At 73.0% G+C, this 112,281-nt stretch carries 101 protein-coding genes, 3 pseudogenes and 1 riboswitch (1 of these 105 only partly in view); of the genes and pseudogenes, 51 read left to right on the plus strand and 53 right to left on the minus strand.

Annotation, left to right across the window (positions count from 1 at the left end; translation table 11 throughout):
- Positions 1-300: 300 nt before the first annotated feature.
- A complete protein-coding gene (locus ABEB07_RS20320; RefSeq protein WP_345669657.1) occupies positions 301-1,194 on the minus strand; it encodes a helix-turn-helix transcriptional regulator in 894 nt (297 codons plus the stop codon).
- A 104-nt stretch (positions 1,195-1,298) separates the two neighbouring features.
- On the opposite strand from ABEB07_RS20320, the gene ABEB07_RS20325 reads away from it, so the two are divergent.
- Positions 1,299-2,150, plus strand: coding sequence for an alpha/beta hydrolase (locus ABEB07_RS20325; protein ID WP_345669658.1), 852 nt, complete (start codon positions 1,299-1,301; stop codon positions 2,148-2,150).
- Between the two features lie 401 nt (positions 2,151-2,551).
- On the opposite strand, the gene ABEB07_RS20330 is transcribed toward ABEB07_RS20325, so the two are convergent.
- Positions 2,552-3,064, minus strand: coding sequence for an ATP-binding protein (locus ABEB07_RS20330; protein WP_345669659.1), 513 nt, complete (start codon positions 3,062-3,064; stop codon positions 2,552-2,554).
- 18 nt (positions 3,065-3,082) lie between these two features.
- Between ABEB07_RS20330 and ABEB07_RS20335 the strand changes: the two genes are divergently transcribed.
- Positions 3,083-3,226, plus strand: a complete 144-nt coding sequence (locus ABEB07_RS20335) for a hypothetical protein (RefSeq protein ID WP_345669660.1) — start codon at positions 3,083-3,085, stop codon at positions 3,224-3,226.
- A gap of 223 nt (positions 3,227-3,449) precedes the next feature.
- Positions 3,450-5,312 carry an aldo/keto reductase gene (locus tag ABEB07_RS20340; protein WP_345669661.1) on the plus strand — a complete coding sequence of 621 codons (1,863 nt, stop codon included), beginning with the start codon at positions 3,450-3,452 and terminating at the stop codon, positions 5,310-5,312.
- A gap of 131 nt (positions 5,313-5,443) precedes the next feature.
- Here ABEB07_RS20340 and uriT read toward each other — a convergent pair whose 3' ends face one another.
- Complete coding sequence (uriT, locus tag ABEB07_RS20345; protein WP_345669662.1) at positions 5,444-6,865, minus strand: uridine transporter UriT; 1,422 nt, start codon at positions 6,863-6,865, stop codon at positions 5,444-5,446.
- Between the two features lie 9 nt (positions 6,866-6,874).
- Entirely contained in the window at positions 6,875-7,846 is a 972-nt protein-coding gene (locus ABEB07_RS20350) for a nucleoside hydrolase (protein ID WP_345669664.1), read from the minus strand.
- 301 nt (positions 7,847-8,147) lie between these two features.
- Between ABEB07_RS20350 and ABEB07_RS20355 the strand changes: the two genes are divergently transcribed.
- Positions 8,148-8,900, plus strand: a complete 753-nt coding sequence (locus tag ABEB07_RS20355; protein WP_345669665.1) for a GntR family transcriptional regulator — start codon at positions 8,148-8,150, stop codon at positions 8,898-8,900.
- Positions 8,901-8,956: 56 nt separating this feature from the next.
- On the opposite strand, the gene ABEB07_RS20360 is transcribed toward ABEB07_RS20355, so the two are convergent.
- The 7 genes from ABEB07_RS20360 to ABEB07_RS20390 form a co-directional block, all read right to left on the minus strand.
- Positions 8,957-9,505 carry a hypothetical protein gene (locus ABEB07_RS20360; RefSeq protein ID WP_345669666.1) on the minus strand — a complete coding sequence of 183 codons (549 nt, stop codon included), beginning with the start codon at positions 9,503-9,505 and terminating at the stop codon, positions 8,957-8,959.
- Between the two features lie 98 nt (positions 9,506-9,603).
- Positions 9,604-10,560, minus strand: coding sequence for an ABC transporter substrate-binding protein (locus ABEB07_RS20365; protein WP_345669667.1), 957 nt, complete (start codon positions 10,558-10,560; stop codon positions 9,604-9,606).
- Between the two features lies 1 nt (position 10,561).
- Entirely contained in the window at positions 10,562-12,520 is a 1,959-nt protein-coding gene (locus tag ABEB07_RS20370; RefSeq protein WP_345669668.1) for an ABC transporter permease subunit, read from the minus strand.
- Positions 12,520-13,797: a quaternary amine ABC transporter ATP-binding protein gene (locus ABEB07_RS20375; protein ID WP_345669669.1), complete on the minus strand. Its 1,278-nt coding sequence runs from the start codon at positions 13,795-13,797 to the stop codon at positions 12,520-12,522. The genes ABEB07_RS20370 and ABEB07_RS20375 overlap by 1 nt, the downstream gene beginning before the upstream one ends.
- Positions 13,794-15,326, minus strand: a complete 1,533-nt coding sequence (locus ABEB07_RS20380) for a GMC family oxidoreductase (protein WP_345669670.1) — start codon at positions 15,324-15,326, stop codon at positions 13,794-13,796. The genes ABEB07_RS20375 and ABEB07_RS20380 overlap by 4 nt, the downstream gene beginning before the upstream one ends.
- A gap of 74 nt (positions 15,327-15,400) precedes the next feature.
- Positions 15,401-16,921 carry an aldehyde dehydrogenase family protein gene (locus tag ABEB07_RS20385; RefSeq protein ID WP_345669671.1) on the minus strand — a complete coding sequence of 507 codons (1,521 nt, stop codon included), beginning with the start codon at positions 16,919-16,921 and terminating at the stop codon, positions 15,401-15,403.
- Between the two features lie 251 nt (positions 16,922-17,172).
- Complete coding sequence (locus ABEB07_RS20390) at positions 17,173-18,663, minus strand: alpha/beta hydrolase family protein (protein ID WP_345669672.1); 1,491 nt, start codon at positions 18,661-18,663, stop codon at positions 17,173-17,175.
- A gap of 526 nt (positions 18,664-19,189) precedes the next feature.
- Between ABEB07_RS20390 and ABEB07_RS20395 the strand changes: the two genes are divergently transcribed.
- On the plus strand, positions 19,190-20,308 hold the full coding sequence (locus ABEB07_RS20395) for a sensor histidine kinase (RefSeq protein WP_345669673.1): 1,119 nt from the start codon (positions 19,190-19,192) through the stop codon (positions 20,306-20,308).
- Complete coding sequence (locus ABEB07_RS20400) at positions 20,305-20,967, plus strand: response regulator transcription factor (RefSeq protein WP_345669674.1); 663 nt, start codon at positions 20,305-20,307, stop codon at positions 20,965-20,967. Before ABEB07_RS20395 ends, ABEB07_RS20400 begins: the two co-directional genes overlap by 4 nt.
- Before the next feature lie 39 nt (positions 20,968-21,006).
- On the opposite strand, the gene ABEB07_RS20405 is transcribed toward ABEB07_RS20400, so the two are convergent.
- The 3 genes and pseudogenes from ABEB07_RS20405 to ABEB07_RS20415 form a co-directional block, all read right to left on the minus strand.
- Complete coding sequence (locus ABEB07_RS20405; RefSeq protein ID WP_345669675.1) at positions 21,007-21,609, minus strand: TetR/AcrR family transcriptional regulator; 603 nt, start codon at positions 21,607-21,609, stop codon at positions 21,007-21,009.
- Positions 21,530-22,051 carry a DUF2316 family protein gene (locus ABEB07_RS20410; RefSeq protein WP_345669676.1) on the minus strand — a complete coding sequence of 174 codons (522 nt, stop codon included), beginning with the start codon at positions 22,049-22,051 and terminating at the stop codon, positions 21,530-21,532. Before ABEB07_RS20410 ends, ABEB07_RS20405 begins: the two co-directional genes overlap by 80 nt.
- A 54-nt stretch (positions 22,052-22,105) precedes the next feature.
- Positions 22,106-23,048, minus strand: a pseudogene (locus ABEB07_RS20415) (aldo/keto reductase).
- 291 nt (positions 23,049-23,339) lie between these two features.
- On the opposite strand from ABEB07_RS20415, the gene ABEB07_RS20420 reads away from it, so the two are divergent.
- Entirely contained in the window at positions 23,340-23,627 is a 288-nt protein-coding gene (locus tag ABEB07_RS20420) for a helix-turn-helix domain-containing protein (RefSeq protein WP_164583467.1), read from the plus strand.
- A 263-nt stretch (positions 23,628-23,890) separates the two neighbouring features.
- Positions 23,891-24,724, plus strand: a complete 834-nt coding sequence (locus tag ABEB07_RS20425) for a PIG-L family deacetylase (protein ID WP_176147595.1) — start codon at positions 23,891-23,893, stop codon at positions 24,722-24,724.
- Between the two features lie 55 nt (positions 24,725-24,779).
- Here the strand turns inward: ABEB07_RS20425 and ABEB07_RS20430 are convergent, their stop codons facing one another.
- Together ABEB07_RS20430 and ABEB07_RS20435 are read right to left on the minus strand one after the other, a co-directional pair.
- A complete protein-coding gene (locus tag ABEB07_RS20430; RefSeq protein ID WP_345669677.1) occupies positions 24,780-25,148 on the minus strand; it encodes a hypothetical protein in 369 nt (122 codons plus the stop codon).
- A 165-nt stretch (positions 25,149-25,313) separates the two neighbouring features.
- Complete coding sequence (locus ABEB07_RS20435; RefSeq protein ID WP_345669678.1) at positions 25,314-26,141, minus strand: alpha/beta fold hydrolase; 828 nt, start codon at positions 26,139-26,141, stop codon at positions 25,314-25,316.
- A 74-nt stretch (positions 26,142-26,215) separates the two neighbouring features.
- Between ABEB07_RS20435 and ABEB07_RS20440 the strand changes: the two genes are divergently transcribed.
- On the plus strand, positions 26,216-26,671 hold the full coding sequence (locus ABEB07_RS20440; RefSeq protein ID WP_345669679.1) for a MarR family winged helix-turn-helix transcriptional regulator: 456 nt from the start codon (positions 26,216-26,218) through the stop codon (positions 26,669-26,671).
- A 142-nt stretch (positions 26,672-26,813) separates the two neighbouring features.
- Here the strand turns inward: ABEB07_RS20440 and ABEB07_RS20445 are convergent, their stop codons facing one another.
- A complete protein-coding gene (locus ABEB07_RS20445) occupies positions 26,814-27,236 on the minus strand; it encodes a MerR family transcriptional regulator (protein ID WP_345669680.1) in 423 nt (140 codons plus the stop codon).
- A 440-nt stretch (positions 27,237-27,676) separates the two neighbouring features.
- Between ABEB07_RS20445 and ABEB07_RS20450 the strand changes: the two genes are divergently transcribed.
- The gene (locus ABEB07_RS20450; protein WP_345669783.1) at positions 27,677-29,155 is read left to right on the plus strand and encodes a SulP family inorganic anion transporter; all 1,479 of its coding nucleotides are present in this window, start codon (positions 27,677-27,679) and stop codon (positions 29,153-29,155) included.
- A gap of 22 nt (positions 29,156-29,177) precedes the next feature.
- Here the strand turns inward: ABEB07_RS20450 and ABEB07_RS20455 are convergent, their stop codons facing one another.
- Both ABEB07_RS20455 and ABEB07_RS20460 read right to left on the minus strand, forming a co-directional pair.
- Positions 29,178-29,864: a GAF and ANTAR domain-containing protein gene (locus tag ABEB07_RS20455; protein WP_176147601.1), complete on the minus strand. Its 687-nt coding sequence runs from the start codon at positions 29,862-29,864 to the stop codon at positions 29,178-29,180.
- A gap of 19 nt (positions 29,865-29,883) precedes the next feature.
- Positions 29,884-30,843: a DUF4331 family protein gene (locus ABEB07_RS20460; RefSeq protein WP_345669681.1), complete on the minus strand. Its 960-nt coding sequence runs from the start codon at positions 30,841-30,843 to the stop codon at positions 29,884-29,886.
- A 342-nt stretch (positions 30,844-31,185) separates the two neighbouring features.
- On the opposite strand from ABEB07_RS20460, the gene ABEB07_RS20465 reads away from it, so the two are divergent.
- From ABEB07_RS20465 to ABEB07_RS20480, 4 genes are all read left to right on the plus strand, one after another.
- The gene (locus ABEB07_RS20465; RefSeq protein ID WP_176147603.1) at positions 31,186-31,710 is read left to right on the plus strand and encodes a peptidylprolyl isomerase; all 525 of its coding nucleotides are present in this window, start codon (positions 31,186-31,188) and stop codon (positions 31,708-31,710) included.
- A gap of 103 nt (positions 31,711-31,813) precedes the next feature.
- Positions 31,814-31,984, plus strand: a complete 171-nt coding sequence (locus ABEB07_RS20470) for a hydrophobic protein (RefSeq protein WP_164583460.1) — start codon at positions 31,814-31,816, stop codon at positions 31,982-31,984.
- A gap of 169 nt (positions 31,985-32,153) precedes the next feature.
- Complete coding sequence (locus ABEB07_RS20475; RefSeq protein ID WP_345669683.1) at positions 32,154-32,687, plus strand: 2'-5' RNA ligase family protein; 534 nt, start codon at positions 32,154-32,156, stop codon at positions 32,685-32,687.
- Between the two features lie 378 nt (positions 32,688-33,065).
- Entirely contained in the window at positions 33,066-33,512 is a 447-nt protein-coding gene (locus tag ABEB07_RS20480) for a helix-turn-helix domain-containing protein (protein ID WP_164583458.1), read from the plus strand.
- Positions 33,513-33,593: 81 nt separating this feature from the next.
- Here ABEB07_RS20480 and ABEB07_RS20485 read toward each other — a convergent pair whose 3' ends face one another.
- The gene (locus ABEB07_RS20485) at positions 33,594-34,205 is read right to left on the minus strand and encodes a histidine-type phosphatase (protein ID WP_345669784.1); all 612 of its coding nucleotides are present in this window, start codon (positions 34,203-34,205) and stop codon (positions 33,594-33,596) included.
- A gap of 267 nt (positions 34,206-34,472) precedes the next feature.
- Entirely contained in the window at positions 34,473-34,898 is a 426-nt protein-coding gene (locus tag ABEB07_RS20490) for an SRPBCC family protein (protein WP_164589807.1), read from the minus strand.
- A 258-nt stretch (positions 34,899-35,156) separates the two neighbouring features.
- Between ABEB07_RS20490 and ABEB07_RS20495 the strand changes: the two genes are divergently transcribed.
- A complete protein-coding gene (locus tag ABEB07_RS20495; protein WP_345669684.1) occupies positions 35,157-38,102 on the plus strand; it encodes a type 1 periplasmic-binding domain-containing protein in 2,946 nt (981 codons plus the stop codon).
- 547 nt (positions 38,103-38,649) lie between these two features.
- Here ABEB07_RS20495 and ABEB07_RS20500 read toward each other — a convergent pair.
- Both ABEB07_RS20500 and ABEB07_RS20505 read right to left on the minus strand, forming a co-directional pair.
- Positions 38,650-39,066: a (2Fe-2S) ferredoxin domain-containing protein gene (locus ABEB07_RS20500; RefSeq protein WP_345669685.1), complete on the minus strand. Its 417-nt coding sequence runs from the start codon at positions 39,064-39,066 to the stop codon at positions 38,650-38,652.
- Entirely contained in the window at positions 39,063-41,033 is a 1,971-nt protein-coding gene (locus tag ABEB07_RS20505; protein ID WP_345669686.1) for a heavy metal translocating P-type ATPase, read from the minus strand. The genes ABEB07_RS20500 and ABEB07_RS20505 overlap by 4 nt, the downstream gene beginning before the upstream one ends.
- Before the next feature lie 93 nt (positions 41,034-41,126).
- On the opposite strand from ABEB07_RS20505, the gene ABEB07_RS20510 reads away from it, so the two are divergent.
- Both ABEB07_RS20510 and ABEB07_RS20515 read left to right on the plus strand, forming a co-directional pair.
- Positions 41,127-41,516 (plus strand): ArsR/SmtB family transcription factor, encoded by a 390-nt coding sequence (locus ABEB07_RS20510; protein ID WP_176147609.1) that lies wholly within the window; start codon positions 41,127-41,129, stop codon positions 41,514-41,516.
- Between the two features lie 300 nt (positions 41,517-41,816).
- Positions 41,817-42,584: an SDR family NAD(P)-dependent oxidoreductase gene (locus ABEB07_RS20515; RefSeq protein WP_345669688.1), complete on the plus strand. Its 768-nt coding sequence runs from the start codon at positions 41,817-41,819 to the stop codon at positions 42,582-42,584.
- Positions 42,585-42,647: 63 nt separating this feature from the next.
- On the opposite strand, the gene ABEB07_RS20520 is transcribed toward ABEB07_RS20515, so the two are convergent.
- On the minus strand, positions 42,648-43,508 hold the full coding sequence (locus tag ABEB07_RS20520; RefSeq protein ID WP_345669689.1) for a helix-turn-helix transcriptional regulator: 861 nt from the start codon (positions 43,506-43,508) through the stop codon (positions 42,648-42,650).
- Positions 43,509-43,646: 138 nt separating this feature from the next.
- On the opposite strand from ABEB07_RS20520, the gene ABEB07_RS20525 reads away from it, so the two are divergent.
- A complete protein-coding gene (locus tag ABEB07_RS20525; protein ID WP_345669690.1) occupies positions 43,647-44,426 on the plus strand; it encodes an NAD(P)H-dependent oxidoreductase in 780 nt (259 codons plus the stop codon).
- Positions 44,427-44,463: 37 nt separating this feature from the next.
- On the opposite strand, the gene ABEB07_RS20530 is transcribed toward ABEB07_RS20525, so the two are convergent.
- From ABEB07_RS20530 to ABEB07_RS20540, 3 genes are all read right to left on the minus strand, one after another.
- Positions 44,464-45,528 carry a cobalamin-independent methionine synthase II family protein gene (locus tag ABEB07_RS20530; protein ID WP_345669691.1) on the minus strand — a complete coding sequence of 355 codons (1,065 nt, stop codon included), beginning with the start codon at positions 45,526-45,528 and terminating at the stop codon, positions 44,464-44,466.
- 186 nt (positions 45,529-45,714) lie between these two features.
- Positions 45,715-46,617, minus strand: a complete 903-nt coding sequence (locus ABEB07_RS20535) for an aminoglycoside phosphotransferase family protein (RefSeq protein WP_345669693.1) — start codon at positions 46,615-46,617, stop codon at positions 45,715-45,717.
- A 160-nt stretch (positions 46,618-46,777) separates the two neighbouring features.
- The gene (locus ABEB07_RS20540) at positions 46,778-47,509 is read right to left on the minus strand and encodes a DUF4118 domain-containing protein (RefSeq protein WP_345669694.1); all 732 of its coding nucleotides are present in this window, start codon (positions 47,507-47,509) and stop codon (positions 46,778-46,780) included.
- A gap of 332 nt (positions 47,510-47,841) precedes the next feature.
- Here ABEB07_RS20540 and ABEB07_RS20545 point away from each other — a divergent pair, with 332 nt between their 5' ends.
- The 3 genes from ABEB07_RS20545 to ABEB07_RS20555 all read left to right on the plus strand — a co-directional run bounded on the left by ABEB07_RS20545 (position 47,842) and on the right by ABEB07_RS20555 (position 51,206).
- Positions 47,842-48,177, plus strand: coding sequence for an SAV_915 family protein (locus tag ABEB07_RS20545; protein ID WP_345669696.1), 336 nt, complete (start codon positions 47,842-47,844; stop codon positions 48,175-48,177).
- Between the two features lie 13 nt (positions 48,178-48,190).
- On the plus strand, positions 48,191-49,528 hold the full coding sequence (gene lysA / locus ABEB07_RS20550) for a diaminopimelate decarboxylase (protein ID WP_345669697.1): 1,338 nt from the start codon (positions 48,191-48,193) through the stop codon (positions 49,526-49,528).
- 235 nt (positions 49,529-49,763) lie between these two features.
- Positions 49,764-51,206 carry a TolB family protein gene (locus ABEB07_RS20555; protein WP_345669698.1) on the plus strand — a complete coding sequence of 481 codons (1,443 nt, stop codon included), beginning with the start codon at positions 49,764-49,766 and terminating at the stop codon, positions 51,204-51,206.
- A 12-nt stretch (positions 51,207-51,218) separates the two neighbouring features.
- Here ABEB07_RS20555 and ABEB07_RS20560 read toward each other — a convergent pair whose 3' ends face one another.
- A complete protein-coding gene (locus ABEB07_RS20560) occupies positions 51,219-51,872 on the minus strand; it encodes a CatB-related O-acetyltransferase (protein ID WP_345669785.1) in 654 nt (217 codons plus the stop codon).
- Positions 51,873-51,972: 100 nt separating this feature from the next.
- Here ABEB07_RS20560 and ABEB07_RS20565 point away from each other — a divergent pair, with 100 nt between their 5' ends.
- Entirely contained in the window at positions 51,973-52,593 is a 621-nt protein-coding gene (locus ABEB07_RS20565; RefSeq protein WP_345669699.1) for a TetR/AcrR family transcriptional regulator, read from the plus strand.
- A 25-nt stretch (positions 52,594-52,618) separates the two neighbouring features.
- On the opposite strand, the gene ABEB07_RS20570 is transcribed toward ABEB07_RS20565, so the two are convergent.
- Both ABEB07_RS20570 and ABEB07_RS20575 read right to left on the minus strand, forming a co-directional pair.
- Complete coding sequence (locus ABEB07_RS20570; RefSeq protein WP_345669700.1) at positions 52,619-53,167, minus strand: AAA family ATPase; 549 nt, start codon at positions 53,165-53,167, stop codon at positions 52,619-52,621.
- A gap of 83 nt (positions 53,168-53,250) precedes the next feature.
- Positions 53,251-53,643, minus strand: a complete 393-nt coding sequence (locus tag ABEB07_RS20575; RefSeq protein ID WP_164589815.1) for a DUF2267 domain-containing protein — start codon at positions 53,641-53,643, stop codon at positions 53,251-53,253.
- A 389-nt stretch (positions 53,644-54,032) separates the two neighbouring features.
- Between ABEB07_RS20575 and ABEB07_RS20580 the strand changes: the two genes are divergently transcribed.
- The 4 genes from ABEB07_RS20580 (at position 54,033) to ABEB07_RS20595 (ending at position 59,003) form a co-directional block, all read left to right on the plus strand.
- A complete protein-coding gene (locus ABEB07_RS20580) occupies positions 54,033-55,142 on the plus strand; it encodes an MFS transporter (protein WP_345669786.1) in 1,110 nt (369 codons plus the stop codon).
- A 161-nt stretch (positions 55,143-55,303) separates the two neighbouring features.
- Positions 55,304-56,566, plus strand: coding sequence for an ABC transporter substrate-binding protein (locus ABEB07_RS20585; protein ID WP_345669701.1), 1,263 nt, complete (start codon positions 55,304-55,306; stop codon positions 56,564-56,566).
- Between the two features lie 461 nt (positions 56,567-57,027).
- Complete coding sequence (locus ABEB07_RS20590) at positions 57,028-57,708, plus strand: response regulator transcription factor (protein WP_345669703.1); 681 nt, start codon at positions 57,028-57,030, stop codon at positions 57,706-57,708.
- The gene (locus tag ABEB07_RS20595) at positions 57,705-59,003 is read left to right on the plus strand and encodes a sensor histidine kinase (protein ID WP_345669704.1); all 1,299 of its coding nucleotides are present in this window, start codon (positions 57,705-57,707) and stop codon (positions 59,001-59,003) included. Before ABEB07_RS20590 ends, ABEB07_RS20595 begins: the two co-directional genes overlap by 4 nt.
- Here the strand turns inward: ABEB07_RS20595 and ABEB07_RS20600 are convergent.
- Positions 58,984-60,504, minus strand: coding sequence for an aromatic amino acid ammonia-lyase (locus ABEB07_RS20600; protein ID WP_345669705.1), 1,521 nt, complete (start codon positions 60,502-60,504; stop codon positions 58,984-58,986). The two genes, ABEB07_RS20595 and ABEB07_RS20600, sit on opposite strands and share 20 nt — an antisense overlap.
- A gap of 62 nt (positions 60,505-60,566) precedes the next feature.
- On the opposite strand from ABEB07_RS20600, the gene ABEB07_RS20605 reads away from it, so the two are divergent.
- From ABEB07_RS20605 to ABEB07_RS20620, 4 genes are read left to right on the plus strand one after another with little or no spacing between them, the layout of a single operon-like run.
- On the plus strand, positions 60,567-62,150 hold the full coding sequence (locus ABEB07_RS20605) for an FAD-dependent oxidoreductase (RefSeq protein WP_345669707.1): 1,584 nt from the start codon (positions 60,567-60,569) through the stop codon (positions 62,148-62,150).
- On the plus strand, positions 62,147-63,217 hold the full coding sequence (locus ABEB07_RS20610) for an alpha-hydroxy acid oxidase (RefSeq protein ID WP_345669708.1): 1,071 nt from the start codon (positions 62,147-62,149) through the stop codon (positions 63,215-63,217). Before ABEB07_RS20605 ends, ABEB07_RS20610 begins: the two co-directional genes overlap by 4 nt.
- Positions 63,211-64,590, plus strand: coding sequence for a cytochrome P450 (locus ABEB07_RS20615; RefSeq protein ID WP_345669709.1), 1,380 nt, complete (start codon positions 63,211-63,213; stop codon positions 64,588-64,590). Before ABEB07_RS20610 ends, ABEB07_RS20615 begins: the two co-directional genes overlap by 7 nt.
- Positions 64,587-65,849: a cation:proton antiporter gene (locus ABEB07_RS20620; protein ID WP_345669710.1), complete on the plus strand. Its 1,263-nt coding sequence runs from the start codon at positions 64,587-64,589 to the stop codon at positions 65,847-65,849. Before ABEB07_RS20615 ends, ABEB07_RS20620 begins: the two co-directional genes overlap by 4 nt.
- A 58-nt stretch (positions 65,850-65,907) precedes the next feature.
- On the opposite strand, the gene ABEB07_RS20625 is transcribed toward ABEB07_RS20620, so the two are convergent.
- The 7 genes from ABEB07_RS20625 to rpmG form a co-directional block, all read right to left on the minus strand.
- The gene (locus ABEB07_RS20625; protein WP_345669711.1) at positions 65,908-67,395 is read right to left on the minus strand and encodes a class I adenylate-forming enzyme family protein; all 1,488 of its coding nucleotides are present in this window, start codon (positions 67,393-67,395) and stop codon (positions 65,908-65,910) included.
- Positions 67,388-68,932 (minus strand): NAD(P)-binding domain-containing protein, encoded by a 1,545-nt coding sequence (locus tag ABEB07_RS20630; protein ID WP_345669712.1) that lies wholly within the window; start codon positions 68,930-68,932, stop codon positions 67,388-67,390. Before ABEB07_RS20630 ends, ABEB07_RS20625 begins: the two co-directional genes overlap by 8 nt.
- A 97-nt stretch (positions 68,933-69,029) precedes the next feature.
- A complete protein-coding gene (rpmF, locus tag ABEB07_RS20635) occupies positions 69,030-69,200 on the minus strand; it encodes a 50S ribosomal protein L32 (RefSeq protein WP_176147627.1) in 171 nt (56 codons plus the stop codon).
- A gap of 61 nt (positions 69,201-69,261) precedes the next feature.
- Positions 69,262-69,498, minus strand: coding sequence for a 30S ribosomal protein S18 (gene rpsR, locus ABEB07_RS20640; RefSeq protein ID WP_345669713.1), 237 nt, complete (start codon positions 69,496-69,498; stop codon positions 69,262-69,264).
- A 37-nt stretch (positions 69,499-69,535) separates the two neighbouring features.
- Positions 69,536-70,687 (minus strand): GTP-binding protein, encoded by a 1,152-nt coding sequence (locus ABEB07_RS20645; protein WP_345669714.1) that lies wholly within the window; start codon positions 70,685-70,687, stop codon positions 69,536-69,538.
- Positions 70,684-70,941, minus strand: a complete 258-nt coding sequence (locus ABEB07_RS20650) for a type B 50S ribosomal protein L31 (RefSeq protein WP_345669716.1) — start codon at positions 70,939-70,941, stop codon at positions 70,684-70,686. Before ABEB07_RS20650 ends, ABEB07_RS20645 begins: the two co-directional genes overlap by 4 nt.
- 86 nt (positions 70,942-71,027) lie before the next feature.
- Positions 71,028-71,192, minus strand: coding sequence for a 50S ribosomal protein L33 (gene rpmG, locus ABEB07_RS20655; protein WP_164584262.1), 165 nt, complete (start codon positions 71,190-71,192; stop codon positions 71,028-71,030).
- 185 nt (positions 71,193-71,377) lie between these two features.
- On the opposite strand from rpmG, the gene ABEB07_RS20660 reads away from it, so the two are divergent.
- Both ABEB07_RS20660 and ABEB07_RS20665 read left to right on the plus strand, forming a co-directional pair.
- Positions 71,378-71,803, plus strand: a complete 426-nt coding sequence (locus ABEB07_RS20660; protein ID WP_176147630.1) for a DUF6003 family protein — start codon at positions 71,378-71,380, stop codon at positions 71,801-71,803.
- 217 nt (positions 71,804-72,020) lie between these two features.
- Positions 72,021-72,923 (plus strand): SigB/SigF/SigG family RNA polymerase sigma factor, encoded by a 903-nt coding sequence (locus ABEB07_RS20665; RefSeq protein ID WP_176147631.1) that lies wholly within the window; start codon positions 72,021-72,023, stop codon positions 72,921-72,923.
- A 109-nt stretch (positions 72,924-73,032) separates the two neighbouring features.
- Here the strand turns inward: ABEB07_RS20665 and ABEB07_RS20670 are convergent, their stop codons facing one another.
- The gene (locus ABEB07_RS20670) at positions 73,033-73,464 is read right to left on the minus strand and encodes an ATP-binding protein (RefSeq protein WP_176151812.1); all 432 of its coding nucleotides are present in this window, start codon (positions 73,462-73,464) and stop codon (positions 73,033-73,035) included.
- Positions 73,465-73,995: 531 nt separating this feature from the next.
- Between ABEB07_RS20670 and ABEB07_RS20675 the strand changes: the two genes are divergently transcribed.
- Positions 73,996-76,299, plus strand: coding sequence for an ATP-binding protein (locus ABEB07_RS20675; RefSeq protein WP_345669717.1), 2,304 nt, complete (start codon positions 73,996-73,998; stop codon positions 76,297-76,299).
- Here ABEB07_RS20675 and ABEB07_RS20680 read toward each other — a convergent pair.
- Positions 76,278-76,751, minus strand: coding sequence for a response regulator (locus ABEB07_RS20680; protein WP_345669718.1), 474 nt, complete (start codon positions 76,749-76,751; stop codon positions 76,278-76,280). The genes ABEB07_RS20675 and ABEB07_RS20680 overlap by 22 nt on opposite strands.
- Entirely contained in the window at positions 76,748-78,526 is a 1,779-nt protein-coding gene (locus tag ABEB07_RS20685; RefSeq protein WP_345669720.1) for a PP2C family protein-serine/threonine phosphatase, read from the minus strand. Before ABEB07_RS20685 ends, ABEB07_RS20680 begins: the two co-directional genes overlap by 4 nt.
- A 318-nt stretch (positions 78,527-78,844) precedes the next feature.
- On the opposite strand from ABEB07_RS20685, the gene ABEB07_RS20690 reads away from it, so the two are divergent.
- The 3 genes from ABEB07_RS20690 to ABEB07_RS20700 all read left to right on the plus strand — a co-directional run bounded on the left by ABEB07_RS20690 (position 78,845) and on the right by ABEB07_RS20700 (position 82,562).
- Positions 78,845-80,260: a family 2B encapsulin nanocompartment shell protein gene (locus ABEB07_RS20690; protein WP_345669721.1), complete on the plus strand. Its 1,416-nt coding sequence runs from the start codon at positions 78,845-78,847 to the stop codon at positions 80,258-80,260.
- 82 nt (positions 80,261-80,342) lie between these two features.
- A complete protein-coding gene (locus tag ABEB07_RS20695) occupies positions 80,343-81,671 on the plus strand; it encodes a family 2 encapsulin nanocompartment cargo protein terpene cyclase (protein ID WP_345669722.1) in 1,329 nt (442 codons plus the stop codon).
- An 18-nt stretch (positions 81,672-81,689) separates the two neighbouring features.
- Positions 81,690-82,562: a geranyl diphosphate 2-C-methyltransferase gene (locus ABEB07_RS20700; RefSeq protein ID WP_345669723.1), complete on the plus strand. Its 873-nt coding sequence runs from the start codon at positions 81,690-81,692 to the stop codon at positions 82,560-82,562.
- A gap of 104 nt (positions 82,563-82,666) precedes the next feature.
- Here the strand turns inward: ABEB07_RS20700 and ABEB07_RS20705 are convergent, their stop codons facing one another.
- Positions 82,667-83,344, minus strand: coding sequence for a DUF4232 domain-containing protein (locus tag ABEB07_RS20705; protein ID WP_345669724.1), 678 nt, complete (start codon positions 83,342-83,344; stop codon positions 82,667-82,669).
- Between the two features lie 349 nt (positions 83,345-83,693).
- Between ABEB07_RS20705 and ABEB07_RS20710 the strand changes: the two genes are divergently transcribed.
- Positions 83,694-84,704 (plus strand): aldo/keto reductase, encoded by a 1,011-nt coding sequence (locus tag ABEB07_RS20710; protein ID WP_345669725.1) that lies wholly within the window; start codon positions 83,694-83,696, stop codon positions 84,702-84,704.
- Between the two features lie 54 nt (positions 84,705-84,758).
- Positions 84,759-85,179, plus strand: a pseudogene (locus tag ABEB07_RS20715) (SRPBCC family protein).
- A 24-nt stretch (positions 85,180-85,203) separates the two neighbouring features.
- Here ABEB07_RS20715 and ABEB07_RS20720 read toward each other — a convergent pair.
- Positions 85,204-86,445 (minus strand): MFS transporter, encoded by a 1,242-nt coding sequence (locus ABEB07_RS20720; protein WP_345669726.1) that lies wholly within the window; start codon positions 86,443-86,445, stop codon positions 85,204-85,206.
- A gap of 243 nt (positions 86,446-86,688) precedes the next feature.
- On the opposite strand from ABEB07_RS20720, the gene ABEB07_RS20725 reads away from it, so the two are divergent.
- The gene (locus ABEB07_RS20725) at positions 86,689-87,615 is read left to right on the plus strand and encodes a serine hydrolase (protein WP_345669727.1); all 927 of its coding nucleotides are present in this window, start codon (positions 86,689-86,691) and stop codon (positions 87,613-87,615) included.
- A 27-nt stretch (positions 87,616-87,642) separates the two neighbouring features.
- On the opposite strand, the gene ABEB07_RS20730 is transcribed toward ABEB07_RS20725, so the two are convergent.
- Positions 87,643-89,061: an amidase family protein gene (locus ABEB07_RS20730; protein WP_345669728.1), complete on the minus strand. Its 1,419-nt coding sequence runs from the start codon at positions 89,059-89,061 to the stop codon at positions 87,643-87,645.
- Positions 89,062-89,313: 252 nt separating this feature from the next.
- Positions 89,314-90,354: an NAD(P)-dependent alcohol dehydrogenase gene (locus ABEB07_RS20735; protein WP_345669729.1), complete on the minus strand. Its 1,041-nt coding sequence runs from the start codon at positions 90,352-90,354 to the stop codon at positions 89,314-89,316.
- A gap of 181 nt (positions 90,355-90,535) precedes the next feature.
- Between ABEB07_RS20735 and ABEB07_RS20740 the strand changes: the two genes are divergently transcribed.
- From ABEB07_RS20740 to ABEB07_RS20755, 4 genes are all read left to right on the plus strand, one after another.
- Positions 90,536-91,435 carry a helix-turn-helix domain-containing protein gene (locus ABEB07_RS20740; protein ID WP_164584250.1) on the plus strand — a complete coding sequence of 300 codons (900 nt, stop codon included), beginning with the start codon at positions 90,536-90,538 and terminating at the stop codon, positions 91,433-91,435.
- Positions 91,436-91,583: 148 nt separating this feature from the next.
- Positions 91,584-92,813: a cytochrome P450 gene (locus ABEB07_RS20745; RefSeq protein ID WP_345669731.1), complete on the plus strand. Its 1,230-nt coding sequence runs from the start codon at positions 91,584-91,586 to the stop codon at positions 92,811-92,813.
- A 35-nt stretch (positions 92,814-92,848) separates the two neighbouring features.
- Positions 92,849-93,043 carry a ferredoxin gene (locus ABEB07_RS20750; RefSeq protein WP_176147646.1) on the plus strand — a complete coding sequence of 65 codons (195 nt, stop codon included), beginning with the start codon at positions 92,849-92,851 and terminating at the stop codon, positions 93,041-93,043.
- Entirely contained in the window at positions 93,040-94,257 is a 1,218-nt protein-coding gene (locus tag ABEB07_RS20755) for an NAD(P)/FAD-dependent oxidoreductase (protein WP_345669733.1), read from the plus strand. The genes ABEB07_RS20750 and ABEB07_RS20755 overlap by 4 nt, the downstream gene beginning before the upstream one ends.
- A 32-nt stretch (positions 94,258-94,289) precedes the next feature.
- Here the strand turns inward: ABEB07_RS20755 and ABEB07_RS20760 are convergent, their stop codons facing one another.
- Positions 94,290-94,457, minus strand: coding sequence for an alpha/beta hydrolase (locus ABEB07_RS20760; protein ID WP_176147647.1), 168 nt, complete (start codon positions 94,455-94,457; stop codon positions 94,290-94,292).
- 416 nt (positions 94,458-94,873) lie between these two features.
- On the opposite strand from ABEB07_RS20760, the gene ABEB07_RS20765 reads away from it, so the two are divergent.
- The 3 genes from ABEB07_RS20765 to ABEB07_RS20775 all read left to right on the plus strand — a co-directional run bounded on the left by ABEB07_RS20765 (position 94,874) and on the right by ABEB07_RS20775 (position 98,799).
- The gene (locus ABEB07_RS20765; RefSeq protein ID WP_345669734.1) at positions 94,874-95,380 is read left to right on the plus strand and encodes a hypothetical protein; all 507 of its coding nucleotides are present in this window, start codon (positions 94,874-94,876) and stop codon (positions 95,378-95,380) included.
- Positions 95,381-95,699: 319 nt separating this feature from the next.
- Complete coding sequence (locus ABEB07_RS20770; RefSeq protein ID WP_345669735.1) at positions 95,700-96,911, plus strand: S8 family peptidase; 1,212 nt, start codon at positions 95,700-95,702, stop codon at positions 96,909-96,911.
- A gap of 487 nt (positions 96,912-97,398) precedes the next feature.
- Positions 97,399-98,799 (plus strand): S41 family peptidase, encoded by a 1,401-nt coding sequence (locus ABEB07_RS20775; RefSeq protein ID WP_345669736.1) that lies wholly within the window; start codon positions 97,399-97,401, stop codon positions 98,797-98,799.
- A 19-nt stretch (positions 98,800-98,818) separates the two neighbouring features.
- On the opposite strand, the gene ABEB07_RS20780 is transcribed toward ABEB07_RS20775, so the two are convergent.
- The gene (locus ABEB07_RS20780) at positions 98,819-99,754 is read right to left on the minus strand and encodes an oxidoreductase (protein WP_345669738.1); all 936 of its coding nucleotides are present in this window, start codon (positions 99,752-99,754) and stop codon (positions 98,819-98,821) included.
- Positions 99,755-99,834: 80 nt separating this feature from the next.
- Here ABEB07_RS20780 and ABEB07_RS20785 point away from each other — a divergent pair, with 80 nt between their 5' ends.
- Positions 99,835-100,443, plus strand: coding sequence for a TetR family transcriptional regulator (locus ABEB07_RS20785; protein WP_345669739.1), 609 nt, complete (start codon positions 99,835-99,837; stop codon positions 100,441-100,443).
- A gap of 199 nt (positions 100,444-100,642) precedes the next feature.
- Here ABEB07_RS20785 and ABEB07_RS20790 read toward each other — a convergent pair whose 3' ends face one another.
- Entirely contained in the window at positions 100,643-102,052 is a 1,410-nt protein-coding gene (locus ABEB07_RS20790; RefSeq protein WP_176147653.1) for a purine-cytosine permease family protein, read from the minus strand.
- Positions 102,042-102,136, minus strand: a riboswitch (TPP riboswitch). (Overlaps the previous gene by 11 nt.)
- Before the next feature lie 218 nt (positions 102,137-102,354).
- Positions 102,355-103,443 carry a hypothetical protein gene (locus ABEB07_RS20795; protein WP_345669740.1) on the minus strand — a complete coding sequence of 363 codons (1,089 nt, stop codon included), beginning with the start codon at positions 103,441-103,443 and terminating at the stop codon, positions 102,355-102,357.
- 687 nt (positions 103,444-104,130) lie between these two features.
- Between ABEB07_RS20795 and ABEB07_RS20800 the strand changes: the two genes are divergently transcribed.
- The gene (locus ABEB07_RS20800; RefSeq protein WP_345669741.1) at positions 104,131-104,748 is read left to right on the plus strand and encodes a hypothetical protein; all 618 of its coding nucleotides are present in this window, start codon (positions 104,131-104,133) and stop codon (positions 104,746-104,748) included.
- Positions 104,749-105,057: 309 nt separating this feature from the next.
- Entirely contained in the window at positions 105,058-107,196 is a 2,139-nt protein-coding gene (locus tag ABEB07_RS20805; RefSeq protein WP_345669742.1) for an ATP-binding protein, read from the plus strand.
- Here the strand turns inward: ABEB07_RS20805 and ABEB07_RS20810 are convergent.
- Positions 107,148-108,827, minus strand: coding sequence for a hypothetical protein (locus ABEB07_RS20810; RefSeq protein ID WP_345669743.1), 1,680 nt, complete (start codon positions 108,825-108,827; stop codon positions 107,148-107,150). The two genes, ABEB07_RS20805 and ABEB07_RS20810, sit on opposite strands and share 49 nt — an antisense overlap.
- A 199-nt stretch (positions 108,828-109,026) precedes the next feature.
- Positions 109,027-109,992: an Lrp/AsnC family transcriptional regulator gene (locus ABEB07_RS20815; RefSeq protein ID WP_345669744.1), complete on the minus strand. Its 966-nt coding sequence runs from the start codon at positions 109,990-109,992 to the stop codon at positions 109,027-109,029.
- Positions 109,993-110,108: 116 nt separating this feature from the next.
- Here ABEB07_RS20815 and ABEB07_RS20820 point away from each other — a divergent pair, with 116 nt between their 5' ends.
- Positions 110,109-111,545 (plus strand): FAD-dependent monooxygenase, encoded by a 1,437-nt coding sequence (locus ABEB07_RS20820; RefSeq protein ID WP_345669745.1) that lies wholly within the window; start codon positions 110,109-110,111, stop codon positions 111,543-111,545.
- Between the two features lie 13 nt (positions 111,546-111,558).
- Here the strand turns inward: ABEB07_RS20820 and ABEB07_RS20825 are convergent.
- Both ABEB07_RS20825 and ABEB07_RS20830 read right to left on the minus strand, forming a co-directional pair.
- A pseudogene (locus ABEB07_RS20825) lies at positions 111,559-111,705 on the minus strand (Cmx/CmrA family chloramphenicol efflux MFS transporter); the annotation flags it as partial.
- Positions 111,706-111,778: 73 nt separating this feature from the next.
- Complete coding sequence (locus ABEB07_RS20830) at positions 111,779-112,177, minus strand: VOC family protein (RefSeq protein WP_176147659.1); 399 nt, start codon at positions 112,175-112,177, stop codon at positions 111,779-111,781.
- A 91-nt stretch (positions 112,178-112,268) separates the two neighbouring features.
- Here ABEB07_RS20830 and ABEB07_RS20835 point away from each other — a divergent pair, with 91 nt between their 5' ends.
- Positions 112,269-112,281, plus strand: partial view of a helix-turn-helix transcriptional regulator gene (locus ABEB07_RS20835; protein WP_345669746.1) — the beginning only. The gene runs 989 nt beyond the window's last position; only the first 13 of its 1,002 coding nucleotides appear in the window; it begins with the start codon at positions 112,269-112,271; its stop codon lies beyond the right edge, outside the window.

Here is a 112,281-nt window from a genome sequence, read left to right on the forward strand (position 1 = left end):
AAGCCTTACAGCGCCGATGGTACTGCAGGGGGGACCCTGTGGGAGAGTAGGACACCGCCGAACAAATTTCAGGGAAGACCCCGCACCGTATGGTGCGGGGTTTTCTGCGTTTATAGTGCACGTGGTTGGTCAGGACTGGGGGCGCCGTCCGTGGTTCGCCGGATGGTTGCGGCGGGTCTTCTTCTTGCGGCGTCGTTTCGAGGACATGCGAACCTCCTGATGAGGGACACGCGGGTGTTCTGCGGTCATGCTTCCACGGTCCTCCGGGCACCGCGATGCGCAAGCCGGCGGCGCCGTCCCCTAGCCCGGCGGGCGAGGACCCGCTCGGCGGTGATCGCCCGGCGTTGGCCGGGTGGTGTCGTGGCGGTGCCGCGGGCCGAGGACACGCAACTCGTCCAGCACCGTGGTGCCGCCGGGCGGAGGGGTGAAGATCCGCAGGCGCTGGTCGGCCGCGGGCGTCGCCAGCACCTCGCAGTCCAGGTCGATCCTGCCCAGGTCGGGATGGACGAGCCGGTACGGGTGCGACCTGCGTACGGCGACCTCGTGCCGGTCCCACAGCGCGGTGAACTCCGGGCTCGCGGCCCGCAGCCGCCCCACGAGCGAACGGGACGCCTCGTCGTCGCCACGACGGGTCGTCGCGGCCCGCAGGTCCGCGACCAACTGCCGGGCCTGCTCCTCGTGTTCCTCGACCGCGAAGTGATCGCGGACGCCGGGGTCGGTGAACCAGCTCAGCACGATGTTGCGGTCCTCCTCGGCGATCGTGCACACGCACCCGAACAGCGCGAGCGCCAGGTCGTTCTGCGCCAGCAGGTCGCCCAGATCGCTCACCACCTGCACGGGCACGCCGTCCAGACGGTCGAGGAGGTAGCGCAGGCCCGGCCGCAGGTACTCCCCGGCCCGCGCGCCCTCCGGCGGGCGGTGCCCGGCGAGCAGGTACAGATGGTCCCGCTCGTCCTCGGTCAGCCGCAGCGCGCCCGTCAGCGCGGCGAGCACCTGGACCGAGGGCTGGGGGCCGCGGGCCTGTTCGAGCCGCATGTAGTAGTCGGCTGACATGCCGGCGAGGACGGCGACCTCCTCGCGACGCAGGCCCGGGGTCCGCCGCCGCGGCCCCTCGACGAGCCCGACGTCGCGCGGCGTCAGCCGCTCGCGGCACCGGCGGAGGAAGTCGGCGAGGTCGGAACGCTTCGGTGTCATGTCCTTCTCAGGATATCGAGGTGGTGCCGGCGCGTCCTGGGACCGCCGGTCCTAGGCCAAGCGCTCCGCTGCCGCGCCGCCGGCGGCAGCGGCACGATCGGCACATGGCCGTCCAGAGCCTGTCCGACGAGAAGATCGGTGGTCGCCCCATGAGGGAATCCGTGCTGGAAGTGCCGGGCGCGCGACTGCGCTACGCCGTTCGCGGCGAGGGCCCCTTGCTGCTGCTCATCGCCGGGGGCCACCACGGCGCCGACGCGAACGAACCGCTCGCGCGCCATCTCGCCGACCGGTACACCGTCCTCACCTACGACCGGCGCGGCCTGTCGGGCAGCACCACCGACGCCCCCGCGACGACGCTCGCCACGCACGCCGATGACGTCTCCCGGCTGCTGTCCGCCCTCACGCCGGAACCCGCCCTCGTCCACGGCACCAGCCTCGGCGCCCTGATCTCGCTGGAGCTGACCGTCGGACACCCCGAGCAGGTCGCGGCGGTCGTCGCGCACGAACCGCCCGTCACACACCTGCTGCCCGAGCCCGAGCGCGCCGTAGCCCTCGGGCAGCTGCTCGGCGTCGAGGACACCTTCCGGAGGGAGGGCCCGGCCTCCGCGATGCGCGGGTTCGCGGCCGACATCGACATCGACCCGAACGACCGCGAGCCGGACGTTCCGGTACGCACCCCGGGGCCCGACCACCTGCGGAACGCGGAGGTCCTCCTCACGCACGACATGCCGGCCATCAGGGCGCACGTGCTCGACGTGGCCGCGCTCAAGGAATCACCCGCCCGTGTCGTGACCGCCGCCGGGGAGAAGTCGGGCCACGTGTGGCCGCACACGTGTGCCGCGATGCTCGCCGGGGAACTGGGGACGCGCCTGGAGATCTTCCCCGGCGGCCACAACGGATACGTCTTCCGGCCGCGCGGCACCGCGGAGCGCCTCCACGCGGTGCTCGGCTCCTGAGCGGCGACGCGCCCCGGCGGCCGCACCGCGGCGGACGCCCCAGCCGAGCAACGCCGGGCAGCGGACGGCGTCGCAACCCCGCAGCGGCGCTCCACAGCGCAACCCCGCTTCGGCTCTCCACAGCTCTACGACTCCGGCACCCCAGTCCCGAAGATCGCCCGGAGCCTCAAGGTGGCCCACCCGCCAGGTCTACGCCGGGAGTTGCCCTCGGGAAGTCGTCGGGAGTCACCCGGAACACGGGCCGACCAGCAGCGCCGATCCGCTTCGTCGGTTCGTGTCCGAGGTTCGTCCTCCCGGCGGCGGTGAAGCCGTCGATCCCCACGAGCGGGCGGCCCCGCCCGACATACAGGACGCGCTCGGGCACCCCCTCCGCGCGCGGGCCGCAGGCCCCCGGCGGACGCTCAGCCGGGCGGGACGGCCGCGTCGGCGATCCGGTATCCGACACCGGGGGTGGTGGCGATGACCGGCGGGTCGCCGAGTTTGCGGCGCAGGCGGCTGACGGTCACCGTGACGGTGATGGAGAGGCCGAGGCCGCTGCCCCGGCCGGTGCCGGTCCGGTCGGCGCCGAGGCGGCGGAAGGGCCGCGCGAGGTCCGCCACCCGCCGCTGGTCGAGGACCGGTCCGCCGGACTCCACGACGAGGGGCACGGCACCCGCCTCGTCTCCTCCGGCCCGTACCGCGACACTGATCCGGCCCCCGGTCTCGTTGTGCGTGATCGCGTTGTCGACCATGTTGTCCACCGCGCGGCGCAGCAGCGTCCGGCTGCCCCACACCCACGCGGAGCCGTCGATCCGGTCCTCCCGCACCCTCAGGCCCTTGGCCGCGACGTCCTGCGCCCGTCCGGCCAGGGCGGCCGACGCGAGGCGGTCCCGGTCGTCGCCCGGGTGGTCAACGACCCGGAGTGGCAGCGCCACCTCCAGCAGATCTCGCCCATGACGGACGGGCTCGCGATCCAGGCCACCGTCCCTCCGCACGAGCTGCCCATCGGCCCATGGGCCGGCCTGGGCGTGCTCGCCACCTGGGCCGCCGCCGCGCTGCTGGTCGGCGGCCTGGTGCTGCACGGGCGCGACGCGTAGCCGCATCGACCCGGCCGCGAGCACACCGGCCCAAGGTGTGAGCCGCCTTCGGAGCGGGAGCGGGCCCCTATAAGGTGGAGTGACCACGATGCCATCAACTGCCGGGAAAGCAGGGGCCGCTGGCGAAGAGGACGGTTCGGACACATCGCAGACGTCGGCGTGTACGGTCCGGCCCGCGCAGTGCTGAGCTGCGTACCGGCCGCAGCGCCCGTGAGAGGACGCGATGTACGCCAACGAACAGGCCCAGACCTCCGGGGGCGAGAAGCCTCGTCGTGTCGCAGCCGGGAAGCCGGCTCCGGACCGTGGCGCCTCTCCCGGCCTCCGCGTCCTGCAGAACGCCGCGGGCAACGCCGCCGTCCTCCAGATGCTCCGCGGCTCCGGCCACTCCTGGGCCCAGGAAGAGCACCAGCACAGCGCCGGCTGCGGCCACCAGCGGCAGGGCGGACAGCCGGCGCCGGCGCCGGTGCAGCGCTCCGCGGTCCACGACGTGCTGCGTACCCCAGGACATCCGCTGGACGAGCACACCCGCACGGACATGGAGGCCCGCCTCGGCGCCGACTTCGCGGGCGTACGCGTCCACGACGACTCGGAGGCCAAGGCGTCCGCGGCCGAGGTCGGCGCCCGCGCCTACACCAGCGGCGACCACATCGTCATCGGTGAGGGCGGTGCCGACAAGCACACGCTGGCCCACGAGTTGACCCACGTCATCCAGCAGCGCCAGGGACCGGTGTCCGGCACCGAACGCGGTGACGGCCTGCGCGTCTCCGATCCCTCGGACCGGTTCGAGCGCGAGGCCGAGGACACCGCCCGGCGGGCGCTGTCCGGCTCGGCGCCGGTCCAGCGGACGGCCGTGCCCGCCGCCGGACCGGCGCACCACGCGTCCCCCGTGGTGGCCCGGATGCCCGCGGCGGAGACCGGGACCGAGGTCAAGCCGTGGCTCGTCTTCGGAGTGGACGGACGCAGCAAGGGACAGCTGATCTCCGCCGTCGAGGCCGGGTACCGGCGCTTCGACACGGCGGAGAGCTACGGGAACACCGCGACCGTCGCCGAGGTGCTGGCCGACCTCCCCCGGGACAGTTACGAGATCCTCTACAAGTTCGACGTCCGCAAGACCGAGTCGGCCACTCAGCTGCGCGCCCGGCTGGAACGGACCGCCGCCCTGTTCGCCGGCCGGCTCGACACCCTGGTGATCCACAACGTGGACGCCGACCAGCGGCTCCTCACCGGGGCCTGGCAGGTCCTCAACGAGCTGAAGGGCGCCCGGGTCGCCCGGCAGATCGGGCTCGGCAACATCGGCGACAGCCACGCCGGACTGCTGGCCGAGCTGGACGGGGTGGACGTCGTGGAGAACTCGGTCGAGAGCGTGCTGCTCAGCGAGACCGTGGAGAAGGCGATCAAGGAGTCGGGCGCCCATCTGTACTACTACGACGTCATCAGGACGGCCCGGCAGATGGGCCTCGACCTGAGCTCGCCCAACGAGCTGAACGGCCTCATCTACACCATGGGCACCGTCTTCGGCAGCGCTGACGGGACGTCGTCCAACTCCTCGATGATCAGCAGCAGTTCGTCGTCCGACACCCAGGTGGCCAATCTCAAGGACTTCGGCGGCGGCCCCGACCACCCGGACTTCGCGGGGGACGACGAGTACGGGGCGATGGGCAAGATCGACCAGTGGCGGAAGCAGCAGAGCTCCGGCCAGAGCAACGACACCTCGTTCGCGCTGCGCCCCGGGCTCCACACGTGGCTGGTCGGCCTCTGCGAGGGGAACGCCGCCGACACCCTGCGCGGCGGCATCGTGAAGGCCGCCCAGGAGGAGGGCCGTTCGGTGGACCAGGCGTTCATCCGGGAGTGGCTGCTGAGCCAGGGCCACGTCACCGCCGACGACCTCACCTCGGTGAAGGTGCCGTCCCGGGTGGGACTGAAGCGGCGTTACATCGGCATGCCGCTGCTGGAGGCCCTGGCCGCGCTGTTCGGAGTGAAGAACTGCGACTGGAAGTGGTCCATCGAGCTGGTGCAGTTGATGCTCAGCGACACCGAGACGTGGAACTCCGCGATGCGGTTCGGGGCGGACGAGATCGTCCAGTAGTGAGCCCGACCGGTCCACGGCAAGGAGTGTGCACGGGAACGACCGCGGGCTCGTGAGCCCGCGGTCGTCCGGGCCGCCCGCCGGCGCCCGCGTGCGCGACGGCGCCCTTCCCGTCAGGCCCGTCAGGCCCGTCAGGCGGAGACCTCGGCGTCCTCGGGCCGCGGGACGAGGAAGGAGGCACCGAACGCGGCCACCACGACGACCACTCCGATGATCATCGCCGTGACATACCCGCCGGACGAGTCGCCGCCCGCCGGACTCCCCGCGACCTGCACGGCGGACAGCAGGGCGAAGCTCAGTCCGGCGCCCAGGCCGAACGCGGCCGAGACCAGTCCGGGCAGGAACCCGGGGTTCTCCTTCGGGGCGAGGACGACACCGAGCAGGTTCAGGACGATGTTGGCCACCCCCGCGTACGTCACGCCGAGCAGCACGGTGCAGGCGACCATCACCGGCATCGAGTGCACACCCGCGAGCGCCATGACCGCGATCACCACGGCACTGCCGGCCAGGCCCCAGCGCAGCATCCGCCGGTAGCCGAGGACCGGCGCCAGCCGTCCGGTGAACGGCCCCACCAGCCAGCCCACCAGCGCGAACGGTGTCAGGAAGACCACCGAGGCCAGGCTCGAACCCATACCGAAGCCCACCGTGTCGTTCTGCACGAACGACATCAGCACGCCGTTGACGGTGGCGAAGACGCCGATCAGGGTGAGCAGGGTGGTCAGCAGCGGCGCCCAGGTGGCGCGCCGGCGCAGGTCGTCGATCCGCACCAGAGGGTGCGCGCCGCGCTTCTCGGTCCGCCAGAACAACGCGAACGCCGCCACCGCGACGACCAGCAGGCCGATGGCCAGCGGCCAGTTCGCCGCACCCAGCTTCTCCGCCTGGTCGACGGCGACCAGCAGCGCCGCGACGCTCACCACGAGCGGGACCACGCCCGCCCAGTCCATCGGGGTCCCGGCGGACGGCCGGGACTCCGGGCAGCCCACCCGGACCAGCACCGCCGCGACGGCCGCGACGGCCGCGATCACCCAGAAGATGCTGCGGTAGCCGTGGTGGTCGGCGAGCCAGCCGCCCACCAGCGCGTCCACCCCGGCGATGCCGCCGTTGACGGCCGCGACCACACCCATCAGCGTGCCGAACCGCTTGGGGTCGGTGACCTCGGAGCGCAGCATCAGCAGGGAGATCTGCACCACGGGCCCGCAGGCGCCCTGCACGGCCCGCGCGATGTCGAGGACGGCGATGTTCGGGGCCAGCGCCGCGAGCACCGTGCCCGCCGCCATGAGGACCAGCATCCACTGCAGGACGCGCTTGCGGCCCACGATGTCGCTGAAGCGGGGCAGGAACAGCGAGAACATCGCGGACGCGGTGAAGAACACGGTCTGCGACAGGCCGGTGTTCGCCTCGTCGGTGTGCAGTTCCCGGGCCATGGTGACCAGGGCCGGGCTGAGCATGCTCGCGTTGAGCTGGAAGGCCGTGCACGCGGCGAGCAGCGCCGTCATCAGCGCCGCCGTCCCGGCCGCCGCCTTCGCCGGCCGGGTCGTCAGGTCAGTGGTCATCGCGCTGTCTCACTTCCGGACCTGGCAGAGCCGGTCGACGAGGAGGTCGGGGAAGGCGCCGTCGGTCTCCAGGACGACGGATGTGCGGGCGCCGGGCTGCTCGGGGTAGCCGAGGTAGAGGCCGCGGGTGTCCGCGACGAGGGCGCCGCGGGCCGCGCCGTCCGCGGTGTCGACGGTGACGTGCAGGCGCGGCGCGAGCTTCGGGGTGACCTCGCCGAGGGCGATGCCGGCCGCGAGCGGGTCGTGGCAGGCGGAGCCGCGGAAGGGCAGCGCGGTCTGCTCGTGGAAGGCGAAGTAGAAGTCGAGGATCTCGCCGGCGAGCCGGCTCACCGGCGTCCCGCCCGCGAGCAGCCGCTGCCGGTGCGCCTCGGTGAGGTTCTCCCGCATGGTCACGTCCAGCGGGACGAGGGTGAGGTCCCAGTCGGCGGCCAGCACCAGGGCGGCGGCCTCGGGGTCGTTGCCGATGTTGGCCTCGGCGACCGGGCTGATGTTGCCCGGGTGGTGGACGGCGCCGCCCATCACGGTGACGTGGGGGACCAGTTCCGGCAGCCGGGGCTCCTTGCGCAGGGCCAGCGCGAGGTTGGTCAGCGGAGCGGTGGCGAGGATGTGCAGGTTCCCGCCCGACTCCCGGGCGGTGTCGATGATGAGGTCCGCGGCGTGCCGCGGGTCCAGCGCGGCGGAGGGCGCGGGCAGGGTGACGCCGCCGAGCCCTCCCTCACCGTGGACGAAGCTCGCCTCGGGCTTCACGTCGCCGCGGAGGGTGGCCGCGGCGCCCGCGGCGACCGGGATGTCGGTGCGGCCGGCGACCTGGAGTACCTGGAGGGAGTTGCGAGCGGCCTGCTCGGCGCTGGTGTTGCCCGCGACCGTGGTGACCGCGCGCAGGTCGACACCGGGTGTCTGGCACAGGTACATCAGCGCGACGGCGTCGTCGACGCCGGTGTCGCAGTCCATGAGCAGCGGACGTGATGCGAGGACGGACATGTCGGCTCTTTCGGGGAGACTCGGGGCCACGCGGAGGCGTCACCCGTGGAACAGCCAGTCAAGTTGTCTGACAACTTTCGGAGGGCTGGCGAGAGGGTAGGCACGGCCTCGCCGTGAGCACAAGGGTGATGCCGCACACGTCGCCTTCCCGTATCGACGGGGAGTGGGCGCAGTTCACGCGGGCGGAGGGCGAGCGCCCGGAGTGGAGGAGGCGGCGGGACGGCCGACGCTCCTGCGGGCTATTCTTGACCGAGCCGGACGCCGGACCGCGATATATGTCAGACATATAAGGGGAGCCTCGATGCCTCAGCAGGGAGACCGCCGCCACTCACCCCGCGTCGAGCTCTACCAGCGCATCGTCGCGGCCATCGACGACGGCACCTTCCCCCCGGGCGCCCGGCTGCCCTCCGAACCCGCCCTCGCCGTACGGCTCGGCGTCAGCCGCCCGGCCCTGCGCGAGGTGCTGATCCTGCTGCAGGAGGACGGCGTCATCACCCGCCGGCAGGGCTCCGGCAGCACCGTGAACCAGCTGCCGCCCGCGCCGGGCCTGGAGCGTCTGCTCCCCGTCGAGACGCTGCTCGGCCCCGGGACCGTACGCTGCCGCCGCCTCGCGGTCGAGCTGGAGGAGCCCACGGACTTCTCCGGCTTCCACCTGCGCCTGGCGCCCTCGGCACGCACCTGCTTCTGGGAGACGGTCGTCGACGTCGACGGCGCCGCGGCGTGTTTCGCGCACGAGTGGGCGGCCGACGCGGAGACCCTGCGCACCGTCGACCCGGCCCTGGCCGCGGCGGTCGGCGCCGGACCCGCCGCACCGGACCGGACGGCCACCATGCTCTCCGTCCTCCTCGACGCCGCCGGCGTGCCGATGTCCTCCCGCAGCACCCTGGGCGCCACCGTGCTCGGCAAGGAACGCGGTGCGGCCATCTCCCGGCCCGCGGAGACACCGGCACTCCTGCTCACCCAGACCGTCTCCGTCTCGGGCCGGCCGGTGCTGGCCGCCAAGTACCTGTTCCCGGCCGGGGCCCCGCTGCTGCACCTGGCGCCGCGCCGCTGACCTGGTCGGACGTACGCCGGGCGGGGGCCGGCCGTCCGGCGGGCGAGGGCGTGCCTTTACGTGCGAGCGTCGCGCGGCCCGCGTGCGACGAGCGGTCGGCCGCCGTCCTCCGGCAGGACGACGACGTACCGCCACGAGCCGTCCTCGACGCGGGCCACGCCGATCGTCGCAGCGGCGTCGAGAGCGTCACAGACGGGTCCCACCCCGTCGGTCAGCTCGTCGCGCCGCACGTAGTGCCTCGCCGAGGTCGCCGCCGGGCCGTTGATCCACAACGCGACCCTCGCGCCCTCGCGGAGCGCGGTGAGGAGGTCGTCGCGGACCCGCCCCGGAGCGGCGGCCCGCACCCTGTCGTGGAGGCGTTCCTGTGCGCACGGCTCCGTCGGGGCGGCTTCGGCCTGCCGGCGGCACCGCCGACACGCGTGCGGGGCGGCGGGATCGAACCGGTGCAGACAGCGGGTGGTGTGCCGTGCCGCGATCCCGCACAGGGTCCCGCGCGCGCCGACCGCGTGCTCGACGCCAGGAGCGCCGTTCACCTCACAGGCGCCGAATCGGGCCGGCTCGCGCGCCGCGGCGAACGACCAGCCGTCGGCCGGGACGTCGATCATGCGGTCGAGCTTGCCACAGTCGTTCCCCGAGGACGCAACCCACCCGGTCGGCGACCGGCCCGCACGGCGTCGCCGCCGGGCCGGGGTCCGGCCGTCGGTCAGGACAGCCAGCGCTTCCACACCTCCGGGTGGCCCCGCACCCACGTGCGCGCCGCGTCCTGCGGGCTCATCCTCTGATCGGCGATCATCAGCGAGACCTCGTTCTGGTCCTCGGTGGTCCACCGGAACTTCTTCAGGAAGGCGGCCGCCTTGCCGCCGGACTTGGCGAAGTCCGCGTTGAGGAACTTCTTCAGCGGCGTGTGCGGGTAGGCGCAGGCCACCTTCGCCGGGTCCGCGTCGCACCCCTCCTTGTACGGCGGCAGCCTCACCTCCGTCATGGGGACCTTCTTCGACAGCCACTGGGGCGTGTACCAGTACGTCAGGAAGGGCTTCTCGTCCTTGGCGAACTGTTTCATCTGGGTGATCTGCGCCGCCTCGGAACCGGCGAACACCACCTGGTAGTCCAGCTTCAGATTGGCCACCAGCGCCTTGTCGTTGGTGACGTAGGACGGGGAGCCGTCCATCAGCTGGCCCTTGCCGCCGCTCTCCGCGGTGCGGAACAGGGAGGCGTACTTGTCGAGGTTGCGCCAGTCGGTGATGTCGGGGTGCCGCTTCGCCAGGTACGTCGGCACGAACCAGCCGATGTGGCCGGTCACCCCGAGTTCGCCCGCGTCGGTGATGGTCTTCTTGTCCGCGACGTACCGCTTCTCCTGGTCGGGGTGGCCCCAGTCCTCCAGGAGGGCGTCGACCCGGCCCTGGCTGAGCGCGTCCCAGGCCGGCACCTCGTCGACCTGCACCGTGTCGACGCGGTAGCCCAGCTCGTGCTCCAGGACGTACTGCGCGACGGCCACATTGGACTGCGCGCCCACCCAGGACTGCACGGACAGGGTGACGGTCTTCGAGCCCCGCGCGTTGGCGAACGGGCTGGCCTGCTTGGTCATGTCGGCGGCGCCGCAGCCGGCGGTCAATCCCAGCGCGGCGACGGCGGCGACCGGGGCGGTGGTACGGAATCGCATGTCAGGCTCCCTTCCTGGCGTGGCGCTCCACCGGCTGGGTCACCCGGTCGAGCATCAGACCCAGGCACACGATGGCCGCGCCGGCCACCAGACCGGTCGCCAGGTCGCCCTGGGCCAGGCCGAACACCACGTTGTAGCCGAGCGCTCCGCCGCCGACGAGACCGCCGACGACGACCACGGCGAGCACGAGCACCACGCACTGGTTGACGGCGAGCAGCAGGGCGCGCCGGGCGAGCGGCAGTTGCACCTGCCACAACTGCTGGGCGCCGGTGGCCCCCAGCGAGCGCGCCGCCTCCAGCGCGCCCGGATCGACCTGGCGCAGCCCCTGGCCGACGATGCGGATGACGGCGGGCAGGGCGTAGACCACGGCGGCGGCCGCGGCGGGGGCGCGGCCGACGCCGAACAGCGCCACGACCGGGATCAGGTACACGAACTGCGGCATGGTCTGGCAGACGTCGAGCACCGGGCGCAGCATCCGTTCGCACCGGGCGCTGCGGGCGGCGGCCACGGCGGCGCCGAAGCCGATCACCAGGGTGACGGCCACCGCGGCCAGCACCTGGGAGAGCGTGTCGAGGGACGGCTTCCACACCCCGAGGACGCCGATCGCCGCCATGGCCAGCGTCGCGGTGAGCGCGGTGCGCCAGGTGCCGATCAGCCAGGCCACCGCCGCGACGACGAGGAGCAGGGCCCACCAGGGCAGCCACTGGAGGCCGTCGCGGATCGGGTCCAGCACCCAGGTGGTGAAGTGGGCGGCCCAGTCGGCGGTGCCGCCGACGACGGGGACCCCGCTGTAGAGGTGGTCGACCATCCAGTCCTTGGCGGTGTTCACCGGCGCCGCGATGTCGGCGACCCAGCCGCCCGGCCAGGTCAGGGCGCCCGTGAGCCGGCCGAGCAGGACCACGGCGGCCAGGACCGCGGCCAGGACGGCGCGGCGGGCCGCCGTCCGCCCCGGTGCGGCTTCGGCGCCCTCGCCCAGGCGTTCGCCGACGGCGGCGGTGACGCGGTCGAGCACGACGGCGAGCAGCACGATGGGGATGCCGGCCGCCAGCGCGGCGCCCACGTCGACGGAGGCCAGCGCCTGGTAGACGCGGTCGCCGAGGCCGCCGGCGCCGATCATGGACGCGATCACCGCCATGGAGAGCGCCATCATGATGGTCTGGTTGACGCCCAGCATGATCTCCTTGCGGGCGAGCGGCAGCCGGGCGGTCAGCAGCCGCTGCCGGAAGGTGGCGCCGAGCGACGCCACCGCTTCCATCACCCCGGGGTCGGCGGCCCGCAGACCGAGCGAGGTCAGCCGTGCCATGGGCGGGGCCGCGTACACGACCGTGGCGAGGACGGCCGCGGGCACGCCGATGCCGAAGACCAGGACGACGGGCAGCAGGTAGGCGAAGGCGGGGAGCACCTGCATGGTGTCCAGGACGGGGCGCAGGGCCCGGTCGAGGCGGTCGGAGAGTCCGGCGGCGAGCCCGAGGAGCATGCCGAGGGCGAGGGAGGCGAGGACGGCGACGACCATGAGCGCGAGCGTCTGCATGGTCGGCACCCACATGCCGAGCGCGCCGCAGGCGAGGAAGGCGGCGGCGGTGCCGGCGGCGAGGCGGACGCCGGCCACGCGCCAGGCGACGAGGGCGCCGAAGACCGTGACGCCGGCCCAGCCGGCGGCCAGCAGGGTCAGGTAGACGGCGCGGACGCAGAGGACGACCGCGTTGCTGACGTAGCCGAAGAAGTACAGGAACAGGGGGTGGCTGTCCCGGTTGTCGACGACCCAGTCGCTCGCGGAGGCGAGCGGTTCGGAGAGGTCGACGGTGAGGGCGTGCGGCCAGGCGGCGCCGGGCCAGCGGGCGGCGGCCCAGGGGGCGAGGACGGCGGCGAACAGGGCGAGCAGGAGGAGCTTGCCCAGGGCCCGGCTGCGCAGCAGGCGGTCGGCGCCGAGGCGGGAGGCGGGGACGGAGAGCGTGGCCATCAGATCGCCTCCGTACCGGTGCGCGGCGGGGTGGGGGACGCCGGGGCGCGCCGCCCGCCGGCTCCCGCGGTCCGCGCGCCGGACGCGGCCTCGGGTGTCGCGGCCGCGGGGACCGGACCGGCACCGGGCGCGCCGGGCTTCCCGGGGGGAGCGGTCACGGCGGGCGCGGGGGCTCCGGCGCCGGCCGGGACGGTGTCCGGTCGCGCCGGGCCGGCCGGGTCGGCCGTTCCGGCGACCACGCCCAGCAGGGTGTCGGAGTCCACCACGCCCAGGCACCGGCCCGCGTCCATGACCCGGGCCGCGGTGCCCGCGCGGGCCACCGCCTCGATCGCCTCCGCGACCGTGGCCTCGGGCCGGACCGCGGGGCCGCCGGCCGCGTCCGCCGCGGACGCGGGGCGCATGGCCGTACGGACCGTCAGCACCTGTTCGCGCGGCACGTCCCGGACGAACGCGCGGACGTAGTCGTCCGCGGGGGAGCCGACGATCTCCTCGGGGGTGCCCAGCTGGACGACCCGCCCGTCGCGCATCAGGGCGATCCGGTCGCCGAGCTTGAGGGCCTCGGAGAGGTCGTGGGTGATGAAGACCATCGTGCGGCCCTCCTCGCGGTGCAGGCGGACCACCTCTTCCTGCATGTCGCGCCGGATGAGCGGGTCGAGGGCGCTGAACGGCTCGTCGAACAGCAGCACTTCGGGGTCCACGGCCAGGGCGCGGGCCAGCCCCACCCGCTGGCGCTGGCCGCCGGAGAGCTGGCCGGGCCGGCGCTTCTCCATGCCTTCGAGGCCCACCTTGGCGACGACCTCGGCGGCCCGCTCGCGCCGCTCGGACCTGCCGACGCCCTGGATCTCCAGGCCGTAGGCGACGTTGTCGAGGACCGTGCGGTGCGGGAGCAGGCCGAAGTGCTGGAAGACCATGGCGGCGCGGTGCCGGCGCAGTTCGCGCAGGCGGCCCTTGTCCATCGCGCGGACGTCCTCGCCGTCGATGGCGATCGTGCCGGCCGTCGGCTCGATCAGCCGGGTCAGACAGCGCACGAGGGTGGACTTGCCGGAGCCGGACAGGCCCATCACGACGAAGACCTCGCCCTTCAGGACATCGAAGGAGACGTCGCGGACGGCGGCGGTGCAGCCGGTGCGCGCCCGCAGTCCGGCGGCGTCCAGGGCGCTCAGCTCGGGGTCGGCGGGGACGCGGTCGGCCTTGGGGCCGAACACCTTCCACAGGCCGTCCACGGAGAAGACGGGGGCGTCGGTGGGGGGCTTGCGGGTGGGGACGGTGAGCGTCATCGGGACTCGCCTCCGATCAGGTCGACGGCCTTCTCCCCGACCATGAGCACCCCGATCATCGGGTTCACGGCGGGCATGGCCGGGAAGACGGACGCGTCGGCGACGCGGATGCCGGACAGGCCGCGCACGCGCAGCCGCGGGTCGACCACGGCCAGCGCGTCGTCGGCGGCGCCCATCCGGCAGGTGCCGGCCGGGTGGTAGACCGTGTGCGCGACCTTGCGGGCGTACTCGCTCAGTTCGGCGTCGCCGACGATCCCCGGGCCGGGGCAGACCTCGCGCTTGAGCCAGCCGGCCAGCGGCTCGGACGCGGCGATCCGGCGGGCGATGCGGAGGCCGTCGACGAGGGTGCGGGCGTCGTAGTCCTCCTCGTCGGTGAAGTAGCGGAAGTCCAGGGCAGGCTTCACCGACGGGTCGGCGCTGGTCAGGTACAGCCGGCCGCGGCTCCTGGGCTTGGGGATGTTGGGGGTCATCGAGACGCCGTACGCGGGCCGTTCGTAGCCGAGGCGCTCGGGGTTGTCCGTGAACGGTATCTGGTAGAAGTGGAACATCAGGTCCGGGCCGGGCTGTTGGGGGTCGCGGCGCACGAACAGGCCGGCGTCGGAGTCCATCGCGGAGTTCTCCGGGATCGGGCCGTTCGTCTCCCAGACGATCACCGACTCGGGGTGGTCGAGCAGATTCTCGCCGACGCCCGGCAGATCGTGCGCGACCGGGATGCCGAGCGCCTCCAGCTGGGCGCGGGGGCCGATGCCCGAATGCAGCAGCAGCCGCGGGGAGTCGACGGCGCCGGCGCACAGGACGACCTCGTGACGGGCCCGCACCAGCAGTTCCTCGCCGTCCTTGGTGCGCACGTGGACGCCCTCGGCGCGGGCGCCGTCCAGCTCCAGGCGGAACGCCCAGGTCTCCAGGAAGATACGGAGGTTGGGGCGGTCGTCCATCACCGGGTGCAGATACGCGACGGAGGCGGAGGAGCGCTTGTTGTCCTCCGGGTGGTAGGCCAGGTCGAAGAAGCCGACGCCCTCGGTGAACGGCTTCTCGTTGAAGCCCTCCACGCGGGGCACCCCGAGGGCCGTCTCGGCGGCGTCGACGAAGTCGCGCGCGATGGCGTTGCGGTCCTTCTCGTCGACGGAGACGATGTTGTTCTTCAGCCGGGCGAAGTAGGGCTCCATGGGGACGGCGCCCCAGCCCTCGGCGCCGGCCCGCTCCCACTCGTCCCAGTCGGAGGGGAGCGGCTTGAAGGAGATCAGGGTGTTGTGCGAGGAGCAGCCGCCGAGCACGCGCGCCCGGCTGTGCCGTATGTGGGAGTTGCCGCGCGGCTGTTCGGTGGTCGGGTAGTCGTAGTCGAGGTCGCCGCCGAGCAGGCCCATCCAGCGGCGCAGGGTGAGGACGTCGTCGCGGCCGACGTCGCTCGGGCCGCCCTCGATGACGGCGACGGTGACGTCCGGGTCCTCGGTGAGCCGGGCGGCGATCACGGAGCCTGCGGTGCCGCCGCCGATGACGACGTAGTCGAACTCGTGGGTGTGATCCGGCATGCGGTGGTTACTCCTGCGGTGTGGGAGGACGTGCGGTGGACTGCGGCGGGTTCGCCGGCCGAGCGAGTGGGGGCTCAGCCGGCGAACCAGCGCACCGGCTTGGGCGCGAGGTTCTGGTAGACGTGCTTGGACTCGCGGTACTCGGCGAGCCCGGCGGGGCCCAGTTCGCGGCCGGTGCCGCTCTTGCCGAAGCCGCCCCACTCCGCCTGCGGGAGGTAGGGGTGGAAGTCGTTGATCCAGACGGTGCCGTGCCGCAGCCGGCCGGCGACGCGGCGGGCGCGGCCGGCGTCGGTGGTCCACACGGCGCCCGCGAGACCGTACTCGGTGTCGTTGGCGAGGCGGACGGCCTCGTCCTCGGTGCGGAAGGTCTCGACGGTGAGGACGGGGCCGAAGACCTCCTCGCGGACGACCTTCATCCCGCGGTGGCAGGCGTCGAGGACGGTCGGCTCGTAGAACCAGCCCGACTCGGGGCGCCGCGCCGAGGGTTCGGGCCGCTTGCCGCCGCAGCGCAGCACCGCGCCCTCCGCCAGCGCGGACGCGACGTACGCCTCCACCTTGGCGCGCTGCTGCTCGGAGACGAGCGGGCCGCACTCGACGCCCTCCTCGGTGCCCCGGCCGAGGCTGATCCGCTGGGCGCGGCGGGCGAGTTCGGCGACGAAGCGGTCGCGGACCGACTCCTCGACGATGAGGCGCGCACCGGCCGAGCAGACCTGGCCGCTGTGGATGAAGGCGGCGTTGAGGGCCTGGTCGACGGCGGTGTCGAAGTCCTCGTCGGTGGCGCAGGCGTCGGCGAAGACCAGGTTGGGGTTCTTGCCGCCGAGTTCGAGGGCGACCTTCTTCACTCCGGCGGCGGCCGCCCGGGCGACCTTGGTCCCGCTGGCCAGGCCGCCGGTGAAGGAGACCAGGTCGACGCCGGGATGGTCGGCGAGCCGGGCGCCGACGGTGTGGCCGGGGCCGGTGACGATGTTGGCGACCCCGGCGGGCAGCCCGGCCTCGATGAGCAGCCCGATCAGCGCGACGGTGGTCAGCGGGGTGATCTCGCTCGGCTTGACCACGAAGGTGTTGCCGGCCGCGAGGGCCGGGGCGATCTTCCAACTGGCCTGGAGGAGAGGGTAGTTCCAGGGAGTGATCAGCGCGCAGACGCCGACCGGCTCGTGGACGACGACGCTGTGGACGTCGGGCGATCCGGCGTCGACCACCCGGCCCGGCGGCTCGGCGGCCACCAGGTCGGCGAAGTAGCGGAAGGCGTCGGCGACGCAGTCGATGTCGACCCGGCCCTCCTCCACGGTCTTGCCGGCGTCGCGGCTCTCCAGCAGGCCGAGTTCCTCGCGGTCGCGCACCAGCAGGCCGGCGACGCGGCGCAGCAGCTCGGCGCGCTCGGCGGCCGGGGTGTGCGGCCAGGGGCCGTGGTCGAACGCCCGCCGGGCGGCGGCCACGGCCTTCTCCGCGTCCTTCTCGTCGCCCTCGGCGACCACGGCGAACGGCCGGGCGTCCGCCGGGTCGAGGATCTCGCGCGTCGCGCCGGAGCTCGCCGGGAGCCACTCGCCTCCCGCGTGGATGGTCGCCTGGCCCTGTCGTTCCGTTCTGTCCACCATGATCGGTGCAGCCTTCCGTTCCTGTTCCGTACCCCTGCGTCACATGGGTGTCACGCTCGGGGACCGTGGCCACATGCCCGACCCTGCGGATTGCATGCGCAATCGGTAACCGAAAGTGCGCTGGGTCACTGAAAATGCGGTCGAAAAGGGACAAAGAAGGGCTGTGAGGGGGCGGTTACGGAGGGATCGGTGCGGCTCGGAGCCCTCGACGCGGGGGACTTGGGGGGCGGCAGCCGCATCCGGGTGAGTGATCAGCGGCGGTCGTCCGGGTGGTGGACGCTGAGGTCGCCGTAGGCCGACAGGGTGCCGGCCAGGTCACCGGGTGTGCGCCGCAAGGTGGCGTCCAGGAAGGCGAGCGTGGTCGCGGCGACGACGTGCGGGCTCTCGGCGCGGCCCAGGGAGCCGACTGCCGAGGGGACGGGCGGCAGGTAGAGCGGGCCGTCCATGAAGGTGAGGTGTGCGGCGCCGGGAACGGTGAGCAGGTAGCTCGTCGTGGTGCTGCGCCGGAGGGCGCCGGTGAGACGGGGCAGGTAACGCGGGTCGGTCTCGGGGGTGATGGCCTGGGTGAGGGCGAGCGTCGGCTGGTGGAGGACGGGCGAGGCGGGGCCGTGGGGGTAGCCGTCCAGATCGATGACGGCGTCGAACCGGCGGTCCTGCCGGGCCGCTTGCAGAGCGGCGGCGCCGCCCATGGAGTGGCCGGTGACCGCGACCCGGCCGGTGTCCAGGCGCCCGGTCAGCGGCCCGGGTGTCTCCCCCCGGTCCAGACGCTCCAGCCGGGTGAGGACGAAACGGAGGTCGGCGGCTCGGACGGCCGTCCAACCGGCCGCCGACTCGTCGTCCTTGGCCCGGTCTCCGGTGGAGGTGGTCCTGGTGCGGATCGTCCGGCCGTCGGAGAGGACGACGACGGCGGAGTCGTAGGGGTGGTCCAGGGCGGCGACCACATAGCCGTGGCTGGCCAGTTCCTCCGCCCAGGCGGTGTTCTGGGTGCGCACGCCGCCCGACCCGGGAGAGAACAGCACGAGCGGGAACCGCCCGCCCCCACCGGTCACCGGGGCGTCGAAGACCGCGTGGGTGTGGGCGCGCGGAACGCCGTCGACCAGGAAGCCGGGCAGGCCGGCCTCGCGGGCGAGCGCGTCGGAGACGGTACGCGCCTCGTGCTCCGTGCGTCCGAGGTACTGGGCCCGCCGCACGCCCGCGGGGCTCTCGCGCGCGGGGTACCAGAGCTGGACCACGACCGTGCGCCGGTCGTGCGGATCGGCGGTGAAGCTCTCGGGACGGCTCGGATCGGTCCACTGCACCACCCGGGTGCCGACCGCGAACCGGCCCGACGGCTCGGGGAACACCGGGACGGGAAAGGCCCAGGCGGCCACCGGCCCCGCCGCGATCAGACCGGCGCAGGCCACCGACCCCGGCAGCGCCAGCCACCAGCGGGCCCGCCACGCCGGCCGGCCGGTACGGCGTCGCAGCAGGGGAGAGAGGGCGGACGGCGCCGCGGCCGCGGCGCCCGCCAGTACCGGCAGCAGCTGCCAGCGGACACCCACCGCACCCAGCACGAGCACGGACGGCACGAGCACCGCGCCCGCCGCGATCGTGGCGCGTGGACGGGCGGCGGGGGGAAGCCAGCGCACCGCCATCAGCGCCAGGGCGCCCAGCAGGACAAGGAATTCCGGAGGGGACAGGTACAGCCCCGTGATGATCTCGGTCACCCCGCCATCCTCGGGACCGGGCACGTGCTGCCGCATCGGCCCCGGGTCGCCGCCGCGTCCGACCGCGGTCGGGGTCCGGGGCGTGTTCCGGATGCGACCGCGGTCGCACCCGGGCAGCGCGCCGGTGCGACCGAGCCGCCGTCGAGCGCGCCGGGTGAACGGCCGCTCTGCGACCGTGGGCGCAAGCGGGACTCCTCCCGCAGTCGTACTCCGGCGCGGCGCCGTCAGACGGTGGACTCATGTGCCGGACTGCTCCGCGGCCTACCGTGACAGGACCGCGGTGCACACCGCCGGAGCGCGAGCCGCGGGCTCTCCGTGACCGGCCCGGCTCCGGCCGTACGCGGCGGCGGCCCCGGCCGGGGCCGCCACGACGCCGAATCGACAGGGACGTGTGATGACCAAGGCGGCCGCGACGCCCGGCGACGCCCGCCCGGCGCGCTCCCGGGACCGCGCGCGGCGGACGAGCACAGCCCTGCGGCCGAAGAGGTACGCCGGCCAGGCGTCGCGACGAATGGGGCGACCGGGGGGAGCCGTCCGGCGCCGGGGCCGCCGGCTGCCGCCCATGGCGCGGGACTCGCTGCTGCCCGCGCTGCTCCTGCTCCACATCGCGACCACGCGCGCGCCGCGTGAGCTCCCGGTGGCCGTGACCTTCACCGCCGCGCTCGCGCTGCCCCTGGTGGGGCGGCGCCGGGCCCCGGTCACGGTGTTCTGCGCCGTGACCGCCGCGGCCCTCGTCCAGTGGCTGCTGGACGTCCAACTCCCGGCGGACGTCGCCCTGCCGGTGGCCCTCTGCACGGTGGCCGCGAACTCGGGCCGGCGCGGCACGCTCGTCGCCGCCGCCGTCGTGGAGGCCGGGGCCCTGCTGGCCTGCCTGCGCTGGGCGACGGACGGCGCGTTCCCGGCCCTCTTCGTCGCGGCGACCGCGGTGGTCGTCGCCGCCGCCGTCCTGGGGGTGAACACACGGACCACGCGCGCCTGCCTCGCCGTCCTGGAGGAACGGGCCGCACGCCTGGAGCGAGAACAGGACCAGCAGGCGCGCCTGGCGGTCGCCGAGGAGCGGACCCGCATCACCCGGGAGATGCACGACATCGTCACCCACAACCTGTCCGTCATGGTCGCGCTCACCGACGCCGCCGTCCACGCGCAGCACCGCGCGCCCGACAAGGCCACCGCCGCGCTGCTCCAGATCTCCCGGACGGGCCGGCAGGCCCTGACCGACATGCGGCGCTCGCTGGGCGTCCTGCGGACCGACGAACCGGACGCGGAGCGCCACCCGTTGCCCGGCATCGCGCAACTGGAGGCCCTCGCCGACCAGATGCGCGCCGCCGGGCTGCCGACCCACGTCGAGGTCCAGGGCGGCCACACCCACATACCCGCCACCGCACAACTCACCGTCTACCGCCTGGTGCAGGAAGCCTTGACCAACACCCTCAAGCACACACCCGCCGGCACACCCGCGCGGGTCCGGATACGGTGCTCGGCCGATTCCGTCACCGTGGACGTCACCGACAGCGGCCCCCGCCCGCCGCTCCCCGCCGCCGCACGGGCCGGCCACGGCATCGCCGGCATGCGCGCACGCTCGGCCGCCTACGGCGGGAAGGTGCGGGCCGGACCGCTTCCCGGCGGCGGCTGGGAAGTCCGCACCCGCCTCTTCCTCGGCGGCGAAGCGGCGCACGCATGACCATCCGCGTCCTGATCGCCGACGACGAGGCGCTGCTCCGGATGGCCTTCGGCACCGTCCTGGAGGCCCAGCCCGACATGGCGCCGGTCGGCGAGGCCGCGGACGGCGGCCAGGCCGTACGCCTCGCCCGGCGACTGCGCCCCGACATCGTCCTCATGGACGTCCGGATGCCCGGGACCGACGGCATAGAGGCGACCCGGCAGGTCGTCCAGGTCTCGCCGCGCAGCAGAGTGCTCATCCTCACCACCTTCGACCTGGACGCCTACGCCTTCGCCGGACTCAGCGCGGGAGCCTCGGGCTTCCTGCTGAAGAACGCCCGGCCCGAGGAACTGCTCGGCGCGATACGCAACGTGGCCACGGGCGACGCGGTCGTCTCCCCGCGGATCACCCGCCGCCTCCTGGACGAGCTCCGCCCGCACATCCCCGACGACGGCGGCACCGGCCGGGACGAACGGCTGAGCCGGCTCAGCGCCCGGGAGCGCGAGGTGCTCGTCCACGTGGGCCGCGGCCTGTCCAACACCGAGATCGCGGCCACCCTGTACCTCGCGGAGGCGACCGTGAAGTCCCACCTGGGGCGAATCCTGCGGAAACTCGAACTCCGCGACCGGATACAGGCTGTGATCTTCGCCTACGAAAGCCGCCTCATCGCCCCGGCGTGAGGCCGCCGCCCGAAGCCGAGGACGGTCGCGGACCGGGTGTCACCGGGGTGTTCCGGGGCGCAGCGCGTCGACGATCAGGGCGAGCAGCGGTTCGACCCGCCGCCCGGGGTCACCGGTCGCGGTGGCCTGGAAGGTCCCGAGCAGCAGCGTGGTGACGTCCTCGGGGTCGACGTCCGCGCGCAGTGCGCCCGACTCGGCCCCGGCGACGAGGATCGTCCTGATCTCGGCGGTGACGCGTTCGCGCGTGGGGGCGGTGATCCGCCCCGCGGCCCAGCCGGCGCGCAGCGTGTCGATCGTTCCGTGCTTGGCGGCGGCGAACCGCGCGTAGCGCTCCATCCACGCCCGCAGGGCCTCGTCGGGCGGAAGCTCCGCGAGGAGACGGCGGGCGCTGTCGGTGACGGTGTCGAGCTCGCCGGCGTAGACGGCCTCGACGAGCGCCTCGCGGGTGGGGAAGTGGCGGTAGAGGGTGCCGATGCCGACCCCGGCCTCCCGGGCGATGTCGTCGAGCGGGACGGCGCCACCGGAGGCGATGAACGCGGCCCGCGCCGCGGAGACGATCCGCTCACGGTTGCGCCGAGCGTCCGCCCGCAGCGGACGGCCCGGCCCGCAGGGGTCGTCGGGCGCCGGGTGGGTCGGAGTCACGGCGGAGGGTCTCCCGTTCGGACGCGGCCGAGATACACGGAGGTCCCTCCGCTTTCCCCACTGTCTCACAGGCCCCGGACTCGCCGCGGGCGGCGGTCGGAGCCGCTGCGGCCGGGGGAGCCGTCGGCCGTGCCGGTCGGGAAGGTGTGCCGCGGGGCTTCCGCAGCGGGAACCACTCGCGGGTCAGGTGCCGCGCGGGCTCGGTGAGCACGGTCCAGGGGACCGGCGCGCGGCCGGTGTCCCGGACGGCCTGGTCGAGGTAGTCGCGCAGCTCCCACACGTCGACCGGATCACCGGAGGGGCCGACGTCCAGGGCGGAGCGCAACCGCCCCGGGGTGAAGCCCAGATCCTCGGCCGCCTCGCGCGCGCTCAGCCCGGACGCGGCCAGGTTCGCCTTCAACTCCTGGCTCGTACGGCGCCGTTCGGCGTCGTTGAGCGACATGTCGGCATGTCTCCTCTCGGTGCGGGCGGGAACGCGTTGTTCCGGTACGGGGGTTCAGGCGCCGGTGACGGGACCCGAGCGGGTGGGAACGGCGTCGAGCGCGGTGCGCGCGGCCTCGCTCAGGGCGAGCGCACCGGCGGCGACGTTCGCCTCCAGGTGTGCCGCGTTCGCCGTGCCCGGGATGAGCAGCACATGCGGGTCGTGCCGCAGCAGCCAGGCGAGGCCGACCTGAGCGGGCGTGGCGCCCAGTTCCTCGGCCGCGGCCCGGACGGCCGGCTCGTCCGTCACCTTCGGCAGCCCGGGAAAGGCGCTGCCGAGCGGGAAGTACGGCACCCAGGCGATGTCCTCGGCGGCGCACAGCGCGAGCATCTCCTCGTCCTCACGGGCCACCAGGCTGTACGCGTTCTGCACGCACGCGAGGCCCACGGGAAGCGCCTGGCGCAGCGCCTCCGGGGTCACGTTGCTCAGGCCGACGGCGCCGATCTTGCCCTCGTCGCGCAGCGCGGTCAGCACCGCGAGCTGGTCGTCGAGAGCCACCAGTTGATCGCCCTGGGCCCGCAGACCGGGTCCGGTGTCCATCCGGCGCAGGTTCACGACCGGGACCTGTTCGACGCCGAGGGTGCGCAGGTTGGCCTCGACTCCCGCCCGCAGCTGTTCGGGCCGCTGGGCGGAGCGGGTGCGGGCCGGCCGGGTCGGGTTCGGCGCCGACCTTGCTCACGATCAGCACCCCGTCCTCGGGCCGCAGCGCCTCGCCGATCAGCTCGTTGACGAGGCCGGCGCCGTAGAACTGGGCGGTGTCCACGTGGTCGACGCCGAGTTCGAGCAGGCGGCGCAGCAGTGCGACGGCCGCGCCGCGGTCCCCGCGCAGGCGTGGCAGCTGCATCGCGCCGAAGCCGACGCGGGAGACGGTGTGGGCGCCGAGGCGGCCGGAGCCCCCGGCGCGGGGCACTCCGGCGACCGTGGTCGCGGTGGTGCTGACGGGAAGGTCACCGGACATCGCAGAACTCCTGCCCACGGAAGAGAAACGGAGCATCCTCCGTTTCGTCGACTGTAGCACTACCGGAGGATCCTCCGGTTAGTCTCCGCTCCGCCGCTCGCGGTCCGTGCGTGCGGGGCGCCGAGAGGACGCGGAACGACCTGAGGGTCTTTCACCGGGGCGGGCGCGCGACGCGGGGCGCGCCCCCGCGCGGCGTCCTCGCCCCGACGGCCCCGTGCGGCCGCCCATAGACGGGGAGTACCGGGGCAGGACTCGTAGGGGTACGGCTCATGCGTCATAAGGGGTTCACACATGTCCAGCACAGAGCACCATCTGCGTCTCACGGTGGCCGCGTTGATGTTCGCGACGGGGGAGACGCGGAGCGACCTCGCCGACGGCCTCGGAGTGAGCCGAGGGCAGGTGTCCCGCAAGCAGGCGGGCGGGAGTCACTGGACTCTCGCCGACCTGGACCGGCTCTCGGCCCATTACGGCGTCCCCGTACCCGAGTTGCTGCGCGGCGCCGACCACGCCGTGCGCCTGTTGCCGTCCGCCCGGCGCGCCGAGTGCATCGGCGGCACCCAGACCACACTCACCCCCTGACCCGGAGCCGGCCGGTGCGCCGGTTCTCCGCCACGGGGAAGTCCGGGCGGTCGACGGAACGCCGGCACCGGGAATCCTGAGCGGTCGTGCCGGGAACACCCGGCCCGGCCGGTGCGGTTGCATGGACCGAGGGACCGGCGCCGTACGGGCGGGACGCACGGAGAACACGTGGCTGTGCGCACCCGCCAGGATCCGGACCCCGAGGCCGCGGTACGCCCGCCGCGCACTCGGACCAGGAGAGATTCCTTCAGGAGGACCGTTTCATGACCGACCGACCCTTGACGCTCATGGCCGTGCACGCCCACCCCGACGACGAGGCCACCGGAACGGGAGGCGTCCTCGCGCGGTACGCGGCGGAAGGCGTCCGCACGGTGCTCGTGACGTGTACCGACGGCGGATGCGGTGACGGGCCGGGGGGCGTCAAGCCGGGCGAGCCCGGGCACGACCCGGCGGCGGTCGCCCTGATGCGCCGTGAGGAACTCCGGGCGAGCTGCGACGTCTTGAAGATCAGTCACCTGGAGATGCTGGACTACGCCGACTCCGGGATGATGGGCTGGCCGAGCAACGACGCCCCCGGGTCCTTCTGGCGGACTCCCGTGGCGGAGGGCGCGGCCCGGCTCGCGGAACTCATGCGGCGCTACCGGCCCGACGTGGTCGTCACCTACGACGAGAACGGCTTCTACGGCCACCCCGACCACATCCAGGCCCACCGCATCACGATGGCGGCGCTGGAGCTGACCGAGGCGGCGCCGAAGGTGTACTGGACCACGGCGCCGCGCTCGATGATGGGGCGGTTCGGCGAGATCATGCGCGAGTTCGGTGCGGACATTCCGGAGCCGGACCCTGCCGAGGCGGCCGCGATGGCCGAGATCGGCCTGCCCGACGACGAGATCACCACCTGGGTGGACACCACCGCGTTCAGCGGTCAGAAGTTCGACGCGCTGGCCGCGCACGCCAGCCAGGGGGAGAACATCTTCTTCCTCAGGATGGGCAAGGAGCGGTTCGGCGAGCTGATGGGCACGGAGACCTTCGTACGGGTCCAGGACGCCACCGGCGCGGCCCTGCCCGAGAACGACCTCTTCGCCGGACTGCGCTGATCCGCCCGCCCGGCCCGGCGGCCGCTCCGCCGGGCCGGACGGCGCGCGCCGGCGCTCAGTTCGCCTTGTACGTGCAGGACCCCAGGCTCAGGACGCCCGCGCTGTCCTCGGAGAGGGTGCCGCAGGTCGCCGTCACGTTGTACCAGGGGACGGTGTAGGGCTGGGGCGGGGCCGTGACCAGGATGGCGATCTGGTCGAAGGTGAAGACATAGGGGCTGCCGCCGTCGGCGTAGCCGGGACACAGGCTCCGGCTGGTGCGGACGGTGTTGAAGGGGTAGCCGGAGATGCCGGCCAGGGCGTTGCCCCCTGTGCAGTGGGTCGTGGTCGCGGCATCGGCCTCGGGCGCCCCGAGGGCGATGGCGGACACGGCCAGCAGGGCGCAGACGCCCAGGGCGCCTGTCTTGCGCAGAGCGGTAGCGATCATCGGAAACTCCATGATTCGGGCAGCCGTTGCACGTCGCGCTCATTGTTCTGTGCGCGTCAAAAAATGACCAGGCGGTGTCCCCCGAATACGCCGATGTCATTACGGAACCCGGTCACCGGTCGCGCCGGGGCGACACCGGACGGTCGGGCGGGCGCGGCTGCGGCATCAGTCCAGGAACTCCAGCAATCGGTCGTTCAGTCGACCCGGTGCGGTGAGGGGCAGCGAGTGATGGGTGGCTCCGGGGAGCAGGACCACCTCGGCCCGCGGAAGCGCCCGACGGGCACGGTCGGCGATCTTCTCGGCGCGGTGGACGCGACTGTTCTCCGCGAGCAGCACCAGGACCGGCATGGAGAGGTCGGCGGCCCGGGGGCGGGGGCCGGGGAACAGCTTGCGGCCGGGCACCGTGGTGGCCCGTGCGTAGAGGCGCTGCCAGGTCTCGTCCGGGTGGGTGCCCGCCGTCTCCCAGGCCAGGAAGGCGCGGGCGCGGGCCTCGCTCGGGCGGATCAGGGCGGGCAGCGCGCGCAGCAGATAGCCGGGGCGGAATCCGGCGAAGATCTGGGTGGGGTCCACGAGCGCGAGGCGGTCGACGCGCCGGGGTGCGTGCAGCGCGTAGCGGGCGGCGAGCAGGGCGCCGTAGGAGTGGCCGCACAGGGCGGTGCGGGGGAGCCCGAGGCCGTCCAGGAGCGCGTCCAGCCAGGCCGATATGTCCTCGGCGCTCTTCAAGGGCGCTCCCCGGTGTTCGGTGTGGCCGGCGTCGCCCATCAGATCCACCGCGTGGACCCGGTGGCGCCGGCCGAGGGCTGGTGCGTTGGCGAACCAGGCGAGGCCGGTGGCCGAGCCGCCGGGCAGCAGCACGAGCGGGCTGCCGTCCGCCGGGCCGTAGGTGTGGACCCGAGTGCGTCCGTACGGTGTGGCGACGTCGCGCTCCTCGGTGGACTCGGGCCAGCGGGCGCGCAGTTCGTCGTAGGCGAGGGTGAAGGCGGACCGTGTCACAAGCTTTCCTCCCTGAGCGAGAATCTCGTTCAGCGAGATATTACGATAGGCCGAAGGAGTGCGAAGGAGTGCGCATGGACGATCAGAGCCCGGCGATGGGGCTGGTTCACCTGCTGCGCGCGGTCACCGTGGAGTTCGACACGCTGGGCGCCGAGTTCGCGGCGCGCCATGGGCTGCACCCCACCGATGTCCGGGCGCTGATCCAGCTGCTGGACGCGGCACGCGCCGGTACGCGGGCCACGCCCGGGTGGCTCGGCGCGCGGCTGCGGCTGAACTCCGCCGGGACGACCGCCCTGGTGGACCGGCTGGAGCGGCTGGGACTGGTGCGGCGGAGCAGGGACACGGCGGACCGGCGACGCGTCCTGCTGGAGGTGGAGGAGAAGGCCATGGACCTGGGATGGACCTTCTTCGGGTCGGTGATCGGGGAGGTGGTGGCGGCCGCGGAAGGCTTCGAGGAGCACGAGTTGGAGACGGTGCGGCGCTTCCTGACCGCGGTGCTGGAGTCCACCGGGCGGGCGCGCTCCGTCTGACAGGCGCCGACGCCGCGGTGCGACGGTCCGGCGGCGCGGGACACGACGGCGTCGGTCTCGACCTCGACGAACGGAGCCCTGATCCGGGCACGTGCTCCCGTCCGCCGGCCCGCCTCGCTCGAACGCCGGACGTACGGCCTTCTTACCGGGGGCCGGGCGTGCGGCGGGGGCGGTCGTGCGCGGCGTACGTCCGCAGGGTGGCGGCGAAGTCCTCGGCGCGGGAGAGCTGGACGCGCAGCTTCTCGACCTGCTCGACTGCCACGCCCTCGTAGCGGCGGACACGCTCCAGCAGGGCTTCGCGTGCGTCGGCGCCGAGATCGTCGTCGGCGTCGAGGCGGTCGGTGGCGTCGAGCAGGTCGCGCATCTGCTCCAGGGTGAAGCCCAGCGGCTTCATACGGCGGATCACCATGAGGCGGGCGACGTCGGTCTCGGTGTAGAGGCGGAAGCCGCCTTGGGAGCGGGCGGAGGGGACGACCAGGCCGGTCTCCTCGTAGTGCCGGATGGTGCGCAGCGACAACTCCGTGCGCGCGGCGACCTCGCCGATCTGCATGTGCTTGCCGTCCACGTTCGCCTTCCAGCCCTTCGCGCCTCGGCGGGCCCGGCCTCCGCGCCCGCCGATCCCTACCCTACCGTTAGGGTAGGGTTGCCGGGGTGAGGGCGGTCCGCCGCTGCCCCGCCGCTGCCGTGTCGGGGCCGATGGCGCCTCCGGCGGAGATCCGATCGTTGCGGGGAGACGCGTGCGCGAGCTGACGACGCCCGACGCCGCCGCCTTCCCACCGTGATCCGCCGCTCTGACACCGGCCGAGCGAGGGCGCCCGCCCCGCCTGCCGCCGGTTCCCGAAGACCTCCGGTCCGCCTGCGGCGGGCCGTTCGGCGGCCCGGCGAACCGGCCCGCCGCGACCCAATCCGCGCCCCTGCGGACCGTACCCGGGGTGCGCCCGAGTACGACAGGTACCGCATCCCTTGCCCTCTTCCGCGTCCCCGTCCCGTTTCTCGCCCGCCGGACTGCCGCACGGCCCCGGCCGGCCCCGGCCCCCCTGGCTGTCGCCGGCCGTGTTCCGCACCGAGGCCCTCGCGGGCCTGGTGGTCGGTCTCGCCCTCATCCCGGAGGCCATCTCCTTCTCGGTCATCGCCGGCGTCGACCCGAAGGTCGGGCTGTTCGCCGCCTGCACCATGGCCATGGTCATCGCGTTCGTCGGCGGCCGTCCCGCGATGATCTCCGCCGCGACCGGCGCCGTGGCCCTGGTCGTCGCGCCGGTCGTCCGTCAGCACGGGCTGGGCTACCTGATCGCCACCGTCATCCTCGCCGGCGTCTTCCAGATCGTGCTCGGCGTACTGGGCGTGGCCAAGCTGATGCGGTTCGTTCCGCGCGGCGTGATGGTCGGCTTCGTCAACGCCCTGGGCATCCTGCTGTTCACCGCCCAGATCCCCAACCTGCGCGACGTGCCGTGGCCGGTCTACCCGCTCGTCGTGGGCGGACTCGCGCTGATGCTGCTGTTCCCGAAGCTGACCAAGGCGGTGCCCGCGCCGCTGGTGGCCATCGTGATCCTCACCTCGATCACCGTCGCCGCCGGGATCGCCGTGCCGACCGTGGGCGACAAGGGCACGCTGCCGTCCTCGCTGCCGGTGCCCGGCATCCCGGACGTTCCGCTCACCGTCCACACCCTCACCGTCATCGCGCCCTACGCCTTCGCGATGGCCCTCGTGGGGATCATGGAGTCGATGATGACCGCCAAGCTGGTCGACGACCTCACCGACACCCCGTCCGACAAGACCCGAGAAGCGGTCGGTCAGGGCATCGCCAACATCGTCACCGGAATCTTCGGCGGCATGGGCGGCTGCGGCATGATCGGCCAGACCATGATCAACGTGAAGAACGGGGCGCGCACGCGCCTGTCGACCTTCCTGGCCGGGTTCTTCCTGCTCGTCCTGTGCATCGTCCTCGGCCCCGTCGTCTCCCGCATCCCCATGGCCGCCCTGGTCGCCGTCATGGTCCTGGTGTCCGTGGGCACCTTCGACTGGCACTCGATCAAGCCCGCCACGGTCACACGCATGCCGGTCGGCGAGACCGGCGTCATGGTCGTCACCGTCATCGTCGTCGTCGCCACCGGCAACCTGTCCATCGGCGTCGTCGTCGGCTCCCTGACCGCCATGGCCGTCTTCGCCCGCCGCGTCGCCCGCCTCACCGCCGTCACCTCGGTCACCGACCCCGACGGCGCCCAGGTCGTCTACGCCGTCACCGGCCAGCTCTTCTTCGCCTCCGCCAACGACCTCGTCACCCGGTTCGACTACGCGAACGACCCCGACAAGGTCGTCATCGACCTCACCGGCACCCACGTCTGGGACGCCTCCTCCGTCGCCGCCCTCGACGCGATCGAGACCAGGTACGCCCAACGCGGCAAGACCGTCGAGATCATCGGCCTGAACGATGCGAGCGCCCGCCTCCACGACAGGCTCACCGGCGAACTCGCCGGCAGCCACTGACCCCGGCGACGCTCAGGCACGCTCAGAGTCGGCCGTGCTCGCTGATACGGCGGGCGACTTCACGGAGTTTCACGTTGTTGTCCTGGGAGTAGCGGCGCAGCACGTCGAAGGCCTGTTCCTCGGTGAGCCCGCGGCTGCCCATGAGGATGCCCATGGCCTCGCCGACGAGGTGGCGCGTGGCGACGGCCTGCTCCATCTGGGCGTGGGTGCGCGCACTGGACAGAGCGACCGCGGCGTGCGAGGCCAGCAGCCAGCCGGCCGTCTCACTGACCTCGGTGAAGGCGCCGGGCCTGCGGGAGTACAGGTCCAACGCCCCGAGCTCCTCCTCATCGGTGTAGAGCAGGAACCCCATCATGCTGCCGATGCCCAACGCGTGCGCCTCAGGGGCGAAGGCCGGCCACCGCGGCTGCTCCTGCCGGAAGTCCTCGATGCGGTACACCCGTTCACCCGTCCGGGTGCGGGCCGCGTCGAAACACGGGCCTTCCCCCAGCCGCTCCTGCAAACGGTCACTGTCGACGACCAGCCGGCCGGTGGGGGCCAGCGAGTCCACCTTCCGGCCACTGAGGATCAGGATCCCGGCCTCGTCGCAGCCCTCCACCAGCTCGGTGGCCGCACCGCTGATCGCCGCCAGCGTCGCCTCCACGGACTCCTTCGCCAGCAGCTCCCGCGCCAACGAGGCCATCTGCCGCGCGAACTCACGCCACTCCATACCGCCCTCCGCAGGCCGGTCAGGCTGCCGGGTGGGGTTGCCCGAGGTAGGGGAAGTGCGGCAGCAGGTCGGTGTGGGGGCCGATGTGGTCGGTGGTGATCCTTCCGCCGGAGACCATGGCGAGGCGGGCGGAGGTGACATCGTCGGTGAGCGTACGGCCGTTGGGGTACGCGGCCGGCCGGGTGCGGTCGTAGCGCAGCACGTCCGGCAGGACCGTGCGCAGCGCCTCCTCGGCCCGCTCCGCGCTGTAGCCGCCGGTGTGGGCGAGGACGGCGCTCCACGGCCGCGCGTAGGTGTCCCAGTCGTCGGCGGGCTCGCCCTCGTTGTAGCCGTCCTTGGCGTCCTCGGCGTTGAAGTAAGCGGTCAGGGAGGGATGGGCCCCGCGGTCGACGGACACGAGCCGGCCGTTCTCCCGGAGGCTGACGCGTGCCCACACGCCGACCGGTCCGTCGCCCAACTCCTCGTCGGGAACCTCCAGCACGATCCCGAAGACGTTCTTGTCGCTCCCGAAGTCGTTGCCGGTCCACTGGAAGTCGTTGCCGATGCCCTCCAGATCGGCGAAGAAGGGGTCGCTGCGCAGACCGGCGAAGAAGCGGAGGCCGCCGCTCGCCGCGACGGCGGGCTCCGCGGTGAAGGCTGCCTCGACGTCGGAGAGGACGACCTCGCCGCCCGGCGCGTGGTCCCGGGCGCCGGCACCGGCCGCGCGGTGCACCGAGACGGTCTGCCGGCCGTCCGAGGGCGGCGAGAACACGAAGCTGTACGCGAGGTCGGCGACGTCGTCCCCGTCGGTGTCGACGTTGAGACGGTAGACGGCGTCCGGGTGGAACGCCTCGCCCTGGGAAGGCGCGAACGGATTCACGTTCATGATCAGAACGGTGCGCCCGCTCTCGGCCGCGGGGAAGACGAACACGTCCGTCAGGTCCAGACGGGCGTCGCCCTTCGGGGAGCGAAGGTGCGGCCCGCTGAGGTGATGCGACATGGTGACCCCTTGGTGAGTGTCCGGTCCCGGCTCCGCCTGATCGAACAGCCTCAGCACACCACAGCCGCGCCGGCGCCGCATCCGAGCGGCCGCTCGGCAGCGAGGACCGCGGCACGGCGGGCGGCACCGGCCGGCGGCCCGGACCCGGCCCGGACCCGGCCCGGCCGATCACGGCACATGGCGACCGGTGGGCGGCTCCCACCACGGACGTCCGCGCCCGACGCCCGCGGTCCGCGGGTCCCGCGCACTCGTGCGGGTGAGTCGGCGCCGTCATTGCCCCGCGGGTGTTCACCTCGCCGTGAGACTGGCCGGGCCCAGCAGCCCGCGCCCCGGAGGATCGACATGGCGGAAGAGTTGTACGCGACGCTGAAGACGAACAAGGGCGACATCGAGGTCCGGCTGCTGCCGGACCACGCCCCCAAGACGGTCAAGAACTTCGTGGAACTCGCCCAGGGCGAACGGCAGTGGATCGACCCGAACACCGGTCAGCCGAGCAAGGCGCCGCTGTACGACGGCACGGTCTTCCACCGCGTCATCCAAGGCTTCATGATCCAGGGCGGCGACCCCCTGGGCAACGGTACGGGCGGACCCGGATACCAGTTCGCCGACGAGTTCCACCCCGACCTGGCCTTCACCAAGCCCTATCTGCTGGCCATGGCCAACGCCGGGCCCGGCACCAACGGCTCCCAGTTCTTCATCACCGTCGGACCGACCACCTGGCTCACCGGCAAGCACACCATCTTCGGCGAGGTCACCGACGCCGCCGGCCAGAGAGTCGTCGACGCCATCGCCGACGCCGAGACCGGTCGCGACGACCGCCCGCTGCAGGACGTCGTGATCGAGAAGGTCGTCATCGACGTCCGCTGACACGCGGTTCGCCGACGCCCGGTTCTCGCGTCACGAACAAAGGCGTGACCGAGGAATGCGCGTCGCGATGCAGGGCAATCGGAGGGTCAGGAGGTCGATAACCATGGTTCCCCTTTTGCTCGTACTGCTTCTCGCGCTCATCCTTTTCGGCGCCGGCTTCGCCCTGAAGATCCTGTGGTGGGTGGCGATCATCGTCCTGGTGGTGTGGCTGCTCGGCTTCGTGATGCGCTCCACGAACGCGGGCGGCGGCCGTGGCCGCTGGTACCGATGGTGACCTGACACCGTAAGCGCACACCTGTGGGGCCCGGCCGAGAACACGGTCGGGCCCCACAGGCGTGCCCGGCGACCCGGCGGACGGCCGGCGCCCGTACGCTCGCGCGCCTGGCCGAACGGCCGACCGGGCGGGCGGCGGCGCCGCGGGTGATCGCCGGTAGGCTGCGGCGGTGCGCACGATCGAGCTGCTGTTGGACGAGGCCGCGGAGCTGGCGGTCCGGGAGGCCTGGCGGCGGCTCGCGGACGCGGGGCTGCCGAGTCAGGCGCGCCACCGCTCACCGACCAACAGCCCGCACCTCACCCTGGCCGCCTGCCCGGAGCTGACCGCGCCGATCCGCTGGGAGCTCGCCGAGGCGGCCGCCCTGCTGCCCCTGCCGGTGCGGTTCACCGGCGTGGTCCGCTTCGAGCGGCCCACCTCGGTGCTGGCCTGGGCGCTGGACCTCGATGCCGCGCTGGCCGGTCTCCACCGCCAGGTGTGGGAGGCGGTCGCCTCGGACAGTCCGCCCGAGACCCTGAACCCCTTCCACGACCCCGCGCGCTGGAGCCCGCACATCACCCTCGGCCGTACCCGGCGCCCTGGCGCGTTCGCCGGCCGGCGGGTCCCGGAACTGCTGCCGGCGTCGCCCCTGCCCGCTTCGCTCATCACGTTGCGCAGCTACGACACCGAGACCGGCGCCCTGGAGGTGCTGGCGCCCCGCCCCTGAGACACCAACCGGTCGGCCCGGCTCCCCACCGGTCGGCCCGGCTCCCCACCGATCGGCCCGGCTCCCCACCGGTCGGCCCGGCACCCACCGATCGGCCCGCCGCCGACCGGGCGGCGCCCCGAGCGGCGGTGTGACCGGCGAGCCGGAGCCGGAGACGGAAACGGCGACGCCGCGGACCCTATCGTCACCCACCGGGGCGGTCCCTCCGGTGACCGGCCGCCTTCGGCCGTCCGGGCTCGCGATCACCCGGATGACCGAGCAGCACGGATCACCGGTCGCCCCTCGTCCCAGCTCGCGGCGCTTTCGAACACCAGGCCGGGCCTGATGTGCGAGAAGGCGGGTAAGCACGGCGAAACGGCGTCAAGGAAGGGGAAGACCATGCCAGTGGATCCCGAACCCGCCGGAACCCGGCCTGCGGCGGAGCAGGTCGCCGCTTCACTGATGCGGGTGTGGCAGCAGGCGCGCGAGGACGTCGCCCCCACGATCTCCGACGAGCAGCTGCGCGCCCTGCTCGCCCTGGAGAGCGAGTCGGACGAGGCCGGCGTCGCCGTGACGCTCGACGTCAGCCCGCCGGTGGCGGCCGGACTGCTCGCCTCGCTGGTGCGGCGCACGCTGGTGCGCAGGCTGCCGTCCGGCGGCTTCTCCCTCACGGGCGCCGGACGGTGCGTCCTGGAGGCGACGCGCCACCGCCGTCGCCAGCTTCTCGAACAGACCCTGGTGACGGCCGCGCCGCAGGACCGCCGGGTCCTGCGCGATCTGCTCGACCAGCTGCACGGGCACGTGACACGGCTGCCCCTGGTGCCGCGCATGCGCGCGCCGCTGTGACCGGTCCGCGCCCGTCGGCGGCCGGGGCCGGGCGGGCGGCCCCGCGGCCGGGCGGTCCGCCTCCGACGGCGGCCGCACCGGTCACCCGCGGCCGAAGCAGCGTTCGAGTTCCGCGAGATCGTAGAAGGAACTGCCCTTCGAGACGGGCTCGCAGGAGGGCTTGAAGGCGGTTTCCCTCTCGTTGCAGAGCATGCGCACCAGGTAGGTGACCCGCTTCGCGGTCCCGCCCGGGCTGGGTGTGCTCGCGTACAGGTCCCACTGGATGTTCGCGGCCATGGGCGCCACCTCGGCCCCGCGCCACGGGTTGTCGCGATACGTGTACGTCCGGTCCACGGCGGCGGGCTCCGTGCTGCCGGGCAGCCCCATGAGGGCGGCGAGCGGTTCGATCTCCTCGGCGTGCGTGAAGCGGAGCACCGCGCCCTTGTCGCCGGCGCCCCTGGCCTTCGCCTCGGCCTGGGCGAAGAGGTCGTCGAGCAGGACGCCGGCCATGTCGTAGGTGACGGTGCGGCCCGCGAAGCCGGGCCCCTTGCCGTAGAACTCCCCGGCGTCGTCGAGGTAGGCGAACCACCGCGCGTCCCACGGGGTCAGGCAGGGACGGAGATCGACGTCCGGCGCCTCCGCGCTCAGGTCGGGCGCGGCGCTGTAGAGCCGGTGGAGCGACCGGGCGAAGGAGATCTGATCGGCGGCGGACAGGGCGGCGACGAAGTCCTGGTGGCCGGATCCTCCTGCGGTGCGTACGGGGCCTTCGTGCCGTACGGAGTCCGGTCGGCGACCACGGAACCCTGCCGGTCCCCGGCGGAAGCGGTCCCCGAGCCGAACCCGAGTCCGGCCGCCACGGACACGGAGGTGACGAGGTGGGTGGCGCGCTCCACGCGTGACGGGTTCCCCGTCCCGGGCGAGTGTCCGCGCCTCGCGACGGCCGGACTCGACGCCCGATGCCGTACGGGACGGTACCGGGGGTCAGGCCTCCGCCGACGTCTCGACGAGCTTCTGGAACTGTCCGAGATCGTAGTTGGCGAGCGTCGAGTCCAGGTTGGTGAGCGCGCCGAGGTGCTCGACGAACCCCTTGGGGTCGTACTCGACCTGCAGGGTGACCCGGCTCTCCGTGTCGCTCAGACGGTGGAAGGTGACCACGCCCGCGTGCTCGACGCCGTCCACGGTGCGCCAGGCGATGCGGTCTTGCGGGACCACTTCGGTGAGCTCGGCGACGAAGCTCTTGTCGGCGCCCGGAAGGCTCAGCCGCCACGCGAAACGGCGACCGTCCAGCTGGTCCACCTGGCGTACGTGGCTGAGGAAGGAAGGCCACCGCGTCACATCGCTCCACAGCGCCCACGCGACGGAGACGGGTGCCTTGACATCGACGGTTTCCACAAGAGATGCGGACAAGGAGGGCCTCTCACGGTCGGTCCGGTGCGTGCCCGGCGGCGCCGGCTGTGGTGCGCGTACCCGCGTCGCGACCGGGCACACCGGACGGCCGTGCCCGCCGGTGACGCCGCCGTCCGCGCCGTCCGCGACGGCCACGTCACCGCTCCTGCTCCGCGCGCCCCGACATTCACAGGGCTCCCGGGGTGCAGCGGCGCTCCGGTCCGGGTATCCCCAACGAATTCGATGGTCGAGCGGGCCGATGCGACGGGGGCGGAGCACATGGGAAGACGGGTCTGGACCGGCAGCGCCGGAGTGGAGGCCGCCGACGCGGTCTTCGCGCTGATGAGACGGCTCGTCGACGGCTTCCGGGCGAATCCGCCGGTGACCCCGCTGGTGGTGCTCCAGGCCACCGAGGAGGACGCCACCGGCACCCTCGACCGGCGGGTCGCCCAGGTGGTGGAGTTCGTCCGCCAGAGCCAGCAGCCCCGGGGACTGATCGCCAAACGGCTCGACGGCGGGGGCGGTGCGGACCCGTACTCCTCGGCCGTCGACATGGTGCGCCAGCTGTGCGAGCACTCCTGGGACAACGCCCGGCAGTCCCAGTACAAGCCCTTCACGTTCCCCCGTTCCCGCCTGCTGCGGGCGATCGAGCAGGCCGCGCCCGAGGTCGGCGCCGAGGTGACGACGGTGTGGACCGAGGCGGAGCGCCGTGAACGCCTGATGCGCCGGCTCGCCGAACTGCGCTGGCGGCCCGGCGGCGGCCCCGACGGCGACCAGGGCCGGCGCCGCGCCCCGGCGCTGGCGGAGGCCGTCGGCGCCGTCGTCAACCCGTCCGGCTTCGTCGGCGCCATGTTCATCGCCTGCCTCAGCGTCCTGCTGGGGGAGGGCGGTTGGCGCACGGCGGTGTGGGGTGGCGCTCTGGCGCTGACGGCGTTCGGCCTGGTCCACCTGCTCGCGCGCAGCGCCCCGCCGCTGCTGTGGCTGCGCAGGGCCAGCCGCTGGTTCGCGACCACCACGTTCCTGGCCCCGCTCAGCGACCGGCCGGCGGCGGCCGACTGGTCGCGCTGGCGGCCGGCGAAGTCCTGGGAGACGATCCGCGGGCGGGCCTTCGCCGTCGCCCAGCAGGTGGTCGCCGCCCAGGCGGGCGACCCGACGGCACGTCAGCTGCACCTTGAGTTACGCGTACTGGCGCTGCTGGAGGACCTGCGCGAGAACTTCCGGCCGCGGGCGCTCGACCTGCGCCGCCGCAAGCGCACCGTGCCGCCCGTGGTGTACCTGCCCCGGGCCGCCGAGGAGGACGGCGGTCTGCTGCTGCTGCGCACCCTCAGCAACGTCCGCAGCAGGCGCAGCGAGGTCGACCCGCTGCTCGTGCTGGCCGCGGTCCCGGCGGCCGAGCGGCTGCGGCCGCCGGGCTCCGCCGACCCGCAGCCGGACACCGCACCCGGCCGCCCCGAGGCCGACGACGAGGAGGACGCGTTCGGCGCGGACGCCCGCTACCAGCGGTGGGTGACCAGCCTCAACGCCGGCCAGTCCCCGGGCAGGGCCGCCGCCCTCCCGTGGATCCTGCACATACCGATGCCCGCCGACGAACTGCGCCACCGGCGCTCCGCACAGCACTCCACCGACCGGATCCGCCGCACACCCGCCTGGCTCCTGTGGTCCAGGCCCTGCCTCGTCGTGGTCCTCGCCCTCGGCCTGACCGCGGGCTTCCTCGGCAACCGGTACCTGGCCGGGCGCTACTGCGAGGGCCGGCTGCTCGGCTCCAACACCGACTCCGGCCTGTACGACGGCCAGTGCGTCGGCGTCGCCACCGGCGACGTACGGCTGGCCAAGGGCAACGGGCTGAGCCTGTCCGGCGCCGGCAAGGGCGTCACCTTCGACGCGGTGGAGCGGGCGATCAGGGCCGAGAACGCGGCCATCGGACCGCGGGACGCGCACGTGACGATCGTCTACGCCGGCCCGGTCACCGCCGCCCGGCAGGCCGACACCCGCAAGGGGCTGGAGGAGATCACGGGGGTGTACCTCTACCAGCACTACGCCAACGTCAGCACCGACCAGCCGACCAAGATCAAGGTGCTGCTCGCCAACGCGGGCGAGAACATGCTGCACGTGCTCCCCATGGCCCGGCACATCGCCGACCTGGCGCGGCGCGACCGCTCCGTCGTCGGCGTCGTGGGCATGGGACGCGACACCACGGAGACCGAGCAGGCCGCGCGGATCCTCAAAGGGGCCGGTCTGCCCGTGGTGAGCACCACCAACTCCGGCAGTCACCTGGCGCGCAGGCTGTCGAACTGGTTCGGGCTGGCCGCCACGGACGAGGAGGAGGCGAGCGCCCTGCGGGTCGTCGCCCGCCAGCTGGCCGCCCGCGAGAAGGGCGCCCAGGCCGTCGTGCTGTCCAGGTCGGTCGGCAGCGAGAAGGACTTCTACACCACCGAACAGGCCCGGGTCGGCAAGCGCATGCTGGCCGACGCCGGCTTCGCGCCGGCGCCCGCCCGGACGTACCGGCTCAGCGCCGAGGGCGAACCCGAACTGACCACGCCCATCGGCGACATCTGCGGCAGCCGGCCCGTGCCGAAGGCGCTCTACTTCGCCGGCCGCGTCGAGGACGTGCCCAACCTGATGTCCCAGCTCGGCTCCACCCCCGGCTGCTCGGGCAACGGCATCACCGTGTTCACCGGCGACGACCTCACCAAGAGCAACTACGAGGAGGGGGAGAACCTGCGCATCCCCGACGAGGTCACCCTCTACCACTTCGCCCTCGCCCCCATGGACCTCGCGGCGACGACGGGCTTCTACGTGGACGCCCACCGCGTCCTCACGGACCTGCTGCCGGCCGGAGCACGGCGGACCACGCTCGCCGACCCCGCGCGGCCCTGGACCGACGCGCTGTTCTCCAGCGGGCAGACGGTGCTGTCCTACAGCGCGACGGCCGTGCTGTACCGGGCCGCGCGCAACGGGGACGTTCCGCAGACCGCCGCGGAGACCTGGGCCGACCTGCGCTGGCACCCCAACCCCAACCTGCCGGTCGGCACCGTCGGCTTCGCCGGCAGCCGGCCCTACGCCGACCAGCGCGGCCACGGTTACGAGATCGTGCGGGTGAGCTACGACGGCGGGAAGGTGCGCTCGGTGAACGTGTGCGGACGCCCCGCGGGCAGCGAGGCCCCGCTCACGGCGCCGCCGGGCCCCGAGGGAGCCGACCCGCACACGGTCTGCCGCCTGCGGTGAACCGGTGAACCGGTGAACCGGCGACAGAAACGAATGGCCGAGGCGGCAGGCCGGCGGGCTGGCGCGGGCGGCGTCCCGTGCGGGTGCGCGACCGCTCGTCTTCGCGGACGGCGCCGTTCGCGGGCCCCGGGCCGACGATGCGCCGGCCGCCCTCCGCGAGTTCGGCGACGCGTCGGCGCTGACGGGCGCTCAGGGCGGCGCCGCCGAGGGCGTGCGGCGGTACGGCGGCCACGACGGCGGGGCGCACCGTGCCCTGGTGGAGGATGCACCCGCGCCGACGCGTCGGACCCGTCCTCGTCGGCGACGTACGTCCCCGTCCCCCGCGCACTGGCCGGCGACCGGTGACCGGCACCCTGAGACAGTGAGGCGACCGGCCGAAGCGATCCGGCCGCCGGGCCGGCGGTGGAGCGGCCCGCACTGACCCTGACAGCCGTTCAGGAGTAGGCGCCGTTGCCGAGCGAGCCGGCGTCGGCCTTCACGACAGCCGCCGTCGCGGCCCCGGTGGCAGCCGGCGGCGACGGCTCCGCCGAGATGTCCGAGGGGCGCCCTACTCGTCGAGTTCGGCGCGGACTCGACGCGAGGGGCTGAAGGCGTGGAGGTCGAGGATGCCGGGCGGCTCGGTGAGGCCGGGGCCGCCGCTGTCGATCCAGGCGACGATGTCGGCGGTGGTGTCCCGGTCGTTGACCAGGCCGAGCCAGACGGGCCGCCCGCCGGCCACGCGACCGGCGGTGGAGGGCTGGACGACGATGACGTTGGCCCGCTCGCAGGCGTCCAGGCAGTCGGTGACCCGCACGGTCGCCGCCCCCTCCAGGGCAGCCCGTAGCTCGCGGAGCTGGGCGACGTGATCGAGGCCGGTGACTTTCGGAGTGCCGCAGCAGCAGCCGCGGCACACGGTGACCGTGGGCCGTACCGCCGCCGCCCCGGCGCCCGCGGCGGAAGCGGCGCGGCGGGAACGCTTGCTCACGCGGCACCTCGAGCGGGGTTTCGCCAAGCGGCTTCACGCAGCAGGCGCAGGCCGTTGAGACCGACGACGACGGTGGAGCCTTCGTGCCCTGCGACGCCGAGCGGCAGCGGCAGGGTGGCGACGATGTCCCAGGCCACCAGGGCGGTGATGAAGACGCCTGCGATGACGAGGTTCTGGACGACCAGGCGCCGGGCGGTTCGGGAGAGGGCGACGACGGTGGGGACGGCGCCGAGTTCGTCGCGGACGACGACGGCGTCGGCGGTCTCCAGGGCGAGGTCGGAGCCGGCCTCCCCCATCGCGATGCCAGTGTGCGCGGCGGCCAGGGCGGGGGCGTCGTTGACGCCGTCGCCGACCACCAGCACCTTGCGGCCTTCGCCCTCCCACTCCCGTACGGCGGCGACCTTGTCCTGCGGAAGCAGTCCGGCGCGGACGTCGGTGATGCCGACCCGGGCGGCCAGACGGCGGGCGGCGCGTTCGTTGTCCCCGGTCAGGAGGACCGGAGCGCGGCCGGTGAGCTTCGTCAGGGCGGCCACGGTGGCGGCGGCGTCCGGCCGCAGCCGGTCGGCGATGCCGATCACCCCGACCGGGCTGCCGTCGCGCAGGACCAGGACCGCGGTCTGTCCGGCCTCCTCCAGCTCCGCCACCGCCGCGGTCACGGGCGCGGCCGGGGCCGGGAGGCGGGCCGGCGATCCGACCTCGACGGTGCGGCCCCCGACGCCGGCGCTGACGCCCCGGCCGGGGACGGAGGTGAAGCCGGCCGCCTCGGGAAGGCGCAGGCGCCGCTCGCCGGCGGCGTCGACGACGGCGCGGGCGAGCGGGTGCTCGCTGGAGTGTTCGGCCGCGGCCGCCAGCGCGAGCAGACCGTCCTGATCCAGTCCGGAGCCGGGCACGGGCCGCACGGCGGTGACGCGGGGCGTGCCCTCGGTCAGGGTGCCGGTCTTGTCCAGGGCGACCGCGTCGACTCGGCCGAGACGCTCCATCACGACAGCGGACTTGGCCAGGACGCCGTGTCGTCCAGCGTTGGCGATGGCGGACAGCAGCGGCGGCATCGTGGACAGCACGACCGCGCAGGGCGAGGCCACGATCATGAACGTCATGGCACGCAGCAGAGCGGGTCGGAGCGGGGTGCCGAGGGCGAGCGGAACCGCGAAGACGGCGAGGGTCGCGAGGACCATGCCGATCGAGTACCGCCGCTCGATCTTCTCGATGAACAACTGGGTGGGGGCCTTGGTCTCGGAGGCGTCCTCGACCATCTTCACGATCCGGGCGATCACCGAGTCCGTTGGGTCGCGCTCGACGCGTACGCGCAGGGCACCGGTGCCGTTGACGGTACCGGCGAACACCTCGTCCCCCGTCCGTTTGGCCACGGGCAGGGGCTCGCCGGTGATCGTGGACTGGTCGACGTCGCTCACGCCTTCGACGACCTGACCATCGGTGCCGATCCGCTCGCCGGGCCGCACCAGGACGGTGTCCCCGACCTTCAGCACGGCGGCGGCGACGCTCTCCTCGCCGCCGCCGGGCAACAGCCGGGTCGCCGTCGCCGGGGCGAGATCCAGCAGCCCCCGGACGGAGTCCGCCGTGCGGGCGGTGGCGAGCGCCTCCAGGGCGCCGGAGGTGGCGAAGATGACGATCAGCAGGGCCCCGTCCAGAACCTGGCCGACGGCCGCGGCGCCGAGTGCGGCCACCACCATCAGCAGGTCCACGTCCAAGGTCCTGTCCTTCAGGGCCCTGCACCCTTCCCGGCCCGGCTCCCAGCCGCCCGTGACGTAGGTGGCGGCGAACAGCGGGCCCCACAGCCATGCCGGGGCGCCGAGCAGGTTGAGCGGGAGGGCGACCAGGAAGAGGACGAGCGCGGCCAGCGCCCACCGGGCCTCCGGCAGCGCCAGCACCCGGGTGCGCCGCCGGGGCGGAGCCGGGCGCGGCTCGACCGCGGCCGGTGCGGACTGCTGATCCAGGACGGAAGACATGACGGAGCAACCCTTCACGGGCGGACGAGGCGACCTGCCCACCATACAGGAACACCTGAACAGGTCTTCATGTGTGGTCGGTATGATGACCCCATGGGCCACGGAACCGATACCGCCAGCAGCGCCACCGCCCGCGAGCGTCTCGACGCCGTCGGCACCGCCGATGTCGCCGCCACCCTTCAGGCCCTCGCCACCCCCTCGCGGCTCTACATCCTGGCCCGTCTCCAGGAAGGCGCCTGCTCGGTGGGCGAGCTCGCGGAGGCCGTCGGCATGGAGGCCTCGGCCTGCTCCCACCAGCTGCGCCTGCTGCGCAACCTCGGACTGGTCACCGGCGAGCGGCACGGACGCTCGATCATCTACGCCCTGTACGACAACCACGTGGCCGAGCTCCTCGACCAGGCCCTGTACCACGTCGAGCACCTTCGCCTGGGTGTCCGCGACGCCCCGGCCGGTGTGGCCGAGTCCGCGCTCGCCGACTCGTAGGAGCCGGCCGGCTGAGCGGGGTGGGCACGTGCGACCTCGCTCCCGTTCCCGCGCAGGCCGGGCGTCCGGCGCCCGCTGCCGGAAGGCGGCCCGCCCGCTCGGACAGGGGTATACGGGCCGTACACCCCTTGACGGTGTCTCGCTCTCCGCGCGAAGAACGGGTTACCTGGATGACGTGGCGCCCCTCGCCCGTCCCGGCGGCGCCGTCTCCACCCCTTCCACCCCGCAGCCACTGACGGGCACCGGCGTACACCGGGCATCGCCGCGCGCCGCCTCGCCTCTCGACGGGAGAACGACGACATGAACCCCACCTACGACTTCACCGGCCGGGTCGCCTTCGTCACCGGCGCCTCTTCCGGCATGGGTCTGGCCGCCGCCCGCGCCTTCGCCGCGGCCGGCGCCGCCGTCGGCCTCGCCGACATCGACGAGACGGCCGTCGAAGCCGCCGCGAAGGAGCTCACCGACGCCGGCCACCAGGCCCTCCCCCTGGTCTGCGACGTCAGCGACGAGGACCAGGTCGCCGCCGCGGTCGACCGCACCGCGGAGACCTTCGGCCGCCTGGACATGGCCTACAACAACGCCGGCATCATGCCCCCGCCCACCGACGCCGCCGACGAGAGCGCCGACCAGTTCGACCGCGTCCAGGCCATCAACCTGCGCGGCGTCTGGGCGAGCATGAAGCACGAACTGCGCCACATGCGCGACCAGGGCGGCGGCGCCATCGTCAACTGCTCCTCCCTCGGCGGCCTGGTCGGCAACCCCGGCCGCGCCGCCTACCACGCCACCAAGCACGGCGTGATCGGCCTGACCAGGAGCGCCGCCCTCGAATACGGCCCGCGCGGCGTCCGCGTCAACGCCGTCTGCCCCGGCACCATCGCCACCCCCATGGTCGACGCCATGGTCGAAGGCGGAGAACTCGACCGCTCGCAGGCCGAAGCGGGCCAGGCCATCCAGCGACTCGGCAGCGCCGAGGAGATCGCCCAGGCCGTCCTGTGGCTGTGCAGCGACGGAGCGGGCTACGTCACCGGCATCGCCCTGCCCGTCGACGGCGGCTACACCGCCCAGTAGGCGCTCGGACACCCGGCGGGACTGCCGCCTGCTGCCGACCGGTCGGGGCAGGGGCGCGCGCTGTCACCGCTGTTCGTGCTCGCGCGCCCGGGTGTCGGCGGTGGGCCGCGCGTCGACGCCGTCCGCGTCCAGGCGCGCGAGCAGGCGCAGGCCGTCCTCGGCGGGGCTGCCCGGGGCCGCGGACAGCACCAGCAGCTCCATGCTCGACTCGTCCGGCAGCGCGAAGTTCTCCTGGTGCAGTTCGAGGAGTCCGACCAGCGGGTGCCGGTAGACCTTGCGGCCATGGGTGCGGGCGCGCACGTCGGCGCGGGCCCACAGGCGGCGGAAGCGCTCGCTGCCCACCGCCAGTTCGCCGATGAGCGAGGTCAGGCGGGCGTCATCGGGGTATTTGCCGGCGGCCAGCCGCAGGTGCCCGACCACGTCGAGGGTGCAGGTCTCCCAGTCCGCGTACAGCCCGTGGTCGGCCTCCTGGAGGAAGATGTGCCGCGGGATGTTCAGGCCCGGCATCGGCGGGCCGAAGAGGAGCCCGGCGAGGCGGTTCCCGGCGAGCACGTCCAGGCGGTGGTTCATGATCAGCGCGGGTGCGTCGACGACCAGGTCGAGCACGCGCAGCAGTTCCGGCCGGACCCGCCCGCTCGGCGCCTTCGCGCGGCGGCGGCGCTGCCGCGCGAGCCGGTAGAGGTGCTCGCGTTCGGTCGCGTCCAGGCCGAGGACGCGGGCGAGCGCGTCGAGGACCTGCTCGGAGGGCTGCGTCGCGCGGCCCTGCTCCATGCGGACGTAGTAGTCGACGCTGACTCCGGACAGATGCGCGACCTCTTCGCGGCGCAGCCCTTCGACCCGGCGGCGGCTGTCGGTGGGGATGCCGGCGGCGGCCGGGTCGACCCGGGAGCGCCGGGTCCGGAGAAAGCCCGCGAGATCGTCCATCCGCTCAGTATGGACTCGGCGGCACCCGTGAAGGTGGCCCTGCCAGTACCAGGAACTCCCGTCCGACGGACGAAGCGTCCCTGAACGCCGGGCGCCGCGACGCGCAGGATCGACGGCATCCGATCCGAAGGAGTTCCCATGAAGACGCTGATCGTCTACGCCCACCCGGAGCCGAAGTCGCTCAACGGCTCGCTGAAGGACCTCGCGGTGACCACGCTGCGGAGCGCCGGGCACGAGGTGCGGGTGAGCGACCTGTACGCGATGAACTGGAAGGCGGTGGCGGACGCGGCGGACTACGGCCCCCACGCCTCGGACCGGCTGAAGGTCGCCCTGGACTCGGGCCGGGCCTTCGACGCCGGGACGCTCACCCCGGACGTCCGCGCCGAGCAGGAGAATCTGCTGTGGGCCGACACGATCATCTTCCAGTTCCCGCTGTGGTGGTACACCATGCCCGCGATCCTCAAGGGCTGGGTGGACCGGGTGTTCACCTACCACTTCGCGTACGGCGTCGGCGAGCACAGCGACGCCAAGTACGGCGAGCGTTACGGCGAAGGAACCCTCGCGGGCCGGAAGGCCCTGCTGTCGGTGACCGCCGGCGGCCCGGAGCCGCAGTACGCCGCTCGCGGGATCAACGGCCCCATCGACGATCTGCTGTTCCCGATCCAGCACGGCATCCTCTACTACCCGGGCATCGAGGTGCTGCCGCCGTTCGTGCTGTACGGCGCCGACCGGATGAGCGACGCGGATTACCCGGACCTCGCCAAGGCCTGGGAGCAGCGTCTGCTCACCCTGGAGTCGACCGAGCCGATCCCGTTCCGGCGGCAGAACTTCGGCGACTACGAGATCCCCTCGCTGCACCTGAAGGAAGGACGCGAGCCCGCGGGCCGCACGGGTTTCGGGCTGCACGTGCGCGCGTAGTCCCCTGGACGCGCTCGGCGGGATCCCGGGCGCTCGTTCAGGCCGCTCCGAGCTGCTGGGCGGCCTGGGCCGTGCCGTCGATACGGGCGCGGATCTTGGCGAACGCCGTGCTGCGGGAGGTGGACTGGTCGTCGGCGTAGGGGGCGAACCCGCTGTCGTCGCAGGTGCCGAGCTGGTCGAGAGGGAGGTGACGGGCGGCCTGGAGCACGCGGTCGCGTACTTCCTCGGCCGTCTCGACACGGGGGTCGAGCGGGTCGGTGACGCCGACGAAGACGCGGACGCCGGGCCGGAGCTGGTCCGCGATCAGGCGCAGGACACGCTCCGGGTCCGGCTCGCTCGCCAGCTGGAGGTAGTAGTTGCCCACCTTGGTCTCGAACAGGGCGGGGAGGAGGTCGGCGTAGTCGATGTCGAGGCTGTGCGTGGAGTCCTGGTCGGCGCCGGCGTCGGTGTGGATGCCGATCCGGGCACGCTCGTCCTCGGTGAACCGCTCCAGCAGCCGGTTGTTGAGGGCGACGAAGTCCCGGAGCACCCCGCCACTGGGGTCCAGCTTCAGCGAGAGCCGGCCCTCGGTGAAGTCCAGCTGCACCACGTGCGCGCCCGCGTCCAGGCAGCCGCGCACCTCCGTCTCGGCCTCGGCGACGAGGTCGTCGAGGAACTGCTCGCGGGAGTACCCGGCGATCGCCTGCGGCGGGTAGAGCAGGCTCAGCGTGGACGGGGCGACCACCGCCTGCTTCACCGGCGCCTTCGTGTGCCGCTGGGCGGCCTGGAGGTACTGGACGGCGTTCGTCTTGTACCGCAAGGGGCCGGAGGTCAGCCTGGGCAGCCGGCGCTGGTGCCCGTCGGCGTAGGGGATGACCACGCCGTCACGGTCCAGGTTGTCCAGTCCCGCGATCGGATAGGTGAGGGAGGTGGGCTTGGCCTGCTCGCCGTCGGTCACCACCGGCGAACCGGCCGCCACCAGGCTGTCGACGGTCTCGGCGACCGCCCGCCGCTGGACGTCCGCGAAGGCCGAGGAGGACATCTCGCCGGACTCGAACGCGGCCATCGCGCTGAGCAGTTCGGGGGAACGGGGAATGCTGCCAATGGGCTCGGAAGGGATCACACCGTCACCTTAGGAGCGGAACGCCGACAATCCGCCGTGAATGGCACTCCGGGCGCCGCGGTGTCACCTGTGCGGGTGGCTGACACCGCACCGGAGACCGGCGGTCTTCCGCCGGGGGAGTGGGGCGAGCGCCCTGCGCCGCGCAACGAGCGCGCCCCGCACGCCCACCTCCTCGCGGCCTCGGCCTCAGCGCACCTCGTCCGCCAGGACGCGTTCCAAGGTGCGATGACCCGTCCGGCTCATGCCCGGGTTGCTTCTGACGTAGTACCAGACCAACCCCATCGCCTGAACGAAGGCCCACGCCCTGCCCCGCTCCCATTCGAGGTCGCCGCTGCCCAGGCGGTCACGGAGCACCTGTCGCGGCCCGGCGTCGAGCAGGTGCCACGCACTCACCAGGTCCAGTGAAGGGTCGGCCGGACCGAAGTCGCCGACGTCGAGGAGCCCTGTGAGCCGACCGCCGGAGACGAGCAGGTTGCCAGGCATCAGGTCGCCGTGGGCCATGACGTCCGCGGCCGCACCTCGCGGCAGGTCACGCACGGTCGCCCAGACGCGACGCAGTCGAGGGACGTCCAGGAGCTGCTCACTGTGTCCGAAGCAGGTCTCCATCCAGGCGTCGTGGGACCGCAGGTCGCCTCCTCGGCCCGTACCGGCGAAGGTGCGGCCGCGGGTGTCGATCGCCCGCAGGTCGCCGATGAGACCGGCCAGGTCACGGGCGAACGCGGAGGACGCGCCCGGGTCCTCGTCGGCGGCCACGACGCCGGGCAGCCACGTCTGCACCGACCACGGAAGCGGGTAGCCCGCCCCGGGTTCCCCCAGCGCGACCGGCTCGGGCGTCGGGAAACGGGTGCGGCCCGCCAGCTCGCCGGCCGCTTCCGCCTCGGACTCCAGCCGGCGCCGCGTCGACTCGACGTCTGCGGGCTCCAGAGGGAATCGGGCCGCGAACCGGTCGCCGATACGGAAGATGGCGTTGACCGTCCCCTGCGACGCGACGCCGCTGACGGGCAGGCCCCGCCATCGCGGGAACTGCCGCTCCACCAACCGGCGCACAGTTCGGGCTGACACCGTCATCTGGTCGGCGTGCATCTTCATGGCGGAAGCATCCGTGTCACCGGCTTCCGCTTCAACCGATTTCCGTCCCCGTGCACGTCGCGCGCTCGCTCCCCGTTCGCTCCCCGCGCGCCCGGCCCGACCCCGTTCCCGCCCGGCGGCACCCCACCGAGCGTGGGCGAGACGCCCGCCGGTGTTCAGTTCAGGTGGCCCGGAGCGCCGCGCCGGCCTGGCCGGCCAGGGTGTGGGCGACCAGACGTGCCTGGAGGGGCGGGGTGTGGCCGGGTGTGGGCCGCAGCAGGTACCGGCCGTGGAAGTGGCCACCCGCGAAGACGCGTAGCTCGATGTCCTGGTCGGGCAGCCCGAGGCGTTCGACGTCCCAGGTCCCGCGGCCGACGCTGATCGAGCCGTCGCTCTCCAGGCGAGGGGCGTGGCCGAGCAGCATGCCGTACTGGAAGCGGCAGCCACGCAGGTGGAGGAGACCGACGAGCTGACCGCGTACGCACTCCACCACCGCGTCGGGCGAGGTCGAGGTTTCGGCCAGGCGGGCCGCGTGGTGGAGCTGGGCCAGGTAGTCGGCGTCGGTGACGGTGATGCCTTCCAGGCGCCGGGCGCGGGCCGCCGGCCGGCAGACGGCCAGGGCGACGACGAGCAGCGCCACCGCGGTGGTGAGATCGACGGGGCTGTGGATGGTCAGCCGCTGGTAGGGGGCGGTGAAGAAGAAGTCGAACCAGACGGCCGCGGACAGGGCGGCGAGGACGCCGGCCGGACGGTCGCCGAGAGCCGCCACGGCGACCACGGCCACGACCAGGATCATGGCGGCGACGGTGTGGGGCAGTGCGGTGCGGAAGGGCAGCAGCACCGCGCTGACCGCGAGCGGCGCCACGAGAGCGGCGAAGCGCGCGACGCGCCTTCTGGAGAGCTGGTGAGGCATGGTGGGCACCTCCTGCCTACGCATTCCGGTGTAGCAGGCTTCGGGCGGGCGGCCGGGTGCCCGGGGCGGTTGTTGACGTCTTCCTTGCGCCGGGTCGCGGGCCCGGCGGACACCGCGGCCCGACGGCGCCGCGCCGGCCGGTCGCCGTGGGCGTCAGCGCCGCGTCAGCGTTCGCCCCGTGCCCGTCAGCGCCGCGTCAGGAGCCCCCGGTGGCCGGGCCGGGCGGGCATAGCGTCATCGGCGAGCCCCGTTCCGCCTCCCCGCGTTCGGGGCCGCCAAGCCCCTCGACCCGCCGCGGACCGCTCGGGTCCCGGCTCCTGCGGAGGTACCCCATGGCAGACATCCTGTGCGGCGAGGACCCGGAACCCTCTGAACGGTTCCCGGCCGGACCCCTGTTCGTCCCCGTCCGGCCGGGACCCTCGGGGTGTGCCGCACGCGTCTTCCGCACACCTCTCGGCGACCGTACGGCCGTCGGCTTCACCTCCGAGACCCGTCTGATCGCGACGCTCGGCCCCGAGCAGGCGTGGATCAGACTCGCCGCGTCCGCGCTGCGCGCGCTGACCGAACCGCTCGGCATCGCCACCGTCACGGTCGACCCCCAGTTCACGGCCCGCCCCGCCCGGCCGGTGCACCCCGTCGTTCCCGCGCCCGCCCTGCGCGTCGGCTGAGAGGGAGACCGCCATGACCACCGTTCCCGACAGCGCCGTCACCACCGTCGACGCCGACCTCCTCCCCCTCTGGCCCGCGTCCGCCACCGAACCCCGCCCGGGCGCCCTGGCGGTGGGCGGCGTACCGCTCGCCGAGATCGCCGACCGCTTCGCGACCCCCGTCTACGTCCTCGACGAAGCCGAGGTACGTGACCGCTGCCGCACCTACCGGGACGCCTTCCCCGACGCCGAGATCCTGTACGCGGCCAAGGCGTTCCTGTGCCGCGCGATGATCCACTGGATGAACGAGGAGGGCCTCGGTCTCGACGTCTGCTCGGCCGGCGAGCTGGAACTCGCGGTCACCACGGGCTTCCCCGCCGAGCGGATCGTGCTGCACGGCAACGCCAAGTCTCCGCGCGACCTGGAGTCGGCGCTGCGCCTGGGCGTGGGCCGCATCGTCATCGACAGCCCGTCGGAGATCGCCCGGCTGGCCGCCGCCGTCGGCCCGCGCGGCCACCAGAAGGTCATGGTCCGGGTGGTCCCCGGGATCAGCGCCGGCGGCCACGAGAAGATCCGCACCGGCACCGAGGACCAGAAGTTCGGAATCAGCGTCCGCGACGGATACGCCCAGCACGCCATCGCCCGGATACTGGACCAGCCGCAACTCGAACTCACCGGCCTGCACTGCCACCTGGGCTCGCAGATCACCGGCGTCAAGCCCTATCTGACCGCCGTCCGACGCGTCGTGGGGCTCATGGCCTGCCTCCACGCCCAGCACGGCCTCGTGCTGCCCGAACTCGACCTCGGCGGCGGCCACGGCATCGCCTACCGCCCGGGCGACAAGGCCCTGGACCTGACCAGCCTGGCCCGCAAGGTACGCGCCGGGCTGACCGAGGCGTGCTCGGCGGCGGGGCTGCCCGTGCCCCGCCTGATCATCGAACCCGGACGGGCCATCGCCGGACCGGCGGGCATCGCCCTGTACCGGGTGCTCGCCGTCAAGCGCACCGGCGCCCGTACGTACGTCGCGGTCGACGGCGGCATGAGCGACAACCCGCGCCCCGCCCTGTACGGGGTGCGCTACGCGCCCCGTCTCATCGGCCGTCGCACCACCGCCCAGCCGGCCCTTGCCACCGTGGTCGGCCGGCACTGCGAGGCCGGCGACGTGCTCGCCGCCGACGTCGAACTCCCCGCGGACGTACGCCCCGGAGACCTGCTCGCCGTCCCCGTCGCCGGCGCCTACCACCTCTCCATGGCCTCCGGGTACAACCTGGTCGGCCGCCCGCCGGTGGTCGCCGTCCGCGACGGCCGCGCCCGGCTCCTCGTGCGCCGGGAGTCCCTGGACGACATCCGCAGCCGTGACGTGGGCCTCTAGCAGTGGCTCGCCACGTCGATCTCGCCCGTTGGACGGACGCCTCCTCCGGCGGCGCGGCTCCCGCCGCCGAGGCGGCGGAGGCCGGGCTTCCTCCTGGCGTGTTGTCGTCGCCGCCGCGGAGGAGGTGTTGACCGGGGGACCCGGGGACGGTTTGCTCTGCTGCGCGCGGCCGCCGCCGGTACCGTACGGCGGGCCGCGGCCGTATGCGTCAGGGGAGACGAAGGGGAGGACGGCCATGGCCGCACGAGCGGTGCGCGAGGCGGGCGGGGACACGGGCGGGAGCCGGCCGGTCACCCGGCGGCTGATGCTCGGCGGCGGGGTGCTGGCCGCCGCCGTTCTGCTGGGTGCGGGCATGATCGTGCCCGCGGCGGCGGAGCCGGGGCCGGCGACGGTGCCGGGGTTCACCCAGCGGGTGAGCCACGGGCCGGGCGGCGCCCAGCCGGACGCCCCGTCGCTCGGCGGCGGCGTGAGCGACGACGGGCGGTACGTGCTGTTCTCCTCGGCGGCGTCCGGCCTCGTACCGGGCGACACCAACGGCGTCGAGGACGCGTTCGTCCGGGACACGTGGACCGGACGCGTTCAGCGGGTCTGCGTGGGCGACCACGGCAAGCAGCTCACCACCCCGTGTCTCGGGGCCTCGCTCAGCGGCGACGGCCGCTACGTGGCCTTCGGTTCGGACGAACCCGGGCTGGTGGACGACGACACGGACGACCGCAGCGACGTGTTCGTCTTCGACCTGGTCACGGGGCGTACCGTACGGGCGACCCCGGGTGCCGAGGGAGGCGGATTCGACCCCGCCATCAGCCGGGACGGGCGCTACATAGCCTTCTCCTCCGTCCGCAAGGTGGACCTCCCCGGCGGCGAGCGGGGCCGCCAGAACATCTACGTCCTCGACCGGAGCACCGGCGTCACCCGGCTGGCCAGCATCACCCGCGACGGCGCCGTCCCCGACCAGCCCTCCCGGTCGGCCACCATCAGCGCCGACGGACAGCGCGTCGCCTTCATCTCCCGCACCTTCGGCCTGGCGGACGACCCCGGCGACCCGGACGACCCCGGCGACGCGACGGAGGACCCCGGGGAAGGCGCGGGCGCCTCGATCCTCAAGCCGACCCTCTACCCGATGTACGTGTACGACCTGCGCACCGGCCGCGTCCAGCGGGGGAGCGAGGGTCCGGACCGGCTGCTGGGATCGCCCGCGGGCCGGATCACCCCGGACGGACGGCACGTCGCCTTCATCGGCTGGGAGGTCGACACGCGGCCCGGGGCGCCCTCCGGCGGTCTGCTCCCGCACCGCTACGTCGCCTACGTCCACGACCTGGAGACCGGGAAGACCGTCCAGATGAGCCGGACCACCACCGGCGAGGACGGCAACGGCGACGACACGGAGATCCTCACGAGCGGTGACGGCCGTTGGGCCTACTTCGCTTCCACGTCGGACGGTCTGGTCCCCGGCGACACCGACGCGAAGCGCGACGTCTTCCGCCGTGATCTGCGCACCGGGCACACCGAGACACTGGTCGACCTCGGGCCGAACCCGCCGGAGGAGGCCGACACCGTCACCGGGGCCGACGCCCTCGGCGCCTCGGTGGTCGTCACGGGACCGGACGGCATCCTCGGGTACCCCGGGGACACCAACGGGTACTCCGACGTGTTCGTGCGCCGCGTGCTCCCCTGGTGACCCGACGCGGTGTCAGGGCCGGCCGAGCTGCGCGGCGGCCTCCTCCAGATCGGCGACGGTCCCCGACATGACCGTCCGCACGTGCGCGGTGAGGTGCTCCAGGGGCCAGTCCCACCACGCCACGGCCAGGAGCCGGCCGACGTCCGCGGCGTCGTAGCGGGTGCGGAGGAGACGGGCGGGGTTGCCGCCGACGATGCCGTAGTCGGGGACGTCGGCGGTGACCACCGCCCCGGCGGCGACGATCGCGCCGTGACCGATGCGCACACCGGGCATGACCGTGGCGCCGTGGCCGAACCACACGTCGTTGCCGACGACCGTGTCGCCCCGGCCGGGCAGGCCGGTGATCAGGTCGAAGTGCCGCGTCCAGGAACCCCCCATGGTGGGGAACGGGAAGGTGGACGGGCCGTCCATGCGGTGGTTGGCGCCGTTCATGATGAAGCGGGTGCCCGTCCCCAGCGCGCAGTACTTGCCGATGACGAGCCGCTCGGGACCGTAGTGGTACAGGACGTTGCGCGTCTCGAACGCGGTCGGATCGTCCGGATCGTCGTAGTAGGAGAAGTCACCGACCTCGATCAGCGGCGACGTGACCAGCGGCTTGAGCAGAACGACGCGCGGGTGCTCGGGCATCGGGTGGAGCACGGTGGGGTCAGCGGGAACGGGCGGCACGGTGCGCTCGGGTCCTCTCCGGTCGAACTGTCGCGACACGTGTCGCGTTAAGATGCTGGCACGGCCCTGCCGCCTCGATCAACCGGATTTGGGATCACCGATGACAGACACACCCGACGCGACGCCGGACCGCCGTCCCGGCGGCCGCACCGCCCGCGTCCGCGCCCAGGTGCTCGACGCGGTGCGCGCCGAACTCGCGGAACACGGTCACGAGGGACTCACGATGGAGGGCGTCGCCACGCGGGCCGGCGTGCACCGCGCCACCGTCTACCGGCGTTGGCGCGACGTCGGCGGTCTGCTCGTCGACGTCATCGACGCCGCCGGCGAGATCGACTGGCAGCCGCCGGACACCGGCTCGTTGCGCGGCGATCTGACCGCCCTCAACCAGGAGATCCAGCAATCCCTGGTCGAACGGCCGTCGTTCGCCGTCGCCCTGATGGCCGCCTCGTTCCACTCCGCACCGGCCGCGCGCGCCCAGACGCGGCTGTGGACGGACCGGTACGCGCAGTGCGAGGTCCTCGTGGAGCGCGCCGTCGAGCGCGGCGAACTCCCCGCGGGGCGCCCCACGGACGCGCGGAGCCTGCTGATCGCCGCCACGGCGCCGCTCTACCACGAGCTGGTGCTCCTGCGCGCCGAACGCGATCCGCGTCTGCCGGAACGGGCCGCGCGGGCGGCGGTCCTGGCCGCCGCCGCGGGGGCCTTCTCCGACGCCGGATCGTGACGGCGCGGGAGGTGTCCGCGCGGACTCAGGACAGCCGGTAGGCGCCGGCCTCGAGACCATCGGCCACCGCCTGCGCGGTCTGCGCCGGGGTGAGGGCACCGGAGTCGAGGACCCGGCGCTCGTGGTCGCCGAGGGCGGCGAACTCCTCGTACATCTGGAGGATCGGCCCGGGCTCGGTGAGCGCGCCGGGTCCGCGGCCGGTGGCCCGCGCGAGCACGGTCGCACGCGGCGGGCGGAGCACCACATAGTGCAGCGGCACCCCGGCGTCGGCGGCGGCGTCGCGGAACGGGTCCAGGAACCACGGCCCGACGACCCCGTCGAACACCACGTGGTAGCCGCCGACGGCGTACCCGGCGGCCGCGGCGGCCTGGACGGCGACGACGGTCTCGTTCTGCCGCCGCGCCTCGGGCAGGTACGGAGGGATCGCGCCCTGGGCGATGACGGCGAAGAAGTCGTCGCCGTGCAGGCGCACACTCGGGGTGAGCCGGTCGGCCAGCAGCCGGGCGACGGTGCTCTTGCCCGCGCCGCACGGCCCGGTCAGCACGGTGACCGTTCCGAGGTTCCCGTCCGTCATCGCTCCTCCGCGGCGGCCGGCGGCCGCGGGGCCGCCGCACGTATGCCGGTCAGGCTACCGCCCGCCTGGTGCGCACCGCGTGCTCACACCGGATCCGCGCAGTGGAACAGTTCGGCGTGTCCCGGGGGCAACTGCGTGAGGACGCGACGCAGCAGGGCCTTGTCGGCCACTTCGGCGAGCGTCGGCAGCACGGCGTCGACCTTGCGCCGGGCGTCGCCGGTGCTCCCCTCGCTCCGATCGGCCACCGCCTCGATGAACGACGCCGGGGTCAACGGCGCGGAAGCCGGCTCGGTATGCGTCAGCAGCGGTCCGCACTGCTCGGGCAGCAGCCGGGCCAGCTCGGTGCGGTCATCGCCCACCAGGTGGGCGCCGAGCACCTCCAGCACGATCCGGACCGCCTGCACCGCCTGCTGCGGCCCGTCGTATCCGGCCCGTTCGGTCACCCGCGCGAGGAAGGCGGCGAGGTCCGTGTCCATGATGACTCCTCTCGTACTGCTGCTTCGCTGCTGTGGGCGCGCGCCCCGGCGCGGCTCACGGCCACCCGGTCGACCAGCGTGCGCCCCCCTCCCTGTGTGGGTTCGCCTTCGGATACCCGACGGGGCGGCGAGTGATGGCCCGCGTCCCCCGTTCGGCGGACAAAGCCGGGCCACGACCGACACCGCGCCCGTCGGCGTCCTCCGGTCACCGCCTCCCGGGCAGCACCGGACACGGCGGCCGAATTCGGTTGCGGCACGGCCGGCGCCCCCTGTGGGGTGTCCGGGTGGACGGTGCGGTGGAGCGGGGGCAGCGGACGAGGACGGGACGAGCCCGCGGGGTCGCGACGCGGCCGGCTCCCTGGCGCGGGCGGGCGGTGCTCGCCTCCCTGATGCTGGCCGCCTTCGCCTTCAACACCGCGGAGAACCTGCCGGTCGGCCTCCTGGAGCTGATCTCCGCCGGCCTGCGGGTGCCGGTGCCGGCGGTCGGTCTCCTGGTCACCGGTTACGGCCTGACGGTGGCCGTCGCCTCCCTGCCGCTCACCCACGCCGTGCGGGCCGTGCCCCGACGCCATGTGCTCACAGGGGTGTTGGCCGCGCTGGTCGTGTCCAGTCTGCTCGCGGCGCTGGCGACGTCCTACCGGCCGCTGCTCGTGGCGCGGCTGCTGACCGCGTGCGGCCAGGCGCTGTTCTGGGCCGTGATGGGGCCGGTCGCGGTGGGCCTGTTCGCGCCCGAGGCGCGCGGGCGGGTGCTCGGGGCGCTGTCCGTCGCCGGTTCGCTCGCCCTCGTGCTCGGTGTGCCCGCCGGGACCTGGCTGGGCCGGCGAAGTGACTGGCCGGTGCCCGTCGCCGTGCCGGCCGGACTGGGACTCCTCTCTCTCGTGACGATCGCGGCCCTGCTGCCGACCTCGCGTCCGGAGGAGGAGCCCGCGGCCTACGGAGCCGGCCCCGACACCCGCCGGTTCGCGACCGTGCTGGTGGCCGGGACCCTGTCCGCCGCCGGGGCGTTCACGGGATACACGTACCTCGTGACGTTCCTGGGAAAGGTGAGCGGGTTCTCCCCGGGCGCCGTCAGCGCTCTGTTCATGGCCTTCGGCGTCGCGTGTCTGGCCGGGGTGAGCGTCACCGGGGCGTTGCTGGACCGCTTTCCGCAGGCTGCGCTGATCACCGCCGTCGCCGCGCAGGCGGTGGGCCTGCTCGGTCTGTACGCGGCCGGCGCCGATCCGGTGGCGGCGGTGGTGTTCCTGGTGCTGACGGGCGGTGCGCTCGGGCCGGTGTTCATGACCACCCAGAACGAGATGTTGCGGTGCGCACCGGGGCGCACGGACATCGCGCTCGCGGCGAACTCCGGCGCCTACAACGCCGGCATCGCGGCGGGGGCCGCGCTCGGGGGGCTGATCCTGCCGCTCGCCGGTGTGCGGAGCGTCTTTCTCGCCGGGGGCCTGCTGGCCGCCGGGGCGTGCGCGGTGCTGCTCGGCGGCCGGCTGCTGCCCGGGCGGTGACGACCGAACACCGGGGCCGGCGCAGCGGAACACACGGAACACACCAACCGGCACCGGCCCGGTTGGAGCTACCGCCACAACTGCCCGGCAAGGGGCCCATATCGCGCCGCGGCAGGAGAGTATTCCGGGTGCACCGTTGGAAAGACCAAGAGGAAAGACCCGTGCCACCAAGACTCTTCGGCATGACCGCCTCCGTCGTCGCGCTCGGACTGCTGGGCTGTCTCACCACCGCCTGCGGCTCCTCCGGAAGCGACGGAACGACCCTGCGCCTGATAGCCCCCGAGTACGGCAACAGCCCGGCGACCAGCTCCAAGGCGTACTGGGACAAGCTGACCGCCGCCTTCACCGCCGCCCACCCCGGCAAGAAGGTCGAGGTGACGCTGTACCCGTGGGCCGACATCGACCGCAAGGTCACCAGCCTGGTCCAGGAGGACAAGGCCCCGGACGTGGCCCTCATGGGCGCGTACTCCGACTTCGCCGCGCAGCACCGCCTCTACGCCGCCCGTGACCTGCTGCCGATCAAGGCGGAGGCCAACTTCCTGCCGCCGCTCGCGGAAGCGGGCTCGGTCGACGGCACCCTCTACGGCCTGCCCTTCGTGGCCAGCAGCCGGCTGCTCTTCTACAACGAGGAGCTGTTCGACAAGGCCGGCGTCAAACCGCCGAAGACCTGGTCGGACCTGAAGACCGCGGCCGAGGCGCTGAAGAGGGCCGGCGTGCGCTACCCGTACGCCCTGCCGCTCGGTCCCGAGGAGGCGCACGCCGAAGCCCTGATCTGGGAACTGAGCAACGGCGGCGGGTACACCGACAGCGGCGGCGGATACAGCATCGCCTCGCAGCAGAACGTACAGACGTTCCGCTGGATCAAGGACAACCTCGTCACACCCGGCCTGACCGGCCCGACCCCGCCGGCCCGGCTCAACCGGCAGGACGCCTTCGACGCCTTCCTGCACGGCGACGTCGGTATGGTCAACGGCTATCCCTCACTCCTCCACGAGGCGAGGGAGAAGGGCATGCGGGTCGGTACGCTGCCCATGCCGGTGTCGGACACGCTGAGCACGGGGGAGACCCCGCCCTCGGTGGGCGTCGCCGACTGGATGATGGCCTTCAAGCACGACGGCAATCGTCAACTGGTCAGCTCGTTCCTGGACTTCGTCTACCAGGACAAGAACCTCAGCGCTTTCGCCGGGCGTTACGATCTGCTGCCCTCGACCGTGTCCGCCGCGCAGGCCACCCAGCAGTCGGCGGAGGACCCCAGCACCGAGCAGTTCCTGACCGCACTGCGCACGGCGCAGCTCTACCCGGTCAACGAACCGTCCTGGCTGAAGGTCAGCATCCTCATCAAGCAGAACATCGGCAAGGCCGTCGCCCCCTCCGCCGACCCGAGACTCGTGCTGGAGGACATCGCCCAAGAGGCCGGGGCGTAACGCGACGAAGACAGTCCTGACCTCCCGCTTCACCCGCTTCACCCGCTTCCCACGCGGCATCCTGCGCGGATCCGGCGACCGGACCATGACCGGACCACGTGGTGTCGACCCGACACCCGCCACACTGCCCGCGAAGCGCCCACAAGGCGCGCAGGGCGGCGGCCCATGGCTGCTCGCCCCCCAACGTTCCCCGACTCCCGGCCGGCGGTGGATCAGGTCGGTCCCGTGACCCGGTCGAGTGTCCGAGAGGCCCACCGGCTCCAGGACCAAGGAGGCCATGGCCTGCTCGAAGGGCAGGCCCGTGACCTCCGCGCCTCCAGACGCTCCCGCCGGGTCGGAACGGCCCGGACCGGAAGGCGAGTCCTCCGTCCGGATCAGGCTCCGTAGCCCCTCCCTCTCCGTCAACTCCCCTGCGACGCTTGGGTATTGAGGCAACGGGGGCGACAGATGGGAGAGGGGACGTGACACACACCGTGGCTCGGGAGGCCGGGCGGTTGCTGCTGGTCGAGGACGACCGGGAACTGGCCGCGATGCTGGAAGCGGTACTGCGGGACGAGGGATACACGGTCGACGTCGCCACCGACGGGCAGCGGGGCCTGCATCTCGGTCTCACCCGCCGCTACGACGTACTCGTCCTCGACCGGCGTCTGCCGGCGCTGGACGGGCTCGACCTGCTGAGCCGCCTCCGCTCCCGCGCCCTGCGCACCCCGGTGCTGCTGCTGACCGCGATGGGCACCGTGCACGACCGGGTGGACGGACTGGACGCCGGCGCCGACGACTACCTGGTCAAGCCGTTCGACCTCGACGAACTCAGCGCGCGCTTACGGGCGTTGTGCCGACGCGCGCTCGACGTCACCGATGTCCTCAGGATCGGCTCGGGCCGCCTCCACGTCGCCCGCCGGGAGGTCGAACTGCCCGACGGTGAGCGGATCGCCCTGGCGGCCCGGGAATTCACGCTGCTGTGGGCCCTCGCCTCCCGCCCCGACACCGTGCACACGCGGGCGGAGCTGCGCCGGATGGTGTTCCAGGAGGCGCCCGCGTCGTCCATCGTGGACACCTACGTCTACTACCTGCGCCGCAAACTCGGCAGGAAGGTCGTGCGCACGGTCCGCGGACTCGGCTACCGGCTGGGGGCGCTGTGAGACCGTCCGAGCACCCGGAGCGGGCGGCGGTGCGCCGCGCCCGGCTGCGGATCGCCGTGATCGCCGGGGCGATCATCACCCTGCTGGTCACCGGCGTCGGCGGCATCGCGGACGCCATGATGACGCGCGCGCAGAACGAGCAGGTGTGGAGAGAGCTGCGGTACGGCGCCGCACTCGGCGACCCGACGAGCCCGCCCGTGTGCACCTGGCTGTTCGCGCCGGGCGTGACCCCGCTCCCGAACGCCCCGCGCGGCTTCCCGGTCCGCGCCGACCTCGACCGGGTGCGCCGGACGGGTACGGCCGTGGATCGCACGGTGCGCCGCGACGACAAGGTCTACCTGGTCCGCACCCAGGAGCGGGCGGACGGGCAGGTCGTGCAGGCGGTGTTCGACCTGCGCTTCCAGCTGGCCGACCGCGCCCACCTGTGGTTCGCCCTCGCCGTCGCCGAGGCGGTGGGTCTGCTCGCCGCCGTCCTGACCGGGGCGGTCCTCGGCCGGCTGGCGGTGGCGCCGCTGGCCGACGCGCTCGCCAGGCAGCGCCGCTTCGTCACGGACGCCAGCCATGAGCTGCGCACCCCCGTCACCCAGGTCCACACGCGGGCCCAGCTGCTGGCCCGGCAGGCCGCGGCCGAGGAGCTGCCGGCCGCGCACCGCGCCGGCCTGGACCGCCTGGTCGGTTCGGCCGGCCGGCTCGGGGACGTGCTCGACGACCTGCTGCTGTCCGCGAGCCTCATGGCGGGGTCGGCCCGGCTGCCGCAGCGCCGGCCGGTCGACCTGGTGGCGCTGGCCCGGTCGGTGGCCGCCGAGGAGACCGACCGGGCACGGGACGGCCGGCTCACCGTCACCGTGGACGGCCCCCCGCAGCCCCTGTTCGTCACCGGCATCGAGTCCGCGCTGCGCCGCGCCGTGGGGGAACTGCTGGCCAACGCGATCAGCCACACCCCGCAGGGCGGGCGGATCCGGGTGAGCGTCGCGCGCGTCGGCCGCGAGGCCGAGCTGACCGTCGCGGACACCGGTTCCGGGCTCGATCCCGCCGAGACGGACCGGCTCTTCGAGCGCTTCCATCGCGGTGGGAGCGGTGGGAGCGGTGGGAGCGGTGGGAGCGGTGGCGGTGGCGGCGGCGGCCGGTACGGGCTGGGGCTCGCGCTGCTCCGGGAGGTGGTCACGGGCCATGGCGGCACGGTCGCCGTCACCGGCCGCACGGGGCGGGGCGCCCGGTTCACCATCCGGCTCCCGTGCCACCCGCCCCGGCCCGGCCGGCCCCCGGCGCCGCCGGTCACGGCAGGTCGCAGGTGACCAGGAGGCGGGCGGCGGCCCGTACGTCGGCGTCCAGCGGGCGGTCGGGGTCGACCGGCTCGATCGCGTCCGCGAGGGCGTCCAGCAGCGCGGCGCACCGGGAGGCGGTGGGCCGCCGGGCGCCGACGTGGACGGCCTGGCGCAGGCCGAGCGCCAGCGACCCGCACAGCAGGGCGAGCAGCTCCGCCATGTCGTAGGAGCGCAGGGCCGCTTGGGTGCCGAACGGCACGACGTCCTGGTTGTGCAGATTGGTCGGCAGGCTCTGCATGGCCGCCGGGACCGCGGCCCGGCGGATCTCCGCGACGAGAGCGGTGGTGGCCAGCTGCACCCCCTGAAGGCCGTGCTGGGCGCCCGGCACGGTGGCGAGCATCGGCGGGAGTCCGCCGTTGCGCGCCGGGTCCACCAGCAGGTCGAGCTGGCGTTCGGCGAGATTGCCCAGCTGGGCGGCGACGGACGCCAGCAGGTCGGCGGCGAACGCGGCGGGCTGTCCGAAGAAGTTACCGCCGTGCACCACCCTGCCCGGCGCCCCTTCCTCCGCGCCGGCGGGGAAGAACAGCGGGTTGTCGCTGACCCCGCCGAGATCCGCGCCGACCACGCCGTCCACGTACCGCAGCGCGTCCTCGGCCGCGCCCAGCAGCTGCGGGGAGCAGCGCAGCGAGTACGGCTCCTGCAACGGCCGGGTCCCGGACGGCGCGCACCCGGCGAGCGTGTGCCGCATGCGCGCGCCGACGTCGATCGCGCCGGCGTGGCCGTAGGCGCGCAGCAGATCGGCGTCGAGGAAGCCGGGGTCGCAGCCGAGGACGTCGGCGAGCAGGCAGGTGAGCGAGGCGAGCGCGCGGTGCGCGGCCCGCACCGCGTCGCACGCCAGCGAGAGCGCCGCCGTGGTGAGCGAGGTGCCGTTGACCAGGGCGAGCGCGTCGCGGCCGTCCAGCACGAGCGGCCGCAGTCCGGCCGCGGCCAGCGCGTCCGCGGCGGGCATCCGGTGGCCGCCCGTATAGGCGTGGCCCCGGCCGCGCAGCGCCTGCGCCGCGTAGGCGAGCGGGATGAGGTCGCCGCTCGCGCCGACGGAGCCGTGGCGGGGAACGGCCGGGGAGAAGTCGGTGGCGAACATCGCGGCGAGCCGGTCCACGACCTCGGCCGACACCCCGGAGACGCCCTGGGCGAGGGAGCGGACGCGCAGCAGCAGCGCGGCGCGCACGATCGCCCGCGGCAGGTCCGGCCCCTGGCCGACGCCGAGATGGGCGAGCGTGTTGTCGCACTGGTCGGCCTCGTCGGCACGGCCGGAGTACCCGACGAGCGCGCCGAAGCCGGTGGTCGCACCGTAGATCGGCCGGTCCTCGCCGCCGGCGTCGTGCCGCAGCGAGTGGAACAGCCGTCTGCCGCGTTCGACGCGCGCACGGGCCTCGTCGTCCACGGCGACGGTGAGCGGCGCCGCCGCGCGGCGCAGCGCGGCGGGGCTGAGGGGGCCGGTGAGCGAGACGCTGTCCGTGGGTGTGAGCACGCGGGGAAACGTAGGCGGTGAATCTCAGAGCGCTCTGAAATCGGGTGGATAGCTTCCGGTCCATGGCGCACGACTACCTGATCATCGGAGCGGGGCCCGCAGGACTGCAACTCGCCGCCTCACTGGAGCGTGACGGTGCGGACTACGTCGTACTGGAACGCGGCAGCGGTCCGGGCACGTTCTTCACCCGGTTCCCCCGGCACCGCCGGCTCATCTCGGTCAACAAGGTGCACACGGGATACGAGGACCCCGAACTGCGGCTGCGGATGGACTGGAACTCGCTCCTGAGCGACGACCCGGAACTCCTCTTCACCCGCTACAGCAGGCGCTACTTCCCGCCGGCCGACGACATGGTCCGCTACCTGGCCGACTTCGCCGCCCGCACCGGGGTGCGCGTACGGTACGACACCACCGTGGAACGGATCGCGCGCGACGGCGACGACGACGGCGGATTCACCGTCACCGACCACACCGGGAACACCTGGCGGGCCCGCCGGCTGGTGGTGGCCACCGGCGTGTCCCTGCCGCACCTGCCCTCCGTCCCCGGCATCGAACTGGCCGAACGCTACGACACCTTCGACCCCGACCCGGAAGCGTTCACCGACCAGCGGGTGCTGATCATCGGCCGGGGCAACTCGGCCTTCGAGACCGCCGACAGCCTGATGGAGACGGCCGCCGTCATCCACGTGGTCGGCTCCGGCTCGCTGCGGCTGGCCTGGCGCTCGCACTACGTCGGACACCTGCGCGCGGTGAACAACAACTTCCTGGACAGCTACCAGCTCAAGTCGCAGAACGCCGTCCTCGACGGCCGGGTGCTCGCCATCCGGAAGGACGGCGACGGCTTCCGGGTGCCCGTCGCCTTCGAGCGGGTCGACGAGGTCGTCAAGGACCTGCGCTACGACCGGGTGATCGCCGCCACCGGATTCCGGATCGACGTCTCGGTCTTCGACGACACCTGCCGGCCCGGTCTCGTCGTCGACGACCGGTTCCCCGCCCTCACCCCCGTCGGCGAGTCCGTCAACGTGCCCGGACTCTACTTCGCCGGAACGCTGACGCAGGGCCCCGACTTCAAGAAGGCCACGACCGGCTTCATCCACGGCTTCCGCTACTCGGTGCGCGCACTGCACCGCACGCTGCGCCGGCGCCACCACGGCGAGCCCTGGCCGGTCCGGGAACTCGGGGACGCCACCGAGGCGGCCGTCGACGCCGTCGTCTCCCGGGTCAACCGCTCCTCCGCGCTGTGGCAGCAGTTCGGCGTCCTCGGCGACCTGCTGCTGGTGGGCCCGGACGGCGCGCTGCGCTACGCCGAGGAACTCCCCGTCCGGCACGTGCCGGACGCCGTACGGGCCGGGGACTTCGGCGAGGTCGACGCCCACGCGGTGATCACCCTGGAGTACGGGGCGGACCACGACCGGGTCGACCCCTTCGACGTCACCGCGGGCCGCACCTCCCAGCAGGACATACGGGGACTCGACGGCCGCTACCTCCATCCGGTGGTCCGCTGGTACCGGGCCGGCGCGTTCGTCGCCGAGCACCACCTCACCGAGAACCTGGAGAACGAGTGGGACAGCGAGGAGATCCACCGCGCCCCGCTGCGCGCCTTCCTCGCCGCCCACCGCGGCCCGGCCGCGCCGGTGACGCCGTGACCCTCGACGACCTGCACGAGGCGGCGCGCGGCACACTGGACCCCGTCCACTACGACTACGTGGCGGGCGGGGCCGGCGAGGAACGCGTCCTGGCCGACAACGAGCGGGCCTTCGCCCGGTACGCCCTGCTGCCCAGGGTGCTGCGCGGCAGCGAGACGCGGCGCACGGCCGTGGACCTGCCGGGCGCCCCGGGGGCCGCGCCGGTCGTCGTCGCGCCGACCGCGTTCCACCGGCTGGCGCACCCGGACGGCGAGCGCGCCACCGCCCGCGCCGCCGCGGCCGAGGGCGCCGTCCTCGTCACGGGGGCCGCCGCGACCACGGCGGTCGCCGAGGTCGTCGCGGCGGCCCGCGAGACAGCGGCCGACCCGGCGGTGTGGTTCCAGCTGTACCCGCACCCCCGCCGCGAGGTCACGGCGGCGCTCGTTCGGCGTGCCGCCGACGCGGGCTGCACCGCGCTGGTGGTGACCGTCGACTCACCGGTGTTCGGCCGGCGCACCCGGGACCTGCGCAACGGGTTCACCGACCTGCCGCCCGGCCACGCCGCGGAGAACATGCGCGACCTGCCGGGCGCGCCGCCCGGCGGCCTCACCGACATCCCGATGTCCCCGGCCCTCTCCTGGCGGGACCTCGACGACATCCTGCGCATGACGACGCTGCCCGTGCTGGTGAAGGGAGTCCTGCACCCGGCGGACGCGCGACTGGCCGTCGAGCACGGGGCGGCGGGCGTGCTCGTCTCCAACCACGGGGGCCGCCAGTGCGACGCCGTCCCGGCGGCCCTGGACTGCCTGCCGGGGGTCGCCGACGCGGTCGCGGGCCGGGTGCCGGTCCTGATGGACGGCGGGGTGCGGCGGGGCGCCGACATCGCCGTCGCGCTCGCCCTGGGGGCGACGGCCGTCGGCGTGGGACGGCCGGTGGTGTGGGGGCTGGCCGCCGAGGGGGAGAGCGGCGTGCGCAGGACCCTGGCGCTGCTGCGCGACGAGTACGACCACACGCTCGCGCTGTGCGGCGGCCGCCGCAACGCCGACCTGACCCGGGACATGGTGGTCCGGAGGGGTGAGCCGTGGTGAGGAGCGGACCGGGGCCGGCCGCGGCGGACACGTGGTGGCTGCCGCGCGCGGTGGTGGCGCTGCGCGTGCGCATCTTCGAGAAGGTCAACGGCGACCGCGCCGTGACCCTGCCCGACGCCCGCCACGGCCCCGAGGTGTTCGAACGGGTCTACGCCCATCCGGCCGCCGGCGGACGCAGCGCCGGGGCGGGCCTGTCCGACCTGTTCTGGTACTGGCTGGCGCCCGGCCCCGAGGTGCACCAGGAGCACCTGGAGCCCGGCGCGCGCTACGAGGACGTCGCCGCGACGACGCGCCGCCTCCTGGCCGGGAGTTCGACCGCGCTCGCGGCGACGGCCGGCCGGACGATCGCCCGCGTGCTGGAGGAGCTGCCGCGGGACAGGATCAGCCTGGTACGGCTGCGGGACCTGGTGATGCCCGCGTGGGCCGAGTTCTGCTACGAACTGGTGTTTAAGGAGCCGTGCCCGCCGCGCGCCAGAGAGCTGATCACCGCGCACGCCGACGACGTGGTCAGCGCCCTGAAGTGCACGTCGCTGCGGCACCCGCGCCGCCGGGCCGCGCTGACGGCCTATCTGCGCGAGCGGATCGCGGCCGGAGACGTACCGGACCCGCTGCCGTCCTCGCTGACACCGCTGGAACAGGTGCACTACCTCCAGGGGACGTTCTTCAACACCGCCGTCGTGCAGCTGTCCGAGGCGACCGCGCACGTCCTGCTCGCCCTGGCCCGCCACCCCCACGTGCAGCACCGCCTGGCGGCGGCCCCGGACGACGAACGGTACCTCGCGCACGTGCTCGACGAGACGATGCGGCTGTACCCGCTGTTCGGCATCGCCCACCGCATCACCACGGACGCGATACCGCTCGACGAGGACACGACCCTCCCGGCCGGAACGGTGGTGTGCTTCAGCTACCCCGCCTACCATGCCACCGGATACGACCGGCCCGGCGCGTTCGACCCCGACCGCTGGACCGACCGGTCCCGCAAGCACGTCCACCACATCCCCTTCGGCATGGCCGCCAACCGGCCCTGCCCGGCCTGGCGACTGTCCCCCCTCGTGCTGGGCGCCGCCGTACGGGAGGTGCTGGGCCGCTTCCGGCTGGACTCCACGGCCTCCCACACCCGGTCCATCCCGCACCGGGCGCCCTGCCTGCTGATCCCGCGCGGCCTGCCCGGCCGGCCGCGCCGGCTCGCGGCGCTGCGCACCGCCGTCCGGGCCCGGGACGCGGTCGAGGACGTCACCCGGGGCGTGCGGCAGCTGGTCCTCGGCACGGTCATGGTGCTGCACGCACGCCGTCAGAGGGCGGCGACCCGCTACTTCGAGGAGCATCCGGCCGGGCGCTGCCCGGTCGCCCGCCCGGAAGGAGACAACGGATGAGCGCGACGGAACTCGCCTCCGCGTTCTTCCTCGCCGTCGTGGTCGTCCTGGTCGTCTGCCGGGCCGTCAGCCGGCTGCTGGGCACGGTCGGACAACCGCCCGTGGTCGGTGAGATGGTCGCCGGCGTGGTGCTCGGCCCCTCGGTGCTCGGCGCGCTGCTGCCCGGCGTCGAGTCCGCGCTCTTCCCGACGGACCTGCGGCCGGTGCTGTACGTGGTCGGGCAGATCGGCCTGGTCGCGTACATGTTCCACGTGGGCTGGGAGTTCCGGGTGGACCGGCTGCGCGGCGTAGCGCGTCCCGCCGCACTGGTCTCGGCGGCCGGCGTGCTGGTGCCGGTGGTGCTCGGCGCCCTGCTGATCGTCACCGCCGGCCGATGGACCGGTGTCCTCGCCCCCGACACCCGGCTGGTCGTGTCGGCGCTGTTCGTCGGGGTCGCCCTGGCGGTGACCGCGTTCCCCATGCTGGCCCGCATCATCGCCGAACAGGGCCTGACCGGGACCCGGTTCGGCTCGCTCTCGCTCGGCGCGGGCGCCGTGGACGACGCGGTCGCCTGGATCCTGCTGGCGGGGGTGTTCAGCATCTCGGGCGGCAGCGCGGGGCTGGTGTCGGTGGCCGTCGCGGGCGGATTCGGTCTCGTCGTCGTCCTGACGGCGGTGGCCCGGCTGCGCCCGCGCGCCGTGCGGCTCGCCGAACGCGCCGCTCCGGAAAGCCTGTTGCTCGCGCTGGTGGGCGTGCTGTTCCTGATGGCCTGGTACACCGACGAGATCGGGCTGTACGCGGTCTTCGGCGCGTTCAGCCTGGGACTGGTCTTCCCCCGTTCGCGCGAGCTGGACCGTTCGGTGCGGTCGCTCGAACCCGTGGGCCGGGTGTTCCTGCCGCTGTTCTTCACGTACTCCGGACTGAACACGGACTTCGCCCTGCTCGGCTCCGGACGGGTGCTGTTGTTCACCGCGGGGTGCGTGGCGGTCGCCGTCGTGGGGAAGTTCGGCGCCTGCTGGCTCGCCGCCCGAGCCTCGGGCGAACCGAACCGGGTGGCCCTGCGGGTCGGGGCGCTGATGAACGCACGGGGCCTGATGCAGCTGATCGCCCTCAATCTCGGTCTGGCGGCCGGGATCGTGACCCGGGCGATGTTCAGCGCCCTGGTCGTGGTCGCCATCGTCACCACCGTGATGGCGACCCCGCTGCTCCGGCTGATCGACCGGCACGACCGCGCCGAGGAGGACCCTCCGCTGCGGGCCGTCGCGGCCGGGACCCGCTGAGGAGACGGTGAGGGCTTCGCCGTCGGCGTCCCGCGACGGCGAAGCCCTCGCCACTACGTCATGTTCTGGCGGCCAGCTGTCTCTTGTCGGGTTTGCCGGCAGGCGTGAGCGGCACCTCGTCGATGAGGGTGAGGCGGGTCGGCGCGCACGCCCCGCCCAGGTGCGCCGCCACCAGCTCGCGCAGCTCGCCGAGTTCCGGCACACGACCGGCGGCGGGCACCACGAACGCGTGGACGGCCTCCCCGGTGTCGTCGTCGGGCACGGCGACGACGTACGCCTCGGCCACGGCCGGGTGGGTGGCGAGCAGCCGCTCGATCGGCCCGGCGTAGTACACATTGGCGTTGACGATGACCACGTCGCGGGTACGCCCCGTGAGCCACAACCGGCCCTCGGCGTCGAGGCGGCCGAGGTCCCGGGTGCGCACCCAGCCGTCGCCGAACACCTCGGCGCTGAGGTCCGGCTCCCCCCAGTAGCCGAACCCCTGCGACGGGGTCCGGACGAAGAGCTCACCCTCAACGCCGGGCGGCACGGTCCGCCCCGACGCGTCCCGGACGACCAGGTCGACGGGCGGCACGCCCAGCGAACCGGGCGGGTCACCGGGAACGGCCATGGAGATCATGCCGGTCTCGGTCTGGCCGTAGCCGTGGAAGACGACGGGGCCGAGCACCTCGGCGGCCTCCCGCAGCCGCCCCGGCTCCAGCGGGGAGCCGGACACCATCAGGGCCCGCAGCGCGCCCAGGTCCGCCGGGCGGGCCCGCTGACGCGCCACGAGGCGGTGCAGCCGGGCCACGGTGATGACGCTCGCCGTCGCCCGGTGCCGCACCAGCGCGTCCGGGAAGACCGGCGGGTCGGCGGTGACGAGGGTTCCGCCGGACGCGAGCGCGAGCAGCCCGTACTCCATCATCACCTGGCTCGCCAGGGTGCCGAACACCAGGAACCGGTCCAGCCGCGCGGCCAGTTCGCGGACGGCGGGCGGCCACAGGTCGGGGCGCAGGGCCCAGGCCGCGGTCATCGCCGCGTAGGTCTGCGCACAGGCCTTGGGCGCCCCGGTGCTGCCGCTGGTGTGGATCAGCCGGGCGACGTCGTGCGGACGCGCCGAGACCCGCGGCCGTACGCCGTCGTCCGGAGCCGCCAGCAGCTCGCTGAGGGCGAGGACGCGCCCGTGCCGCCGCGTGTCCGGGTCGTCGCCGTCGTCCCGGCCGTCCGTGACGGATACGCCGGCGGCCGGGACGTCGGTGACCTGGACGCGGGTGTCCGCCAGGAGGAGCCGCCGCTGGGGTTCGGTCAGCCCCGGACGGACGCCCACGACGCGGGCGCCGACGACATGGGCCGCGACGACCGCGGCGAACGCCTCCGGGCCGACGCCGAGCAGCAGGCCGACGCCGTCGCCGGGCCGGACGCCGTGCCGCCGCAGACCGCTCGTCACCCGTCTGATCAGGCCGAGGAGCCCGGACGCGGTGACCACCCGGCCGGCGTGCTCGAACACCGGCCGGTCGCCCGCCGCGTCGAGGAGGTCCAGCAGGCCGCCGGGGAACTGCTCACCCAAGGCAGGACTTCACGAACGCGGCGAGCGGCTGCTGGTGCACGGCCGGGACGTCCCAGTCGTTCTCCAGGTTCTCCGCCAGATGGTGGACGCCGGCCAGGGCGCCGTCGCGGTAGTGCCGGACCACGGGGTGGAGGTAGGCGGAGTCCGCCGCGTGCTCGGCGTCGTTCTCGGCCACCCGCGGGATGCCCACGTCGAACGGGTCGACCTGGTCGTGGCCCGGCCCGTACTCCAGGTCGACGACGAAACGGTGCGCGGCGGGGCCGAGCCCGCCGTCGGCGACGTGGTCGAGCGGCACCTCCTCCTGATACCGGGCCGTGTCCCCGTCGACGCTCACCACGTCGCCGAGGAACCCGAACTGCTGCCACAGTCCGGAGGAGCGGTTGACGCGGGCGACGACGGCGTCGGCGACCGCCTCCGGCGCCGCGGCGAGCGTCCGGGACGGCCAGGGCGTGTCGTGGTGGCGGGAGCGCAGGATGCGGTGCAGCGCGCGGGCCCCGTAGCGGAAACCGTGGATGAAGCCGTTGGTGGACCGCTTGAAGTCCCGCTGCTGGGTCAGGGTGCCGGCGAAGTAGAGGCCGGGAACGTTCACCGACTCGAACGCGGAGGTCTGCTCGGGGAACCGGTCGTCGATGACGAGGGCGGGACGGCACGTCTGGTCGAACACGTCGGCGTCGAAGCGGAATCCCGCGCACAGGACGATCCGGTCGTAGCGCAGTTCGCGCAGGCCCTCCGTGGTCCGCGCGTAGCGGAACACCACCCGGTAGCGGCCGTCGGCGGTCCGCTCGATGTTCTCCACGGCGCCGTCCAGGACGGCGTTCTGCGACTTGAGCTGGTAGCTGTCCAGGAAGTTGTTGTTCACCGCGCGCAGATGCCCGACGAAGTGCGTCTTCCAGGCCATCCGCACCGAGTGCGGGCCCGCGACGTGGATGACCGCGGCCTTCTCCATGAGGGCGTCGGCCGTCTCGAAGGCGGAGTTGCCCTTGCCGATCACGAGCACCCGCTGGTTCGTGAACGACGCCGGATCGGTGTCGAACGTGTCGTAGCGCTCGGCGAGTTCGATGCCGGGGACGGACGGGACGTTGAGGCGGGAGACACCGGTCGCCACGACGAGCCGCCGGGCCCGCCAGGTCCGTCCGGCGGCGTCGCGGGCGGTGAAGACTCCCCGTGCGCGGGAGATCCGGACGACGTCCGTGCCGTACTCGACGCGGACGCCGGTGCGTTCGGCGAAGTCGGCCAGATAGCGCACCAGGTCGTCGGCCTGGGGGAAGTAGCGGTCGGTGTAGTGGCCGAGGAGCAGCCGCGGATCGTCGCTGAGCAGCGAGTTCCAGTCCATGCGGAGGTTGATCTCCGGGTCGGTGTTCCCGGTGTTGACCTTGTTGATCGATATCAGTTTGCGGTGGCGCGGGTACGTGGTGAAGAACGTACCCGGTCCGCTTCCGCGTTCCAGGACGAGGTAGTCGAGCCCGTCGCCTTCGAGCAGAGCGGCGAGTTGAAGTCCGGCCGGTCCGGCCCCGATGATCAGGTAGTCGCGCACCATGGCCGGGACGCTAGCGGCCCGACATCAGAGCGCTCTGAGATTGCGGTGACCGGGCCGGGCGGCGCCGTGGCCGCGACCACCACCCGGCCCGGAGTCATCAGTCCTCCGGCCGGAGGAGGCCGCGCTCGTACGCCTTCCTCAGGTGCTGGGGGACCAGGTAGGCGCTGCCGTCGATGGTGACGGGGACGAGCGGCGGGGTGCTCGCACGCCACTGGGCGCGGCGGTGGCGGGTGTTGCCGCGTGACATCTTGCGCTTGGGGACGGCCATGACGGTCCTCTCGTCGGTGGGGAATTCGTCCGGGGGCAACTCGTCTGCGGGAGACGGGAGTTCAGCGGCTGGAGTAGGGGAGCAGGGCCATCTCGCGGGCGTTCTTGACGGCCGTGGCGATCCGCCGCTGCTGCTGCCGGCTGATCCGGGTGACCCGGCGGCCGCGGATCTTGCCGCGGTCGGAGAGGAACCTGCGCAGCAGGTCGGTGTCCTTGTAGTCGATGTGGGTGATGCCGGCCGCGTCGAGCGGGTTGGGCCGGTTCTTGCGCGCGGGCGCGGTTTTGGCGGTGCGGGGCATGGAGCCCGAGCCCTCCTGGAGGGTGAGGGGGAACGGGTCAGGCGACGGCGTCGAGCAGTCGGTCGAAGCCGGTGGGCCGGCGCCAGGCGGCGGGTCCGGACGCCAGTTCGTCGTCGGTGAGCAGACAGGCGTCGAGCAGGGAGAGCAGTCCCGCCCGGTCCAGGCCGGGCGAGGTGAAGACGAGGTGCTGGCAGCGGTCTCCGTGTTCGGGATGCCAGTCCAGCGCGGCGGCGGTCCGCCGCTCGGCGGGCATCAGCTCCCAGGCGGCGTCCGGGAGGGAGGCCATCCACGGCCCGGCGCTCTCCACGCACAGCGCGCCCCCGGCGGCGTCCCAGGCGAGCAGGCTGTCGGGCCGGTCCGCCAGCCAGAACCGCCCCCGGCTGCGGGCGGCGGCGCAGCACAGGTCCTCCAGCGCGGCGTAGAGGCGGCCGGCGTGGAAGGGGCGGCGGCGCTGCCAGACCAGTGTGCTGACTCCCTCCTCGTCGCAGTCGTGGGGGAGCCGGGCGCAGGCGGGGTGCTGGGCGGCCGCCGCCGCTGCCACGTCGAACCCGGCGACCGCGATGCCGCCCAACCGCCCCGATCCGAGGTGGACGTGCCGCGCGGCGGGATGCAACTGCCGCAGCAGCGCGAGGTCGTCGGGCCCGGTGACGGGGCTGTCGGCCAGGGCGAGGACGGGGGCGTACTCCAGTTGCCGCGCGAAGGTGTCGCCCACGGTGCGCTGGTCCGTCGCGGCCGCGGCGAGTCCCACGTCCGCGAGGTCGTCACCGCTGGACAGGGCGGGCAGGGCCAGCGCGGGGTCGACGGCGGTCACCACGTTGGTGAGCCGGAAGGCGCCGTGGCCGTGTGCGGCGACGACCTCGGCCATGCCCCGGGGCTCCACGGAGTCCCACAGCTCCACGACCGCGAGGCGGGTGAGGCGGCCGGTGGCCAGCCGCTCCAGCTCGGGGACGAGGTCCTCGCGCAGGGCGCAGCAGGCGCAGTCGTCGACCAGCGGCGTCTCGCCCCAGGAGGCGTCGCCCGCGGCGTCGCGGACGCTACGGCGCACGATGCCCGCCGGGGCGGTGGACAGGTCGTGGTGCAGGGCGACGCTGCCGGGTACCTCGCGCAGCAGTTGTTCGACCGTGGCGCGGCGGGCGTCGGCGTGCATGCCGCCGACGATCACCACGGGCATCGGTCCTTCGAGGGTCATCGGCGGCCTCCGGCCCGTCCGTAGCGGCGCTCGAAGCGCTCGACGCGGCCGGCGGTGTCCAGCACGCGGGCGGTGCCGGTGTAGAAGGGGTGGCTCGCCGAGGAGATCTCGACGTCGACCACCGGGTGGGTGCGGCCGTCCTCCCAGGCGACGGTCTTGTCGCTGGTCATCGTCGAGCGGGTCAGGAAGGCGAAGTCGCCGGCCTTGTCGCGGAAGACGACCGGGCGGTAGGCGGGGTGGATTCCGGGCTTCATGAGGTGTGTTCCCTGGATCGGGGTGCGGATGAGGGTGCGAACGCGGATGCGGGTCGGCGTGGGTGTGCGGGCGGGGCCGTGTGCGGTCAGCGCTCCTCGCGGAACTCGACGTGACGTCCGGCGACGGGGTCGAACTTCCGCAGGGTGAGCCGGTCCGGGTCGTTCCGGCGGTTCTTGCGGGTCACGTAGGTGTAGCCGGTCCCGGCGGTGGAGCGGAGCTTGACGATCGGGCGCAGTTCATCGCGAGCCATGGAGACAGCATACGACAATGATTGTCATTACCGATAGTGGGTGGGCTGCCGTTCTCGTTCACCGCCGGTCCTCCTGGAGCGACACGCGGCGCGCGGGGGTGACGGCCGACGGGTCACGCGGGCGGGAGCGCGTCGTGGCGCTAGGATCAGCGGCACCTCATGGCGACAGAAAGCGGTGTCGAGCAATGGCCGATGACGCCTACCTCTTCCTCCTGCCGGACGACCACCCCCGCGTGGGAGCCGCTGTGGCGGCACTGGGCGGTCTGGAGTGCGCCGAGACGCCGGCCGTCCAGGGATGGCTCTCGGCCCACGGCGCCTCCGCTTCGTCGGAGCGGACCCGGATCCTGCCGGCCGACTCCGAGATCCTGCTGCCGGCCGACGCCGACCGGCTGCCGGTCCCGTTGACCGAACGGGAACTGGTCGCGGTCCGGGAGCAGTGCTCCCCGCAGCCGGTCGCGGACATGGAGCGGCAGCTCCTGACGTACCGGGAGACGACCGAGGACTGGCAGGCCCTGGTGCACCGGGCCCTGGCGGCCGGCATCCCGGCGCCGCGTATCGCCGAGCTGACCGGTCTCGACCCGCGTGAGGTCGGCGGGCTCACCCAGAGCTGACGGACCGCGCCGCACCGGGGTGCCGCACGGCCCCCGCGGCGCGATCCGCTTCCGGTCCGGCCCGTCGGCCGACCGATCGCATCATGACCCTCTGTAAGTGCGACGGCTGACACCTCGACAGAGCGTGACCTTTTGAGGGATATCGCTGATCGCTCAGGGTAAGCGCCCGGCTACGAAACGCTCCGTCCATGGAGTCATGACCGTTCCGGGAGCTGACATGGCCACCTTGACCGAAGACGAGACCACCGGCACGACACCGCTTCCCCGACGACACCCCGGCCCTGCCGACGCCGCGGTCGCGGTCGTTCCCGCCCGGACGGCGCCCGCCCGGGCCGGCACGGCCCGGATCGACCCGGCCGACGCGCGGGCCCTGTCCAAAACCCTGTTCGCGCGGCTCGAATCGCTGGAAGAGGGCACACCGGAGCACTCCTACGTCCGCAACACGCTCGTGGAACTGAACCTCACCCTCGTTCACTACGCGGCCGCCCGCGCAGGGGCCCGCAAGCAGTCCTACGAGGACGTCGTGCAGGTCGGCACGATCGGGCTGATCAAGGCGATCAACCGCTTCGAACTGCAACGCGGCGTGGAATTCCCCAGCTTCGCGCTGCCGACCGTCATCGGCGAGATCAAGCGGTACTTCCGCGACACGACCTGGGCCCTGCACGTGCCGCGCCGACTGCGCGACCTGCGTGTGGAACTGACCGAGGCCGAACGGCACCTGGAGCAGACCCACGGCCGCAACCCCACCGTGTCCGAACTGGCCCGTCATCTGCACCTGGAGGACGAGGAGGTCATCGAGGGCCTGATCGCCGCCAACGGATACTCCGCGGCATCCCTGGACACCGCGGAGGACGCCGACGGCCTGGACGAGAGCCTCGCCCACCACATCGGCTACGCGGACCGTGAACTCGCGAAGACCGAGGACCTGCAGGCGCTCAAACCTCTCATCGCCGCGCTCCCCGAGCACGAGCGCCGGGTCCTCGCCCTGCGCTACACCGCCGACCTGACGCAGAGCGCCATCGCGGAGGAACTCGGCGTTTCCCAGACCCAGGTCTCCCGGCTCCTCAAACGCGCCGTCGTCCGCCTCCGGCGCCAACTCGGCGACGGACTCGGGGTATGAGGGTGCCGTACGGCATCGTCCCGGCGCGCCCGGAGGCGAAGAAGTGACCCTCTTTCCGGCGGAGCGCCGGAGACGAGCCGAGCGGCCGGGACGCCCTCGGTGAAACCGATCACCGGGGGACGAGGGCGCAGACCGCCTTCCCGTCGGGAATCAGCGCCACGGTGACCTGCCTGGCCAGACGGCGCACCATGGGCCAGCCGAATCCGCCCAGGCACCCGCTGAAGTCGGGGGCATGAGGACGGGGCGGTGTGGGATCCTCGTCCACCACCGTCACCTCGACGGCGTCCGGCCGGGCGTCGAGGATCAGCGTGCAGGTGGCACCGCGAGCGTGGCGCACCGCGTTCGTCACGAGTTCCGTGACGACCAGGTCGATGTCCTGGGCGACGCGGTCGACGACGCGCGGTGCGAGCCGGCGCACGAAACGCCGGGCGGCGCGACGCGCTTCGGGCGCGGCGGCGGAGCGGGCCGGCAGCACCAGCGACCAGGAAGCGCCGGCTTCGTCGCTCTCGCCGGTGCCGGTCACCGTTCGTGCTGCGGACATCGTGGAGGAGTAGTCGTCTTCCATGGCTGTTCGGCTTCCCGCGCCGCGGGAGGAGATGTTCGCCCACGAGGGGACACGGGTGCGAACACCGGGAGGTCGGCCGCGGCGCAGGAACCGACGCTCTGCCGCAAAGGCTCCGGAAAGAGACCGCCCTGTCGGAGAGCCCCTTTCCGGTACGGAACGAGAAGAAGGAGGAACTCAGGTCTTTGAAATGGTCGCCCTCCTCGTGCCCCGGATTTTGTGCCGCAAACGAAATGAGAGTCGGGGAATGCGGGAGGTGATACGGGGAAAAGGGCGTCCGGAAGGCCGGCCCACGCATTTCGCTATTTGCCCGCTCTCCGTGCCGCGCTCATTCTTCTCGGCGGTGGTAATTCACCCTGGCGCCGAGGACGACCGGACAGCGCGCACCCGGAATGACGACATGCCGGGCAGAGAGCCCGAACGCCGTCGGTGACGGCGCCCCACAGCGACGCCCCACAGCGGCGCCCCACAGCGACGCCCCGGAGCGGCAGCATGGTGGATGATCGACTCATGACGGACGAATGGCTGTCGGCGAGGACGCGCGCGGCGGAGGAATCGGTGTCGGACGGGTTCGACCTGTCCCTGTGCGTGCGGGAGAAGATCCACCGGCTGGGCGGGATCCAGTCCTACGGCACGCTGCTGGCCGTGGACCCGCTGAGCGCCCTGGTGGACACCGCCGCCGAGAACACGCGGACGCTGCTGGGCGTCGCCGCCCGGGAACTGGTGGGCCGGCCCGTCACCGACGTCCTGGAGCCGAGCGACTGGGCCGAGGCCCTGGACTGCTGCGCCGCCGACGACGCGCCGGGCGTGACCTTCCCCGTCACCGCGGGTGCGCCCGGCGGACCCACGGCCCTCGACCTGTCCGTGCACCGGCGTGAGGGGCTGGTGATCCTTGAGTTCGAACCCCGCGACCCGGCGGCGGACGCGTTCGAGTTCGCCGGCTTCTACCAGGGCGTGCGCAAGGCGCTGCGCCGGGTGCGGAGCGCGAGCACGGTGACCGACTGCTGCCGCGCCGCCGTCGTCGAGATGCGCCGGCTCACCGGCTTCGACCGGGTCGTGGCCTACCGCTTCGACGGGGTCGACGGACCGGGCGAGGTCGTGGCCGAGGACGTCCAGGAGGGCTGGGAACCCTGGCGCGGGCTCTGGTTCCCGGCCACCGACATCCCGCCGCAGGCCCGGCGCCTGTACGAGGAGAACTGGATCCGTGTCATCAGCGACGTCGACGATCCCACCGCCTCGCTCCACCCGGCCGTCCGACCGGCCACGGGCGCCCCGCTGGACCTGTCCGCGGCCGCGCTGCGCACCGTCTCCGGCTTCCACCTGGAGTATCTGCGCAACATCGGCGTGCGCTCCTCGATGTCGGTCTCCCTGCTGCGCGAGGGCCGCCTGTGGGGGCTGATCGCCTGCCACGGCGCCCGGCCGCGCCGGCTGGCACCGGAGGTGCGCTCGGCGTGCGAACTGTTCGGCACCGCCTTCTCCATGCAGCTGTCGGCCATCGAGGAACGGCAACGGGCGGACGCGCTGGAACGCTCGGCCCGGGACGCCGCGGCCGTCGCCGAACTCCTGGACCAGGACGTCGACGCCTCGCTGATGCGCCACGAGGAGGCGGTGCGGCGGCTGGTGGCGGCCGACGGGCTGCTGCTGGTGCGCGACGGCCGTGTCTCGCAGACGGGCGACCAGGCGGTGCCGCACGAGCTGGCCCGGACGCTCGGCCGGTACGCGGCCCGGGCCACGACGGGCGAGGTCTGGGCCACCGACCGGCTGCCGGAACTGCTCACCGAGGCCGGCGCCGGCCCGCGGCCGGGCGAAACCTGCCCCGCCGGCGTGCTGCTGCTGTCGATCGGCCGCAGCGGCGACTACCTCGCCTGGATCCGCCGGGAGCGGCCCGAGCCGCGGGAGTGGGCCGCGAACCCCGCGCGCCCCGTGCTCGTGGGCCCCCGCGGCGAACGGCTGACGCCGCGCGGGTCGGGCGCCGTCTACCGGTCGATGACCCGGGGCAGGAGCCTGCCCTGGAGCGCCCGCGACAAGGCCGCGGCACTGGAGATGGGACGCCTGCTCACCGGGCTGGTCCTGCGCCACGCGGACGAACTGGCACGGCTCAACGACGAACTGCGGATGACCAACGTCGACCTCGACTCCTTCGCCCATGTCGCCGCCCACGACCTCAAGGAACCGCTGCGGGGCATCGCGAACGCCGCGACCTTCACGCTGGAGGACGCCGGAGCGAGCCTCGACGCGACCAGCGTGCGGCGGCTGGAGACGACGCAGCGTCTCGCCGCGCGCATGGACGACCTGCTCAACTCGCTGCTGCACTACGCCCGTATGGGCCGCAGCGGTGTGCGCCGGGACGACGTCGCGCTGGACGATGTCGTGGACGCCGCCCTGGAGGTGGCCGGTCCGCGGCTCGCCGAGGAGCGGGTCCGGGTGGTGCGACCGGCGTCGCTGCCTCGCGTCCACGCCGACCGCGACCGCGTCTACGAGGTGCTGGTGAACCTGCTCGTCAACGCGGCCAAGTACGCGGCCGACCGGCCCGACCGCCGCGTGGAGATCGGTGTCGAGGACGTGGTCCCCCCTGGCGCCGAGACGGTCACGACGGCCGTGGTGGTGAGGGACAACGGAATCGGCATTCCCCCCGAGCAGCGGGAGGAGGTGTTCGATCTGTTCCGCCGACTGCACAGCCCCCAGGAGCGCGGCGGCGGCACGGGAGTGGGCCTGGCCGTCGTCAAGCGCATCATCGAGCGCCACGGCGGCCGGCTGTGGCTGACGGGCGCGCCGGGGGAGGGGACGGCGTTCTACTTCACGCTCGGCGCGTAGTCGCCGGGCAGGCCCGGCGGCTGCCCCTTGGCCTCCAGCCAGTAGTCCAGGGCGCCCTTCAGGACGGTGCGGAACAGGTCGAAGTTGAGCGGTTTGTAGATGTAGCTGTCCGCCCCGGCCGCGTAGCAGGCGTCCACTTCGGCGGGAGCGGTGGAGGAGGTGAAGACCACCACGGTGATCTCCGCCAGCTCGGGACGCGAGCGGACGGCGTGCAGCGCGGTGTGTCCGCTGACGCCGGGCATGTTGAGGTCGAGCAGCACGATGCCGGGCGCCTCGTCGCCGCTCAGCAGGTGTTCCACCAGGCCGTCGGAGCGCGAGAGGAACTCCAGACGCAGCTGCGGGTGCGAGCGCGACAGCGCCCGTTCGATGGCCTCCGCGTCCTCCTGGGAGTCCTCCACGACCAGAACCCGGCCGTTGTCGAGCCGTCTGGCCGGTGCGTGCTGCGGCGTCACGGTCGTCCTTTCATCCGCGCTATCAGTACGGCGGTGTCGTCGTCCCCGATGTCCCGGAACTCCGAGGCGGCCGCCACCAGCTGGGCCGGCGTGGACGCGCCGATCGGGGCGATCCGGCGCAGGACCTCCGGCAGCTGTCGCTCGAAGCAGGTCCCGTCCGCCGACCGGGCCTCCGTCAGACCGTCGGTGAACAGCACCATCGCGTCGCCCTCGCGGAGCCGGATCCGCGTCTGCGCCCAGACCGCGTCGGGGACGACGCCCAGGAGCAGCCCGTGGGCCGGCACCTCCTCGACCGCGCCGCCGTCGCGTCGTACCAGCGGCCAAGGATGGCCGCCCCCCGCGATCACCGCGTCCCAGCCGCCGTCGGGAGCGGGCTCCAGCGTCACGACCAGGGCGGTGACGAACCGGCTGGCCTTCTCCCCGATCAAGGCCCGGTTGAGCCGGGCCAGGGCCCGGCCGGGCGGCGTGCCGTCCTCCAGGAGCGTGCGCAGGGTGTGCCGGGCCAGAGCGGTGAACGCCGCCGCCTCGGCCCCGCGCCCGCACACGTCGCCGATGAACAGGGAGACCCGCTCGTCGGCGAGGACGGCGTCGTAGAAGTCGCCGCCGACGTCGAGCGTGGGATCGCCGACCTCGTAGGCGGCGCTCAGCTCCACTCCGGGCACCCGCGGCAGGCCGCGGGGCAGCAGCTGCCGCTGGAGCATCTCGACGTTCTGGCGGCGCTGGTCGTAGAGGGTGGCGGTGTCGATCGCGAGAGCGGCGCGGCGGGCCAGGTCGGTGAGGGTCGGCAGGTCCGAGAGGCTGGTGTCGTCGCGGTGGTACAGGAAGGTGAGCGTGCCCAGCACCCGGCCCCGGGCGCGCAGCGGGCTGACGCTGAGCGCCCGGATCGTCTTGCCGTCGCCCACGGCGCCCGACCCGAACGGACCGCCCGCGAGACCGTCGTCCTTCAGTACCACGCCCCTGGTGTGCTGCGAGGCGCCGCGCAGCCGCGCGGTCAGCCAGTCGTCGTGCCGTGCGACGTCACCGAGCCAGGCCTGGGCGCCGGCCGCGACGTGGGCGGTGGCGACCGGTTCGAAGCCGCCGTCCGGCCGGAAGAGGTGGACGACGCAGCCGTCGGCGATCGCGGGCACGGCGAGCCTCGCCACCCTGCGCAGCGTCTCCTCCACGTCCAGGCTCTCGTCCATCTGCAACGAGGCCTCGGCCAGGAACGCGTCCCGCGCCTGGCGCCGCTCGTGGTCCTGGCTCTCCAGGATGCGCCGGTTGCTGAGCGCGAGGACGCCGGCGACCTGCGCGAGCAGCTCGCTCAGCACCGGGCGCGCGTCGGCCGGCACCTCGTGGGCGAAGGCCACCCACAGGCCGGCCGCGTCCCCGGTGTGGAGCGTGAAGACGCACTCCAGGACCGTGCCCGCCGCGTGCGGGCGCAGCAGCGGCCGCACGAGCGGCTGCACGGCGTCCGGCCCGGACCAGCGCACCGCGGGGCTGTCGCCCGGCATGTCGAGGTGTCGCGGCACGGGGCCGCCGGGCCAGTCGGGCGACGTCGGCACCCAGGTGACGGGTGCGTCCTCCCGCTCGGTCCGCAGGCGCAGATAGCGGGGCCTGCCCGCCTCCCACCGGGCGCCGACGACCGCACCGGCCCCGGGCAGCTCCAGCAGGGCGGCGTAGACACGTGTGGCGAGCGCGGTGACGTCCTCGACCTGTACGGCGGCGAGCCACAGCTCGTGCAGCCGGCGCCACCACTCCGGCGGCACCGGCGCCGCCGCACCGGGTCCTTCGCTCACTCGCTCGTCTCCATGGCGCCATCGTACGGGCGAACGACTCGTCGGCTCCGGTCCGCCCCGGCAGGCGGAGGGACGTCACCCGAGGCGTCCGGGCCCGTGGATCATCGAAACGGGCCGCCAAACCCCCTGGAGCCGGTTGTCACCGCTTCGAGGTAAGCATCTCGTCCCTCCGGTGCACACGGCCGGTCGGGCCGCTAGCTTTCTGCCGGTGGGCGGGATCCCGGTGATCCCTCCCGTCAGTCGCCCCCCTCTCCCCGTCTCCCGGTCGGCGTGCCCGTGTACGCCGGACGCCCCGTCGTGCAAGGAGAAAGCGTCGCGATGTCCGTCGACAGCATCCCGGAAGCTCGGACCACACCCGGCCCCCCGCAGCAGTCCCTGAGCACCGCCGCCGCCCGCAATCTCGCCACCACCACCAAGTCCGCCCCGCAGATGCAGGAGATCACCTCCCGCTGGCTGCTGCGGACGCTGCCCTGGGTCGAGGCCGGGGGCGGCGCCTACCGCGTGAACCGGCGGTTGCGTCACACCCTCGGTGACGGACGCGTCGAGTTCGTCCAGGAGGGCGCCACGGTCCGGGTCATCCCCCGGGAACTCGGTGAGCTGGCCGTTCTGCGCGGATTCGACGACCTGGACGTCCTGACCGCCCTCGCCGGCCGCTGCACGCAGCGCGACTTCGCGGCGGGCGACGTCCTCGTCGAGCGCGGCAGCCCCGCGGACCGGATCCACCTGATCGCCCACGGCCGGGTCAGCCAGACCTCCGAGGGCCCGTACGGCCAGGAGGTCGGCGTGGCGGTGCTCGCGGACGGCGACCACTTCGGCGCGGACGCGCTGCTGGATCCCGACGCGCGCCACGAGCACACGGTCACCGCCGAGACCTCCGGCACCCTCCTCACCCTCTCCCGTGCCGACTTCGACGCCGTCCGGGCCTCCGCGCCACACCTGCGGGCACACGTCGACGCGTTCGGCTCCCGCACGCGTCGGCGGCAGAACAAACACGGTGAGGCCGAGATCGCCGTGTCGGCCGGTCACGTCGGCGAGGCGGAACTGCCGGGCGCCTTCGTCGACTACGAACTCCAGCCGCGCGAGTACGAGCTCTCCGTCGCCCAGACCGTCCTGCGGATCCACACCCGGGTCGCCGACCTCTACAACGACCCGATGAACCAGAGCGCGGAGCAACTCAGGCTGACTGTCGAGGCACTGAGGGAACGTCAGGAACACGAGCTGATCAACAACCGCGAGTTCGGGCTGCTGCACAACGCCGACTTCAAGCAACGCATCCAGCCCCGCTCCGGCCCGCCCACCCCCGACGACATGGACGAACTGCTCTGCCGTCGGCGCGGCACGAAGCTGTTCCTCGCCCACCCCCGGACCATCGCCGCCATCGGCCGCGGCTTCAACGCCTGCGGCCTCTACCCCGACCACGTCGACGTCGGCGGGCAGTCCGTCCCCGCCTGGCGAGGGGTCCCCATCCTGCCCTGCAACAAGATCCCGATCAGCGCGCAGCAGACCAGCTCCGTCATCGCGATGCGCGTGGGCGAGGAGAACCAGGGCGTCATCGGCCTGCGCCGGACAGGACTGCCGGACGAGTACGAACCGGGGCTCTCCGTGCGGTTCATGGGCATCAACGAGCAGGCGGTCATCTCCTACCTCGTCAGCGCCTACTACTCCACCGCGGTGCTGCTGCCGGACGCCCTCGGCGTGCTGGAGAACGTGCAGATCGCGCCCACGGCGCACTGAGGTCCGGCCCCGCGAGCAGGTCCACGCCCGGCACACCCCACCCACGACACAGCGCCCGCCCCACCGCAGCAAGGAGCCGCTGATGCCCGATCCCGGGCCCCTCGGACCACGTCCCCCCGAACGGCGGCCGACACCGCCCGCCACCGTGCCGGACGACCCCGCGCCGGTGGTGCGGGACCAGTCGGCCCCGCCGTCCGCCTCCCGCTTCCTGGCGGCACTGCATCCGCCGGTGACGCTCCGACACCCCGCCCCGCCCCCGGCGCCGGCCGCCGCAGCGGGGGATCCCGCCACGACCGCGGACGCCTCGGCCCTCAGGCAGGCCCTGCGCGGTCCGACCGGACTGGGCACGACCTCGCTGGCCCTCGCCGGCAGGCGCGAGTCCCCGCCCCCCGATCCGCCGGCCCCGGCACCCGCTTCCACCTCCGCTTCCGCCGGGCGAGCCGTTCCCGGTCTCTACCACCATCCCGTCCCCGAGCCCGACCCCGTGCGCGTGGCCGAGGTGAGCCGCCGGATCAAACGCTGGGCCGAGGACGAGGTGCAGCTCTATCCCGAGGAGTGGGAGGGCCAGTTCGACGGCTTCTCCGTCGGCCGGTACATGGTCGCCTGCCACCCCGACGCCCCGACGGTCGACCACCTGATGCTCGCGACGCGGTTGATGGTCGCGGAGAACGCGGTGGACGACTGCTACTGCGAGGACCACGGCGGATCGCCCGTCGGGCTCGGCGGCCGCCTCCTCCTCGCGCACACCGCGATCGACCCTTTCCAGACCACCGCCGAGTACACGCCGGCCTGGCGGGAGTCGCTCGCCTCGGACGCCCCGCGCCGGGCGTACCGCAGCGCGATGGACTACTTCGTCCGCGCGGCCGGCCCCTCCCAGGCCGACCGCTACCGGCACGACATGGCCCGGCTCCACATGGGCTACCTCGCCGAGGCCGCCTGGGCCGAGACCGGTCACGTGCCGGAGGTGTGGGAGTACCTGGCGATGCGTCAGTTCAACAACTTCCGCCCCTGCCCCACGATCACCGACACCGTCGGCGGCTACGAACTGCCGGCGGATCTGCACGCCCGGCCGGACATGCAACGGGTCATCGCCCTGGCCGGCAACGCGACCACCATCGTCAACGACCTCTACTCGTACACCAAGGAACTCGACAGCCCCGGCCACCACTTGAACCTGCCGGTGGTCATCGCGGAGCGCGAGCAGCTCGGCGAGCGCGACGCCTATCTGAAGGCCGTCGAGGTCCACAACGAACTCCAGCACGCCTTCGAGACGGCCGCGGCCGACCTCGCGAGGGACTGCCCTCTGCCCACCGTGCTGCGCTTCCTCAAGGGTGTGGCGGCGTGGGTGGACGGCAATCACGACTGGCACCGCACCAACACCTACCGCTACAGCCTTCCCGATTTCTGGTAACGAACGGATATTCCCACGATGACTGAAGCAACTTCCACCGCCACCGCGACGATCCCGGCCCAGGCGACCCCGTACCAGGAGGACATCGCCCGCTACTGGAACAACGAGGCGCGGCCCGTCAACCTCCGCCTCGGTGACGTGGACGGGCTCTACCACCACCACTACGGGATCGGCCCCGTGGACCGGGCCGCGCTCGGCGACCCGGAGGGCAGCGAGTACGAGAAGAGGGTGATCGCGGAGCTGCACCGGCTCGAGTCGGCCCAAGCGGACTTCCTCATGGACCACTTGGGCGCCGTCGGCCCCGGCGACACCCTCGTGGACGCCGGCTGCGGACGAGGCGGGTCCATGGTCATGGCCCACCGCCGCTTCGGCTGCACGGTGGAGGGCGTGACGCTGTCCGCCACCCAGGCCGACTTCGGCAACGGGCGCGCGAGGGACCTGCGCATCGAGGCCCACGTCCGCTCCCGCGTGTGCAACATGCTCGACACCCCCTTCGACAAGGGCAGCGTCACCGCGTCGTGGAACAACGAGTCGACCATGTACGTCGACCTCCACGACCTGTTCGCCGAGCACTCCCGCTTCCTGAAGGTGGGCGGCCGGTACGTGACGATCACCGGCTGCTGGAACCCCCGGTACGGTCAGCCGTCGAAGTGGGTCTCCCAGATCAACGCCCACTTCGAGTGCAACATCCACTCCCGCCGCGAGTATCTGCGCGCCATGGCCGACAACCGCCTCGTGCCGCAGACCATCGTGGACCTCACCCCGGACACCCTGCCCTACTGGGAGCTGCGGGCCACGTCGTCGCTGGTCACCGGGATCGAGGAGGCGTTCATCGAGTCCTACCGGGACGGCTCCTTCCAGTACGTCCTGATCGCGGCCGACCGCGTGTGAGCCGAGGGGCGCGGGGCGAGTCGCCCACCGGGTGCGCCGCGGACGGCTGAACGAAGGAGCCGAGAACTCCTCCAGGGTGAACCCGGCCGGCCGCGGCCACCTGGCTACTTGGCGGTGTGGGTCGGGTAGACCTCGACATCGGTGTACGCGCCCTTGACCTTCCCCGCGCCCGTCGGCCAGGCGAGGCTCACGGTGTGGGTCTCGTTCGGGGGCGTCACCAGGATGCCGGTCGGGTTCGTGAGGCTGTCGCCGCTGTCGTCGATGTCGTAGGCGAGGTCGAAGACAGCGGCGTCGCCGGGCTTCAGGACGGTGACCCGCGGCTGTGCGTGGCCGCGCGGGACGGGGTTCGAGGTGTGGTCGGCGTCCTTGATGTCGACACCCGCGAAGCCCGTCGCCGAGCAGGTGGTCGAACCCCGGTTGACCATGGTGATGTCGATCCTGCCGGACCGCTGGTCGCTCGCGGCGTCGACGGCGTCGATGGCCAGGTCCTCCGTCTTGCAGAACGTGCTGCCGCCGCCGGCCTGCGCCGTGCTGTTCGATCCGCCGGCGTGGGTCTCGGCGTCCTCGCCGGAGCCCGGCGTCGCGCCGCCGGCCTTCGAGCCGCCCGGGTCCGAGCCGGCCGCAGTCCCCGAGTCACCGCTCGCGGGCTGGGAGGACGAGGCCGACGACGAGGAGCCCTGTGCGGGGGAGCCCTTCTCGGAACCGCCGTCGTCGCAGGCGGTCAGCGAGAGGGCGGCGGCGATCCCGATGACGGCGAGTGCGGTGACGCGGGTGTTCTTCACGGTGTTCCCCCAGCGGCGGGCGTGGTGCGTGCGGTCGGAAGTATTTGGATCCCGCACTGAGTTACGGGGGGTCCCCGGCGACGTCTTCGTTCTGTCACGGACATCCTTCGGGTGAGAACACCGGCACCGAGGTCACCGCTTGCGTTAGCCAGCGTCTGCAACTATTGTTGCCGCTTGTAAGGCGCTACTGCAACTACCTGAGCCTCGTCTCCGTACCGCCCCGGCGGGTGACCTCGAACCCCCGTGCCCGGCTCCGCAACCAGGAGTCACCGCCCCGGGAGGTCCCCGCTCACACCCGAGCCTCCTCCCACACCGAGGCGCCGAGGCACCGATCGAAAAGGCACCACTCATGTCCCTGAAGAACATCCTTCCCGGCCGTCTCGGCTTCGGCACCGCACCGCTCGGCAACATGTTCCGCGCGATTCCCGACGGGGACGCCCGGGCCACCGTCGAGGCCGCATGGGAGCACGGCATCCGCTACTACGACACCGCTCCCTTCTACGGCGCGGGTCTCGCCGAGGAGCGCCTGGGCAAGGTCCTGTCCACCAGGCCCCGCGACTCCTACGTACTGTCCACCAAGGTCGGCCGGGTCGTCCTCGACGAGAGGGAGACCGACGTCCCCGACTTCGGCGAGAAGGGCGGCCTGTTCGAGCACGGCAACCCGCACAAGGTCCTCCACGAGTGGACCGCCGACGCCACCGAGCGCTCCATCGAGGGCAGCCTGCGCCGGATGGGCGTCGACCGGTTCGACATCGTCTGGGTCCACGACATCGCGCAGGACTTCCACGGCGACGCCTGGGTCCAGAAGTTCGAGGAGGCCCGCACCGGAGCCTTCCGCGTCCTGTCCCGCCTGCGGGACGAGGGCGTCATCAGGGCCTGGGGTCTGGGCGTCAACAGGACCGAGCCCATCGAACTCACCCTCGCCCTGGACGAGCCCCGCCCCGACGGCTTCCTCCTCGCCGGCCGCTACACCCTCCTCGACCACGCCCACGCCCTCCAGCGCCTGCTGCCCATGGCCCAGGAGCAGGACGTCGACATGGTCGTCGGCGGACCCTACAGCTCCGGCATCCTCGCCGGCGGCGCCAACTTCGAGTACCAGCAGGCCCCGCCGGAGATCATCGAGCGCGTCCGGCGGATCAAGGCCCTCACCGACGAGCACGGCATCGGCATCAAGGCCGCCGCCCTCCAGTTCTCCCTCGCCCACCCGGCCGCGGCCGCCGTCATCCCCGGCGCCACCCGGCCCAGCCGCATCGCCGAGGACACCGCCGCCCTGGACGAGACCGTCCCGGCCGCCTTCTGGAAGGACCTGCGCGCCGCGGGGCTGGTCAGCCCGGCCGCCCCCCTCCCCGACGGCGCCTGACCTCCAGCACCCCCACCTTCCCCCCACGCCCGCGACACCGTCCGGAGAAACACCATGGCCTCGACATCCGTCAGCCGCACCGTCCCCGCCTCGCCCGACATGGTCTGGAGCCTCGTCGGCGGCTTCGACTCCCTGCCCGACTGGCTCCCCTACATCCTGGCGAGTACCCCGCTGGAAGGCGGCCGGGTCCGCCGGCTCGAGAACCCCGAGGGCGAGGTCATCACCGAGCGCCTCCTCGACTTCAACGAGACCGAACGCCACTACAGCTACGCCATCCTCCAGGCCCCCTTCCCCGTCAGCGGCTACGTCTCCACCCTGCGCGTCCACACCGTCCCCGGACAGGAGAACGCCGCCGAGGTCCAGTGGTCCGGCCGCTTCCACCCCCGACGGCGCCACCGAGGACGAGGTCGTCGACCTGTTCACCGGCATCTACCGCGACGGCCTCGACGCCCTCCACAGGACCCTCGCCGCCTGACACCGGCACCGGCCCGCTCCGCCGTCAGGAGCGCACGGCCCGGGCCGGAAGGGGCTGCGTCCGGCGGCAGCCGAGAGTCGTCGCCGTCGCGAGCAGGACCGCGGCCAGGCAGATCAGGAGCAGACGGTAGTCGACCGCTTCCAGCAGGGCCGCGCCGGCGGCGAGGCCCAGTACGTTCGGGGTGAACAGCAGGGTGCCGGCCGTGGCCGCCGTGCGGCCCAGCAGCGCGTCCGGAGTCTCCTGCTGCACGGCCGTCATCGCGGCGATCAGGACGCACGGCATGCCCACACCGCTCGCCGCGCCGGCCGCCAGGACCACCGCGTCGGACGGTACCGCCCGCGCCGCCGCCGCACACGCCGTCAGGGCGATCCCGGCTGCCGCGAACCGGCGCTCGCCCAGCAGGCCCAAGGCGGGACCGGACAGCAGCCCGACCGCCATCGAGCCGGCGCCTTGGACGGCGTAGAGCACCCCGGCGTACGCGGGCGGGTGCCCCAGTCCGTCGATGACGGCGTAGAGCAGCGCGCCGGCCACACCCGCGCAGAGCATCATCGTGCCGCCCGCCAGGACCAGCGGCCGCAGCCGCGGGCACTCCCACAGGAAGCGCGCGCCCTCGGCCGTTCGCTCCCGCCAACCGCCCACGGAGCGAGCCGGTTCGTCCTCCCGGACGCGCAGGAGTGCGCACACCCCGGCCGCCAGCACGAAGGTGACCGCGTCCAGCACGGCCACGCTCGGACCCCCGTACACCGCGTACAGGCCGGCCCCGGCGAGCGGCGCCACCAGCTTCATGCCCTCGTTCACCGTCACGCGCAGCCCGTTGAAGTCGCCGAGCAGACTCCGGTCGACCACGGTGGCGACCAACGCCGACTCCGCCGCGTCATGGACGACGCCCACCGCGCCGTACAGGAACAGGACGGTGTAGATCAGCCACACGCGGCCCGGGGAGCCGACGGTGACGAGGACCGGCACGAGCACGCCCAGCAGCAGGTTTCCACCGATCAGCAGGGGCTTGCGGCGGACCCGGTCGGCGATCGCACCGAGCAGGGGGCCGGCGAGCGTGGGCGCCCACAAGGCGAGCAGGCACAGCGCCGCCAGACCGCTGGAGCCCGTCAGATCCTTCACCCAGACCCCGGAGGCCAGCCAGAGCGCGGACGATCCGAAGCCGGAGACGACCACGCCCGCGAGGTACAGCCCCGCGTCGCGGTCCCGCAGAACCCGCGCCATCCTCCACGAGGAACTGGACGGCGAGGTGGATGTCGATGTCGTCATGCCTGGACATCGTGGGCCTAAGGACCCCGTCCGGGGATGGGGCGAGTTCCCTAGGACGGAGCGGGCGACGACGGCGCCGGCACATCGGAAGCCGGTCGTCGTCCCTATCGATCGACGTCGCGGGTCGAACCCGCCCCTCCGCTCACGGCGCACCTGTGAACGTCCCGAGCAGGGAAGGGGGACGACTTGTCCAACGCCCCCATTCCGTACAACCGTTGACCCGTTACCGCGCGTCAACGGGGTATGACTTCTCGGACATCCCGACGGGCCCGGATGCTCGCGGCGGCAGGCGCCGGAGCCGGAGTGCTCGTCCCCTGTGCGGCGGGCGCGACCCCCGCCGCGGCCGCCCCGCCCGCGGTCAGCTGCACCTCGGCCCGGGCGGGCTTGGCCGCGGCCCTGCAGAAGGACATCACCGCGGCCCTGGCCGGCCGCACGGGCAGCGTCTCCCTCGGCGTGCGCGACCGCACCACCGACACGACCTGCACGCTCGGTGAATCCACCGCCTACGACTCCGCCAGCGTCGTCAAGGTCACCGTCCTCGCCACTCTGCTGTGGGACGCGAAGAAGACGGAGCGCTACCTCACCGACCGCGAGGTCACCCTCACCAAGGCCATGATCCAGCAGTCCGACAACGACGCGACCACGGCCCTGTGGAAGCAGCTGGGCGTGGACAGGATCCAGGGCTTCCTCACCGCCGCCGACATGACCCAGACCCGGCCGGGCGCCGACGGCTACTGGGGCCTGACCCAGATCACCGTGCGCGACGAACAGAGGCTGCTCGCCCTGGTCACGGCGAAGAACACGGTGCTGAGCGACAACTCCCGTGCCTACATCCTCCAGTTGATGGGTGACGTCGTCGCCGACCAGCGCTGGGGCACCCCCGCGGGCGCGCCGTCCGGGGTCGCCGTACACGTCAAGAACGGCTGGCTGGAGCGCGCCGCCCACGGCTGGCGGGTGCACAGCGTCGGCACGTTCAACGGCGCCGGCCACGACTACACCATCGCGGTCCTCACCCAGGACAACGCCACCATGGACTACGGCGTCACCACCATCCAGAACGTGGCCAGGGCCGTCCACAAGAACCTGGTCCCCGTGCCGAAGACCGCGCCGCGCTTCGTCCCGACGGCCACCCCCGAGGAGGCGTTCGTGGCGGTGCCGCCGGCCGGCTGACCGCCGAGGGGGCGCCGCGGCGGGTGCTCAGAGGGCGAGCGCCGGCCGCCGCTTCCCCGTGCCGGTCACCGTCTCCACGGCGTGGGCGAGTTGCAGCACCGCGAAGTCCGCACCGAAGCGGCCGATGATCTGGAGGCCCACCGGAAGCCCCTCGGGGGTGAAGGCGAAGGGGACGGAGACCGCCGGGTTGCCGGTCAGCGAGATGCGCGAGCACACCCGCATCCACTCGCGGTAGTAGGTCTGGGGCACGCCCGCCACCTCGCGCGGCCAGTGCTCCTGGACGGGGAAGGGCGGCAGCTGGACCACCGGGGCGATCAGGAACTCGTGCGCGGCCATGAAGGCGTGCACGCGGTCGTGCGCCTCGGCGCGCAGCCGTTCGGCCCGGCCCAGGTCCAGCACCGTCAGCGCGCGCCCGCGTTCGACCTCCCAGCGGACGCCTTCGTCGAGCTGGGCGCGATGAGCGCGGTAGTCCTCCCCGTGGTTCTGCCAGTAGTACGCCGCGCGCATGATGCCGAACGCCTCGTCGACCCCGGTCATGTCGGGTTCGGCGTCCTCGACCGCCGTGCCCAGGACGTCCTGGAGCAGTGCGCGGGCCGGAGCCATGGCCGCGGTGATCCGCTCGTCCACGGGAAGCCCGCCCAGCGTGCTCGACCACGCCACGCGCACGCCGGTGAAGTCGCGGTCGAGCGCGGCGCCGAAGTCGGCCTCGGGCAGGTTCATCAGCGCCCGGCTGTCCGGGCGGGCGACCACCCGCATCTGGAGGGCGACGTCGCCGACCGTGCGGGCCATCGGACCGTACTGGGCCAGGGTGAACACCGGCATCGAGTTCGGCCACACCGGCACCCGCCCGGCGGTGGGCCGCAGTCCGACCACGTTGTTCCACGCCGCCGGGTTGCGCAGCGAGCCCGCCATGTCCGAGCCGTCACAGACGGCCGCCATGCCGGTGGCCAGCGCGACCGCCGCACCGCCGGAGGAGCCCCCGCAGGTCAGTGTGGGATCGTAGGCGTTGCCGGTGGCGCCGAAGAGCGGGTTGTACGTCTGCGAGCCGGTGCCGTACTCCGGCACATTGGTCTTGCCCATGCTGACCGCGCCCGCGTCGATCATCCGCTGGACCACGAGGGTGTTGCGCCGGGGCACGTGCCCGGCGGTGAGCGGCGAGCCGTAGGTGGTGCGGATGCCGGCGGTGTCGGCCAGGTCCTTGTGCAGCGCGGGCAGGCCGTGCAGAGGACCAAGCGCGCGCCCTCTGGCGATCGCCTCGTCGGCGCGCCGGGCCATCGCGCGGGCGTGCTCGGGCACCAGGGTCACCACGGCGTTGACCTTCGGGTCGACCCGCTCGATCTGTTCCAGATGGGCGTCGAGCACCTCCCGCGCCGACATCTGTCTGTCCACCATGAGGCCGACGAGTTCACGGGCGGTGCGGAACACGAGGTCGTGACGGTCCTCCATGCGCGGGGCGTCCCTTCGTCCTGGCAGCACAGGAGGCGCACACGTGTCCGGACACACCCGTGCGCCCGGACGGATCGCCCCCGCCTGCTGACCGACCCACCTCACGAAGGTCCCACCGATACCCGCCGGCCGCCACTCACCCGCTCGCCGCTCGCCCGCACCACTGCGCCCCGGCCGCACCGCGCCGCCCGCCCGGCTCGGCGGGCGGCGCGATGGAGCCGGGGCGCTGGGCTCAGATCGTGCCCGTTGGGCTCAGATCGTGGCCGTGTCGATGACGAAGCGGTAGCGGACGTCGCTGGCCAGCACCCGCTCGTAGGCGTCGTTGATCTCGGAGGCGCTGATCAGCTCGATCTCGGCGCCCAGGCCGTGCTCGGCGCAGAAGTCCAGCATCTCCTGGGTCTCGGGGATGCCGCCGATGCCGGAGCTGCTCATGCTGCGGCGGTCGCCGAACAGCGACTGGAGCACGATCCGCACCGGCTCCTCGGGCAGGCCGACGTTGACCAGGGTGCCGTCCGTGCGCAGCAGGGACAGGAAGCCGCCGAAGTCCAGCGGGGCCGAGACGGTGTTGAGGATGAGGTCGAAGGTGCCCTTGAGGTCCTCGAAGGTCTGCGGGTCGCTGGTGGCGTAGTAGTGGTCGGCGCCGAGCTTCAGGCCGTCGTCCTTCTTGCGCAGGGACTGGGAGAGGACGGTGACCTCGGCGCCGAGCGCGTGGGCGATCTTGACGCCCATGTGGCCGAGGCCGCCGAGACCGACGACGGCCACCTTCTTGCCGGGGCCGGCGTTCCAGTGCTTGAGCGGGGAGTAGGTGGTGATGCCGGCGCACAGCAGCGGGGCGGCCACGTCCAGGGACAGGCCCTCGGGGACGCGGACGACGTAGTTCTCGTCGACGACGATCTTCTGCGAGTAGCCGCCCTGCGTGGCCTCGCCGTCCTTGCCGACGGCGTTGTACGTCCAGGTCGGGCCCTCGACGCAGTACTGCTGGAGGCCGGCCTCGCAGTTGTCGCACTTCCGGCAGGAGTCGACCATGCAGCCGACGCCCACCCGGTCGCCGACGGCGAACCTCGTCACACCGGGGCCGACCTCGGAGACCACACCCGCGATCTCGTGGCCGGGCACCATCGGGAAGGTGCCGGGGCGCCAGCCGTCCCGGGCCTGGTGGATGTCGGAGTGGCAGATGCCGGCGAACCGGATGTCGATCAGGACGTCGAACTCGCCGACCGCGCGTCGCTCGATGGTGGTCCGCTCCAGCGGGGCCTTGGCGGCGGGTGCGGCGTAGGCGGCAACAGTGGTCATGACGGGGGTTCTCCTCGTGGGGGTATGCGCTGCCCGGCTGCCTTCCACCGGGCACACGACCAGCCTGCCCCCATCTCGGCCGGTCACCCAGAGCACGGCTTTGCGTACGACTGCCGTGCCTACCACTGGCAGGATCAGGGTGATGGACGTACGACCAGGGCACCCGGCGGATACTTGCGGTATGGACGAACAGCCCGGAGCCTCCGCCGCCGGCCGGCCCCTGGACCCGCGGGCCGAGCTGAGCCGGTTCCTGCGCAGCCGTCGGGCACGGCTGAAGCCGGAGGACGTGGGACTGCCCGCCTTCGGCCGGCACCGCCGGGTACCGGGGCTGCGCCGGGAGGAACTGGCGCAGCTGGCCGGGGTGTCGGTGGCGTACTACACGCGCCTGGAGCAGGGCAACGGCCGCAACGTGTCGGCGGAGGTCCTGGACTCCATCGCCCGGGCCCTGCGGCTGACCGACGCCGAGCACGCGCACCTCACACACCTGGCCAAGCCGAAGTCGCACCAGAAGAAGCCGGCGGCGCGGCAGCAGCAGGTCCGCTCCTCGCTGCGCCAGCTGCTCGACACCCTGGACGGCGTGCCGGCGTACATCGGGGGCCGCCGCACGGAGATCCTCGCCTGGAACCGGATGGCGGCGGCGCTGTTCGGCGACTGGGGGCGGCTGCCGCCGGCCGAGCGCAACTGGGCCCGGCTGGTGTTCCTGCACGCCGAGTACCGCGACCTGTTCGTCGACTGGGAGCAGAAGGCGATCGACGTGGTGTGCGGCCTGCGCATGAACGCGGGCTGCTACCCGGACGATCCGCGGCTGTCCGCCCTGGTGGGCGAACTCTCGGTGAAGAGCGAGGAGTTCCGCCGGCTGTGGGCGACGCACGACGTCAAGGAGAAGAACCACGGCGTCAAGCGCCTGCACCACCCGCTGGTCGGCGACCTGTCCTTGAACTTCGAGTCCTTCCGCCTCACGGACGACTCGGACCAGTCCCTGCTGACCTACCACGCCGAACCGGGCTCCCCGTCCGCCGAATCCCTGCGCCTCCTGGCCAGCTGGGGCACCGACGCGACCACGGCAGTGCCCTCACCCTAGACCCCGGCGCGGACTCGCCCTGACGCGATGACGCCGGAGGACTGTCCGGATGTGGTGTGTCCATCCGCCCCTCCCCGTCCGTATCGTTGCCCCAGGCACCTAACGGTGTGAGGAACGAGGCAACGGGACTCCCCCCACGGAGGCAGGCATGACCGAGACGCTCCCGGACGCACAGGCTCAGCTCCCCGAACACCCGATGCCCAGGGCAGCCGGCTGCCCGTTCGATCCGCCGCCGACGCTGCGGGAGCTGCGGACCAGCGCCCCGATCTCCCGGGTGCGCATCTGGGACGGCACCAGCCCGTGGCTGATCACCCGCTACGACCATGTGCGGACCCTGCTCGGCGACCCACGGGTGAGCGCCGACCCGGCCCACGGCGGTTATCCGCACCGCAACGCCGCCATGCGGGCGAGGGAGCGGGACCAGCGCACCTTCATCACCATGGACGACCCCGAGCACGCCCGCCTGCGCAGAATGGTGACGGGCCCGTTCGCCATCAGGAAGATGGAGGCTCTGCGGCCTTCGGTCCAGCGGCTCGTCGACGACCAGATCGACGCGATGCTCGCCGGCCCGAATCCGGCCGACCTGGTCACCGCGCTCGCCCTGCCGGTGCCGAGCCTCGTCATCTGCCGACTGCTCGGCGTGCCCTACGGCGATCACGACCTGTTCCAGCGCAACACCCAGGTCATCGTCCGCCGCACCTCCACTCCGGAGGAGGTCGTCGGAGCGACCCGGGCGCTCACCGACTACCTGGACGATCTCCTGATCGTCAAGCGGAAGCACCCCGAGGACGACCTGCTGTCCACACTCGTCACCGAACGCGTGGACACGGGCGGGATGACACAACGGGAGGCCGCCCGCATGGGCGTCCTGCTGCTCGCCGCAGGCCACGAGACCACAGCGAACATGATCACGCTGGGCACCCTCGCCCTGCTGCAGAACCCCGAGCAGCTCGCCCTCCTCCGCGACTGCCCGGACCCCGGCGTCGTGGCGGGGGCCGTGGAAGAACTGCTGCGCTATCTGACCATCACGCACTCCGGACGCCGTCGCGTGGTCCTGGGCGACATCGAGATCGACGGCCAGGTCCTCCGCGCCGGCGACGGCCTCATCCTCGCCAACGACATCGCCAACCGCGACCCGGAAGCCTTCCCCGACCCCGACCGGCTCGACGTCACCCGCGACGCGCGCCGCCACGTCGCCTTCGGATACGGGGTGCACCAGTGCCTCGGCCAGCCGCTGGCCCGCGTCGAACTGCAGGCCGTCTACGGCACCCTCTACCGCCGCGTGCCCACCCTCGCCCTGGCCACGGACATCGACCGGCTGGAGTTCAAGCACGACGGCCTGGTCTACGGGGTCTACGAACTCCCCGTCACCTGGTGATCCCCCACCCGCCCCCACCGGAATCGAGGCACCCCGTGCACGTGGAAGTCGACCAGCCCAAGTGTGTCGCCTCCGGACAGTGCGTCCTGATGGCCCCCGACGTCTTCGACCAGGACGACGACGGCATCGTCGAACTGCTCACCGACCGTCCCGGCCCCGGACACCGCGACGGCGTCCGGGAAGCGGCGGCGGTCTGCCCGGCCGCGGCCATCCGGCTGGAGGAGGAGTGACCACCGCCGCACCGGTACGCCGCGTGGTGATCGTGGGCGCCTCGGCGGCCGGCCTCACGGCCGCCGAGGCCCTGCGCCGGGAAGGGTTCGAGGGAGCCGTGACCCTCGTGGGCGAGGAGCACCACCTGCCCTACGACCGGCCGCCGCTGTCCAAGCAGATCCTCACCGGCGCCTGGCCCGTCGAGCGGGCCGCACTGCGCCGACCGTCCGACCTGGACGCGCTCGGGCTCGATCTGCGGCTGGGCAGCCGGGCGGTGCGCCTGTCCCCGGCCTCCCGCACGGTCACGCTCGCCGACGGCGCCGAACTCGGCTACGACGCGCTGATCGTGGCGACCGGAGTACGGCCGCGGCGGCTGGCCGGGCACACCGCCCCGGGCGTGCACGTGCTGCGCACACTCGAAGACGCGCGACGGATGCGCGAGCGCCTCGGCGCGGGCCGCCGGCTGGTGGTGATCGGCGCCGGTTTCCTCGGCTCGGAGGTCGCCGCCGCCGCACGCTCCCTCGGCGCCTCGGTGACCGTCGTGGAGACCGCTCCCCTCCCGCTCGAGCGGGTCGTCGGAGAACGGGTCGGCGCCCACCTCGCGCAGCTCCACCGCGACCACGGGGTGGACCTGCGCACCGGCGTCCGGGTCGGCGAGATCGTCGCGCACGGCGGACGGGTCGGCGGGGTGACCCTGACCGACGGGACCGTGCTGCCGGCCGACGACGTCCTCGTCGCCATCGGTTCCGAACCCAAATCCGACTGGCTCAGCGGCAGCGGCCTGGACCTGGCCGACGGAGTGGTGTGCGACCAGCACCTCACCGCCGGCCCCGGGGTGTACGCGGCCGGTGACGTCGCGCGCTGGCACCATCCGCTGTTCGGTGTCGCCCTGCGCGTCGAGCACCGCACCAACGCCGCGGAACAGGGCATCGCCGCGGCCCGCGCCCTGCTCGCCCCCGAGCGGGCCAGACCCTTCGCTCCCGTCCCGTACTTCTGGTCCGACCAGCACGGCGTCAGGATCCAGGCGTTCGGTCACCTCCGGGACCACGACGAGGCGCAGGTGGTGGAAGGCGCCCCCGCCGAGGGCCGCTTCCTCGTCGCCTACCGCAGAGGACGCCGGCTCACCGGCGCCCTCGCCGTCGCCATGCCGCCCAAGGCCCTGCACCCGTGGAGGGCCGCCATCGCCGCCGAAACGGACTGGCGGACCCTCCCCACAGCGCCGCTTCCGGCCTGACCCGCCCGCTGCGGCGCGTCCCCCGCCCTCTGTCATCGGCTGTCGGCGGGCGCCCGGCAGACGACGTCCTTCTCCGGCAGCCTGCCCGTGGTCAGGCAGACCGTGGCGGGCTCGTCCGCGCAGGACCCGGCGCCGTGGACGCCGTGCCCCTCTCCGCCGAGCACGGTGACCATCCGCGAGCCGTGCAGGGACCGGTGCATCACCCGCCACCGATTGACGCTACGTCACGACCGGCCAGCGCCGGACCGGATCGGCGGCCGCCGTGTCGAGGCCGGCCGTCACGGGCGTGGACGCCATGACGCGCGGCGTGCGGACCTGCGCGCCCCGCCCCTCCCCGGCGGCGGCCGCGACCAGCGCGAAGGCCGGCCGGCATCGCCTGCCAAGTGACGCCGCCCGCGACCGGACAGCGCACCGCGTCAACCATCTGCCCTTCCCAGGCCCCCGGTGTGCTGGTCACGATGACGTGCGGACACCCGCCGCGCGTTCCCCCCGCTCGCCCCGTACCTCTGCCAGCTGCTCGGCCAGTTGCCCCACAAGGGCTGCGACCAGCGGTTTCACCCACGACGGTAAGGTGACATGGGCCCACCGACCCGGCACCACGTACCAGGAGCGCCAATTGTCCAGGCTCTACGTCGTCACCGGCGCTCCCGGAGCCGGCAAGTCCACCCTCCTGCCACACCTGGCGGCATACCCGTTCGCCACGGTCGACTTCGACGAACTGCCGGAACGGGACGGCAGCTTGCTCGGCATCGACATCACCTCGCCTTCAGCGGATTCCGTGTGGCCCGCTTACAACAGGCTCTGGGTGCGGATCACGGCCATGATGCTCCGGGCCGGCGCAGACGTAGTGGTGCTGTGCCCCCTGACACCGGCCGAATGGGCAAGCGCTGCCGCAGGAGTCCCGGACCCGCCGCACGTCCTCTGGGCACGCCTCGACTGCGCCGACGCGGACAGACGCACTCGCCTGGCCGCCCGTGGATGGAACGCCGACGAGATCGGGGAAGCACTCGACGACGCGGAAGAACTACGGCACGCGGTGGACCGGGAGTTCACCACGACCGGCCGCAGCCCGGCCGAGACTGCAGCGGCCCTGAGCCTGTGGATCACCAGCGAAAGGGAATGACCTCGGCCGGCGCAGCCCGCCGTGAACAAGCCAAGGGTAACCGCTCAGTCGCCGACACCGACCCGCACCGACCGGCGCCCTGCCGTCACCTTCGCCGAGCCACGGCGCCGGTCGGGCCCGGTGCTTCACATTGCCCAGACATTGCGGACGGCGGCGGTTCGTGACCTGGCCATGACTTGCGCATGACATGTTCAGGGAAGTCCTTGCTCCGCTACTCCGTGTTGGCACATCGTCGCTCTGCGGCGCCGATCCCGTGCCGCGTCCGGCTGAGACGCGTCCGTCGTCCAGGACGCGTACCGATCGAGAAGGACTTCCTCCGATGGCAGCAGTACGCACCATGAAGCGCCGGATCGCCGCGGCGGTCGCCACCACGGCCGCCGTGTCGGCCGTTCTCGCCGGCGTCACGGCGCAACCGGCCGAGGCCGCGCCGACATCAGGCACGGTGCTCAACGCCGACAGCCCCCAGGCGGTGCCCGGCAGCTACATCGTCACCCTGAAGCGCGGCGTCGGGTTCAAGGCGAACGCGCGGCAGGGCAAGGACCTGATCTCCGCGTACGGCGGCTCCGTGCGGCGGACGTTCACCTCCGCCCTGAACGGCTACTCCGCGACGCTCACCAGCACGGAGGCCAGACGTCTGGCGGCCGACCCCGAGATCGCCTCGGTCGAGCAGGACCAGGTGGTGCACGCGCTCGGGACGCAGACCGACGCGCCGTGGGGTCTGGACCGGATCGACCAGCCCCACCTCCCGCTGAGCGGCACGTACACCTACCCGGACAGCGGCGGCGGCAACTCGACCGTGTACGTGCTGGACACCGGTGTACGCATCACCCACCGGGAGTTCGGCGGCCGGGCGTCGTACGGCTACGACTTCGTCGACAACGACGCCACCGCGCAGGACGGCTACGGCCACGGCACGTTCGTCGCCACGAACGTCGCCGGAAGCACCTACGGCGTGGCCAAGCAGGCGAAGATCGTCGCGGTCCGCGTGCTGGGCAACGACGGCTCCGGCACCACCGCGGGCGTCATCGCGGGCGTGGACTGGATCACCTCCCACCACGTCGCCGACTCCGTCGCCAACGTGTCCCTCGGCGGGGGCGCCAGCACCTCGCTGGACAACGCGGTGAACAACTCGATCGCCTCCGGAGTCACCTACTCCATAGCGGCGGGCAACTCCGGTGCCAACGCGGCCAACTACTCACCGGCTCGTGTCGCCAACGCCCTCACGGTCGGCGCGACCACCAGCTCCGACGCGCGGGCCAGTTACTCCAACTACGGCTCCGTCGTGGACCTTTTCGCCCCCGGCAGCAACATCACCGCCGGCTGGAACACCTCGGACACCGCCACCTACACCGGAAGCGGCACGTCCTTCGCCGCCCCGCATGTCTCCGGTGCGGCGGCGCTCTACCTGACCGCCCACCCCGGCGCCTCCCCGGCGACCGTGGCTGCGGCTCTGGTGAACGGCGCCACCGGCAACGTCCTCACGGGCATCGGCGCCGGCTCACCCAACAAGCTGCTCAAGCTCGTTCCGTAGCCCAACAGCCGCACCGCTCAGCACCCCACAGGAATCACCCAACAGGCAGGCCCCGCCGCTCACCCACCGGAGCGCGGGGCCTGCCCCGTCCGGCGCGAGCTCCGAAGGGACGCCCCGGCGCTGGGAGTCGGAGCGCGCCCTGCTGAAGAGCGACAAGAACCCGCGTGTGATGCGGTACAGCGCCCTGACCCACTCCTTCCGAGCCGTCGACGACTCCCAGGGCCTGGATTACTTCGGGTACGTCTGGACGACGGAGCCCGCCCGGTAGCCGTCACGCACGGGCGGACCGCGGGTCGCTCACACCCTTCGTCCCGGATGGCCGGTCCCTGAACGCGATCGCCTCCGGATACTGCCGGCAGCGGGGGCTGGCCCCACCTTCGATCGACCGGACAGCCGGATGGCCGGGAGAAGGCCATGTCGGCGACCGTGGGTCGGTCCCGAGCAAGTCGCCCACAGAGCAAGTCGCCTACAGAGAAGGCAGGAGATCGTGCGCATCGCCACGGCCACCGCCGCCGTCCTGGCCCTCACCGGCCACGCCGCGCCGGCCGCCACCGCCCCTCAGCCGACCACTGGCGGAATCTGGCGCATGGACGGCTACGGCACGGTCCTGTCCATCCGGAACGGAACCTTGCAGGAGTATCAGACCACCGCCGTCAGCTGCCTCAAGGGCGATTCCGCGCAGCGGACGGGCCCCGGCGCCTACACCGCGCCCGACGGCACTGTCCTCACCGTGCGCACCCAAGGAGGCCGCGACCGCGGGTCGATGCGGGCGGACGGCGACGTCGGCCACCGGAACCTGCGCCGGATCCCGAAGCTGCCCGACGCCTGCACGAGTCCGGCCCCCAAGGGCCCGCTCGCTGCCTTCGACGTCTTCTGGCAGTCCTTCGAGGAGAACTACCCCTTCTTCGCCGCCAAGGGCATCGACTGGCACGCCGTACGCGACCAGTACCGCCCCCGGGTGAACGCCGGGACGACGAGGGACGAGCTCTACGCCGTCTTCAGCGAGATGGTCGAGCCGCTCCACGATGCCCACGTCGCCGTCCAGGACGGCGAGCGCGTCTTCGCACGGGTCCGCCCCGGCACCCTCGTGCCCACCGAGCAACTGGACACCAAGGTCGAGGAGTTCATCGTGGCGCGTGACCTCAAGAACGCCCGGAACCTCCAGGACTTCGCCAACGGGCGCATCACCTACGCCGACCTCCCCGGCGGGCAGGGCTATCTGCGGATCTCCGGCTTCGGCGGATACGCGGACGACGGTGCCCCCTACGCAGCCCAGCTGGCCGAGCTGGACAGGGCGTTGGACACGGTCCTCAGCCAGGAGCGCACCCAGCGCCTGAAGGGTCTGATCATCGACCTGCGGATCAACGGCGGCGGCTCCGACGCCCTGGGAATCCACATCGCCGAGCGCCTCACCGACACCTCCTACCTCGCCTACTCCAAACGGGCCCGCAACGACCCCGCCGACCCCACCCGGCACACCCGCCTCCAGCCCGCGTATGTCACGCCGGCCCCAGGGCCCCGTTACACCGGCCCGGTCGCCGTGCTGACCGGCGGCTCCACCCTCAGCGCGGGGGAGACCTTCACCCAGGCCCTCATGGACCGGCCCGGAAAGACGGTCCGGATCGGGCAGCCCACCCAGGGCGTCTTCTCGGACGTCATGTCGCGCAAGCTCCCAGGCGGCATGACGGCCTGGCTTCCGAACGAGGAGTTCCTGGCCCGGTCGGGCAGGACCTTCGACGGCACGGGCATTCCGCCGCACCTCACAGAGCCGGTCTTCACGAAGGAGGAGTTCGCCAAGAAGAGGGACTCGGCCTTCGACAGGGCACTGAACGTCCTGCGGCACCACGGCGGCGCCACGGGTTGTGCCTGCGAGTCGAACCCTGGCTGAGCCGGTTGACCAAGCCCTGCTAGGAAGTGGCCCGAAACGGGTATCGCACGTCGGTGAGTCGTTCCGACAGCTCCCATAGACGGCGGCCCGTCTGCGGGTCGGCCGCCGTGGTGGACAACCGTACGTGTGTCGGACCGCCTCGCAGCTCGGCGAAGCCGTCCGGCCCGATGAAGTCACCGCCTTTCACCTCAGGGGCGGTGGCCGCGTACAGCTGGGGCAGCGCGCCTTGTTCCGGGCGCTGGGAAAGCGGGATGAGGATACGTCCGAACAGCACCTTCACGATGCCGACCGGCGCGCTCGTCTGCAGGTTGGTGGAGGTGTAACCGGGGTGGGCGAGGACACTCCGCACCGAGCTGCCGGCCGCGGTCAGCCTTCGGTGGAGTTCCCATCCGAAGACGGCGTTGGCCAACTTCGACTGGTTGTAGAACCGCATGGGGGAGTACGTGCGCTCGCCGGAGAGGTCATCGAAGTAGAGGTGACCTTGCCGGTGGTTGGCCGAACTCACCGTGACCACGCGGGGGTCGATGCCGTCGGCGAGCAGGTCGAGCAGGAGACCGGTGAGCGCGAAGTGGCCGAGGTGGTTGCCGGCGAACTGCGACTCGTGAGCCTGGGCGCTCAGTGAACGGGGTGGCGCCATCACGCCGGCGTTGTTCACGAGTACGTCGAGCCGCGGGTGATCGGCGCGCAGCTGTTCGGCGAATGCTCGGACCGATCCGAGGTCGGCCAGGTCGAGACGGCGCACTTCCAGAGCGGCGCCGGGCTGCTCGGCGGCGATCTCTGCGGCGGCCGTGTGCCCTTTCCCCTCGTCGCGTACGGCGAGGATCACGTGTGCGCCCTTGCGGGCGAGTGCCCGGGTGGTTGCCAGGCCGAGACCGCTGTTGGCCCCGGTGACGACGAACACCCGCTTGGCCTGATCGGGGATCTGATCGGCGGTCCAGCGCAGACTCTTCGACATGTGGCACACATTGCCGTCTATGTCACCTGGTGTCAAGATGTCACTGGGTGTCATGTGTGACATGGAGCTAGAATGCCGAGGTGAGTTCCCGCCCTGAAACCACCCTGGCCCAGCGCAAACGCCAGCTCGTCTCCAACGAGCTCAGTGAGGCGGCGCTCCAGCTGATGGCCTCGAAGGGATTCGACGCGGTCACCGTCGACGAGATCGCGGCCACCGCCGGCGTGTCCAAGCGAACCTTCTTCCGGTACTTCGCCTCGAAGGAGGACGTCGTCGTCCAATTCCTGGCCGACATGGGCACCGGCATGCGCGCGGCGCTGGCGTCACGACCCACCACGGAGCGGCCGTCCCTGGCCCTGCGGCACACGGTCTGGGTCGCCATGACCGCCTGCGCCGGCCATTCCGACAGGGCGCTGGGTGTGGTGCAGCTGATCCTGCGGACCCCCGCCCTGCGTGCACGGTTCCTCGAACACCAGGATCAGTGGCGCGACGACCTGGCAACGGAGTTGGCGCAGCGCCTGGGGCCCCGCCCCGACACCGATCTGTACCCACAGGTGGCCGCGGGGATGGCGCTCACCGCCTTCGACGCTGTTCTGCAACAGTGGAGCGGCAGCGACGGTGTCCAGGACCCCGCCGAACTGACCGACCGGGTCTTCGCCATCATCGCCCCGGCGTTGGACTCGGTGAAGTGAGCGGCTTCGCGGCCGGCGAAGGATTTCGATTCCCGGTACCGAGGTGAACGCCCTCCCAGGTGAACGACCAGCGCGTCGACGCGGCCACAGGCGAGCTCAAGCGGTGCTCCTCCGCACCCCTGCCGCCGTGTGCCACGAATCCTCGAAGATCAGCGAGGTATGGCATCGGCACCACCTGCACGGTCGGTCCAGGCCGCCCTCACACCCGGCGGCGCACCCGCAGCGGTGCGTAGAGGAGCAGGGCGGCCAGGAACGCCACCGGGTAGGCGAGATCGGCGCCGTGCAGGGCGCGGGCGACCGGGCCGACGTACAGGCCGGTGCTCATGAACGGCACCGCGACGGCGAAGCCGGCGACGAACGCCACGAGCGCCGGCCACCAGGGCGCCCGCGCCGCCTCCTCCGCCGCGAGGTCCACCGGCCGGCCGTCGCGCGCCCGCGCGCGGGCCAGCCAGTCGACGGTCACGATCGCCACGAACCCGGGGATCCAGTAGCCGACGAACAGCAGCACGTTCTGGAAGCGGGCGGTGGTGTCGGCGGCGTGCATCCACAGCACGAGCGGGAAACCGAGCACCGCGGCGAGCGCGGCGGCCACCGGACGCGGCAGCCGGACGCCGACGGTCTGCAACGCCAGTGACCCGCTGTAGTCGTTCATCGCGTTGCTGCACAGCGCCGCGAGGGCCACCGCGAGGAGCCCGAACGCGCCGAGCGCGCCGCCGCCCAGCAGCCGGTCCACCCCGCGGGCGGTCTGGTCGGTGAACTGCGCCGCGCCCCACAGCCCGAGCGCCTGCACCGCGACGAAGGACGTTCCGACCCCGAGCAGGGTGCACCAGAACATCCGCCCACGGGACGCCGTGCGCGGCAGGTAGCGGCTGAAGTCGCTGGCGTACGGCGCCCACGAGAGGGCGAGGCTCAACGCGACGGTGCAGGTCAGCACGAACGCGCCCGCGCGGTCGGCGCCGTGCGCGCTCGCGGCTGTCGTGGGCTGGGCGCCGTGCGCGAGCTTCACCGCGAGGACGGCGAACGCGGCGGCGAGAGCGAAGGTCATCACCGTCTGCAGGCGGTGGATCGCCTCGTAGCCGATGACGCCCAGCGCCCCTTGGGCCGCGAGCATCACCAGGACGCCCAGCCAGAACGGCCAGCCGAACAACTGGGCCAGCGCGTCGCCGCCGAACAGACCGATCAGCGCGTCCCAGGCGATGGACGACAGCCACTGGAGGGCGCCCGGCAGCACGACGCCCCGCCCGAAGGCCAGCCTCGCCAGGGGGAGTTGGCCCGCCCCGGTCTGGCTGCCCCAGGTGCCCAGGTAAGCGGTGGGCACCGCGCCGAGCAGGGTGCCGAGCACCACGGCGAGCAGCGCGGTGCCGAAGTCCAGCCCGAGGGCCGCCCCGACAGTGCCGGTGAACACCCCGGTCATCGTCAGGTTGGGGGCGAACCACACGGTGAACAGCCGCCGGGGGCCGCCGTAGCGGGCATCCTCCGGCACCGGCGCGATACCGCGCGCCTCCACCCGCAGATCCCCGGGCGCCGTCGGCATCCGCCCGTCGAAGACACCCCGCGCCTCGGCAACGGCAGCCCCGTCACGGGCATCACGGGCATACGGCAATGACATACGACATCCCTCCGCCAGTCCTAACTGGTTCAGGTTCGACGGGTGTGATCTCAGCCCACGCGCGGGGCACCCCGTGTCCAGGTACGCCGGTCAGAATAACCCGGCCCGGTGACCGGTGCCGATGTCCTGCCGATCGCCGACGACAGACGGTGGCGCACAGTGCCCTGGGACAGCCGGAGCAAGCTCGGATCCGGGGCCGTGCGCCTGGTCGGTCCCGGCGTCCGGGGGAACCGGCCACGTCCTGACCATCCGCGCGTGCGCCAGGGCCGGACCGGGAGTCCGGCCCGGCCCTGGCGGTTGGTTCAGTTCACGGTGAAGGAGTAGTCGTACATGGTCAGTTGGATGCCGGAACGGGTCGTCGCGTAGACCTGGAGGCCGTAGGGGCCCTCCGACGCCGGGGCCCACTCGACGCTCGCGGCGTGGTGCGTGTCCGCGCTGACCGTGACCTCCGGATCCCCGTTGAAGGAGTACGTGTAGCTCACGACGCCCTTCACTCTGGGCGTGAACGTGAACGTGAACGTGCCCGGGACGCCCGCGCCGCCGCCGGAACCGTTCTCGGGGTAGGCGGAGGAAGCGACGACGGGAGTCGTGTCGTAGAAGATGCCCCACGAGGCCGCGTCACTGATCCAGCCGTTCGCGCTCCTGCTGGTCACCTCGACGCGCTCGCCGGCGACGCCGTCGAGTGTGAGCTTCGTTCGGGCCGTGCCGTTCGCCGCCGCCGCGAGCTCGATGGTCCTGTCGTCGTCCACGCCGCCCACCGTCCGCACGGAGTAGCCGACGACCGGGCTCTTCGACTGGAGCGCGGCGTCGGGCCGGAACGTGAACGTCGTCGGCCTGCCGAACTCGGGTGCGGGGACGGCCGGGGTGACGGTGGGCGCCGTGCTGCCGACGCGAAACGTGTAGCTGGTGGTCTCCGACGGATTGAAAGCCCGGTCGAGGCTGCTCACCCACAGGGTCATCGGGCCGGAGCCGGCCGGTGGCATCAGGCTGAACGTGGCCGAACCGCCGGGCGCGTCGGCACGCACGAAGTGTCCCGGGTCCGCGTACGGGTCCTCGGGCTGTGGGATGCCCCAGTCGCCGGTGCGCGCGATGACGACGACCGGCAGGGGCTGCGTCCATGAGTACTCGAACCCGGTGACATCGGAGATGCCGTTGGCGTCCAGCGTGAACGTGACCGGCTCACCGCCCTGATTCACCTGGTCCGGCGGGTAGTTCGACGAGGAGACGGTGGGCGCGCTCGCCGGGAGGGTGTCGTCGACGGTGACGTAACAGGGGGCGGACCAGTCCGAGGCCCCGCCGCCGGCCACCGTCTGCGCCTGCCACGCGTAGGTCTGCCCGTCGGTGAGTGTCTCGGCGGCCGGCGGCCTCGGATCCGGCGACGGCGTGGTCACGGGTGACCGTCGTGACCTGCGACGGGTCGGTCACGGGCCAGGCCTGATACCGGACGGCGAGCGGGGAGCCGCCGGCGGTGCCGACGGTTCCGGGGATGCCTTCGACGACAACGCCGTTGCCGGCCCAGAGATACGTGGGGCGGCCCGCGTCGGTCGAGCACCTGTGGATGCCCGCGCAAGGCGCTCGGATACGTACTGGCGTGCGGGCAGCGACAGGATCGTACGGGCACGTCTTGGACAGCGCATGACAATTTAAGAAGACATGATCGAACGGCGTGAGCTTCGTCGACCGGGCAGCGCGCCGCAGCTGTCGTTGCCGCACACGACGGGGCGTGCCCACAGATCGAGTCGTACCTGCCCGAGCGCTTCGGCACTCGACGGCCGGACCGGCGCCGGGAGCGGCGATGGGGTCAACGAAGCTCCCCTGCTGTCGCACCCCTGGCCGAGTGGCACACGGGAGAGCCTCGGGGGTGAGGGCGCCCCTCCCGCTGACGCGGCGATACGCCTCGGCCCTGGTGGACCCCGCTCGGTCGGCTCGTCGCGGGCCTTCAAGTCTGGCGCACCTTGGAGGAACGCGGTCACCTTTTCGGGGATCCCGCTGTGCGGAACCCTGGATTACGGAATCGTCTGTGCCCGTGCGTTCGACCAGCCGGGCGAGGATGCCGCGAAGAGCAGAGGGGCGAGGCAATGGGTGAAGGCGAGAGGGAGACGTGGACGACGGAGGAGTTCGGGCCGTCGCACGCGGGTGCCGTCGGGGTGCTGCTGGCCGACGGCACCGTCCCGGACCCCGTGCTCTTCCTCAGCTCTTCCGGGGCGGAGTGCAGGCGGGTCTCGCAGTGGAGCGTCTACGACGGCCGGTCCTGTGGCGGCCCTCGGGCGGCGGCGCTGCGCGCGGTGTGTTCGTGCGGCTGGACGGGAACCGGCCGCGCCCTCGACTGGAACCAGAGCAGCGACGGCGACGGCGAGGACCCGGGCGAGGCCGCCGAAGCCGTCGCCGACGCCTGCGGCCGAGACTGGGATGCGCACACCGTCGAGGTCGCGCGGTCGGCGCTGCCGCTCCCGCAGACGGTCACCGCTCTGCTGGAGCAACTGGAACGGGAGATCGAGAAGCTGGCGAAGCACTCACCACTGGCCGCGGTACGCGCGGCCCGCCACCTGGAGATCCTCGCCGCGCGCAGCGCCTACTGGCCGGCGCGCGACATCGCCCGGGATACGCCGCCCGAGGAGGCCGCCGCCGCACTCGGGCTGAGCCCGCACGACGCGCGAGGCCACTTGGCGCGCTTCGGTGACTTCAGCCGCTACTGAGCACGCCCCGCCATCGGTCGACGGCACGTTCCGCGGTCCCCGCGCCGCACCGGACCGGACCGGACCGGACGGGACGGGACGGGCAGGCGGAGACGGACTTCGCGTCGGCCGGCGGCCAGGCGACGGCGCGGGAGCCGAGCGCTGTCTGGTTCAGTTCTGGGCCCGCTGGATCCGACCTGCGACGCCCGCGGCCCGGGCAAGGAACCAGGACGCGGCACGACTTCCTCATGGCCGGATGTTTCCGTGACCCCCGGGCACGGCGATACAGTCCGGCGAGGGACGGACGGGTGACCAGGGGGAGGAGCCGGCATGCTGGAGGTCGTGGCGCTCAGCGCACTCACCACGTTCCTGCTGAGCGTGGGGAACGGGGCCGCTGGAGAGGTCGGCAAGAACCTGACCCTGTCGGCGGGCGCTCTGGTGAGGCGGACCCTGGGACGCGAGACCCCGCTGCCCGTCGGCGAGGAGGAGAGGTCCGAACTGGCCGGCCGCCTGCACACGGCGATGAGCCGCGATCCGCGACGAGCCGGTGAGTGGGCCCACCTCGTGGACAGCGCCCGGGTCCGGACCGAGACGCCGTCGCGCGGTGGCATGCCCCCGGCCCCCTGGGCGTTCACGAACCGGCAGAAGGTGCTCAGGCAGCTGATGCGGGAAGCAAGGCGGCCCTGGGAGGGCAGGCCCCGGGTCGCGCTCCTGTCAGGTCCTCCGGGAAGCGGCACCACCGCGGTGGCCCTGCGCGTCGGCGGGGAGAGCCGCGACCGCTTCCCCGACGGACAGTTCTACGTCGATCTGCGCGACGCCTGCGACGACGAGAGCGGACCGGACGCGGCGGCCGTCCTCCTGCGCCTGCTGCGCGAGACGGGGATGGGGCCCGACCGGATCCCGGCCACCGAAGCCGACCGGGTGCGGCTCTACCGGCAGATCACCGAGGGCAGGAAGATGCTCGTGGTGATCGACCACACGACCTCGCTGGCCCAGGTCCGCGGCCTCGTACCGGCGACACCGGACGTCTTCCTTGTGGTCGTCGTCTCCGGACCGCCCCTGCTGCTGGAGGCGGAACGTGTCCCGGTTCCGCCGCTGACCGACCGGTACGCGAAGCAACTGGTGCGGAAGGTGGCGGGTCAGGCCAACGCCGCGCGGGTGAACGCGCAGTTGCCCGCACTGCTGGAGCGCTGCCAGGGCAACGCGTTCGTGCTGCACGCCGAGGCGAGGCTGCTGGCCCGCGGCGGGAGCGGTCCCGCACCGCGGGCCGAGGCATGGCGGCACCACCCGGTACGCGCAGTGGCGCAACTCGCCGCGGTCCAGCTCGCTCCCGAAGCGGCCCGTCTGTGCCGACTGACCGCGCTCGGCGGCTGGCCGTCCGTCAGCACGGTGATCGCGGCCGCCGCCGCCGGCCTCGACGACGAACAGGCGGCCGGCCGGATGCTCGACGAGGCCGTGGACGTCGGACTCCTGGAGCCTCTTCCCGACCGGCGGTACCGCTTCCGGCCCGAGATCAGGCGCCAGCTCGCGGACACCGCCGCGGCGGAGTACGGAGCCCGGGAGTGCTCGGCGGCCGTGGGCCGGGTACTCGACGCCCTCGTGGAGCGGGTGCTGCCCGCGTCGCGCGCGGCCCTGCCGGAGAGCTGGCGGACCGAGCTGCCGGCGGACTTCCACGGCGGGAGCGGAGCCGACCAGGACGGCATCGTGGTCCTGGCGGCCGAACTGCCCAACGTGGTCCGGGCGGTGACATTGGCCGAGGAGTGCGGACGGACCACTGTGGCCCTGTGGCTGGCCCGCGCGCTGTGGCCGCTGCAACTGAAGGCCGGCTACTGGGACGAGGTGCTTCCCGCGCTCCGGGACGCGGCACGCTGCGCCGAGGAGAACCGCGCGGACGAGCGCATGGCGGGTGCGCTGCACTTCCAACTGGCGCACTGTCTGGGGGAGATGCGCCGGGAGGAGCAGGCGAACCGCGCGGCACGGTCGGCCGTCACCTACGAAAGGGCGGCCGGACATCCGCGCGGCGAGGCGTCGGCCGTGGAACTGCTGGGTCTGCTGAGCCTGAACCGCTGGGAGTACGAGGAGGCGTACGACAGGTTCGCCGAGGCCGAGACCATCTACCGCAGGCTGACGGCCGACCAGGAGGGCGCGGCGGACCTTCCGCGGGCCCTCGCCCTGATCGAGCGCCACAAGGGCCGGGCCCTGCGCGGCCAGGGCCGGCTGGAGGAGTCCCGCCAGGCGCTGGAACACGCTGTGGACTTCTTCGCCGGGCGGACCGGAGAGCCCCCCGAGGCGTACAACCATGCCCGCGCCCTCACCGACCTCGCGGAGACCCTGCACGACGACGGTGACGACACTACGGCGCTGGTGAGGATCGGCGAGGCGGAAGCCCTGCTCCCGCCGACCGCGACGCCGCATCTCGGCTATCTGGCCCGGTTGCGGGAACGCTGCGAGGGAGGCGCGGCCCGGTAGTCCGGCCGGCCCGCCTCCACCCGGAACGGGTGCACACCTCCGGCCGTGTGCACCCGAAGCACCACTCCACCCGCGGGTACGGTCCCGCCGTGTGCCAGCCAGGTGTACAGGGCCGAGGCGGCCGCAGCGGGATCGGCGTCCGCGTCGTCCGAGGCGGACACCTGCAAAACTCCGTGCCGTCTCACCCGTACGGTGCAGCTGTCGGGCCCGGTCACGTACACCGCGGCCGAGCAGTGCGGATGACGGCGCAGTACCTCGGCGGTCCACAGACCGGGGCCGCCCAGGCGCGGATCGTCCGGCCGGCCCTCGCGTGTGATGACGTCCGCCAGGTCCAGGTCCCCGGGGCGGCGGGTGTCCTCGTGCACGGCGAGGTGCGCGTCGCCGTCAGCGCCGTACGGGTGTTCCGTGGAGCGCTCGATCACGATGTCGACGCCGTCCACGTGTGCGCGTACGTGCAACGGGGCCGTCACCTTCCGCGGACCGTACGGGGGGAGCGCCAAAGGCTCCAGGGACGCGGGCGCGGCCGGCTCGGGAAGGGAGAGCAGGGCGTAGAAATGTCGGCGCAGCAGCTCGGCCGACCGGGCCGGTTCCGAGGTGACGAACCTGGCGGCGGCCGGGTCGGGCCGGTGACGGGCGACTGTCCGCTCGATCTGCGGCCGCAGTGCGACGAGCGGATCGACCCGGGGAGCGTGCCGGACGAAGTCCGCGAGCGGGGCCTGCGGGTCGAGCACGCCCGCCCCGTCGGCCGCCAGCAGCACAGGTGTGCCCAGGGCGGCGGCATAGTAGGAGACGGCGCCGAAATCCCCCAGGACCAGGTCTGCGGCCAGGAGGGCCTGCCGCCAGGCGCGGACGGGGTCGATCAGGGCCAGACCGGCGCGGCGGGCCCGGTCCAGCCACACCCGGATCTGGCCGGGGCCGTGCCCGTACCAGATGTTCGGGTGGAGGACGGCGGCCAGGCGGTAGTCGTCGGCCGGCAACTCGGCCGCGAGGCGGGGCAGCAGACCGGGCAGCATGTCCTGCTCGCCGCCACTGCCGAAGAGCCCTTCCGGGTTCCAGGTGGAGTTCAGCACGACGAGCCGCTGCCCGCGACGTACCCCCAACGCCCGCCGGAACCTCTCACGGTAGGGAACCGCCGCGAGCATACGGTCGAAGCAGGGATCACCGGCGAGGACGGCTGCCGGCACCGCGGGGGCGCACACCCGTGCCAACCGCTCCAACTGCTCCGGATGGGAGAGGACGAGCCCGTCCACGAAGGGCTTCCCCTCGTCGAGAAGCCACTCGGGCGACAGCCCGAACGTCGGCTCCCGGCTCCCGGTTCGCGACTTGCCCAGTTTCTTGGTGTACCCGGTACCATGTGAGATGACCGACAAATGCGCCTTGATCCGCGCGAGTTCACCACCGAAACTCGCGGAGACCGCGAGGTCCAAGGGGGTCGAGAGAGCCTGCTCCCAGGGCAGCACGGGAAGCTCCAGTTCGGCGAACAGCTCCTGTATGCCGCCCTGGAAGGCGGAGGACCCCGTGGAGGTGACCAGGAGTTGGACGCGGAAGTCGTCGTGGAACAGCGGCACCAGATCCAGCAGGCGGCCGGCCGAGGTGACGTTGTGGACCACCAGCAGAACCCGGCGCTGCACGGTCCGGCTCGTCCACCGACCTGATCCCTCGCCGACCGGTACCCGCACCGGCGGGGGGTGGGCTGCCCCCACGCATGACCTCCCACGCGAACATGGCGAACACGACGTCCTCGCGCAGTCACCCTAGTCCACGGCCGGAAGGGGCAGCCGGCTTCGCACCCCGGCCTCACCGGGGCCTCGCCCACGCTCGTGTCGGTCGCTAGGTCCGGGCCGCTGCCTTCTTGACGGTCCTGATCACCGGTGCCGTTTCGACGTGTGTGACGGCGGGGAGCGCGGCGACCCGGGTGGTCAGGTACCGGTACAACTCCCTTTGGTCCGCGCACACCACGCTCGCGCACAGGTTGGTCGGGCCGGTGGTGGCGGCGGCGAACGCGATCTCCGGGTGCCCGGCCAGCGCCTGCCCGGCCTCCGCGAGGTGGGCGGGGGCGACCGAGAGCCAGAGCAGGGTGCGGGTGTTCACACCGAACATCCGCCAGTCGACGTCGATGTCGAGATAGAGCAGGCCGTGTTCGCGCAGCTCGGTCATCCGGCGCCGGACCGTCGTCGGCGACCATCCGGTCGCTACGGCCAGCTCCTCGAACCCGGCGCGGCCGTCGGTGGCCAGCACGGCGAGGAGCCTCCGGTCGCCGTCGTCGAGCCGCACCGGTCCCGGCCGGTACGGCATCGGAGGCGGGCGCAGCCGCTCGACCGCCTCCGCGTCCAGCGACCCGAGTTTTCCGACCAGGTTGTCCGGGCCGCCGTAGAAGGTGTGCAGCACGGAGTGCGCGGTCACGCCCTCCACCCGCGGGGTGCGGGGCAATTTGGCCAGCAGCAGCGTCTCGCTGTCCGCGTCGCTCTCGGTACGGACCACGCAGGTGATCTCGGTGCCGCCGGAGCTGAGGTTCACCCAGGACGTGTCGGGGCGTCCGGCCAGCGCCTCGGCGACCGGGAGCGAGGCGGCCGGCGCGCAGCGCACCCGCAGGAACCACAGGGTGGCGCCCAGCGCGGTCGGGTCGACCCCGCCCAGGACCCGTACCGCCCCGGCCGACCGCAACCGGGCGTACCGGCGGGCGACGGTGCGATCCGACACGCCGAGAACCCCTGCGATGGCGCTGAACGGGGCCCGGCCGTCGATCTGCAGGGCGTGCACGAGCCGACGATCCAGCTCGTCGTAGTCGGATTCCACCGGGCCGAGGCTAGACGATGTCGGATGTCCACGCGATGGCACCGGTTTGTGGAGCGGGCGTGCTCGGCCGACGGAGTGTGGTTCCTGTCCCGATCGACACGACCACAGGAGAATTCATGGACACCGATGTGCTCATCGTCGGCGCCGGCCCGACCGGAATGACGCTGGCCAACGAGCTGCTGCTCGCGGGGGTGTCGACCGTCCTGGTCGACCGGCTGCCGCAGCGCAGCGACCTGTCCAGGGCGGGCGGCGTGCAGTCCCGCACACTGGAGGCGCTGGACCAACGGGACTTGCTTGAGCCCCTGTTGGCCACCGGGGACCACCCCGCCACCACCGGCCACTTCGCCGGCATCCCCCTCCCGCTCCAGCCCGAGCGGCACCGTCTGCCGTGGCGGGCCGTGCCGCAGGTGGTGATCGAGGGCTTCTTCGAGCAGCACCTCGCCGAGCACGGCCTGCACGCCCGCAGGAACCACGAACTGGTCGGCCTCGCCCAGGACGACGACGGGGTCACCGCGACCTTCGCCGACGGCGCCGCCCTCCGCGGCCGCCACCTCGTCGCCGCCGATGGAGCCCACAGCACCGTACGGTCGCTGGTGCGGGCCGAGTTCCCCGGTCAGCCCGGCACGCTGACGATCGTCTCCGCCGATGTGCGACTGGGCGGAGTCGATCCGCTGACGTCGCACACCTGGAACGAGGACGGGCACTGGGCGGCGCTGTTCCCGCTCGGCACCGATCCGCAGGGCAGGCCGCTGCGCCGACTGGTCCTCGGCGGGCCGGACCGGTCGCGGCCGCGGGAGGACCCGGTCACCGAGGACGAGGTCCGCCGCGGCCTGAACGCCGTGTTCGGAACGCGGGTGCGCCTGCTCGAACTGCGCTACGCCCGCCGTATCACCAACGCGTCGCGGCAGGCCGCCCAGTACCGGCACGGGCGGGTGTTCCTGGCGGGCGATGCCGCCCATGTCCACCTTCCGCTCGGCGCGCAGGGCATGAACACCGGGATGCAGGACGCGTTCAACCTCGGCTGGAAGCTCGGCGCGGCCGTGCACGGCTGGGCGCCGGAGGACCTGCTCGACACGTATCACGCGGAACGGCATCCGGCCGGTGCCGCCGTCCTGCGCAACGTACGGGCACAGAGCCTGCTGATGGACTGGGCCGGCAGCCGCGACCCGGACGTACTGGCCGCCCGGGAGATCTTCACGGACATGGCCCGGATCCCGGACGTCCAGCACCATCTTGCCGACCTGATGTCCGGGATGGCCGTCCGTTACCCGATGCCGGGCGCCGACACCCATCCGCTGGTGGGCCGCCCCGCACCGGACCTGGACCTCGGAACGGCCCGGACACACGAACTGCTGCGCTCCGGGCGCGGCGTCCTGCTGGACCCGGCCGACACGTTCGCCGAGGCCGTCGGCCCCTGGTCGGACCGGGTGGACCGGGTGGGTCAGGGCAGCGACACCGAACCGATGCTCGTCCGGCCGGACGGCTACGTGTGCTGGGCGGGCGCGGATGATCCGGAGCCGGCGCTCGCCCGCTGGTTCGGCGAGCCCCGCTGAACCGACGCTCAGGGAGGAACCCCGCGTTCGTCACCGCGGCCAGCACCAGGGTCGCGAACAGGACCACGAAACTCGTGGTGAGGGCACCTACGGCAGGCGCTGCCGAGAACACGAGGACAAACCCGAGCAGGCTGCCCCGCGCCGGCCAGTCGCGGGCGAGGTCACGGGCGACGCGGTGACCGGGACGACCACCCGCGTCGCGACGACTTCGACGAGTGGCTCGGGGTCTGTGCTCAGCGAGCGAACTTCTCGATGGCGGCCGGTGTGACGGGGGTGAAGAAGTTGACGAGGTTGCCGTCGGGGTCGCGGAACAGGAGCGCGCGGTTGCCCCAGGGCATCGTGGTGGGCTCATTGACGAAGTCCGCCACGAAGCCGGTCAGGTTCTTGTGCACGCTGTCCACGTCGTCGACGAGGAATTCGAGGATGACGCTGTGGTTGTCGGCCGGGCGGGCGGAGCCGGGCGCGAACAGGGGGACCGTGCGGGTGCTGCCGATCGCGAGGGTGGCCGAGGTGGTCCGGAGCTCGGCGAAGTCCTCGTTGGACCAGGTGGCGGATACCCCGGTGGCCCGCTCGTAGAAGTCGACGAGGCGGGCGACGTCGCCCGTGATGACGCGGATAGAGACGAAGTTCATGGGTTTTCTCCTGGTCCGTGCGTGCTTCTGATCGCACGCTACGACGAATACCGGGCGGAACCCGCCCGGTATATGCGGGAGACTTCGGAACATGCCTCGACCCG

Source organism: Streptomyces similanensis, from assembly GCF_039543625.1.
In the GTDB taxonomy this organism is placed as follows: Bacteria; Actinomycetota; Actinomycetes; order Streptomycetales; family Streptomycetaceae; genus Streptomyces; species Streptomyces similanensis.

What these genes read in the sequence shown, in the direction of transcription:
- ABEB07_RS20325 (WP_345669658.1), top strand. Translation starts at nt 1,299, where the DNA reads ATGGCCGTCCAGAGCCTGTCCGACGAGAAGATCGGTGGTCGCCCCATG.
- ABEB07_RS20620 (WP_345669710.1), top strand. Translation starts at nt 64,587, where the DNA reads ATGAGCGCGACGGAACTCGCCTCCGCGTTCTTCCTCGCCGTCGTGGTC.
- ABEB07_RS20430 (WP_345669677.1), bottom strand. Translation starts at nt 25,148, where the DNA reads ATGATCGCTACCGCTCTGCGCAAGACAGGCGCCCTGGGCGTCTGCGCC.
- ABEB07_RS20555 (WP_345669698.1), top strand. Translation starts at nt 49,764, where the DNA reads ATGGCCGCACGAGCGGTGCGCGAGGCGGGCGGGGACACGGGCGGGAGC.
- ABEB07_RS20510 (WP_176147609.1), top strand. Translation starts at nt 41,127, where the DNA reads ATGGGCCACGGAACCGATACCGCCAGCAGCGCCACCGCCCGCGAGCGT.
- ABEB07_RS20470 (WP_164583460.1), top strand. Translation starts at nt 31,814, where the DNA reads ATGGTTCCCCTTTTGCTCGTACTGCTTCTCGCGCTCATCCTTTTCGGC.
- uriT (WP_345669662.1), bottom strand. Translation starts at nt 6,865, where the DNA reads ATGACCACTGACCTGACGACCCGGCCGGCGAAGGCGGCGGCCGGGACG.
- ABEB07_RS20495 (WP_345669684.1), top strand. Translation starts at nt 35,157, where the DNA reads ATGGGAAGACGGGTCTGGACCGGCAGCGCCGGAGTGGAGGCCGCCGAC.
- ABEB07_RS20790 (WP_176147653.1), bottom strand. Translation starts at nt 102,052, where the DNA reads ATGTCATTGCCGTATGCCCGTGATGCCCGTGACGGGGCTGCCGTTGCC.
- ABEB07_RS20780 (WP_345669738.1), bottom strand. Translation starts at nt 99,754, where the DNA reads ATGTCGAAGAGTCTGCGCTGGACCGCCGATCAGATCCCCGATCAGGCC.
- ABEB07_RS20800 (WP_345669741.1), top strand. Translation starts at nt 104,131, where the DNA reads ATGGGTGAAGGCGAGAGGGAGACGTGGACGACGGAGGAGTTCGGGCCG.
- ABEB07_RS20335 (WP_345669660.1), top strand. Translation starts at nt 3,083, where the DNA reads ATGACGGACGGGCTCGCGATCCAGGCCACCGTCCCTCCGCACGAGCTG.
- ABEB07_RS20570 (WP_345669700.1), bottom strand. Translation starts at nt 53,167, where the DNA reads ATGACGGACGGGAACCTCGGAACGGTCACCGTGCTGACCGGGCCGTGC.
- ABEB07_RS20350 (WP_345669664.1), bottom strand. Translation starts at nt 7,846, where the DNA reads ATGTCCGTCCTCGCATCACGTCCGCTGCTCATGGACTGCGACACCGGC.
- ABEB07_RS20515 (WP_345669688.1), top strand. Translation starts at nt 41,817, where the DNA reads ATGAACCCCACCTACGACTTCACCGGCCGGGTCGCCTTCGTCACCGGC.
- ABEB07_RS20725 (WP_345669727.1), top strand. Translation starts at nt 86,689, where the DNA reads ATGACTTCTCGGACATCCCGACGGGCCCGGATGCTCGCGGCGGCAGGC.
- lysA (WP_345669697.1), top strand. Translation starts at nt 48,191, where the DNA reads ATGACCACCGTTCCCGACAGCGCCGTCACCACCGTCGACGCCGACCTC.
- ABEB07_RS20395 (WP_345669673.1), top strand. Translation starts at nt 19,190, where the DNA reads ATGGCGCGGGACTCGCTGCTGCCCGCGCTGCTCCTGCTCCACATCGCG.
- ABEB07_RS20580 (WP_345669786.1), top strand. Translation starts at nt 54,033, where the DNA reads ATGCTGGCCGCCTTCGCCTTCAACACCGCGGAGAACCTGCCGGTCGGC.
- ABEB07_RS20730 (WP_345669728.1), bottom strand. Translation starts at nt 89,061, where the DNA reads ATGGAGGACCGTCACGACCTCGTGTTCCGCACCGCCCGTGAACTCGTC.
- ABEB07_RS20400 (WP_345669674.1), top strand. Translation starts at nt 20,305, where the DNA reads ATGACCATCCGCGTCCTGATCGCCGACGACGAGGCGCTGCTCCGGATG.
- ABEB07_RS20565 (WP_345669699.1), top strand. Translation starts at nt 51,973, where the DNA reads ATGACAGACACACCCGACGCGACGCCGGACCGCCGTCCCGGCGGCCGC.
- ABEB07_RS20770 (WP_345669735.1), top strand. Translation starts at nt 95,700, where the DNA reads ATGGCAGCAGTACGCACCATGAAGCGCCGGATCGCCGCGGCGGTCGCC.
- ABEB07_RS20740 (WP_164584250.1), top strand. Translation starts at nt 90,536, where the DNA reads ATGGACGAACAGCCCGGAGCCTCCGCCGCCGGCCGGCCCCTGGACCCG.
- ABEB07_RS20520 (WP_345669689.1), bottom strand. Translation starts at nt 43,508, where the DNA reads ATGGACGATCTCGCGGGCTTTCTCCGGACCCGGCGCTCCCGGGTCGAC.
- rpsR (WP_345669713.1), bottom strand. Translation starts at nt 69,498, where the DNA reads ATGCCCCGCACCGCCAAAACCGCGCCCGCGCGCAAGAACCGGCCCAAC.
- ABEB07_RS20545 (WP_345669696.1), top strand. Translation starts at nt 47,842, where the DNA reads ATGGCAGACATCCTGTGCGGCGAGGACCCGGAACCCTCTGAACGGTTC.
- ABEB07_RS20460 (WP_345669681.1), bottom strand. Translation starts at nt 30,843, where the DNA reads ATGTCGCATCACCTCAGCGGGCCGCACCTTCGCTCCCCGAAGGGCGAC.
- ABEB07_RS20820 (WP_345669745.1), top strand. Translation starts at nt 110,109, where the DNA reads ATGGACACCGATGTGCTCATCGTCGGCGCCGGCCCGACCGGAATGACG.
- ABEB07_RS20340 (WP_345669661.1), top strand. Translation starts at nt 3,450, where the DNA reads ATGTACGCCAACGAACAGGCCCAGACCTCCGGGGGCGAGAAGCCTCGT.
- ABEB07_RS20370 (WP_345669668.1), bottom strand. Translation starts at nt 12,520, where the DNA reads ATGGCCACGCTCTCCGTCCCCGCCTCCCGCCTCGGCGCCGACCGCCTG.
- ABEB07_RS20420 (WP_164583467.1), top strand. Translation starts at nt 23,340, where the DNA reads ATGTCCAGCACAGAGCACCATCTGCGTCTCACGGTGGCCGCGTTGATG.
- ABEB07_RS20410 (WP_345669676.1), bottom strand. Translation starts at nt 22,051, where the DNA reads ATGTCGCTCAACGACGCCGAACGGCGCCGTACGAGCCAGGAGTTGAAG.
- ABEB07_RS20320 (WP_345669657.1), bottom strand. Translation starts at nt 1,194, where the DNA reads ATGACACCGAAGCGTTCCGACCTCGCCGACTTCCTCCGCCGGTGCCGC.
- ABEB07_RS20695 (WP_345669722.1), top strand. Translation starts at nt 80,343, where the DNA reads ATGCCCGATCCCGGGCCCCTCGGACCACGTCCCCCCGAACGGCGGCCG.
- ABEB07_RS20690 (WP_345669721.1), top strand. Translation starts at nt 78,845, where the DNA reads ATGTCCGTCGACAGCATCCCGGAAGCTCGGACCACACCCGGCCCCCCG.
- ABEB07_RS20605 (WP_345669707.1), top strand. Translation starts at nt 60,567, where the DNA reads ATGGCGCACGACTACCTGATCATCGGAGCGGGGCCCGCAGGACTGCAA.
- ABEB07_RS20650 (WP_345669716.1), bottom strand. Translation starts at nt 70,941, where the DNA reads ATGAAGCCCGGAATCCACCCCGCCTACCGCCCGGTCGTCTTCCGCGAC.
- ABEB07_RS20380 (WP_345669670.1), bottom strand. Translation starts at nt 15,326, where the DNA reads ATGCCGGATCACACCCACGAGTTCGACTACGTCGTCATCGGCGGCGGC.
- ABEB07_RS20720 (WP_345669726.1), bottom strand. Translation starts at nt 86,445, where the DNA reads ATGACGACATCGACATCCACCTCGCCGTCCAGTTCCTCGTGGAGGATG.
- rpmG (WP_164584262.1), bottom strand. Translation starts at nt 71,192, where the DNA reads ATGGCTCGCGATGAACTGCGCCCGATCGTCAAGCTCCGCTCCACCGCC.
- ABEB07_RS20480 (WP_164583458.1), top strand. Translation starts at nt 33,066, where the DNA reads ATGCCAGTGGATCCCGAACCCGCCGGAACCCGGCCTGCGGCGGAGCAG.
- ABEB07_RS20440 (WP_345669679.1), top strand. Translation starts at nt 26,216, where the DNA reads ATGGACGATCAGAGCCCGGCGATGGGGCTGGTTCACCTGCTGCGCGCG.
- ABEB07_RS20830 (WP_176147659.1), bottom strand. Translation starts at nt 112,177, where the DNA reads ATGAACTTCGTCTCTATCCGCGTCATCACGGGCGACGTCGCCCGCCTC.
- ABEB07_RS20630 (WP_345669712.1), bottom strand. Translation starts at nt 68,932, where the DNA reads ATGGTGCGCGACTACCTGATCATCGGGGCCGGACCGGCCGGACTTCAA.
- ABEB07_RS20710 (WP_345669725.1), top strand. Translation starts at nt 83,694, where the DNA reads ATGTCCCTGAAGAACATCCTTCCCGGCCGTCTCGGCTTCGGCACCGCA.
- ABEB07_RS20575 (WP_164589815.1), bottom strand. Translation starts at nt 53,643, where the DNA reads ATGGACACGGACCTCGCCGCCTTCCTCGCGCGGGTGACCGAACGGGCC.
- ABEB07_RS20465 (WP_176147603.1), top strand. Translation starts at nt 31,186, where the DNA reads ATGGCGGAAGAGTTGTACGCGACGCTGAAGACGAACAAGGGCGACATC.
- ABEB07_RS20505 (WP_345669686.1), bottom strand. Translation starts at nt 41,033, where the DNA reads ATGTCTTCCGTCCTGGATCAGCAGTCCGCACCGGCCGCGGTCGAGCCG.
- ABEB07_RS20540 (WP_345669694.1), bottom strand. Translation starts at nt 47,509, where the DNA reads ATGCCTCACCAGCTCTCCAGAAGGCGCGTCGCGCGCTTCGCCGCTCTC.
- ABEB07_RS20525 (WP_345669690.1), top strand. Translation starts at nt 43,647, where the DNA reads ATGAAGACGCTGATCGTCTACGCCCACCCGGAGCCGAAGTCGCTCAAC.
- ABEB07_RS20745 (WP_345669731.1), top strand. Translation starts at nt 91,584, where the DNA reads ATGACCGAGACGCTCCCGGACGCACAGGCTCAGCTCCCCGAACACCCG.
- rpmF (WP_176147627.1), bottom strand. Translation starts at nt 69,200, where the DNA reads ATGGCCGTCCCCAAGCGCAAGATGTCACGCGGCAACACCCGCCACCGC.
- ABEB07_RS20660 (WP_176147630.1), top strand. Translation starts at nt 71,378, where the DNA reads ATGGCCGATGACGCCTACCTCTTCCTCCTGCCGGACGACCACCCCCGC.
- ABEB07_RS20390 (WP_345669672.1), bottom strand. Translation starts at nt 18,663, where the DNA reads ATGCGGCAGCACGTGCCCGGTCCCGAGGATGGCGGGGTGACCGAGATC.
- ABEB07_RS20360 (WP_345669666.1), bottom strand. Translation starts at nt 9,505, where the DNA reads ATGATCGACGTCCCGGCCGACGGCTGGTCGTTCGCCGCGGCGCGCGAG.
- ABEB07_RS20425 (WP_176147595.1), top strand. Translation starts at nt 23,891, where the DNA reads ATGACCGACCGACCCTTGACGCTCATGGCCGTGCACGCCCACCCCGAC.
- ABEB07_RS20535 (WP_345669693.1), bottom strand. Translation starts at nt 46,617, where the DNA reads ATGAAGATGCACGCCGACCAGATGACGGTGTCAGCCCGAACTGTGCGC.
- ABEB07_RS20365 (WP_345669667.1), bottom strand. Translation starts at nt 10,560, where the DNA reads ATGCGATTCCGTACCACCGCCCCGGTCGCCGCCGTCGCCGCGCTGGGA.
- ABEB07_RS20700 (WP_345669723.1), top strand. Translation starts at nt 81,690, where the DNA reads ATGACTGAAGCAACTTCCACCGCCACCGCGACGATCCCGGCCCAGGCG.
- ABEB07_RS20675 (WP_345669717.1), top strand. Translation starts at nt 73,996, where the DNA reads ATGACGGACGAATGGCTGTCGGCGAGGACGCGCGCGGCGGAGGAATCG.
- ABEB07_RS20805 (WP_345669742.1), top strand. Translation starts at nt 105,058, where the DNA reads ATGCTGGAGGTCGTGGCGCTCAGCGCACTCACCACGTTCCTGCTGAGC.
- ABEB07_RS20455 (WP_176147601.1), bottom strand. Translation starts at nt 29,864, where the DNA reads ATGGAGTGGCGTGAGTTCGCGCGGCAGATGGCCTCGTTGGCGCGGGAG.
- ABEB07_RS20760 (WP_176147647.1), bottom strand. Translation starts at nt 94,457, where the DNA reads ATGCACCGGTCCCTGCACGGCTCGCGGATGGTCACCGTGCTCGGCGGA.
- ABEB07_RS20355 (WP_345669665.1), top strand. Translation starts at nt 8,148, where the DNA reads ATGCCTCAGCAGGGAGACCGCCGCCACTCACCCCGCGTCGAGCTCTAC.
- ABEB07_RS20375 (WP_345669669.1), bottom strand. Translation starts at nt 13,797, where the DNA reads ATGACGCTCACCGTCCCCACCCGCAAGCCCCCCACCGACGCCCCCGTC.
- ABEB07_RS20385 (WP_345669671.1), bottom strand. Translation starts at nt 16,921, where the DNA reads ATGGTGGACAGAACGGAACGACAGGGCCAGGCGACCATCCACGCGGGA.
- ABEB07_RS20645 (WP_345669714.1), bottom strand. Translation starts at nt 70,687, where the DNA reads ATGACCCTCGAAGGACCGATGCCCGTGGTGATCGTCGGCGGCATGCAC.
- ABEB07_RS20735 (WP_345669729.1), bottom strand. Translation starts at nt 90,354, where the DNA reads ATGACCACTGTTGCCGCCTACGCCGCACCCGCCGCCAAGGCCCCGCTG.
- ABEB07_RS20665 (WP_176147631.1), top strand. Translation starts at nt 72,021, where the DNA reads ATGGCCACCTTGACCGAAGACGAGACCACCGGCACGACACCGCTTCCC.
- ABEB07_RS20670 (WP_176151812.1), bottom strand. Translation starts at nt 73,464, where the DNA reads ATGTCCGCAGCACGAACGGTGACCGGCACCGGCGAGAGCGACGAAGCC.